The organism is Gilliamella sp. LMG 34362 (genome assembly GCF_984569125.1).
Genome location: NZ_OZ474902.1, coordinates 633,052 through 748,394, shown reverse-complemented (window position 1 = coordinate 748,394; position 115,343 = coordinate 633,052). Strand labels below are relative to the sequence as shown.

97 protein-coding genes, 6 tRNA genes, 1 other RNA gene and 2 pseudogenes (2 of these 106 only partly in view) are annotated in these 115,343 nt (G+C 35.5%); 52 read left to right on the top strand and 54 right to left on the bottom strand.

From position 1 onward, the window contains the following. Positions 1-2,154: the 3' portion of a bifunctional uridylyltransferase/uridylyl-removing protein GlnD gene (gene glnD, locus AC5LWZ_RS03545; protein ID WP_493463973.1), read on the top strand. The gene continues 510 nt to the left of window position 1, outside the view; 2,154 of the gene's 2,664 nt are visible here — the last part of the coding sequence; its start codon lies off the left edge, out of view; its stop codon occupies positions 2,152-2,154. 27 nt (positions 2,155-2,181) lie between these two features. Continuing rightward, on the top strand, positions 2,182-3,105 hold the full coding sequence (locus AC5LWZ_RS03540) for an AEC family transporter (protein ID WP_086361045.1): 924 nt from the start codon (positions 2,182-2,184) through the stop codon (positions 3,103-3,105). A gap of 79 nt (positions 3,106-3,184) precedes the next feature. On the opposite strand, the gene AC5LWZ_RS03535 is transcribed toward AC5LWZ_RS03540, so the two are convergent. Next, a complete protein-coding gene (locus AC5LWZ_RS03535) occupies positions 3,185-3,853 on the bottom strand; it encodes an HD domain-containing protein (RefSeq protein ID WP_493463972.1) in 669 nt (222 codons plus the stop codon). A 342-nt stretch (positions 3,854-4,195) separates the two neighbouring features. Between AC5LWZ_RS03535 and mprF the strand changes: the two genes are divergently transcribed. Next, positions 4,196-6,799 carry a bifunctional lysylphosphatidylglycerol flippase/synthetase MprF gene (gene mprF, locus AC5LWZ_RS03530; RefSeq protein ID WP_493463971.1) on the top strand — a complete coding sequence of 868 codons (2,604 nt, stop codon included), beginning with the start codon at positions 4,196-4,198 and terminating at the stop codon, positions 6,797-6,799. A gap of 4 nt (positions 6,800-6,803) precedes the next feature. Next, on the top strand, positions 6,804-8,084 hold the full coding sequence (locus AC5LWZ_RS03525; RefSeq protein ID WP_493463970.1) for a virulence factor family protein: 1,281 nt from the start codon (positions 6,804-6,806) through the stop codon (positions 8,082-8,084). Positions 8,085-8,142: 58 nt separating this feature from the next. On the opposite strand, the gene AC5LWZ_RS03520 is transcribed toward AC5LWZ_RS03525, so the two are convergent. Beyond that, positions 8,143-9,039, bottom strand: a complete 897-nt coding sequence (locus AC5LWZ_RS03520) for a DMT family transporter (RefSeq protein ID WP_086362934.1) — start codon at positions 9,037-9,039, stop codon at positions 8,143-8,145. Between the two features lie 569 nt (positions 9,040-9,608). On the opposite strand from AC5LWZ_RS03520, the gene AC5LWZ_RS03515 reads away from it, so the two are divergent. The 4 genes from AC5LWZ_RS03515 to AC5LWZ_RS03500 all read left to right on the top strand — a co-directional run bounded on the left by AC5LWZ_RS03515 (position 9,609) and on the right by AC5LWZ_RS03500 (position 13,252). Further along, a complete protein-coding gene (locus AC5LWZ_RS03515; RefSeq protein ID WP_493463969.1) occupies positions 9,609-10,589 on the top strand; it encodes a 2-hydroxyacid dehydrogenase in 981 nt (326 codons plus the stop codon). A 64-nt stretch (positions 10,590-10,653) separates the two neighbouring features. Beyond that, positions 10,654-11,018, top strand: a transfer-messenger RNA (tmRNA) gene (ssrA, locus tag AC5LWZ_RS03510). Positions 11,019-11,442: 424 nt separating this feature from the next. Continuing rightward, entirely contained in the window at positions 11,443-11,913 is a 471-nt protein-coding gene (locus AC5LWZ_RS03505; protein WP_493463968.1) for a pyridoxamine 5'-phosphate oxidase family protein, read from the top strand. A 394-nt stretch (positions 11,914-12,307) separates the two neighbouring features. Further along, a complete protein-coding gene (locus AC5LWZ_RS03500) occupies positions 12,308-13,252 on the top strand; it encodes a COG2958 family protein (protein ID WP_110448494.1) in 945 nt (314 codons plus the stop codon). Between the two features lie 140 nt (positions 13,253-13,392). Here the strand turns inward: AC5LWZ_RS03500 and AC5LWZ_RS03495 are convergent, their stop codons facing one another. Both AC5LWZ_RS03495 and AC5LWZ_RS03490 read right to left on the bottom strand, forming a co-directional pair. Beyond that, positions 13,393-14,130, bottom strand: a complete 738-nt coding sequence (locus tag AC5LWZ_RS03495) for a carbonic anhydrase (protein ID WP_493463967.1) — start codon at positions 14,128-14,130, stop codon at positions 13,393-13,395. 228 nt (positions 14,131-14,358) lie between these two features. Further along, positions 14,359-14,434 (bottom strand) — tRNA-Asn (locus AC5LWZ_RS03490). Positions 14,435-14,582: 148 nt separating this feature from the next. Here AC5LWZ_RS03490 and AC5LWZ_RS03485 point away from each other — a divergent pair. After that, positions 14,583-15,155 (top strand): LOG family protein, encoded by a 573-nt coding sequence (locus tag AC5LWZ_RS03485; RefSeq protein WP_493463966.1) that lies wholly within the window; start codon positions 14,583-14,585, stop codon positions 15,153-15,155. A 58-nt stretch (positions 15,156-15,213) separates the two neighbouring features. Here AC5LWZ_RS03485 and fruA read toward each other — a convergent pair whose 3' ends face one another. The 12 genes from fruA to AC5LWZ_RS03425 form a co-directional block, all read right to left on the bottom strand. Continuing rightward, on the bottom strand, positions 15,214-16,914 hold the full coding sequence (gene fruA, locus AC5LWZ_RS03480; protein ID WP_294910124.1) for a PTS fructose transporter subunit IIBC: 1,701 nt from the start codon (positions 16,912-16,914) through the stop codon (positions 15,214-15,216). 8 nt (positions 16,915-16,922) lie between these two features. Next, entirely contained in the window at positions 16,923-17,858 is a 936-nt protein-coding gene (fruK, locus tag AC5LWZ_RS03475; RefSeq protein WP_294910122.1) for a 1-phosphofructokinase, read from the bottom strand. Between the two features lie 2 nt (positions 17,859-17,860). Further along, positions 17,861-19,057, bottom strand: a complete 1,197-nt coding sequence (fruB, locus tag AC5LWZ_RS03470; protein ID WP_493463965.1) for a fused PTS fructose transporter subunit IIA/HPr protein — start codon at positions 19,055-19,057, stop codon at positions 17,861-17,863. A 201-nt stretch (positions 19,058-19,258) separates the two neighbouring features. Beyond that, on the bottom strand, positions 19,259-20,287 hold the full coding sequence (gene cra / locus AC5LWZ_RS03465) for a catabolite repressor/activator (protein ID WP_198201389.1): 1,029 nt from the start codon (positions 20,285-20,287) through the stop codon (positions 19,259-19,261). Between the two features lie 160 nt (positions 20,288-20,447). Beyond that, positions 20,448-21,203: an iron ABC transporter ATP-binding protein gene (locus AC5LWZ_RS03460; protein WP_198247842.1), complete on the bottom strand. Its 756-nt coding sequence runs from the start codon at positions 21,201-21,203 to the stop codon at positions 20,448-20,450. Then, positions 21,200-22,171 carry an iron chelate uptake ABC transporter family permease subunit gene (locus AC5LWZ_RS03455; protein WP_110448502.1) on the bottom strand — a complete coding sequence of 324 codons (972 nt, stop codon included), beginning with the start codon at positions 22,169-22,171 and terminating at the stop codon, positions 21,200-21,202. Before AC5LWZ_RS03455 ends, AC5LWZ_RS03460 begins: the two co-directional genes overlap by 4 nt. Next, the gene (locus AC5LWZ_RS03450) at positions 22,161-23,120 is read right to left on the bottom strand and encodes an ABC transporter permease (protein WP_493463964.1); all 960 of its coding nucleotides are present in this window, start codon (positions 23,118-23,120) and stop codon (positions 22,161-22,163) included. Before AC5LWZ_RS03450 ends, AC5LWZ_RS03455 begins: the two co-directional genes overlap by 11 nt. Before the next feature lie 9 nt (positions 23,121-23,129). After that, a complete protein-coding gene (locus tag AC5LWZ_RS03445; RefSeq protein ID WP_493457504.1) occupies positions 23,130-24,089 on the bottom strand; it encodes a siderophore ABC transporter substrate-binding protein in 960 nt (319 codons plus the stop codon). Between the two features lie 201 nt (positions 24,090-24,290). Continuing rightward, positions 24,291-25,736 carry a nitrogen regulation protein NR(I) gene (gene glnG / locus AC5LWZ_RS03440; RefSeq protein WP_110448505.1) on the bottom strand — a complete coding sequence of 482 codons (1,446 nt, stop codon included), beginning with the start codon at positions 25,734-25,736 and terminating at the stop codon, positions 24,291-24,293. Positions 25,737-25,741: 5 nt separating this feature from the next. Next, positions 25,742-26,791, bottom strand: a complete 1,050-nt coding sequence (gene glnL, locus AC5LWZ_RS03435; RefSeq protein ID WP_110448506.1) for a nitrogen regulation protein NR(II) — start codon at positions 26,789-26,791, stop codon at positions 25,742-25,744. A gap of 74 nt (positions 26,792-26,865) precedes the next feature. Then, the gene (glnA, locus tag AC5LWZ_RS03430; RefSeq protein WP_198201392.1) at positions 26,866-28,275 is read right to left on the bottom strand and encodes a glutamate--ammonia ligase; all 1,410 of its coding nucleotides are present in this window, start codon (positions 28,273-28,275) and stop codon (positions 26,866-26,868) included. Between the two features lie 465 nt (positions 28,276-28,740). Further along, the gene (locus AC5LWZ_RS03425; protein WP_146208347.1) at positions 28,741-28,929 is read right to left on the bottom strand and encodes a hypothetical protein; all 189 of its coding nucleotides are present in this window, start codon (positions 28,927-28,929) and stop codon (positions 28,741-28,743) included. A 246-nt stretch (positions 28,930-29,175) separates the two neighbouring features. Between AC5LWZ_RS03425 and AC5LWZ_RS03420 the strand changes: the two genes are divergently transcribed. Genes AC5LWZ_RS03420 through gpsA form a run of 3 tightly spaced genes read left to right on the top strand, consistent with a single transcriptional unit; the run spans position 29,176 to position 31,180 of the window. Beyond that, the gene (locus AC5LWZ_RS03420) at positions 29,176-29,616 is read left to right on the top strand and encodes a rhodanese-like domain-containing protein (RefSeq protein ID WP_110448508.1); all 441 of its coding nucleotides are present in this window, start codon (positions 29,176-29,178) and stop codon (positions 29,614-29,616) included. 25 nt (positions 29,617-29,641) lie between these two features. Beyond that, positions 29,642-30,124, top strand: coding sequence for a protein-export chaperone SecB (secB, locus tag AC5LWZ_RS03415; protein WP_110448509.1), 483 nt, complete (start codon positions 29,642-29,644; stop codon positions 30,122-30,124). Between the two features lie 42 nt (positions 30,125-30,166). Beyond that, positions 30,167-31,180, top strand: a complete 1,014-nt coding sequence (gene gpsA, locus AC5LWZ_RS03410) for an NAD(P)H-dependent glycerol-3-phosphate dehydrogenase (RefSeq protein WP_493463963.1) — start codon at positions 30,167-30,169, stop codon at positions 31,178-31,180. A gap of 250 nt (positions 31,181-31,430) precedes the next feature. On the opposite strand, the gene AC5LWZ_RS03405 is transcribed toward gpsA, so the two are convergent. Continuing rightward, positions 31,431-32,405, bottom strand: a complete 975-nt coding sequence (locus tag AC5LWZ_RS03405) for an ornithine cyclodeaminase family protein (protein ID WP_493463962.1) — start codon at positions 32,403-32,405, stop codon at positions 31,431-31,433. A 200-nt stretch (positions 32,406-32,605) separates the two neighbouring features. On the opposite strand from AC5LWZ_RS03405, the gene aas reads away from it, so the two are divergent. The 13 genes and pseudogenes from aas to AC5LWZ_RS03340 all read left to right on the top strand — a co-directional run bounded on the left by aas (position 32,606) and on the right by AC5LWZ_RS03340 (position 43,293). Continuing rightward, entirely contained in the window at positions 32,606-34,753 is a 2,148-nt protein-coding gene (aas, locus tag AC5LWZ_RS03400) for a bifunctional acyl-ACP--phospholipid O-acyltransferase/long-chain-fatty-acid--ACP ligase (protein ID WP_198201394.1), read from the top strand. A gap of 15 nt (positions 34,754-34,768) precedes the next feature. Then, the gene (lplT, locus tag AC5LWZ_RS03395; protein WP_493463961.1) at positions 34,769-35,956 is read left to right on the top strand and encodes a lysophospholipid transporter LplT; all 1,188 of its coding nucleotides are present in this window, start codon (positions 34,769-34,771) and stop codon (positions 35,954-35,956) included. Continuing rightward, entirely contained in the window at positions 35,943-36,854 is a 912-nt protein-coding gene (gene murQ, locus AC5LWZ_RS03390) for an N-acetylmuramic acid 6-phosphate etherase (RefSeq protein WP_493463960.1), read from the top strand. The genes lplT and murQ overlap by 14 nt, the downstream gene beginning before the upstream one ends. Before the next feature lie 211 nt (positions 36,855-37,065). Beyond that, positions 37,066-37,432: pseudogene (locus AC5LWZ_RS03385) on the top strand (PTS sugar transporter subunit IIA); the annotation flags it as partial. 65 nt (positions 37,433-37,497) lie between these two features. After that, positions 37,498-38,037, top strand: a pseudogene (locus AC5LWZ_RS03380) (PTS sugar transporter subunit IIB); the annotation flags it as partial. A 21-nt stretch (positions 38,038-38,058) separates the two neighbouring features. Then, positions 38,059-38,859 carry a PTS mannose/fructose/sorbose transporter subunit IIC gene (locus AC5LWZ_RS03375; RefSeq protein ID WP_110448515.1) on the top strand — a complete coding sequence of 267 codons (801 nt, stop codon included), beginning with the start codon at positions 38,059-38,061 and terminating at the stop codon, positions 38,857-38,859. Positions 38,860-38,875: 16 nt separating this feature from the next. Further along, positions 38,876-39,787, top strand: a complete 912-nt coding sequence (locus tag AC5LWZ_RS03370; protein WP_110448516.1) for a PTS system mannose/fructose/sorbose family transporter subunit IID — start codon at positions 38,876-38,878, stop codon at positions 39,785-39,787. A gap of 150 nt (positions 39,788-39,937) precedes the next feature. Further along, the gene (locus AC5LWZ_RS03365) at positions 39,938-40,306 is read left to right on the top strand and encodes a DUF956 family protein (RefSeq protein WP_110448517.1); all 369 of its coding nucleotides are present in this window, start codon (positions 39,938-39,940) and stop codon (positions 40,304-40,306) included. 274 nt (positions 40,307-40,580) lie between these two features. Beyond that, the gene (gene rpsP / locus AC5LWZ_RS03360; RefSeq protein WP_034900786.1) at positions 40,581-40,829 is read left to right on the top strand and encodes a 30S ribosomal protein S16; all 249 of its coding nucleotides are present in this window, start codon (positions 40,581-40,583) and stop codon (positions 40,827-40,829) included. A gap of 19 nt (positions 40,830-40,848) precedes the next feature. Further along, positions 40,849-41,379 (top strand): ribosome maturation factor RimM, encoded by a 531-nt coding sequence (gene rimM / locus AC5LWZ_RS03355; RefSeq protein ID WP_493463959.1) that lies wholly within the window; start codon positions 40,849-40,851, stop codon positions 41,377-41,379. Positions 41,380-41,395: 16 nt separating this feature from the next. Further along, positions 41,396-42,148: a tRNA (guanosine(37)-N1)-methyltransferase TrmD gene (trmD, locus tag AC5LWZ_RS03350; RefSeq protein ID WP_493463958.1), complete on the top strand. Its 753-nt coding sequence runs from the start codon at positions 41,396-41,398 to the stop codon at positions 42,146-42,148. 31 nt (positions 42,149-42,179) lie between these two features. Further along, positions 42,180-42,530 (top strand): 50S ribosomal protein L19, encoded by a 351-nt coding sequence (gene rplS, locus AC5LWZ_RS03345; protein ID WP_025314641.1) that lies wholly within the window; start codon positions 42,180-42,182, stop codon positions 42,528-42,530. Positions 42,531-42,687: 157 nt separating this feature from the next. Further along, positions 42,688-43,293, top strand: a complete 606-nt coding sequence (locus AC5LWZ_RS03340; RefSeq protein WP_065613828.1) for a MarC family protein — start codon at positions 42,688-42,690, stop codon at positions 43,291-43,293. A gap of 116 nt (positions 43,294-43,409) precedes the next feature. Here the strand turns inward: AC5LWZ_RS03340 and AC5LWZ_RS03335 are convergent, their stop codons facing one another. The 4 genes from AC5LWZ_RS03335 to dokD are packed head-to-tail and all read right to left on the bottom strand — an operon-like array spanning position 43,410 to position 48,858. Then, a complete protein-coding gene (locus tag AC5LWZ_RS03335) occupies positions 43,410-44,813 on the bottom strand; it encodes an amino acid permease (RefSeq protein WP_198222131.1) in 1,404 nt (467 codons plus the stop codon). 54 nt (positions 44,814-44,867) lie between these two features. Next, the gene (locus AC5LWZ_RS03330; protein ID WP_110448519.1) at positions 44,868-45,974 is read right to left on the bottom strand and encodes an alanine/ornithine racemase family PLP-dependent enzyme; all 1,107 of its coding nucleotides are present in this window, start codon (positions 45,972-45,974) and stop codon (positions 44,868-44,870) included. 18 nt (positions 45,975-45,992) lie between these two features. Beyond that, the gene (locus AC5LWZ_RS03325; protein ID WP_086362971.1) at positions 45,993-47,405 is read right to left on the bottom strand and encodes an APC family permease; all 1,413 of its coding nucleotides are present in this window, start codon (positions 47,403-47,405) and stop codon (positions 45,993-45,995) included. Between the two features lie 55 nt (positions 47,406-47,460). Continuing rightward, on the bottom strand, positions 47,461-48,858 hold the full coding sequence (gene dokD, locus AC5LWZ_RS03320; protein WP_086362972.1) for an ornithine/lysine decarboxylase DokD: 1,398 nt from the start codon (positions 48,856-48,858) through the stop codon (positions 47,461-47,463). A gap of 254 nt (positions 48,859-49,112) precedes the next feature. On the opposite strand from dokD, the gene AC5LWZ_RS03315 reads away from it, so the two are divergent. Further along, the gene (locus AC5LWZ_RS03315; RefSeq protein ID WP_367275178.1) at positions 49,113-50,549 is read left to right on the top strand and encodes a sigma-54 interaction domain-containing protein; all 1,437 of its coding nucleotides are present in this window, start codon (positions 49,113-49,115) and stop codon (positions 50,547-50,549) included. On the opposite strand, the gene AC5LWZ_RS03310 is transcribed toward AC5LWZ_RS03315, so the two are convergent. Beyond that, a complete protein-coding gene (locus tag AC5LWZ_RS03310; RefSeq protein ID WP_493463957.1) occupies positions 50,550-51,737 on the bottom strand; it encodes a BaiN/RdsA family NAD(P)/FAD-dependent oxidoreductase in 1,188 nt (395 codons plus the stop codon). It lies immediately after the preceding gene. 395 nt (positions 51,738-52,132) lie between these two features. On the opposite strand from AC5LWZ_RS03310, the gene gltB reads away from it, so the two are divergent. Together gltB and AC5LWZ_RS03300 are read left to right on the top strand one after the other, a co-directional pair. Then, positions 52,133-56,590: a glutamate synthase large subunit gene (gltB, locus tag AC5LWZ_RS03305; protein WP_493463956.1), complete on the top strand. Its 4,458-nt coding sequence runs from the start codon at positions 52,133-52,135 to the stop codon at positions 56,588-56,590. 14 nt (positions 56,591-56,604) lie between these two features. Further along, positions 56,605-58,017, top strand: coding sequence for an FAD-dependent oxidoreductase (locus tag AC5LWZ_RS03300; RefSeq protein WP_110448523.1), 1,413 nt, complete (start codon positions 56,605-56,607; stop codon positions 58,015-58,017). Between the two features lie 113 nt (positions 58,018-58,130). On the opposite strand, the gene AC5LWZ_RS03295 is transcribed toward AC5LWZ_RS03300, so the two are convergent. From AC5LWZ_RS03295 to mazG, 5 genes are all read right to left on the bottom strand, one after another. Further along, entirely contained in the window at positions 58,131-58,253 is a 123-nt protein-coding gene (locus AC5LWZ_RS03295; RefSeq protein WP_256363487.1) for a hypothetical protein, read from the bottom strand. A 12-nt stretch (positions 58,254-58,265) separates the two neighbouring features. Continuing rightward, the gene (locus AC5LWZ_RS03290; protein ID WP_493463955.1) at positions 58,266-58,661 is read right to left on the bottom strand and encodes a hypothetical protein; all 396 of its coding nucleotides are present in this window, start codon (positions 58,659-58,661) and stop codon (positions 58,266-58,268) included. Positions 58,662-58,682: 21 nt separating this feature from the next. Then, a complete protein-coding gene (locus tag AC5LWZ_RS03285) occupies positions 58,683-59,375 on the bottom strand; it encodes a glutathione S-transferase family protein (protein ID WP_493463954.1) in 693 nt (230 codons plus the stop codon). Between the two features lie 88 nt (positions 59,376-59,463). Then, positions 59,464-59,904: a hypothetical protein gene (locus AC5LWZ_RS03280; protein ID WP_110448526.1), complete on the bottom strand. Its 441-nt coding sequence runs from the start codon at positions 59,902-59,904 to the stop codon at positions 59,464-59,466. Then, positions 59,897-60,694, bottom strand: a complete 798-nt coding sequence (gene mazG / locus AC5LWZ_RS03275; protein WP_198201402.1) for a nucleoside triphosphate pyrophosphohydrolase — start codon at positions 60,692-60,694, stop codon at positions 59,897-59,899. Before mazG ends, AC5LWZ_RS03280 begins: the two co-directional genes overlap by 8 nt. Positions 60,695-60,930: 236 nt before the next feature. Here mazG and AC5LWZ_RS03270 point away from each other — a divergent pair, with 236 nt between their 5' ends. Continuing rightward, entirely contained in the window at positions 60,931-62,934 is a 2,004-nt protein-coding gene (locus AC5LWZ_RS03270; RefSeq protein WP_493463953.1) for an OPT family oligopeptide transporter, read from the top strand. A gap of 70 nt (positions 62,935-63,004) precedes the next feature. On the opposite strand, the gene AC5LWZ_RS03265 is transcribed toward AC5LWZ_RS03270, so the two are convergent. Further along, positions 63,005-63,160: a glycerate kinase gene (locus AC5LWZ_RS03265; protein ID WP_146208348.1), complete on the bottom strand. Its 156-nt coding sequence runs from the start codon at positions 63,158-63,160 to the stop codon at positions 63,005-63,007. Positions 63,161-63,385: 225 nt separating this feature from the next. On the opposite strand from AC5LWZ_RS03265, the gene AC5LWZ_RS03260 reads away from it, so the two are divergent. Next, on the top strand, positions 63,386-65,308 hold the full coding sequence (locus AC5LWZ_RS03260) for an ABC transporter ATP-binding protein (RefSeq protein WP_493463952.1): 1,923 nt from the start codon (positions 63,386-63,388) through the stop codon (positions 65,306-65,308). A 97-nt stretch (positions 65,309-65,405) separates the two neighbouring features. On the opposite strand, the gene nusG is transcribed toward AC5LWZ_RS03260, so the two are convergent. The 11 genes from nusG to AC5LWZ_RS03205 form a co-directional block, all read right to left on the bottom strand. Continuing rightward, on the bottom strand, positions 65,406-65,951 hold the full coding sequence (gene nusG, locus AC5LWZ_RS03255; protein WP_110448530.1) for a transcription termination/antitermination protein NusG: 546 nt from the start codon (positions 65,949-65,951) through the stop codon (positions 65,406-65,408). Position 65,952: 1 nt separating this feature from the next. Beyond that, positions 65,953-66,354 (bottom strand): preprotein translocase subunit SecE, encoded by a 402-nt coding sequence (gene secE / locus AC5LWZ_RS03250; RefSeq protein WP_110448531.1) that lies wholly within the window; start codon positions 66,352-66,354, stop codon positions 65,953-65,955. Positions 66,355-66,488: 134 nt separating this feature from the next. After that, positions 66,489-67,673, bottom strand: coding sequence for an elongation factor Tu (gene tuf, locus AC5LWZ_RS03245; RefSeq protein WP_034900851.1), 1,185 nt, complete (start codon positions 67,671-67,673; stop codon positions 66,489-66,491). A gap of 183 nt (positions 67,674-67,856) precedes the next feature. Further along, positions 67,857-67,932 (bottom strand) — tRNA-Thr (locus AC5LWZ_RS03240). Between the two features lie 3 nt (positions 67,933-67,935). After that, a tRNA-Gly gene (locus AC5LWZ_RS03235) sits at positions 67,936-68,010 on the bottom strand. A gap of 55 nt (positions 68,011-68,065) precedes the next feature. After that, positions 68,066-68,150 (bottom strand) — tRNA-Tyr (locus AC5LWZ_RS03230). A gap of 32 nt (positions 68,151-68,182) precedes the next feature. Continuing rightward, positions 68,183-68,258: transfer RNA gene (locus AC5LWZ_RS03225), tRNA-Thr, on the bottom strand. A gap of 581 nt (positions 68,259-68,839) precedes the next feature. Beyond that, on the bottom strand, positions 68,840-71,542 hold the full coding sequence (gene adhE / locus AC5LWZ_RS03220; protein ID WP_110448712.1) for a bifunctional acetaldehyde-CoA/alcohol dehydrogenase: 2,703 nt from the start codon (positions 71,540-71,542) through the stop codon (positions 68,840-68,842). A gap of 295 nt (positions 71,543-71,837) precedes the next feature. Then, positions 71,838-72,632, bottom strand: coding sequence for a tRNA cyclic N6-threonylcarbamoyladenosine(37) synthase TcdA (gene tcdA, locus AC5LWZ_RS03215; protein WP_363317525.1), 795 nt, complete (start codon positions 72,630-72,632; stop codon positions 71,838-71,840). A 384-nt stretch (positions 72,633-73,016) separates the two neighbouring features. Next, the gene (locus tag AC5LWZ_RS03210) at positions 73,017-74,372 is read right to left on the bottom strand and encodes a PFL family protein (protein WP_493463951.1); all 1,356 of its coding nucleotides are present in this window, start codon (positions 74,370-74,372) and stop codon (positions 73,017-73,019) included. A gap of 35 nt (positions 74,373-74,407) precedes the next feature. Further along, positions 74,408-74,677: an ACT domain-containing protein gene (locus AC5LWZ_RS03205; protein ID WP_110448709.1), complete on the bottom strand. Its 270-nt coding sequence runs from the start codon at positions 74,675-74,677 to the stop codon at positions 74,408-74,410. 143 nt (positions 74,678-74,820) lie between these two features. Here AC5LWZ_RS03205 and AC5LWZ_RS03200 point away from each other — a divergent pair, with 143 nt between their 5' ends. Then, entirely contained in the window at positions 74,821-76,038 is a 1,218-nt protein-coding gene (locus tag AC5LWZ_RS03200; protein WP_110448708.1) for a pyridoxal phosphate-dependent aminotransferase, read from the top strand. 208 nt (positions 76,039-76,246) lie between these two features. Here AC5LWZ_RS03200 and loiP read toward each other — a convergent pair whose 3' ends face one another. Then, on the bottom strand, positions 76,247-77,005 hold the full coding sequence (loiP, locus tag AC5LWZ_RS03195; protein ID WP_110448707.1) for a metalloprotease LoiP: 759 nt from the start codon (positions 77,003-77,005) through the stop codon (positions 76,247-76,249). 156 nt (positions 77,006-77,161) lie between these two features. On the opposite strand from loiP, the gene queA reads away from it, so the two are divergent. After that, complete coding sequence (gene queA / locus AC5LWZ_RS03190; RefSeq protein ID WP_110448706.1) at positions 77,162-78,193, top strand: tRNA preQ1(34) S-adenosylmethionine ribosyltransferase-isomerase QueA; 1,032 nt, start codon at positions 77,162-77,164, stop codon at positions 78,191-78,193. A 45-nt stretch (positions 78,194-78,238) separates the two neighbouring features. Here the strand turns inward: queA and AC5LWZ_RS03185 are convergent, their stop codons facing one another. After that, a complete protein-coding gene (locus AC5LWZ_RS03185; protein WP_294884607.1) occupies positions 78,239-78,919 on the bottom strand; it encodes a M48 family metalloprotease in 681 nt (226 codons plus the stop codon). A gap of 139 nt (positions 78,920-79,058) precedes the next feature. Between AC5LWZ_RS03185 and tgt the strand changes: the two genes are divergently transcribed. Together tgt and AC5LWZ_RS03175 are read left to right on the top strand one after the other, a co-directional pair. Further along, positions 79,059-80,210, top strand: a complete 1,152-nt coding sequence (gene tgt / locus AC5LWZ_RS03180) for a tRNA guanosine(34) transglycosylase Tgt (RefSeq protein ID WP_294884609.1) — start codon at positions 79,059-79,061, stop codon at positions 80,208-80,210. A 60-nt stretch (positions 80,211-80,270) separates the two neighbouring features. Beyond that, positions 80,271-80,347, top strand: a tRNA-Pro gene (locus AC5LWZ_RS03175). Between the two features lie 240 nt (positions 80,348-80,587). On the opposite strand, the gene AC5LWZ_RS03170 is transcribed toward AC5LWZ_RS03175, so the two are convergent. Then, positions 80,588-81,619, bottom strand: a complete 1,032-nt coding sequence (locus AC5LWZ_RS03170) for a LacI family DNA-binding transcriptional regulator (RefSeq protein WP_294882408.1) — start codon at positions 81,617-81,619, stop codon at positions 80,588-80,590. Positions 81,620-81,935: 316 nt separating this feature from the next. Between AC5LWZ_RS03170 and AC5LWZ_RS03165 the strand changes: the two genes are divergently transcribed. The 4 genes from AC5LWZ_RS03165 to rimL all read left to right on the top strand — a co-directional run bounded on the left by AC5LWZ_RS03165 (position 81,936) and on the right by rimL (position 84,794). After that, positions 81,936-82,379: a PTS sugar transporter subunit IIA gene (locus tag AC5LWZ_RS03165; RefSeq protein WP_198201418.1), complete on the top strand. Its 444-nt coding sequence runs from the start codon at positions 81,936-81,938 to the stop codon at positions 82,377-82,379. 31 nt (positions 82,380-82,410) lie between these two features. Beyond that, entirely contained in the window at positions 82,411-82,683 is a 273-nt protein-coding gene (locus AC5LWZ_RS03160; protein WP_034900870.1) for a PTS sugar transporter subunit IIB, read from the top strand. Positions 82,684-82,698: 15 nt separating this feature from the next. Beyond that, positions 82,699-84,063, top strand: coding sequence for a PTS ascorbate transporter subunit IIC (gene ulaA, locus AC5LWZ_RS03155; protein ID WP_110448701.1), 1,365 nt, complete (start codon positions 82,699-82,701; stop codon positions 84,061-84,063). A gap of 185 nt (positions 84,064-84,248) precedes the next feature. Next, positions 84,249-84,794 (top strand): 50S ribosomal protein L7/L12-serine acetyltransferase, encoded by a 546-nt coding sequence (rimL, locus tag AC5LWZ_RS03150; protein WP_110448700.1) that lies wholly within the window; start codon positions 84,249-84,251, stop codon positions 84,792-84,794. 100 nt (positions 84,795-84,894) lie between these two features. Here rimL and AC5LWZ_RS03145 read toward each other — a convergent pair whose 3' ends face one another. From AC5LWZ_RS03145 to ltnD, 5 genes are all read right to left on the bottom strand, one after another. After that, a complete protein-coding gene (locus AC5LWZ_RS03145; protein WP_198201420.1) occupies positions 84,895-86,235 on the bottom strand; it encodes a GntP family transporter in 1,341 nt (446 codons plus the stop codon). Positions 86,236-86,302: 67 nt separating this feature from the next. Continuing rightward, positions 86,303-87,094: a 2-oxo-tetronate isomerase gene (gene otnI, locus AC5LWZ_RS03140; protein ID WP_198201421.1), complete on the bottom strand. Its 792-nt coding sequence runs from the start codon at positions 87,092-87,094 to the stop codon at positions 86,303-86,305. A 2-nt stretch (positions 87,095-87,096) separates the two neighbouring features. Then, entirely contained in the window at positions 87,097-87,720 is a 624-nt protein-coding gene (otnC, locus tag AC5LWZ_RS03135) for a 3-oxo-tetronate 4-phosphate decarboxylase (protein ID WP_493463950.1), read from the bottom strand. Next, entirely contained in the window at positions 87,721-88,986 is a 1,266-nt protein-coding gene (otnK, locus tag AC5LWZ_RS03130) for a 3-oxo-tetronate kinase (protein WP_294893195.1), read from the bottom strand. Position 88,987: 1 nt separating this feature from the next. After that, positions 88,988-89,890, bottom strand: coding sequence for an L-threonate dehydrogenase (gene ltnD / locus AC5LWZ_RS03125; protein WP_493463949.1), 903 nt, complete (start codon positions 89,888-89,890; stop codon positions 88,988-88,990). Between the two features lie 328 nt (positions 89,891-90,218). Here ltnD and AC5LWZ_RS03120 point away from each other — a divergent pair, with 328 nt between their 5' ends. Further along, a complete protein-coding gene (locus tag AC5LWZ_RS03120) occupies positions 90,219-90,977 on the top strand; it encodes a DeoR/GlpR family DNA-binding transcription regulator (RefSeq protein WP_198201425.1) in 759 nt (252 codons plus the stop codon). 55 nt (positions 90,978-91,032) lie between these two features. Here AC5LWZ_RS03120 and AC5LWZ_RS03115 read toward each other — a convergent pair whose 3' ends face one another. Continuing rightward, positions 91,033-92,481, bottom strand: coding sequence for an APC family permease (locus tag AC5LWZ_RS03115; protein ID WP_198247901.1), 1,449 nt, complete (start codon positions 92,479-92,481; stop codon positions 91,033-91,035). A gap of 173 nt (positions 92,482-92,654) precedes the next feature. Then, complete coding sequence (adhP, locus tag AC5LWZ_RS03110) at positions 92,655-93,686, bottom strand: alcohol dehydrogenase AdhP (protein WP_198201427.1); 1,032 nt, start codon at positions 93,684-93,686, stop codon at positions 92,655-92,657. 348 nt (positions 93,687-94,034) lie between these two features. On the opposite strand from adhP, the gene AC5LWZ_RS03105 reads away from it, so the two are divergent. From AC5LWZ_RS03105 to AC5LWZ_RS03080, 6 genes are read left to right on the top strand one after another with little or no spacing between them, the layout of a single operon-like run. Then, positions 94,035-95,630 carry an ABC transporter substrate-binding protein gene (locus tag AC5LWZ_RS03105; protein ID WP_493457486.1) on the top strand — a complete coding sequence of 532 codons (1,596 nt, stop codon included), beginning with the start codon at positions 94,035-94,037 and terminating at the stop codon, positions 95,628-95,630. Between the two features lie 11 nt (positions 95,631-95,641). After that, complete coding sequence (locus AC5LWZ_RS03100) at positions 95,642-96,622, top strand: ABC transporter permease (RefSeq protein WP_294882414.1); 981 nt, start codon at positions 95,642-95,644, stop codon at positions 96,620-96,622. Between the two features lie 2 nt (positions 96,623-96,624). Beyond that, positions 96,625-97,455: an ABC transporter permease gene (locus AC5LWZ_RS03095; RefSeq protein WP_493463948.1), complete on the top strand. Its 831-nt coding sequence runs from the start codon at positions 96,625-96,627 to the stop codon at positions 97,453-97,455. Continuing rightward, a complete protein-coding gene (locus AC5LWZ_RS03090) occupies positions 97,452-99,092 on the top strand; it encodes an ABC transporter ATP-binding protein (RefSeq protein ID WP_493463947.1) in 1,641 nt (546 codons plus the stop codon). Before AC5LWZ_RS03095 ends, AC5LWZ_RS03090 begins: the two co-directional genes overlap by 4 nt. A 12-nt stretch (positions 99,093-99,104) precedes the next feature. Continuing rightward, positions 99,105-99,956 carry a VOC family protein gene (locus AC5LWZ_RS03085; RefSeq protein ID WP_493463946.1) on the top strand — a complete coding sequence of 284 codons (852 nt, stop codon included), beginning with the start codon at positions 99,105-99,107 and terminating at the stop codon, positions 99,954-99,956. Positions 99,957-99,972: 16 nt separating this feature from the next. Continuing rightward, positions 99,973-100,773: a pyrroline-5-carboxylate reductase family protein gene (locus AC5LWZ_RS03080; protein WP_493463945.1), complete on the top strand. Its 801-nt coding sequence runs from the start codon at positions 99,973-99,975 to the stop codon at positions 100,771-100,773. A gap of 70 nt (positions 100,774-100,843) precedes the next feature. Here AC5LWZ_RS03080 and AC5LWZ_RS03075 read toward each other — a convergent pair whose 3' ends face one another. After that, entirely contained in the window at positions 100,844-102,163 is a 1,320-nt protein-coding gene (locus AC5LWZ_RS03075; protein WP_198222093.1) for an MFS transporter, read from the bottom strand. A gap of 184 nt (positions 102,164-102,347) precedes the next feature. Between AC5LWZ_RS03075 and AC5LWZ_RS03070 the strand changes: the two genes are divergently transcribed. Further along, complete coding sequence (locus tag AC5LWZ_RS03070; protein WP_294882424.1) at positions 102,348-103,388, top strand: tagatose 1,6-diphosphate aldolase; 1,041 nt, start codon at positions 102,348-102,350, stop codon at positions 103,386-103,388. A 146-nt stretch (positions 103,389-103,534) separates the two neighbouring features. On the opposite strand, the gene grxB is transcribed toward AC5LWZ_RS03070, so the two are convergent. Both grxB and AC5LWZ_RS03060 read right to left on the bottom strand, forming a co-directional pair. Further along, complete coding sequence (gene grxB / locus AC5LWZ_RS03065; protein WP_493463944.1) at positions 103,535-104,185, bottom strand: glutaredoxin 2; 651 nt, start codon at positions 104,183-104,185, stop codon at positions 103,535-103,537. After that, on the bottom strand, positions 104,182-104,643 hold the full coding sequence (locus tag AC5LWZ_RS03060; protein ID WP_232350167.1) for a Pr6Pr family membrane protein: 462 nt from the start codon (positions 104,641-104,643) through the stop codon (positions 104,182-104,184). Before AC5LWZ_RS03060 ends, grxB begins: the two co-directional genes overlap by 4 nt. Before the next feature lie 374 nt (positions 104,644-105,017). Here AC5LWZ_RS03060 and xerD point away from each other — a divergent pair, with 374 nt between their 5' ends. From xerD to AC5LWZ_RS03035, 5 genes are all read left to right on the top strand, one after another. After that, the gene (gene xerD / locus AC5LWZ_RS03055) at positions 105,018-105,932 is read left to right on the top strand and encodes a site-specific tyrosine recombinase XerD (RefSeq protein WP_306244742.1); all 915 of its coding nucleotides are present in this window, start codon (positions 105,018-105,020) and stop codon (positions 105,930-105,932) included. A gap of 26 nt (positions 105,933-105,958) precedes the next feature. Further along, entirely contained in the window at positions 105,959-106,663 is a 705-nt protein-coding gene (dsbC, locus tag AC5LWZ_RS03050; protein ID WP_110448686.1) for a bifunctional protein-disulfide isomerase/oxidoreductase DsbC, read from the top strand. A gap of 80 nt (positions 106,664-106,743) precedes the next feature. Next, positions 106,744-108,477, top strand: coding sequence for a single-stranded-DNA-specific exonuclease RecJ (gene recJ / locus AC5LWZ_RS03045; RefSeq protein ID WP_493463943.1), 1,734 nt, complete (start codon positions 106,744-106,746; stop codon positions 108,475-108,477). Positions 108,478-108,598: 121 nt separating this feature from the next. Continuing rightward, positions 108,599-109,993, top strand: a complete 1,395-nt coding sequence (gene mpl, locus AC5LWZ_RS03040; protein WP_198222087.1) for a UDP-N-acetylmuramate:L-alanyl-gamma-D-glutamyl-meso-diaminopimelate ligase — start codon at positions 108,599-108,601, stop codon at positions 109,991-109,993. A 70-nt stretch (positions 109,994-110,063) separates the two neighbouring features. Continuing rightward, a complete protein-coding gene (locus tag AC5LWZ_RS03035; protein ID WP_493463942.1) occupies positions 110,064-111,548 on the top strand; it encodes an NAD(P)H-hydrate dehydratase in 1,485 nt (494 codons plus the stop codon). Between the two features lie 117 nt (positions 111,549-111,665). Here AC5LWZ_RS03035 and AC5LWZ_RS03030 read toward each other — a convergent pair whose 3' ends face one another. Further along, entirely contained in the window at positions 111,666-113,024 is a 1,359-nt protein-coding gene (locus AC5LWZ_RS03030; protein ID WP_110448682.1) for an L-serine ammonia-lyase, read from the bottom strand. Between the two features lie 187 nt (positions 113,025-113,211). Continuing rightward, complete coding sequence (locus AC5LWZ_RS03025) at positions 113,212-113,652, bottom strand: hypothetical protein (protein ID WP_110448681.1); 441 nt, start codon at positions 113,650-113,652, stop codon at positions 113,212-113,214. A 108-nt stretch (positions 113,653-113,760) separates the two neighbouring features. On the opposite strand from AC5LWZ_RS03025, the gene proS reads away from it, so the two are divergent. Beyond that, positions 113,761-115,343 carry the 5' portion of a proline--tRNA ligase gene (gene proS, locus AC5LWZ_RS03020; protein ID WP_198201443.1) on the top strand. Its footprint extends 133 nt past the window's final position, so only the first 1,583 of its 1,716 coding nucleotides appear in the window; the start codon lies at positions 113,761-113,763; the stop codon falls past the right edge of the window.

Below are 115,343 nucleotides of genomic sequence, written 5' to 3'. Positions count from 1 at the left end.
GAGTCATTACTTAATAAGCTCCGCAGTGAAATTTTTAGCGATAAAATCTGGCCTTCTCCAGCTTTTTATCAAGCCAAAATGCAAGAGCAACAAGAAAGACACCAACAATATCACAGCACTACCTATAATTTAGAGCCAGATCTAAAAAATAGTCCAGGTGGTTTACGTGATATGCAAATCATCCAATGGGTTGCAATCCGACATTTTGGCGGAGAGTTTTTAAAAAAAATTGCCCAGTTTGACTATTTAACGCCAGAAGAAGTGGCCGAATTTAAGACTTGCCGCAAATTTTTATGGCGCATGCGCTTTGCGCTTCACTGCGTGATCAACCGCTATGACAATCGTTTATTATTCGATCGTCAACTAAGTATCGCTAAAATGTTGGGCTATAGTGGTGAAGGCAATACACCGGTTGAAAATATGATGCATGATTATTATCGTGTTGCGCATAATATTACCGAACTCAACCAAATGCTTTTACAACTATTTGATGAGTCATTATTAAAACGTTACTCATCACAAAAGACCTATGATATTGATCAACATTTTCAAGTCAGAGGCAACCTAATTGATGTTAAACATAACAGCGTGTTTACTGATAACCCGCTGATGATCCTCAATCTGTTTTATACAATTTTGCTTAATCCGCAAATTACAGGATTATATTCTAATACGATTAGGCAACTTCGTTCTGCAAGGCGAAGACTCAATTATTTACTTAGTGAAACGCCAGAAGCAAGAACATTGTTTATGAAAATCATCAAACATCCAGATGCAATTAAAAAAGCCATTTTGCCAATGCATCAATATGGTATTTTGGCGGTGTATATACCTGGTTGGCAACAAATCTCAGGCATGATGCAATTTGATCTGTTTCATGCTTATACGGTCGACGAACATACTATCCGCTTATTGCTAGAACTCGATCGTTTAAAAACCGAAGTGGGTAAAGAAAAACATCCTAATAGTTCAACAGTATTTGCCAAACTATCTAAACCTGAATTACTGATAATAACGGGATTATTCCATGATATTGGCAAAGGTCGACATGGTGATCACTCGGAAATAGGCGCTAAATTAGTCGAATCTTTTTGTCAATTACATGAACTCGATGCGAAAGATACCGATTTGATTGTTTGGTTAGTTCGTTATCATTTATTGATGTCGGTAACTGCGCAAAGTCGAGATCTCCAAGATCCCGATGTTATTCGCGAATTTATTCAATTAGTAAAAAGCAAACGCCGTTTACATTATTTACTCTGTTTAACGGTTGCCGATGTTTGTGCCACTAATGAAACCTTATGGAATAGTTGGAAGCAGAGCTTAATGCGTGAGCTCTACTTAACCGCTAAACGATCATTTGATTCGGGCATTCATCAAATACCAGAACAACGAAGTGTTGCTCGTCAACATAAACAACAAGCACTAACTGAATTGCTGGCACAAAATTACGACGAGCAAATGATAAAAAACCTTTGGCAAGATTATCGTGTCGATTACTTTTTGCGCTATAGCGCTGAACAGATCGTTTGGCACGCTCAACTATTATTAAATCATGATTTGAATCAAACATTAGTTTCGATTAATTCCAATCCATATCATGGTGGCAGCGAAATCATCATCTACTCATCTGATAGACCTTTTTTATTTGCCGCAGCATGTAATGCGTTAAGTATGTTAAATTTGAGTATTCATGATGCATTGATTATTACTAATAAAAATGGATTTGCATTAGATACCTTTATTGTGCTTGAACCTAATGGGCAAATTGTGCCAGAAAATCGACATCAAGATATTATCCAAGCGCTACATAAGGTACTACATCAATCAGTCTACAAAGGCGTGACAATAAAACCCACTAAACAGCGACTACGTTCGTTTTCTGTACCAACACAAGTCAACTTTATTTCGTCATTTAACGAAAACCAAACTTATATGGAACTCATTGCGCTTGATAAACCGGGTTTACTTGCTTGTGTTGGTGAAGTGTTTGCAAAATTAGACTTATCGCTAAGCAGTGCTAAAATAGCCACAATTGGCGAACATATTGAAGATCTGTTTATTCTAACCGATAAACACAATAAAGCCCTTGATGATAACACCTGTCAAAAACTAACCGAATCGATAGTTGAAACTATTGATTCAATAAATTAATTAACCAAAAAGTTTAAAGTTAAAATTATGCAATTTTTCCTTATTTTGTTTCCTATTTTTTGTATTTTTATTGTTGGATTTATTGGTCAAAAGATTCTTAATTTTGATGTTGCTAATCTCTCAAAAATGTCGCTATATGTGTTATCACCCTTTTTGGCATTTAAAACATTTTATACACATACCTTAACCAGCGATTATTTAATCTATATTGCTTATCTCATTGGACTCTGTTTTTCCTTGGTTCTTATTGTCAGCATCTGGTCAATGATAATGAAGTATTCGGTCAAACAACGCTGTGCAATGATTTTAAGTTCGTGTTTTATGAACAATGGTAATTATGGTACACCAGTACTACTGGTTTTTTTTGGCACGATCGGTTTTGATCTAGGTGTCATAATGATGGTGTTACAACAATTTGTTATGAGCACTGTTGGCATCTATTATGCAGCCAAGGGCAGCACACATAGTGATATTGTCAGTCAAAAGGATGTCATTAACAAAGTAATTAGGATGCCGGTTGCTTATGGTGCCTTTGCGGGTATTCTTTTTCAACTGTGTCAAATACCATTATCAAAATCGATTATGACTTCGATTAGTATGATAGGTGATTCTTCCATTGTGATAATTATGATTATTTTGGGCATGCAATTGGCCAAAATCAAAATTAAACAACTTGATTATCCAAAACTTTCTTTTGCTTTAATAACTAGGATGGTGATATCACCGCTGGTCGCTTTTGCCATGGTCTATTTTATGCCTATTACCCCAATGGCAAAACAAATCCTTATTGTTCTAGCGGCAATGCCAAGTGCTGCCAATACCACATTAATGTCAGTTCAATTTGATACTAACCCAGCACTGGTATCAAGTGCTACTTTAGTCAGTACTTTATTGAGTTTAATTACATTACCAATCGTACTCTCTTTAGTTGGTGCACCAATTCCTTTTTAAATAGAAGCGATGCCTTAAAGAGTTTGAAAATCAGCTAGCTAAATCCTGATTAATCGTCAGGATTTAGTTTTGATAAAATTTAATCGTTACTCAGCCACTCTTGCTCAAATTGATTAACAAATTCAACTAAAATTTTATGGCGTCGCTCGGCGATCTGTTTAGCTATGTCAGTATTCATCATATCTTTGAGTAAAAATAACTTTTCATAAAAGTGATTGATTACTGTATTGGGCTGTTTGTAATTGTCTTCATTAAGTTTCGTTCGCGGTGGAATGTTTGGATCGTGCATAATATTATGTTTATTACCACCATAATAAAAAGTACGGCCAATACCTATTGCGCCAATAGCATCAAGACGGTCAGCATCTTGAACTATTTGTCCTTCCAACGATAACTCGGTTTTTTGCGAAAGATTTTTCCGATAAGACATATTTTCGATAATAGCAAAAATAGCGTTAATCTCGTTAGTGGTTATCTTTAATAATTGCAGATAATCACGCAATTCAATTATTGCGTTATCAACATCCTCAACCACTTTCTCATCAATGACATCATGCAAGTAAGCACTCATCAATACAATAAATGCATCTGCTTGTGGCTGATCATTAAGAATTTTTTCGGCTAATTTTACAACTCGTTCAATATGCGCTATATCATGACCCGAAAAATCATGCGAAAGCTTTTGTTGAACAAATAGTTTAATCGAATTAAGAATTAGTTGTTGTTGGGCAGTTATTCGGTTGGTCATTTTATTAGGCTTAATTAAAAATAGTAATGATAGATTATATTTGATCGAGATATTATGTATATTACCGCAGTTAAAATCTAATCGCTATTGATGGTTTTAGTTAATACTTTATCAATCAGTCATTTATTCTTGCATAAAACCAAAAAAATCAATTTAAAATGAGTTAAAAATCACATTTAATATCATTATTGATGATTATTCTGACAAATTTAACAAAAAACCCCTTGTATTTAATGTTTTTTTATATTTTTTTTAATTTCTTTCGATTGTTTTCACTATTTTCGAAGGGTAGAATGCTCTAATCACAATTTATTATCAATGCAAATAACTGGAGTTGATTAAGTGAAAATATCAGCACGCAAAGTTTTGCCTTGGCAACTTATAGAATGTTTCACTCGATATCGTCAATTTATCGCTCTACTATTTGGACTCACTATTTTTTGTATCGCACTGGTTGTGTGTTGGCATTTATTACAATCAATTAACCTTATCGATTTACAATCAGCTCTGCATAAACTGCCTTACCATGCAATTTTACTGGCATGTTTATCGGCGATAGCGAGTTATATTATGTTGATGGGTTATGAATGGTCAGCTGCACGATATGCAGGCGTTGATTTAAAGCCATCGACAATAGCTACTGGTGCAATTTGTGCCTCCGCCATTGGTAATGCAGTCGGGTTATCCGCCCTATCCGGCGGTGCAATTCGTTGTCGGCTCTATTTTAAATATGGATTAACCACCATAGATGTTGCTCGCATGTCGATTTTTGTTAGCCTTTCGTTAGGCCTTACATTACCCTTAATTGCCACAATTGCTGCATTAATACATATACAAAATACCATGCTAGCGCTACATATCTCGGTAATCACTATTGAATTAATCGCTAGTGCAGTATTGATCATTTATGCTGGTGTATTGTTATTTTTACATGCGCACCGATTAGCAGAAAAACCCAATAAAGATACTTGGCTATATCAAATTTTCCATTGGCAGATCCGTTTACCTAACTGGCAATTAGCCGGTGGACAATTTTTAATTACCTTAATCGATGCCATTTTAGCCGGTGCTATTCTCTATTTTTTACTCCCGAATCAACCAAACTTTATTACCTTTATTATGATTTATATCTTGGCATTAGTTGCTGGGGTACTTAGTCATGTCCCTGGTGGAGTTGGCATATTTGAAGCGGTTATATTAGCGGCATTTTCATCACAAATTGATACTGCATCATTAACGGTTGCTTTAGTCATTTACCGTTTAATTTATATCATATTACCATTGATTCCTGCTGGAATTTTACTGCTAATTAACGAAGGAAAACACTTGTTAACCGCGCCACAAGTTAAGGAAACCGATACCGGTATTGCGACAACGATTATGGCAACCACGGTATTTTTTGCCGGAGCAGTCATGATGTTTTCAAGTGTTACACCTGGCTTTAATCATGATTTTGTCAGCACTTTTTTTCCGAAAAAAATTGTCAATTTTGCTCATTTAACCGCAAGTTTAATCGGAGTTTTATGCCTACTAATGGCGGTAGGATTACGTCGCAGACTTTATTCGGCATGGGGAGTATCGGTTATATTGTTGATATTAGGCAGTATCTGCTCATTGCTAAGAGGTTTACACTGGATCGAAGCAGCGACATTATTAATAATAGCCATACTATTAATCAATTTTAGGCATGCTTTTTATCGTAAAAGCCGATTAAGTATTTTACCTTTTTCACTAAAATCCTTTGTTGTCAGTTTTGGTTTAATTGCCTTATTTGTTTGGCTAATCTTATTTATTTATCAAGATATTCCTTATAGCCATGATTTATGGTGGCAATTTGAGTTAGATAGCCGAGTTCCCCGAGCATTACGTGCAGCATTAGGTAGTTTTATCTTATTGAGTAGCGTAATGTTATTTTGGTCATTTAAACCAGCATTACCTATCTTGAAGATTCCGACTGAAGAGGAGCTAAGTGAAGCCTATCAAATCATGCTTAACTCAAAACAACCTGAAGGCGGATTAGCGATGAGTGGTGATAAGTCACTGCTCTTCAATCAATCACATACTGCTTTCATTATGTATGCAAGGCGAGGAAGAAGCATGGTTGCGCTATATGATCCTATTGGCAATGATAGCGCTGCTCGGGCTGATTTAATCTGGGCATTTAGAGATCTTTGTGATCAACACCATTTACGTCCGGTTTTCTACCAAGTTAAAGCAAACAATTTACCATTTTATATGGATATTGGTCTTCGAATTGTCAAACTTGGTGAAGAAGCCTTAGTTAATTTAAAAGAGTTTAATTTAACCTCTAAGGGATATAAAGATCTTCGATATACTTGGAACCGTGGGCAACGGGATGGGCTTAGTTTAAGATTTTATCCACCGGGTACTGCACCAATTGATGAATTGAAAGCCGTCTCCGATTCATGGTTAAAAAATAAACATACCAAAGAGAAAAAATTCTCATTAGGGGCTTTTTCTAAATCCTATTTAGATAATTTCACGGTTGCCGCAATTGAATATCAGGGGAAAATTATTGCTTTTGTGAATTTATTAGAAACCAAGCAAAACTATAGTGCTAGTATTGATCTAATGCGAGTTTTACAAGATATTCCAAAATCGACCATGGAGTTTTTAATGGTTGGTTTAATTTTACATTATCAAGAAAAGGGTTATCAGTATTTTAGTTTGGGAATGGTACCACTTGCAGGCATGCAAAGAAGACGTGGTGCACCAATGATCCAACGTTTAGGCGCATTAGTCTTTCGCCGAGGTGGCCGATTTTATAACTTCCAAGGCCTACGCCAGTTTAAAGAAAAATTTGCAACGCATTGGCAACCCCGTTATATGGCGGTTCCTGCCGGACTCGACCCCTTAGTTGCTTTAATTGATACTACCATGTTAATTTCAGGTGGCAAAACAACATTAACTAACCAGAAGAACTAATCAAATGAAAAAAATCATACTTTATGTTTTATTATTCATTATTTTAGTATTCATTACATTTTGTATTGCTAAAGGTTGGTACAGTTATAAAAACCAACGAACTGCTTCGGTTAATACTTTTACAATTAATCAAAACTTTACTATCTTATCTGCTAGCCCTAGACAGTCAGCAGAAGCTTCAGCAATAATTGTTGCGACACAAGATAATCACTTTACCGCTAATCAATTATTAACCTTATCTGAATCAATGGGTGCTAAATTGGTGCAATTTGAATTACAACCACAAGGAAGTTGTGCCGAACAACAAACACGCTTTGAACAAGCGAAGAAGATCTTAAATGAGGATAAATTTACTGTTGCCGGCATGCAAGAAGGTGCAGCTTTCGCTTATCGTTGGTTAAGCAAACAACAAGATGATGATGCTAAAGCTTTATCCATTGAGTTTACTTTAGATCATAAAGATTGCGACGCACCTTTACCTGCACAGGCCAGCCATGGAACATGGCAGGTTATTTGGAACAATCCACCTGATGAACAAGTGGCTATTTTCCCTCGCCAACAAAAACAGATTAAAGTAACCACCTCAATTGGTGAGTATCAAGCGTCACCAACCGAACTATTAAGTTTACATTTATCATCTATTTTATTTGGTGAACATGAACCATTACCTGTGATTGAATTGCCAGCTAAAGGTAATCCACAACATCCGAATAGTGTTACCTTTTATTATTCAGGTGATGGTGGTTGGCGAGATTTAGATAAAGTTTCAGCAGAATATATGGCTGCACATGGTTACTCGGTGGTTGGTGTCGATGCATTAAAACTTTTTTGGCAACATCGCTCGGTTGAACGTAGTGCTAAAGATCTGACTTATTTAATGCAGGAATACCGTGATAAATGGGGGGTGAATAAATTTGTACTAGCGGGTTATTCTTTTGGGGGTGACATCTTACCAGCACTATATAATCGCTTATCCAAAGCAGATCAACAAAGCGTTCAAGCATTGATTATGATTGCTTTTTCTAAAGATGCTAATTTTGAAATAGAAGTCAGTGGTTGGCTGGGACAATCTGGCGATGAAATGAAAACAGCACCAGAGGTTGCGCAGATTCCAGAAAAGAAATTATTCTGTATCTATGGCGCAGAAGAGAGAGACGATAGCGGTTGCCTACAACCGGAGATGAAAGGCGAAGCATTTCAACTACCGGGTGGCCATCATTTTGATGAAAATTATCAGCACTTAGGACAAATTATTATGCAAGCTATCGACAACCGTATGCAATAAATGTGGCAGTTTAGGTAATATTTTTTTATATCAAAGCATTAATAAAAATTATAAAATATTAATGCTTTTTAAATTTGATTTTCCCTTCTGATAAAAATACGCCACCAAGTGTAAATAAGGTACCTATTGCCGCAATCCAAGTAAAAGGTTCATCTAAAATTAACACTGCATTAATAATTGTCAAAATTGGTACTAAATAGATATAGATGCTAATTTTGACCGCACCCACTAATTTTACCGCATAATTCCAAGAGGCAAAGCAGATAGCTGAAGCTCCGACACCTAAAAACAAGATATTTATTAAGTTTATTGGTTGCTCAAATCGCGAAAAATTCCATTCAAAATCAAATAAATATAGTGCGGGTAACATGAACATTAGACCATAAAAAAAGAATCTTCGCGTCAGCAAAATAATATTGTAACCATAGTTACTACTTTTTTTAGTTAAAATTGAATAACATGCCCAAAATAGGCAAGCAAACACCGCCAGTAAATCACCAAGCGGATTAACCGATAATACAAACTGACCATTGAAACTAATTAAGGCTATACCTATCATGCCGAATAGACACCCAATATAAAACACTTTCGCTGGTTTTTCGGCCTTAAGAAAAAAGATGGCCAATATAGCAGTAAAGACTGGAGCTAGTGTGGTGATCACACCAACATTTGATGCGGTGGTATAGGTTAACGCAATATTTTCACAGAGGAAATAACAAGTGACACCACAAAATCCAGCGCCAAGGAACATCAACTCTTGTTTAATTCCTTGCCAGGCGAAAAAGCGAGGTGCTAATAACCAAAGCGCGGCATAACCTAAGGTAAATCGAAAAAAGAGAATTTCAATCGGTTTAAAATCTGTCAGTAAAACTTTGGTGGCAATATAAGTGATTCCCCAAATAAACACTGTCATCAGTGCGATTAGGTGGCCTTTTGTCCTTGATGAAAATAACATAAAAATTCTCTCTGCTCACTTATTAGTATTTAAGCACCATCCATTACCTTATTACTTAGTTACCAGACTAAATATACCAAATAAATTGAGAATAGATAAAAGGCTTGATAATAATAAAAATAACACTATTTATTAGAATAATGAAAATCGCTAGATATTAACTTGCTGTTAATAATTGTTCAATATATTTTCATATATCGATTATTTATGTAGATTATATAATTCTATAGCAGGACTAGTTAGCACTAATAAAAATTGTAGGCAAAAAAAATCCACTCAAAAATGAGTGGAGGGCAAAAAAATGAATTAACGTAATCTGAATATATAGACAGACTAAATCACAAAAAGTTCCAATTAATTTCAAAAAAATTTAATATTTTTCTAAAAAACATTCTATTATATTGATTTATATAAATAATTATTTTAAAAAATATTTAAAAAAATATAAATATTTCTCATTTTTCAGCACATAAAAACTAATTTGCTTAAAACTTAATTTCATTGCAAATTTAAATAAGCTAACGCTATACTGCGCTAAAAATAGTCTATATAGCTATATAGGAGTATTTATGAAAAAGAATGTTGTTTTATTTAGTAAAATTCCAGCTGATCAGCAAGAAAGACTAGCGCAAGCTTTCAATCTAACACTATTTCAAGGTGATCCCAAAACCGATATTAGTGAATTTATCCAAATATTAGCCAATGCTGACGGTATGATTGGATCTAATATTCCAACTCGAATTGATGATAGTTTTTTGCAACAAACCCCTAAATTAAAAGCGGCGGCGACAATTTCAGTCGGTTTTGATAATTATGATTTGCTTGCTTTGAAAAAACATGGCGTCCGATTAATGAATACTCCGAAAGTTCTCACTGAAAGTACCGCTGATCTCATTTTTACCTTACTCATGGCTACCGCTCGTCGAACCGTTGAATTATCTAATCTTATTCATCATGGTGGCTGGAATAAAAGCATCACACCTGAGTATTTTGGTACAGATATTTATGGTAAAACCATTGGTATTTTAGGCATGGGTCGCATTGGTCAAGCCATAGCTAAACGAGCACATTGTGGTTTTGATATGAACATCATATATTATAATCGTTCAGCCAATACCTATATTGAACAAGCCTATCATGCTAAACGTCTTGAACTAGATGATGTCCTTAAACAAGCTGACTTTGTTGTTATCATTTTACCGCTAACCGATCAAACAAAACGACTTATTACTAAACAAAAATTAGCGTTAATGAAATCATCAGCTATCCTTATCAATGGCGCTCGAGGTGCAATAATTGATGAACAAGCGCTCTATGAAGCATTAAAAAATAAAACAATTAAGGCTGCTGGCTTAGACGTTTTTGAAGTTGAACCATTAGCCAAAGATTCGCCATTATTAAAACTTGATAATGTTTTATTATCACCACATGTCGGTTCAGCAACCACTGAAACTCGGTATGCCATGGCCAAATGCGCTGTTGATAACATTATTTCTGCGTTAAAACCAGAACAACCAACTGAAAATTGGGTAAATCCTGAAGTCGGGTAACTTGTATTACTGCTTGAATTCACCTATAATGCCCCAATATTGTCTATAAATACCAACCACAATTGGGGCTGATTCTGGATTCGACGGGATTTGCGAAACCCAAGGTGCATGCCGAGGTGCGGTAGGCCTCGTAAATAAACCGCAAAAAAATAGTCGCAAACGACGAAAACTACGCACTAGCAGCTTAATAACCTGTATAGAGCCTTCTCTCCCTAGCCTCCGCTCGTAGGACGGGGATCAAGAGGAGTCAAACCTAAACGAGATCGTGTGGAAGCCTTGCTTGGGGCGGAAGCATTAAATTTAATCAAGCTAGTTTATCAGTGGCGTGTTTGTCCGCAGCGGGTAAGCGAAATTCAAAGACAAACTACGCATGTAGTACCAAGGATGTAGAGATTTCGGACGCGGGTTCAACTCCCGCCAGCTCCACCAACAAAAACCATATAAAATCAAATAATTAAAAATTAACGCGCTGTTTCTATATATAAATCGACTACACACGAACTATATTAACGCCCAGAAATGCACATAATTTATGCATGCCGTTATTTTCATTCGAACTAACCCACTGAATTTCATGCCAATAATTTACTATTTAATGACTTCCTTTTAAATCCTTTAAAACATATCAAACCAAAAGATAACATTAACCTGTATTTGGAAATATATATCCCAAAGTGCAAAATAAATTGCGCCTATAGTAATATTACTTACCATCTACTCTAAGTTTTAAGGCTGTTGCAAATTTTGCAGAAATTCCAATTTAGGTTTAATATCAGTTTGGTATTAATAATAAAAACATATCAATCTATTATTACTTAAATCTAAGTTATCTATAATATAAAAAAGGATATTTATGAGACGCAAAGATAGAGAAATAACTAATCTTGATGAAGTGATCGATATTTTAGAGCATACTGATGTTATTCGTTTAGCCATGAATAATGGTGATTATCCCTATATTGTTCCAGTCAATTTTTGTTATGAACGAACAACAAATAATCAACTTATTTTTTATATTCATGGCGCAAAAGTCGGTACTAAAGTTGAGCTACTCAGACAAAATCCTTTACTTAGCTTTGAGCTAGATACACGGCACCAATTAATTACTAATGAAAAAGCCTGCAAATATTCCTTTGATTATGCCAGTGTTATTGGCAATGGATGTGCAACCTTTATTGAAGAACCCACCGCAAAAATAGCGACGTTACAAGTAATGATGAATAAATTTGCTCCTAATAAAACATTCTCTTTTACCGAAAGCGATGTTAGACCAATTAGCGTCATAAAAATTGAAGTAAAAGCTTATACAGCTAAAAAACATTAAATTATAAAAGTTAATCAATGCTGGTAAAAAAACTCTAAAATAAGTGAGTATCAAAAATACCCAATTTTAAGGGTCACTTTTCGTTTTAGGTATACGATTTAGTTTATTGAAATAAAAAAACCTTTATTGACAAGCATTTTCATGAAAAGGTTAAGATTCCGCCAGTATACAAATTCACTACTCAGTAACACTCTTTTAATACGCTAAAACACATAAAAAAAACAGTACATTATCCATTAATATCTATTTTTTTATTCATTTTTATATATAACTATCAATAATGATTATACGATTTCTTATAACTATTAAAGTTAACATTGAATTGACAGCACTAGCTAATTAAATTATATATTACGTGTATATTAATCATTATTACAAAGAGTTATTAAACATTATGTCATTAAATCTCAGGAAGACAATATTTAATCTACTTAAACAGCAACCGCAAAAACAGTTTACCGCTAGACAATTGGCTCAGTTGATATTTATACATAATCCGCAAGCCTGTGCTGAAAAAAAACAAGCTAGTGAGCGTTTAATGACTGATGATGATGTTATTGCCCAAATTGCAGCTGAAATTGGTGCCCAGCGACCACTTTTACAAAAAAAACATCCAGAAATAAAAACCACAGAGGGGCGTCCTAAAAAGTATTACTTTTCGCAAAAATCTGATGAAGCAGAAGTACTAGACGCCGAGTATTTATCTACAAAGAAACTGCCCACACAAGCCCAAACAGAGAAGAATGGTCATAGTGAACACTCTCTCTATCCATTATTAAGTAAATATCTTTATGATGAACTTAATGTGTACTCTAAACGTATTGATGAAAAAACATCATCAAATAGAATGGGTAAAAATGGCAATATATGGCTACATCCTGATATTGTTGGCTTAGAAGATCTCAGCTCCGATTGGGATAGCTTAGTCAAAGATTGCGTTAAACTCTATGCCGATCAACAAAGTAAACTATGGTCATTTGAAGTTAAAATATTACTTAATATGTCAAATGTTAGAGAATCATTTTTTCAAGCTGTATCTAATTCTTCATGGGCTAATTTTGGTTATTTGGTGGCTTCACAAATTACTGGTAGTGATACATTAAAAGAACTCAGAGTATTGTGCGCAGCACACGGTATTGGCGTTATTAAATTAGATGTAGATAATCCATCAGAAAGTCAAATTCTAATTCCTGCTCAAGAAAAAACTATTATTGATTGGGACTCTTGCAGTCGTCTTGCTAGAGAAAATAAAGATTTTAATAATTATATTAAGTTAGTTAAGCAGTTTTATCAAACTGGTGAAATAAAAGTTTTTGATTGGGATTATACTAATACTTAAATAAAAAAATCACTAAAAAGAGACACTAAAAAGTTATCCTCATTGTGATTAGCTATCGTTAATTGATATTTTTTTAATCAATATAACAATCGAAATTGGCTTTATAATAAATATTAATAAAGCCAATCAAAACTCATTTATTAATCAACAATAACTCTTCCATTTAATGGCTGTACTGGGCGGTTGTTGTTGTGATGCATGATTGAGTGGAATTTTTCAATTTGTTGTTCTGAGGCTGTCACAGGTTGTTCTAACACAATCCATCTTACACCTTCAGTACACGGTGGTGTTGTTAATGATCCACTAAAGCGATAATAATCGAGTGTTTTAGGAAATAATGTATTGATATCAACAGTTTTGTCTAAAATTGCTTTGTTATCCACTTCTTCAGGCATTTGCTGCCAAGCTTTTGCAATTTCAGAATTCGCTTCACCATTATTAAACATTAATGCAACGACAGTAAGCGCACCAGCTTTATTTTTGTAAACAAAGTGGGCTTCCATTGGATAACTTTTATCTTTAATAGTATTTTCACTTGGACTATGAAAATGGAATTGTTGTAACGTAAAGGTTTGCTCATCTAATATTAACTGATTATCCCCAGTAACATTAACCTGAATAGTGTGTCCGTTATTAATAATTTCCTGTTTACTAGGTTTAAATGAGAACTTTAAGTTTTCATGCTCTGTTTTTAATGCATGATCAATATTGATCGGTGACTGATTTTTACCATTCTCACAGGTAGAATACTCTGGTGATAATTTACCCCAGTTTTCTGGTTTTTCTTGACCTTCATATCCCCAATGAGATGAATGTCCTGAAGCGGCACAAGATAAGCTAGTTGCCATTAATACTGCAATTACTACGTTATGTTTCATGTTGATTTCACACTTTGGTATTAATTGGAGGGAGGCTGAATTATACCCTGCAAGAATAAGGCTTTCCAGCTAAAACACGCCTTATAAAAAATAATTATATATCGCTGTTCAAACATGGTTAAACGGCGAATTAATAATGTTTATGCAGATAAAAGTGATCTTGAAGTATCTATTGAATGGTAGATATAAAAAAACCTGCTATATAAGCAGGTTCTTAAAAACTGAAATTGGCTCCTCCAACAGGACTTGAACCTGTGACATACGGATTAACAGTCCGCCGTTCTACCGACTGAACTATGGAGGAACACTTAACGGACAAGATATTAACCATCTATGACGATTCTGTCAATCTCTAAAACACTAATTAGGTTTAACTGCTCAGCTTGTAAGCAAATCGAGGGGAAACTATGCTAAAATAGCGAGAAAATAGCATAACCAGTAGAGTAAAATTGATGAAGAAAAATATTTGTGTGTTTTGTGGGGCGAGTGAAGGTAATCGTCCAGAATATCGTATGGCAGCAGAGCAATTAGGTATGACCATTGCCAAACATAATAGACGATTAATCTATGGTGGAGGCAATAAAGGACTAATGGGTGTTATTGCTAATGCCGTTCTCGCTCATGGTGGTGAAGTTATTGGCATTATTCCTGAGCGGTTAGTTAAAGCTGAAACTGCACACCATGGTATTACGCGTTTGGAAGTTGTTGAAAATATGCATCAACGCAAAGCAAGATTAACTGAGCTAGCTGATGGTTTTATTGCTATGCCTGGAGGCACAGGAACATTAGAAGAGCTGTTTGAGGTATGGACTGGCATGCAAATTGGTTATCATGAAAAACCAGTTGCCTTATTAAATAGTCAATTTTGGCAACCTATGCTCAATTTTTTAGAACACGCAGTACAAGAAGGCTTTATCCGAGACAGTTTTTATCGAACATTGATCGTAGCAGATGTTGCTGATGAAATGTTAGAGAGAATGGATAATTTTATCCCAAAAGATTTACAGCGTTGGGTAAAAAAATAGATTAAGGCAAGAATAAAAAAACGCCATCAGATGATGGCGTTTTTAGTTGCATAATGTATTATGCGCTAACTAATTCAGAAGTCTGTGCTTCAGGTTTTTTAATCAATGCGTAAGCGACACCCGCAATAACCGAACCAACAACAATTGATAGTAAATAACCACCAACTGGTTTAACTACGCCAGGGATTGCTAAAGCGAATAGACCACCATGTGGTGTCATAAGCTCAGAACCAAATGCTAATGATAAACCACCAGTGATTGCCCCACCAATAATACAACAAGGAATAACACGTAATGGATCACGAGCAGCGAAAGGAATTGCCCCTTCAGAGATGAAGCATAAGCCTAATACTAATGAAGCTTTACCACTTTCTTGTTCTGCTTTGGCAAATTTTTTGCGCGCAATTAAGGTTGCTAATCCCATTGCTAAAGGTGGAACCATACCACCAGCCATAACCGCTGCCATTGGTGCATATACTTGAGCCGAAATTAAGCCTGTACCAAATGCATAAGCAACTTTATTGATTGGTCCCCCCATATCAGTACACATCATACCACCTAAAAGTGCACCTAACAGAACAGCGTTTGCTGTTCCCATCGATTTCAACCATTCAGTTAAAGCTTCCATTAGCCATGCTATCGGCGTACCAACAATAAACTGCATAACTAAGCCAGTCGCTAATGTAGCAAGTAATGGCACAATAAGAATTGGTTTTAATGCTTCAAGTGTTTTTGGTAATGGTAAATATTTAGTGATTAACATTGCTAAGTAACCGGCAAAGTAACCAATAATAATACCACCTAAGAAACCTGCACCAGTTGAAACGGCAAGTAAACCACCAACAAGCCCTGGAGCTAAACCTGGTCTATCGGCAATTGAGTAAGAAATATAACCAGCAAGTAAAGGTACCATGAGTGAGAATGCAAGCCCACCTATTTGTGCTAAATGAGATTCACCTACCAGTTTTTGTACGCCATCAACCATTTCAAATGAACCAAAAGCAAACGATAAAGCAATGATTAATCCACCTGCAACCACCATTGGTAACATGTAAGATACACCAGTTAATAGATGCTTATAGACACCTTTCTTTTCGTTACTTGATTTTGTTGTTGAAGCAGAACTAGTTGGTTGATAGATTGTAGCTTCGTTAAAAGCTCTGTCTAATTCTTGTGCAGTTTTTTTAAGGGCTGGACCGGTTTTAGTTCGGTACATTTTTTTACCTGCAAACTTACTTAAATCAACATCAATATCACATGCTACAATCACTACATCAGCTGCAGCGATTTCTTCTAGTGTTAATTCATTACCAACACCAACCGAACCACGAGTTTCAACTTTACACCACCAGCCACGTTTTTTCGCTTCTTCTTCAATCGCTTCAGCAGCCATAAATGTATGAGCAACACCAGTTGGACAAGCGGTTACCGCAACAATACGTTTTTGTCCGTTATTTGCTGCTGATACAGATGCAGAACTAGCAGATTGTTCATAAACAGTTGCTTTAAGTTTTGCATTATTTAAGATTTTTTTAGGATCAGCAAAAATTTCATTGAGATCACTTACCACATAAACTTTTTTGCCAATCACTGATTTATCGCTGATATTTCCATCACCAACCGAAATAATCGTATCGGCTGATGTCGCATTATCAACAACTTTGAAATTTAATGAATTAGCGGCTAACGCTAATTCCGCTTTAGCTAAACGGCCATTAACTGGGCCTGAATTACTTCCTTCAACAATATATATATTCATGTATACTCCTATCCCGCAATTATTTCAATTTTTTCCGACATGTTGGTAACCGCTTGACGGTCTGATACCCCAACACCGGCTTGTTCAACTGATAAAGCGGCAACACTTGATGCAAATACTAAGGTGTCTTTAATTGATTGGTTAGTTAATAAACCATACATTAAACCACCGACCATTGAATCACCAGCACCAACCGTGCTAACCACCTTACATTTAGGCGGTTTGGCTAACCATGCTTCATGTTTAGTAACCCATAAAGCACCTTTACTTCCTAGTGAAATTACTACGTTTTCTACGCCACCATCGATAAGCTCCATAGCAGCAGTTTTGATTTCTGATAATGTAGTTAGTTTTCTACCAACCCACATTTCGAGTTCTTTATCATTCGGTTTAATTAACCATGGATTAGCTTTAAGCCCAGCATCTAAAGCATCACGACTACTGTCAAACACAACTTTAGGACAAATTGCTTTTACTTGCTTCATCCACTCAGTGAATTTTTCAAGAGATACACCTGCAGGTAAACTGCCACTAATGGCAACCATATCAATCTCTTTCAACCATTCCAACGAAGAAGTGACAAATGTTTGCCAATCTTGCTCGCTAATAGTAAAACCAGAAAAATTAAGATCAGTAACTTCACTGTTTTCTTCGGTTAATTTAACATTAATACGAGTACGGCCTTCGACTGTTTGGAATTTATCAGTAACATTTAATGATTCAAACAGTAAATTAAAACCATCTCGATTTTCTTTACCTAAAAAACCACCAACGGTTAATTTAATACCTAAGTCAGATAAAACTTTAGCAACATTGATACCTTTACCTGCTGGCAGTAAAGCATTAGTTTGCACTAAATTAACATCACCTAACTCAACTTTAGGGCAAAAACCTAATAGATCATAAGCAGGATTTAAGGTAATAGTCGCAACACGATAAGTCATGATTAAACACCCTCACCTAAGCCACTTTCAATAGCTTTACCAATTGCATCTAATACTTGCTCCGCATCATCACCTACAGCAGTAAAGCGTAATCGACTGCCTTTTTTAGCTCCTAATGCCACAATCTTCATTAAACTGGTAGCACTTACAGGTTCATTTTTACCATCAATATTGGCAACGGTGACTTTGCTATTAAATTCTTTTACTAATTTAACTAGCACCGATGAAGGGCGAGTATGCAATCCATTTTCATTAGGAATGACAAATTCTCTACTTAGCTCACCATTAGATTCACTACTTGTTGATGAAGCGCTTGTAGATTGAGTTTCTGCTCGTTGAGATGAAACTGACTGCGAACCTGATAATAAAATATTGCTGAAATCATCGCTATTTGCAGCGATTAATAAGTTTAATTTTTGATTGTAAGCTAAGGTAGCAATGTTATTTACAATAGCTGTAACATTATCATCAACCGCTGAAATAGTGATCAGAAGTTTAACTGGCTTACCGTCTTGGTTTAGCTCACTTACTGTACGACTAATCGCAATTGCATTTTTTAAATTACCTTCACGGCTGTCATTTAACCATACGCCGTCACCCAAATAATTCGGTGTATTATCAAGGACGTTAGTAATAAAGCTAGCATTAACAGCATTTTGTTGTTTTAATCGTGATGCATTTAAAGCTTGTAAAGTAGCCAAACTGTCAGCTTGAATATTTAATAATAATGTAGATTCATTAATAACAAATTGACTATCTTCTAAACTATCTTTACCAGTTAAAATAGCGAGAGCTTCATCGGCTGATTGAATATTCTTGATTCTTTCTTCAACACCATCAGCACCAAGTACGTGAGTTAATTGACGAAGTAATTCTAAGTGTTCATCAGAACTTGCCGCAATACCGATGGCAAGATAGGCTTTTTCACCATCATCTCCCCATTCTACACCTTCAGGGAAACAGAAAACTTGAACACCCGTTTTTTTAACTAAGTGACGAGTTTTAGGCGTACCATGAGGTATAGCAATACCAATACCTAAATAAGTTGCCGCCTGACCTTCACGCTCAAGCATACCATCAACATATCCTTCACCGACAAAGCCGGCACTAGTTAATGCAGCTGCAATTTTCTTAATTGCTTCCGTTTTATTGGTTGCTTGTTCATTTAAATGAATATCTTCTTTAACTAAATGAAACATAAAATAAATACCTCTGGGTTATAATGTTGGGTCAACTAAAAACAACTCAGCAATCCCACAATAGTTCGTTATTGAATCATATTGAATCGTTTCAGCAATAATGAATATAAACTGGCTAATTATCAAATAAATTATATCTATTAATTCCTAAAGTGTGATCTAGATCGTTTTTTTGAGGAAAATAATTGTCGATATGGCGACTTAAATTGACTTTTTAGCAATACTTTTTCGACTCAGGCTACCTCGATAAATTAAGCGTCGAGGAATAACTGTAGTTCCTGGCTGATAGTTTTTATTATGTAAACTATCAAATAATAGTTTAATGGTTACTTCTGATATCGCTTTATGATCTTGTGATAACGCAATCATTTTGCAAGGTAAAAAATTAAGTAACTCATTATCACCAAAAGTGGCTATAGTTAGATTTTCTGGCAGATGATCAAACTTTTTCAAAATTGCATCAATTGTGCCTTGTAACAAAGAAAAAGAAGTAGAAAAAATACCATCTGGTAAATCATTATATTCTAACCATTGACTAAAGGTAGCCTCAGCGTCGCGACGACTATAATTATTTGCACATAAAAAATCAACTTTATTGCTACTATTTAATGCAATTTCCTTAAAGCCTTCCATACGTTGCTGGCTAACGGATAGATTGGGTAAGGCACCAATATAAACTACTGTGCCATTGACTAACTGATCAAATGCTTTAGCTAGCATTTTTGAATCTTCTTTATCCGCACCAACAACATTCCTAAACTCTGATACAGATAATGTTCTATCTAATGCGAACAGAGGGATATCACTATTTCGCCAACCATCATAAAATGCATAATCTGATTCAGCAACAAATGACGAAGAGATCACCAACGCATCCACTCGTCGCTGTTTTAAATGCCGAACACACTCTTTTTCAATTTTCGGATCATCTTCAGAACAAGAGAGGAGTAATTGATAACCTTCTTTTTTTACTAATTGCTCTAAATAACTAGCAATTCGGGTATAACTGATATTTTCGAAATCAGGAATAATGATACCAATAGTGCGAGTTTTACCCGCTCTTAATCCGGCAGCTACTGCGTTGGGTTGATAATTGTATTCATTTACCACCGCCATCACCTTTGCAATGGTTTTATCACTAACCCGATATTGTTTAGCTTTACCATTAACCACATAACTCGCTGTGGTTCTCGATACGCCAGCTAACAATGCAATCTGCTCTAATTTCATGACTAAATCTCAAAAAAAACTACTTATTATTTAACAAGAACATAAATTAAATGTAAACAAAAGTTATACTCTTTATAAATAAGTTATAATAATTAAACGCTAGAAATAAAAAAAGAATTTAGCTATTCTCTAAATCCTTGTTGTTAAATAAAATTAGACACTAATAATAAATAGCAATATTTTGATTATGAATATTTTCTATTTTGACTGGTGTATCAAAAATTTCCTCTAATATCGTTGAATCCATAATTTGTTTAGGGCTACCTTGATAAACCAGTTGGCCATCTTTCATCGCTAAAATATAATCGGAATAGACTGAAGCAAAGTTAATGTCATGAATAACAATCACAATGGTTTTCCCCAGTTCATCAGCTGCTCGTCTTAGCTGTTTCATCATAGCAACCGCATGTTTCATATCAAGGTTATTTAATGGCTCATCCAGTAATACATATTCAGTATCCTGACAAAGTACCATTGCCACATAAGCACGCTGCCGTTGCCCGCCTGACAGTTCATCTAAAAATCTATCTTTATATTCAGTTAGATTTAAAAATTCTAGGGCACGATTAATATGGACTAAATCACCTTTATTTAATCGGCCTTTTGAATAAGGATAACGGCCAAATCCAACCAATTCAAACACAGTCAATCGACTGGTAAAACGGTTCTCTTGTCTTAACACAGATAAATAGGTCGCAAGTTTATCACTAGGCGTATTAACCACATCCATATTCTGAATTTTTACTTGTCCCTCATCGGCAAGTAATAGACGGCTAATAATTGATAATAAGGTTGATTTACCTGCACCATTTGGACCAATAATTGCCGTAATACCACCTTGAGGTATGGTTGCTTTCACATTTTTTAATACAGGTATGGTTTGATACTTTTTACTAATATTATCAATTTCTATCACATCGGAACCTTTTTCAATAATAAGAAGATAAACAATGAACCACCAATAAACTCAATGACTATCGATAATGCGCCCACCATATTTAGTACCCGCTCTAAAAACATCTGTCCACCAACAAGAAAAATCACGCCTAATAAAAACGCTGTCGGTAATAAAAAACGATGCTGGCTAGAGCCACTAATACTATAAGCTAAATTAGCAATAAGTAGGCCTAGGAATGTGAAAGGCCCAACTAACGCGGTTGATATTGAAACTAATACCGAGACGAGTAATAGAATGATAGTGACACTTTTCTGATAATCGACCCCAAGATTAATGGCATTATCCCTTCCTAAAGCTAATACATCAAATCGAAAGCGCATTCGCCATAAAAACAGGCCAATAATTGAGGCAATGACTAATGAAAATACGATTAAGACAGGTTCTGCTCGGGTAAATGTTGCAAAAATACGGCTTTGCAAAACAGCGAATTCCGTTGGCGTCATTAATCGTTGTAATAAATTGGAGAAACTACGAAATAGTGTTCCTAAAATAATGCCAATTAATAAAACCAAATGAAGGTTTTGTTTAAGTTTGGTAAATAATCCTCGATACAGAAATAGAGAAAATAAAATTAATAATGATGATTCGAAGATAAATTTACCCACAATACCAATATAAGGAATACCTTGCGCATCAATAAAAAATATTACAACTGTTTGAATCAATACAAACAAAGATTCAAATCCCATTATCGAAGGGGTTAAAATTCGATTATTAGTAACAGTCTGAAAAAGCAAAGTCGACGTTGCAGCTGAAAAAGCGACTAAAATCATCGTTAAAACAATCCAAGCACGATGAGTCAATATATAACTAATATTGCCTTTTAAATTGAATGTCATGAAAAAAATGACACAAAATAGCGCAATACCTAGTAATATCAGTACCGTATTTCGACTTGAAATAAAGCGTTTTTGATTAACCAGCATGACGTTTTTTACTCAACAATACTAAAAATATGACAGCTCCGACTACACCAAGGATTACACTAACTGGAATTTCGAAGGGGTAGCGAATAACTCGTCCAATAATATCACAGAGTAAAACCAAACCACTGCCTAGTAGACAGATCCACGGAATAGTTTTACGAACATTATCGCCAAACAATAAACTCACAATATTAGGAACAATTAAGCCCAAAAATGGCAGTACACCTACCACCACAACGACAATCCCACCAATAAGTGCAATGACAATCAGGCCTGTTAACATTACTCTATTATAATTAAGTCCGACATTGACGGAAAAGTCCCGCCCTAATCCAGCGACAGTAAAACGATCGGCGCTCCAACAGGCAAGTAAGGTAATACCACCAACTAACCACAATAGTTCATAGCGACCTTGCAAAATGCCAGAAAAATCACCTGATTCCCAACCACCTAGTGATTGTAATAAATCAAAATACATGGCAAAAAAAGTACAAATTGCACTGATTACTGCGCCAAGCATAATCCCAATAAGTGGTACCATTAAGGCAGATTTAAAGATGATTTTACGTGAGATAAACATAAACAACATCGTGCCAGCCATTGCAAATAAACTTGCCACTACCATTTTCGTCATTACAGTTGCGCCAGGAGCAAATACCATCATGACTAATAGCCCAAGACTCGCAGACTGGGTTGTCCCCACTAACGAAGGTTCAACAAACCGATTTTGCGTAAGTAATTGCATAATTAAGCCTGCAACACTCATAGCACTACCAGCTAATATTAATGCAACCGTTCTAGGTACACGGCTAACAAAAAAGATTTGTCGCATATTACTATCTGACCAAAGATCGGCCAACGTCACATGCCCAGCACCAATAAACAGACTTAATGCAGCCATTGCTACTAAAAGAGCAATGCCTGCAATAAAATAAACCGTTTTTGTCATAACTTATGATTAGTTGGCTGATGTTTTTTGTAAAACATCACTTATTTGGTCGATTAATTGACTATAAGTTTGAATACCGCCAGAGATATACATTGAAGTTGAATCTAAATAAACAATATGATTTTGTTGCCATGCATCAGTTTTTTGAATTAATTCGTTATTTAGAACTTGTTGTGCTGATTGAGCTTCTTTATTACCAATTGCATTGTCTCTATCTAATACAAATAACCATTGTGGATTAACACTTAACACAAATTCAGAAGTTACTGCATTACCATGACGGCCAGCTTCTTGGAAGGTTGTTGCAGGTTTGAAACCTAATACATCAAAGATAAAACCAAAACGGGATTTAGGGCCATAAGCAGACATTTTACCACCATTAACCATAATCACTAAGGCAGTTCCTGCTGTATCTGTTTTAGGTTTTAGTGTTTCAATTTTTTGGTTAAAATCAGCAATTAATTTTTTAGCTTCTGCTTGTTTACCAAAAATATCGCCTAACTGTTCAGTACGCTCGGTTAAGCTAGCTACAAAATTATTAGGATCAATATCAAGCGAAATAGTTGGTGCTATATCACTTAATTTTTTATAAACATCATTGGCACGGCCACCTGCGATAATCACATCAGGTTGTAATGAACTTAACACTTCATAATTTGGCTCAAATAAAGTACCAACATTGGTATAAGCTTTATCAGCATACTTTGATAAGAATTCAGGGAAATGTACATCCGATTGCGGAACACCGGTTACAGGAATTTTTAATGCATCAATAATATCCAGTGTCGCTGTGTTATAAACCACCACCTTTTTCGGGTTTTCAGGAACATCCGTTTTACCTTGAGCATGTTCAACAGCTATAGTTTTATTAGCTACTGGTGGTACTTCTTGTTTTTTATCGTCACAGCCAGCTAATACAAATAAAGCGGCTAGTAATACTAAAAATTTAACTTTGATAGATGAATACATTGTAACTCCTAGTTATTAGCTTAGTCCAAAAGCGAATGGATGATAAATAGAATAATTATCATTTACATTCGATTGTAACTAAAAATAAATAAGTGTTCAATGAACTTTAAGCAAACAGTAAAATAATAATAAATAAATTGGTAAAAACATTAGATGATAACATTATGACTTATTGCCGAAAAAATCGGCATGCTATCATAATCAATTATCATCTGATAATTCTTTGAGTTTTCTCGTTAAAGTATTTCGTCCCCAGCCAAGTAGATTAGCCGCATCTTGCTTATGTCCGCGAGTAAAATTAAGCGCACACCTCAATAAAATTCTTTCGACATCAATCACTGTTTGCGTCAAAATTCCGGTTTGACCAGCTAATAAGGCTTGTTTAGCCCACTGTTCTAACAGTTTTTTCCAATCGGTTTCTGGTAATATCTGATTGGTTACATTGGTAGTAACCTCATAATTAGCTGAGGCATCAGAAGCAGATAATTGTAATAGTTCTGGTGGTAAATCTTGTACATAAACTTCATTATTGGACGACATTACTGTTACCCAACGACAAACATTTTCTAGTTGCCTTACATTACCCGGCCAATTGAACAGACATAAAAGATTGAGAGCATCAAGGCTTAGCACTTTACTTTCAACACCTAATTCTTTGGCAGTGGTCCGTAAAAAATGTTCAGCTAATTTAGGTATATCTTGCGCTCTATCACGTAATGGTGGTAATAAAATTCGAATCACATTTAGCCGATGAAACAAATCTTCTCTAAATTTACCTTCCTTTACTCTAGCTTGTAAATCTTGATGCGTAGCGGCAATAATACGTACATCAACTTTTACAGGTGAATAACCACCTATCCGATAAAATTGACCATCAGCAAGAACTCTTAATAATCGAGTTTGCACATCCAATGGCATATCACCAATTTCATCTAAAAATAGCGTTCCACCATTAGCTTGTTCGAATCGACCATGCCTTATTTGAGCAGCTCCAGTAAATGCCCCTTTTTCATGCCCAAATAGTTCCGATTCAATCAGATCTTTAGGAATAGCAGCCATATTTAGTGCAATAAATGGTGACTGTGAGCGTGGGCTATGAGTATGTAAAGCTTTAGCCACTAACTCCTTACCCGTTCCTGATTCACCATTAATAAGTACGCTGATAGATGATTTAGATAGTCGTCCAATAATACGAAACACTTCCTGCATGGCGGGAGCTTCACCAATAATACCCGTAGAAGCTTTGCTAGTAGAGGAATTATTAGGTTTATTACTTTGACTTTGTAAAATAGCCCGCTCAACCAATTGAATTACTTCATCGACATCGAAAGGTTTAGGAATATAATCATAAGCTCCCTTTTGATAAGCATTCACTGCAGCATCAAGGTCTGAATGAGCAGTCATAATAATCACCGGTAAATTAGGCATTTGCTCTTTAATATAATTAAGCAAAGATAACCCATCAATACCCGGCATTTTAATATCGGATAATAATACTGCTGGCTTCTGTGGATGATTAACTAAAGCATCAATCACTTCTTGACCGCTCGAAAAACTGATGCAGTTAAAATGAGCATTAGTAAGCGCTTTCTCTAAAACCCATCTAATCGAACTATCATCATCAACAATCCAAACATTCATCGTCATTAACCTCATTGTTTGATTGGTAAATAGATAGAAAACTCAGTATGACCAGGCCAACTATTAAATTCAATCTTTCCATTATGCTGGTCAATAATATTATGGGCAATCGACAAGCCAATGCCGGTACCTCCTTCATAACCACTAACCATTGGGTAAAATAATGTATCTTGAATATGCACGGGCACTCCAGGGCCATTATCTTCAATATCGATACGCGCACAAAGTCGGTAACGTTGACCATGCAAGGTAACTTGAAATGCTGTTCGAGTCCTGATCTTAATACAACCAGATTTCGTACCAATTGCCTGTAAAGCATTACGAACAATATTTAAAACCACTTGTTCAATCTGTTCTGAATCGTGAGTGAATTCAGGCAAACTAGGATCATAATCACGGATAATCTCAACATTTAGCTGTTTTTCTAAACATAAAAGCGCATAGATCCGTTCGATAGCTTGATGTATATTCTGTTGTTTCTGTTGTAACCGCTGTTGAGGACCTAATAATCTATCAACTAAATTTCTTAACCTATCAGCCTGCTCAATGATAATTTTTGTATAATCTTGCAACTCATTGTTAGGTAGCTCTCGTGACAATAATTGCGCCGCTCCTCTTAGTCCACCAAGCGGATTTTTAATTTCATGAGCAAGTCCGCGCACTAATTCGCGGGCAGCATTTTGTTGAGCTTGTTGTAGTTGTTCTTGACTCAACTTTTTATGACTATTTAATGGTGCCATTTCGATAAGTACATGACCATTAGCCAGCAATTGTGCGGTTAACGATAAAATATGTAATTCATTGTTTATGACTAAATTAACTTCGCTATCGGTAAATCCTTGATTCTGATCTAATGCATTTTGCATCAACTCAAGGTCGAGGGAAAAATAACCTAATAAGTCAGGAAAATAGCTATCTAATATTTTTTTCGAACTTTGAGCAAGTAACTGCTGTGCCGCGGTATTGGCATAAAGAATATTGAGTTTTTTATCGAGTAATAAAATATTGGTAATCATTGAGTCGAGAACAAGATTTGCATCAGATTCATTATCAAATGTCATCGTTGGCTCTCCGTTCTCATTACATACCACCGCCCTTCAGCGGTGGTTAAAGCTTTAAATAATACAATAATGACTTATAGACTGTAGTAGAGTTCAAATTCAACCGGATGTGGTGTCATACGAACACGATCAACATCTTGACGTTTTAAGTCAATATAAGCATCAATAGTGTCATTAGTAAATACATTACCACGAGTTAAGAATTCACGATCCGCATCTAACGCGTCAAGAGCTTCTTCAAGTGAACCAGCAACTTGTGGAATTAATTTAGACTCTTCTGGTGGTAAGTCATATAAGTTTTTATCCATCGCATCACCCGGATGAATCTTATTGATAATACCATCTAAACCTGCCATTAATTGTGCTGCAAATGATAAGTATGGGTTACCTGCTGGATCAGGGAAGCGAACTTCAATACGACGCGCTTTAGGGCTAGTAACCACTGGAATACGAATTGATGCAGAACGATTACGCGCAGAATATGCAAGCATAACTGGTGCTTCATAACCTGGTACTAAACGTTTATAAGAGTTAGTCGCTGGGTTCGCAAAAGCATTAATTGCTTTAGCATGTTTGATAATACCACCAATATAGTATAACGCCATTTCAGAAAGGCCAGCATATTTATCACCAGCAAAAAGGTTTACGCCATCTTTAGCAAGAGATTGGTGACAATGCATACCTGAACCGTTATCGCCAAACATAGGTTTTGGCATAAATGTTGCGGTTTTACCATAAGCATGAGCAACATTTTGTACAACATATTTATAAATTTGAACTTCATCAGCTTTTTTAGTTAATGTATTGAAACGACAAGCAATCTCATTTTGGCCTGCAGTTGCAACTTCATGGTGATGAGCTTCAACAACTAAACCTAGTTGTTCCATGATTAAACACATTTCAGAACGAATATCTTGTGACGAGTCAACCGGAGGAAGTGGGAAATAACCACCTTTAACGCCAGGACGATGCCCCTTATTACCTTCTTCGTATTTAGTACCAGAGTTCCAAGCGGCTTCGATATCATCAATATGAACAAAGCTACCAGACATTGGCGATCCAAAACGAACATCATCAAATAAGAAAAACTCAGGTTCTGGTCCAAAAATAACGGTATCAGCAATACCTGATGATTTTAAAAACTCTTCAGCACGTTTAGCAATTGAGCGAGGGTCACGGTCATAACCTTGTAAAGTCGCTGGTTCTAAAACATCACAACGAATATTTAATGTTACGTCTTCAAAAAATGGATCAATTACTGCGCTTGATGCATCTGGCATTAAAACCATATCTGATTCATTAATGCCTTTCCAACCAGCAATGGAAGAGCCATCAAACATTTTACCATCTTCAAAAAAATCAGCGTCGATTTGACTTACAGGAATTGTAACGTGTTGTTCTTTACCTTTAGTATCAGTAAAACGTAAATCAACAAACTTAACATCGTTTTCTTTTATTAGCGTTAAAACTTTTTGTGTAGACATGTAGCTTCTCCATTGAGGACATATAATAATTGTTCAGTTTAAAGGCATTTTGCCTATTTATTAGATTATATGCAAATATGATGCCAGTTTTTCATTAACCATTTTAGACGGTTTTTAATGATTAAATAATAGCAGAAAAAGCATTAATGCACCATGATAATGCATAAAGCACCAAAACAATGCACCAAAATGTCACATAAAGCCATTTATGTCACTGTTTTGCTCCATGACAAAGTGGTTGATTGGCTACACTGCATAAATAAGTTATATATTGAATCTTCGAAAACCGATTATGATTAAATAAAAAATCATTTCATCCCCATCACGTTTAAATGTTTCATTTAAAAAAAACGAAGTTTCATACAATAAGTTATCTTTTGAATTAGCGATCAAAACTGGATTTTGTTGATGCCAATAACAGCATAAATGTTTCAGTTCACCCATCCTCATAGTTTTAATCAAATATTAATGGGCTTGCTTAGCATATTTACCGTCAACTTTATAAACTACAGTTATCCGCCATGTTTGACCTTCATCTTGTATTTGACAATCATAATATTGAAAATAATCAGGTGCATTAGCATCAATTTCCAGAAAAAAATTTCGACAGGTTAAATTTGGGTCAAATAGTAATGGCTCATCGGTTATTTGCATGTTTTGATCTAAGTTTACGGTTTTATTTGTAGCACAATTATTTTGTTCGGCTAAAACAGACGAGATTATAGTAACTAAAAGCAAAACCACTAAGATAAATCATCTAAATAACATTAATTCTCACCTTAGAATTCTTTAGTTCTTATTAGCTTAAAATAAGATTTCTCCCTTTAGATCTGTATTTCAGTAGACAATATCGTTATAATCTTATCTTATTTTTAATAAAAATTAGGTAATCATAAAAGTATGGACTTTGTTACGCTCGAAATTATACCTTTTGTCAAAAATCATCTTTTACTTTCATTAGGTTGGGTTGTGTTATTTGTTGCAATCATTGTATTAACCGTAAAAAGTAAATTGTCAAAAGTAAAAATAATTAATAACGCGCAAGCAATTAATATGATCAATAAACAAAATGCAGTTATTGTTGATATTCGTTCAGCAGATAGCTTCAAAAAAGGGCATATCACTGAATCACACAACATCTTACCTGTTGATATAAAGAATGCTAGTGCTAAAACTATAGAAAAATTTAAAGAAAATATCATTATTGTGATTGATGAAAATGGCTTAACATCAGCAGGCATTGGTGAAGTATTAGTCAAACAAGGTTTTTTACATGTATTTACATTAAAAGATGGTATTGCTGGTTGGAACGGCGAAAACTTACCATTAGTTAGAAAATAATATAATTTTAAAATAAGGTTTTATCATGACAGAACAAAACAATACACAACAACCAGAAACACAATTTGCAATTCAACGTATTTACACTAAAGATGTTTCTTTTGAAACCAATAATGTCCCTGAAATTTTTACTAAGCAGTGGCAACCAGAAATGAATTTAGAGCTAAATTCAGCATCACAAGCATTAAGTGATGAAGTGCATGAAGTTTCTTTACGTGTTACCGTAACGGTAAAACAACAAGAAGAAGTTGTGTATATTTGTGAAGTTACCCAATCAGGAATTTTCTCTCTTATTGGTTTTGATGATGCACAAATTCAACATTGTGTTGGTGCTTATTGTCCAAACATTTTATTCCCTTATGCGCGTGAGGTTATTTCAAGCCTAGTGAATAAAGGGACATTCCCACAACTTAATTTAGAGCCAGTAAATTTTGAAGCATTGTTCATTAACTATTTACAACAACAAGAACAACAAGCCCAAAATAGTGTAACTGAAACCTTACAATAATCGTAATTGTTAAGTTAATTAATAAAGTCTATTGGATTATATATGAGTAAAGATGCTGCAGTGACTGTAATTGGCGCAGGTTCTTATGGAACCTCACTAGCAATATTACTAGCACGTAATGGCCATGAAACCTTATTGTGGGGACATAACCCAGATAAGATGGCTATTTTGCAGAATGATAGACAAAATAGACAGTTTTTGCCTGATATCCCTTTCCCAGAGCAACTGCAAATTGAAGCTGATTTAGCCACTGCTGTTGCTGCTGCACCAATTTTACTTATTGTTGTACCAAGCCATGCGTTTGGTAGTATTCTTAAACAAATAAAACCATTGTTAAGAAAGGATAGTAAAATCGTTTGGGCAACGAAAGGGCTTGAAGTTGATACTGGACGATTATTACAAGATGTTGCACGCGAAGTTTTAGGTGACAAAATTCCATTAGCGGTTATTTCTGGTCCTACATTTGCTAAAGAAGTGGCATCTGGTTTACCCACTGCAGTGACTGTTGCCTCAACTGATGAACAATTTTTAACAGAACTACAAAATTTATTCCACTGTAGTAAATCGTTTCGAGTCTATAGCAGTAAAGACTTTATCGGTGTTCAACTTGGCGGAGCAGTCAAAAATGTGATCGCCATTGGTGCTGGATTGTCGGATGGGCTTGGTTTTGGTGCTAATGCCAGAACAGCATTAATCACTCGTGGATTGGCTGAAATGATGCGATTAGGCGAAGCACTTGGTGCCGATCCCGCCACTTTTATGGGGATGGCAGGATTAGGTGATTTGGTACTGACATGTACCGATAATCAATCTCGAAATCGCCGTTTTGGTATTTTACTGGGTCAAAACAAATCAATTCAAGAAGCACAAGAGATCATTGCTCAAGTGGTTGAAGGCTGTAGAAATACTAAAGAAGTTTGGTCATTAGCACAAAAATATCACGTCGATATGCCTATTACTGAACAAATCTATAAAGTACTTTACGAACATAAAGATCCAAAACAGGCTGCCATGTCATTATTAGGTCGTTCACAAAAAGAAGAGCTGAAAAGCTAAGTTTCGATCTTAGAACCGCCCTTACCTCGCATTATTTTATTGATAATGGCTAATCTATTGTTGATTTTAATAAGTAATACCATTAACGACAATTTTAAGCGCTAAAAACACTTTCCTATAATTTTTTATTTTATAGAACTAACTTATTGTTAATACTAATAATAAGCACTATTAATGCCAATTTTAGACATTAAAAAACCCCTTTCCTCAAATTTTTGGTTAAGGGGTGATTTGGGGTTAAAAAGAATTATTAGATAGTCGTTCCAATACCCTTTTGTTTAGCTTTCTGATAAATATCATAACCGACATAGACATCTAAAACTGCCGTTCCCACAGTTTTAAATAACGTGATTTGCTGATCGTTTTGACGACATTTTTGCGGATCGATAACTAAATCTCCCAATTCATAAAAATCTTGTTTTGTGACTAAATTTTGATTAATTGGGTCGATAATATCACCAGCTTCAGCAAATACACCATCTTTAGTATCAAGTACACGAATATCTGCTTTTGCCACTATCTTACTTGGGATTTCGTGCATCTCTGATGTGTAAGCACCTACACCATTGATATGAGTTCCGGGTTTAACTAACTCACCATTGAAAGTCACTTCTTTTGATGTAGTCACTGACGTAATGATATCAGCATGGCGAATATCTTCATCCAAATCTTGTGTAAAATAGAGGTTAGCCGAAAAATGGCCAAATCGTTTTTTCATCTCTTCAGTAAATTGCTTGCCTTTATTAGCATCAAGCCCATAAATAGCCACATCCGTTAATTGCCGTACCGTTAACATAGCTTCTAATTGTGCAGCAGCTTGCCCACCAGTACCAATTAATACTGCTCGTTTAGCATCCTTTTTTGCTAATAAATCGGTAGCAGCACCTTGTACCGCACCGGTTCGCAATTGCGTAACAAACGTGCCATCTAATATCGCACAAACTTCGCCAGTTTGCGGATCGATCATAAACACTTGCGCCGGAACCGATGGTTTGCCCAATTTAGGATTATCAGGAAAAACCGAGACAATTTTTAAACCAACAACATCGTTTTCTTTAATATGAGCTGGCATAACTAGGCATTGTCCTTTTTGCATATCAAAGTTGATACGTAAAGGCACTTCACTATTACCCTGAGTATAAATTTTTAATGCTTGTTTATCTGCTGCTACAGCATCTTTCATAGTATAAAATTGCTGGATATCTTGAGCTGTTAAAATTAACATTTTCATTCCTTACTGTTATTTAACTTTTATTTTACTTTTTTACTATTTATTGTCTATTAATTATTATTTTCAACAAGAATAATTCACATAACAATTTGTTTAATATCAATTAAATTCAATTGAAATTTAGCTTCTTGTATATTGCAATAATTTTCACTATTATGGCAGAGTGCAATTTTGCACGGAAATTGAGAAATCAGATGTTATTTAAAATATTAAAATTTTTTTTAAAGATTTTATTCCATGTCAAGATTCAAGGTAATCTTGATAACCTAAAACAAGACAGACTTCTTATCACTCCTAATCATGTTTCCTTTCTAGATGGCGTTTTAATCGGCGTATTTTTACCAGTAAAACCAGTATTTGCTATCTACGCAGGATATATTAATCACTGGCTAGTTCGTTTAGCCAAACGCTATGTCGATTTTGTGCCAATGGATCCATTAAGTCCTATGGCAATAAAAAAATTGGTCCGTGAAATTGAAAAAGGCCGACCAATTGTTATTTTTCCGGAAGGTCGAATTACCATAACCGGATCATTAATGAAGATTTATGATGGTGCGGCATTTGTTGCGGCACGTTCTCAAGCGACCATTGTACCTGTTTGGATAGAAGGTGCCGAATTTACCTTAACCAGTCGCTTAAAAGGCTTATTTAAACGTCGTCTATTTCCAAAAATTACTATTCATGTATTGGAACCAAAATCAATCCCAATGCCTGACGCAGCAAAAGCAAGTGATCGAAGATATATTGCTGGTGAAAAATTACATCAAATTATGATGAATGCCAGAATGGCAAGTCGCCCTAAATTAACCCTTTTTGAGGCTCTACTTGAAGCTCAAGTTCGTTATGGCGTAAAATCACGAATGGTTCAAGACCCTACCACTCATGAAGCCTCCTATCGAAACTTACTTAAGCAGATTATCGGTGTAAGTTGTATTATTTCTAAAATTACCAAACCGAAAGAACGAGTTGGCCTATTACTACCCAATGCAACAATTACTGTTGCCACTATTTTTGGTTTATCAGTTAAAAATCGTATTCCAGCAATGCTCAACTACACGGCTGGTACTAAAGGATTAACCTGTGCAATTACTGCTGCTGAAATAAAAACCATTATTACTTCACGCAAATTTATTAAAAAAGGGAAGCTTGATTACCTTTTAGAAGAAATTAACGATGTAAATTGGTATTTCCTTGAAGATTTGCGCAGCAGTTTGAACTTTTTTGATAAACTATACGTTGCCGTACATCAATACATTCCTCGATTAGTTAAACGACGACAATCAAGTCAAGACGAGGCTTTAGTTCTATTTACTTCAGGCTCAGAAGGTAATCCGAAAGGAGTCGTTCATAGCCATGGCAGTTTATTGGCGAATGTCGAACAAATTCGTACTGTTATCGATCCAACACCTGCAGACCGTTTTATGTCGGCATTACCCCTTTTCCACGCTTTTGGCATTACCGCTGGCTTATTTTTACCGTTGTTCTCTGGCAGTCGTACGTTTTTATATCCAAATCCATTACATTATCGTATGGTACCGGAAATCATTTATGACCAAAACTGTACGGTGTTATTTGGAACACCAACATTTTTAGCCAACTACGCCCGTTATGCACATCCATACGATTTTATGCGTTTACGCTACGTAGTTGCTGGTGCTGAAAAACTTTCTGATGCGGTGCGTGAACAATGGAAAGATAAATACGGTATTCGAATTTTAGAAGGTTATGGTGTAACTGAATGTGCTCCAGTCGTTGCTCTTAATGTGCCGATGGCATTTAAAGCAGGTACCGTTGGTCGTTTGTTACCGGGGATGGAATCAAGATTAATACCTGTTCCAGGCATTAGCAATGGCGGAGAGCTACAACTTAAAGGACCTAACGTAATGAAGGGTTACTTACGTGTTGAGAAGCCGGGGATACTTGAAGAGCCAGTTGCTATTGATGAAAACGGTAATGTGGATAAAGGTTGGTATGATACCGGTGATATCGTTGCGATTGATAAAGATGAGTTTTTAACTATCAAAGGACGATTAAAACGCTTCGCAAAAATTGCTGGCGAAATGGTCTCACTTGAAAATGTTGAAGCTTTAGCTAAAAAGGTCGATGTTGATGCCATGCATGGTGCAACAGTAAAAGCCGATGCAGCCAAAGGAGAAGCTATTGTGCTATTTACTACCTCGACTAAATTAACTAGGGAACAGCTGAATCAGGCTGCGCAGGATTTAGGTATCCCTGCATTAGCGATCCCTCGAGATATTCGTGTTGTTAAAGAGTTACCATTATTGGGTACAGGTAAAATCGATTTTATTACCTTACGCAAAATGGCCGATGAGAATCAATAACAGCAAGGATTCGATATGTCTAAACAACCATTGTTATCAGTTGGCATGGCAGCGACCATGCTAGCTCAGTTTTTTTCAGCCTTTGCTGACAATGCAATTTTTTTTGCTATTCTTGCTTTTATTAAGCAGCTCCATTATCCAGAATGGAGCCAATCAGCATTGCAAATCGGTTTTGTAATTCCTTTTATCCTTCTTTCTCCTTTTGTTGGTCAATTTGCTGACAGTATGTCGAAAGGCAAAGCGATGATGATTGCAAATGGGGTTAAATTATTAGGTGCAGCGATTATCTGCTTAAATATCAATCCATTTTTAGGCTATTTTTTAGTCGGTATTGGCGCAGCCGGTTACTCACCAGCAAAATATGGTATTTTAGGAGAACTCACTTCCGGCGATAATTTAGTTAAAGCGAATGGCTTAATAGAAGCGTCAACCATTGCAGCTATTTTGCTTGGTTCACTTGCCGGTGGCCATATTGCTGATTTAGATATTACTTTAGCGTTGCTTACTTGTGTTGTTATGTATGGACTAGCGGTAATAGCAAATATTTTTATTCCCAAATTACCTGCTGCTCGACAAGATATTGAGTGGAAGTTGATAAGTATGATAAAAGATTTCGCTAAAACCATCAAAATCATCTTCAATAATAAACAAGCCCTTTATACTTTACTTGGTACCAGTCTATTTTGGGGGGCAGGCATTACTCTGCGTTTCTTATTAATCAGCTGGGTACCAATTGTTTTAGGTATTACCGACAATTCAACTCCAACGAATCTAAATGCTGTTGTAGCAATAGGTATTGTTATTGGTGCGGCATTGGCTAGTGCTTTGGTTTCAATTTCGAATACATTACGTTGTATTCCAGCTGGGATATTAATGGGATTTGCCGTCATCGCATTCACGTTACAAAGTAATATGATTAGCTCTTATATATTATTAGTTGTGATTGGTGCATTAGGCGGTTATTTTTTAGTGCCATTAAATGCACTAATTCAAAAAATTGGTAAAGAGCTTGTCGGTGCCGGAAGTGTTATTTCAATACAGAACTTAAGCGAGTATAGCGCAATGATGATTATGTTAAGTGCTTATACCTTAGCTGTCGCTGGTGGATTATCAGTCATTACAATTGGCGTCGGTTTTGGTATGCTATTTGCTATTCTTATTGCTTTTGTATGGTTAGGGTTAAAATCACATGCCAAACATTAATTTATCGGCTATGGTTACCGAAAATCGCAACAATGCGAGCGAAAATATCGACTGCGCATCCACAATTGAAATTCTGCAAATTATCAATAATGAAGATAAACAAGTGGCACTCGCAGTTGAAAAACAACTTACCTACATCGCTAATGCCGTGGATGCAATCAGCAATGCATTCCTAAATCATGGCCGTTTAATCTACCTTGGAGCTGGGACCTCGGGGAGATTAGGTATTTTAGATGCTAGCGAATGCCCACCCACTTATGGAACACCGCCAGAACAAGTCATTGGCCTAATTGCTGGCGGTAAACCTGCCATATTTAAAGCTGTCGAAAATGCAGAAGATTCACCCCAATTAGCAATTAATGATCTAAAACGTATTAATTTTAGTGCTAAAGATATTTTAGTTGGTATCGCTGCTAGTGGGCGCACACCTTATGTTATTGGCGGCATGCAATATGCAAAATCACTTGGCGCTACAGTGGTAAGTTTATGTTGCAACCCTAATGCACCTATGATTAATTTGGCTAATATTGCTATTACTCCTATTGTCGGAGCCGAAGTCATTACCGGTTCATCAAGAATGAAAGCAGGCACTGCACAAAAGATGATCCTCAATATGTTAACAACAGCCAGTATGATAAAAATCGGCAAAGTTTATGGTAATTTAATGGTTGATGTTGAAGCCACTAATGCTAAGCTTGTTGAACGACAGATATCAATTGTTATGCAAGCCACCGATTGCAACCGAGATATAGCTATAACAACGTTAAATCAATGTAATCAACATTGTAAAACAGCTATTTTAATGATTCTTGCCGGACTAACCGCTCAGCAAGCCAAAACAAAACTCGAACAAAATAATGGTTTCATTCGTAAAACATTAGTACAAAATAATATCTAATTTATTCTCTTATTGAGCAGTAGTCTTAGAAAGCATGACATAATTTTTATATGTTAGTTAAATGAAGATTATTTAATCAGTTAACAATTATTGTTATTAATCTTTGATACAGATCAAGGTAATAACTTATGTTGTTAACTAAAATAAAATCACTTTGCTTTATTTTATTAACTTTATATTAGCAATAATATAAAAACCTAGGAGGTACGTTATGGTTGGAATTATCCTAGCAACTCATGGTGAGTTTGCTGAAGGTATTTTACAATCAGGGACGATGATATTTGGCGAGCAAGAAAACGTTAAAGCCGTTACCTTGCACCCAAGTGATAGTCCTGAAAGTTTAAAAGAACGGATGCTAGCAGCAATAGCTACTTTCGATAACCAAAATGAAGTACTGTTTTTAGTTGATTTATGGGGTGGAACGCCATTTAATCAAGCCAATACACTTTGTGGCGAACACCCTAATTGGGCTATCGTTGCTGGTTTGAATCTTCCTATGCTAATCGAAGCCTATTCATCACGTTTATCCATGGATAGTGCCAAACAAGTGGCTACAGCAATTATAGAGTCAGCTCAGGAAGGAATTCGAACAACTGTTGAAATTGCGGCTAAACCACAAGTAAACAACCAACAATCAAATACTATCCCAGAAGGTACCGTGTTAGGTGATGGTAAGTTGAAAATAGTATTAGCTCGTGTTGATTCGCGCTTATTACATGGTCAGGTGGCGACGTCTTGGACTAAAGCCACAAATCCTAATCGTATTATCGTGGTTTCCGATTCAGTAGCCAAAGATGAATTACGGAAAAAACTAATTGAAGAGGCGGCTCCTCCTGGAGTTAAAGCCAATGTCGTGCCAATTAAAAAGATTATTCAAGTTGCCCATGATCCGCGTTTTGGCAATACCAAAGCCTTATTACTGTTCGAAAACCCTGAAGATGTACTGCGTGCTTTAGACGGTGGTGTCGATATTGAAACATTAAATGTCGGTTCAATGGCACATTCAGTTGGCAAAGTAATGGTCAATAAAGTGTTATCAATGAGCGCTGAAGATGTTGATGCATTCGAAAAATTGAAAGCGAAAAATGTGAAATTTGACGTTCGCAAAGTACCTAATGATTCAAACGATAATATGAATGAATTATTAAAAAAAGCGAAACAAGAATTAGCTGAACAAAAATAGTTTAATTAAGGGGTTATTATTATGACTTTATCAATTGTTGCTATCATTCTAGTGATAGTTATTGCTTTTTTAGCCGGGATGGAAGGTATTTTGGATCAATTCCAATTTCACCAACCATTGGTTGCTTGTTCCTTAATTGGTCTGGTAACAGGTAATCTAGAAGCTGGTGTCGTACTAGGTGGATCATTACAGATGATTGCATTAGGTTGGGCAAATATTGGTGCAGCAGTAGCACCCGATGCAGCTCTTGCTGCTGTCGCTTCATCGATTATCTTAGTACTTGGTGGTCAAGGTGTTGCAGGTGTATCAACTGCGATTGCCGTTGCCATTCCGCTTGCTGTTGCCGGCCTATTTTTAACTATGATTGTGCGAACGATTGCCGTACCTTTAGTACACTTAATGGATGCCGCAGCTGAAGAAGGTAATATTCGCAAAATAGAATGGCTACAAATGTTAGGTGTTTGTTTACAAGGTCTACGTATTGCTATTCCAGCTGCTGCACTATTATTTATTCCTGCTGAAGCCGTCAAAGAAGCATTAAACGCAATGCCTGAATGGTTAACAACTGGTATGGCTATTGGTGGTGGAATGGTTGTTGCCGTTGGTTATGCCATGGTAATCAATATGATGGCAAACCGCGAAGTTTGGCCATTTTTCATTATCGGTTTTGTGGTTGCAGCAATATCACAATTAACGTTGATTGCACTCGGTGCCTTAGGTATCGCTTTAGCACTGATTTATATAAACCTTTCTGAACGTGGTAATTCATCAAGCGGTGGAAGTAAAGGCGATCCACTTGATGATATTTTGAATGATTACTAGGAACTTGGAGAAGAACATGACAGATCGAATTCAATTAAGCAAAAAAGACCGTTTAGCGGTAGCTTGGCGTTCAACTTTCCTCCAAGGTTCTTGGAACTATGAACGTATGCAAAATGGTGGTTGGGCCTATTCAATGATTCCCGCTATCAAAAAATTATATACTACAAAAGAAGACCGTTCAGCAGCTTTGAAACGCCATTTAGAATTTTTTAATACTCACCCTTATTTAGCATCACCAGTATTAGGTGTAACTCTAGCCTTAGAAGAAGAACGAGCTAATGGTGCACCGGTTGATGATGTTGCAATTCAAGGGGTAAAAGTGGGAATGATGGGACCTTTAGCCGGTGTAGGTGATCCTGTGTTCTGGTTTACTGTTCGTCCAATGCTAGGCGCACTTGGTGCATCACTCGCCCTAAGCGGTAACATTTTAGGACCAATTTTATTCTTCTTATTTTGGAATATTATTCGTGGGAGCTTTATGTGGTTTACCCAGGAATTCGGGTACCGTACTGGTTCAAAAATTACCGATAATTTAGGTGGTGGTTTGCTACAAAAAATCACCAAAGGTGCATCTATCTTGGGTATGTTTGTACTAGCAGCATTAGTGCAAAGATGGGTTTCAATAAAATTCCAACCAATTGTATCAACGGTTAAATTAGATAATGGTGCATTTATCGATTGGAATTCCCTTCCAGCTGGTGCCGAAGGTATTCACCAAGCATTGATTCAAATGCAAAGTGGATTAGCGCTTAACCAAGAAAAAGTCACTACTTTACAAAATAACTTAGATCAGTTAATACCTGGACTAGTGCCATTATTATTAACTTTCTTATGTATGTGGTTACTTCGTAAAAAAGTATCGCCAATTTTAATTATTCTTGGACTATTTTTAGTCGGTATTTTGGGTCACGTTGTCGGTCTTTTATAAAAATAATCGTTTTGACTAAAAAAATTGAGGAGAGTACTTTTTAAAGCAAAAATTGTCGCTTTCCTCAAACATTAATCACCCTTTTTTCAAAATAATCAAAAAAGGGTGTAATGAGTAACTCAAATTTGCATAAGGGATACAAACAACTAAATGGTTCAGTCATTAAATAGCAAAATAGATTTAACAGTAAAAGCGACAGCTTTTTCAGGACTTTCAGAATACGGTCATATTATGATTGGCGATAAAGCGTTCGAATTTTATCATCAGCGAGATCCTCGCAAATATATTCAAATACCTTGGGAAGAAGTCGATTATGTCATCGCATCGGTATTTTTTAAAGGAAGATGGATATCACGTTACTCTATACAAACCAAAAAAGATGGTACATTTGCATTTGCATCTAAAGATCCCAAACAAGTATTAAGAGCTATCCGAGTATATGTTGATAGTCAGAGAATGGTTAAATCATTAGGTTTTTTTGATGTTTTAATTCGCGCATTTAGGCGTAAAAAGCCTTAATTATTGGGCACACAGCTATTTAAAAGGCTAACTATCGCAATATTATAATTCAGCTAATTAGCCAACATAACTTAAGCTTATTATCTATAATATAAATTGGTTAAAAGATTAATTTATATTCATTCATAACAAAACTTGCCAATAACCAAATCCACCACGCTTTTTCACACTCAATCAATCATTGCACTTTTTGCTAGAAAGAGTATAATTCTGGGGCTTTGATTTTGTCCATGTTGGGCAAAAGAAAGATTATTTTTTAATTTAAGAGGATGTTATGGTAACTATTCGTTTAGCTCGTGGTGGCTCTAAAAAGCGCCCTTTTTATCAAGTAGTTGTCACTGATAGCCGTAACCCACGTGATGGTCGTTTTATTGAACGCGTTGGCTTTTTTAATCCAATTGCACAAGGTAAAGCAGAAGAATTACGTTTAGATCTTGATCGCGTAAATCATTGGGTTGGTTTAGGTGCAACTGTTTCTGATCGTGTTAATGCATTGATCAAACAAGCACAAAAAGCTGCTTAATTAAGTAATAGTAACTGTGATGATGAATACTGAGAATCTAATTGTTGTGGGTAAACTTGGTTCAAGCTACGGCATTCGTGGATGGCTCAGGATTTTTTCGTTTACAGAATTTCCAGATAGTATTTTTGATTACAAACCTTGGTATATCCAGCATGCTGGTAAATGGCAAGAAGTAGTCGTTGAGAGCTTTAAACCTCATAATCAGGACATGATTGTTAAACTCAAAGGCGTTGATGATCGCGACCAAGCTAATGCGTTAACGAATGCTGAAGTATTTGTTGATGCTGAGAAATTGCCTGAACTAAATCAAGGTGATTTTTATTGGAAAGATTTGATTGGCTGTCGAGTAAAAACAGTTAATGGTTATGACTTAGGTCAGGTAACTGATTTAATGGAAACCGGTTCTAATGATGTATTGGTTGTTAAAGCAAATCTAAAAGATGCATTTGGAGCAACAGAACGTTTAATCCCTTTTGTTGAAGAACAATTTATTAAACAAGTTGATTTAACAACAAAAATGATTGTGGTCGATTGGGATCCTGCATTTTAATTGGTAAGGTAAGAATATGTGGATTGGCGTAATTAGCCTTTTTCCCGAAATGTTCCAAGCTATTACCTGTTATGGCGTAACTGGTCGAGCCGTTAAAAATGGGCTGTTAACAGTAGATTATTGGAACCCGCGCGATTTTGCGCATGATAAGCATAAGACTGTCGATGATAGGCCTTATGGTGGTGGTCCAGGCATGTTAATGATGGTACAACCACTTAGAGATGCGATTCATGCAGCCAAAGCTGTAGCAGGTGAAGATACTAAAGTAATCTATCTTTCCCCACAAGGGCGCAAATTAAACCAACAGGGAGTTTGCGAGTTGTCACAATATCAAAAATTGATTTTGATTTGTGGACGATACGAAGGTATAGATGAACGCGTTATCCAAACCGAAATTGATGAAGAATGGTCAATTGGGGATTACGTGTTAAGTGGCGGTGAATTACCGGCGATGACAATGATTGATGCATTAGCAAGGTTTATCCCTGGCGTGTTAAATCATGAATCATCAGCAGAAGAAGACTCTTTTGTTAACGGTTTACTTGATTGCCCACACTATACTCGTCCAGAGGTGTTAGATGGAATGGCGGTGCCCGATGTATTAATGTCTGGTCACCATGAAGCGATTCGTCGTTGGCGATTAAAACAATCACTAGGACGAACTTGGTTGAGAAGAGAAGATCTTCTTGAAAATCTAGCTCTGACTGATGAAGAGCAACGTTTACTCACTGAATTCCAACAGGAATATAATGATAAACCGAGCCAATAATATTTCAGTATAACTAGTAAGAGACAAAATTATGAAAAATGCAATTATTCAGCAATTAGAACAAGAACAAATGAAGAAAGACATCCCGTCTTTTCGCCCGGGTGATACGGTAGAAGTTAAAGTATGGGTTGTTGAAGGTAACAAAAAACGTCTTCAAGCATATGAAGGTGTAGTTGTAGCAATTCGTAATCGTGGTTTACATTCTGCATTTACAGTACGTAAAATTTCGAATGGCGAAGGTGTTGAACGAGTATTCCAAACTCACTCACCAATTGTTGATTCAATTACTGTGAAACGTCGTGGTCAAGTACGTCAAGCTAAACTTTACTACTTACGCGAACTTCGTGGTAAAGCAGCTCGTATCAAAGAGCGCCTTAACTAATTCCAATTGGTTCATATTTAATAAACTAATTAAAATATATCCAATTAAAATGGTCACCTTTATGGTGACCGTTTTTATGTGTATAGTAAATGTTCATTCCCGCCAACAATCGTTGACACAATTCAAGTAATATCTAAATGATATAAAAGGTAACATAATGGATAACTATCTTGTTGAGATTCTTGCCACCACAACCAAGTTATTCGCATTGATGACGCCACCAGCAGTGTTAAGTGCATTTTTAAGTGGCACCAAACAATATGATGAAGCACAACGTCGCAAAATAGCATTAAAAACATCTTGTGCAGTATTTATTATTGGTATTGTGCTATTCTTTTTTGGTAATGCCATGTTTAGTGTGTTCGGTTTTACACTTGATGCGTTTAGAATTGGCTCGGGAGCATTATTATTTATTACCGCTGTTGCTTTAATGAATGATTCACCGGAAAAAAATAAAATTCATAGTGACGATGATGATATTAGTGTCGTACCACTAGCAATACCATTATGTATGGGGCCGGCATCAATCGGTACAATTATTGTAATGGGCACAAGTTCAGTTGGTATTATGCAAAATTTGATTGGTGCAATTTCTCTACTAATTGCCTCTAGTGGTATTTATGCCATGCTATTATGCGCTAAAAGCATTGCTAAAGTATTAAAAAATACAGGTATTGCTATTCTATCAAAACTAACGGGGTTATTAATATCGGCTATTGCAGCGCAAGTGGTATTTACAGGTGTCTCCGCATTCTTAAAATAATTTGGCTAACAATAGGTTAGAAATAGAATTTGTGTATTGTCAGCAAATATTAATATTTGATTGTATGTAATCACCGATAATTAATCATTAGGTGATTACATATATAATGAATATGATTAATCTATTTGGTTATCCAACTTAACTTTTCGTTTTTTAAAAAAGTAGTATGTACTCAAGATAACAAAAATTAAGATTACCTCAGATAATAAAATAAAATGTCCTGATTCACCAAACCAGACCCCAACAATAATAACAATGTTAACGGTGATAGATATTATCGCTAACCAAGGAAATAGTGGGGATTTAAATTTAATCATATCTTTACTATATTTACCTTCATTTACTCCTTTCCGAAATTGATACTGACACCAAGCAATAATAATCCAAGCAAAACAACCAACTTGCCCAGTACTTGCTACTAAATAGAGGTATAATTTTTCAGCTGCGATATACTTAGAAAATAGCGAAACTAAAGCAATAATAGCAATAAACAATATTCCTTTGGTTGGCACGCCACGTTTATTCACTTCTGAGAAATATTTTGGTGCTAAATTATCCTGAGCCATCGACCATAACATTCTAGAACTAGCATAAACTGCCGAATTAGCAGCCGAAATCGCAGCACAAAATATAACGAACAGCATTGCATACGATGCAAAGGTTATCCCCGCTTTATTGAATACCCAAACAAATGGGCTAATTTCATCATGTGTTGTACCATAGGGATATACCAGTGCTAACACGGCTATTGCTAACACATAAAACAAAATTATCCGAAACGCCACACCGGTGATAATTTTAGGCAAAACAGTTTGGGGTGATTGCGCTTCACCTGCGGCACTACCAATTAATTCAACCCCCTGAAATGAATAAGTCACAATAGTCATACAAACAAAGATTGATAAAAATCCATTAGGAAACCAGCCCTGCTCTGTCTTAAAAGTTGGTAACACATGTGTTTGATTATATTGTTGATAAAGTAGATATATACCAACCGCTATAAACGTAATAATGGCTAATACCTTGATTGTTGAAAACCAATATTCACTTTCACCAAAAGCTCGAACAGAGGTTAAATGAACACAAGTGATAACGGTTAGAATAATTAGACTAAGAATGTAGATAGGAATAGAGGAAAAAACTTGATGAGCAATCATAGACGCCGCTGTTAAGTCAGCAGCCATAGATAGTACCCAGCTTAACCAATATAACCAGCCAATAGTATAACTCCAAATAGGATGTGGAATAAACATTAATGCATAATGCTGGAAAGACCCTGCATGAGGGAATGCGCAAGAAAGTTCACCTAAGCAAAGCATGGTAGACAGCATAATACTGCCGGCAAGTAGATAAGCGATAATGGTCCCTAAAGGCCCAACCGTGCTAAGTGGCGCTGCAATACCAATAAATAATCCTGTACCAATTGAACCACCTAATGAAATCATCAATAAATGACGATTCTTTAAGTTTTTCTTTAAAGTACTGGGATAAGGACTTTCTTGAGGTTCTGATGTTGCCATGTAAACCGCCTAGTAATCAATAATAGCTGCTGGTTGCCCAGCAGCAGTTATATATTAATAAACAAATCGTTTTTCTACGCCGTTGGTTTGGCAAGCCATAAGCAGAGCTGTGTAATCAAGCTCAAAAACGATCATATCGCCAACTCGCAATGTTTCAGAAACATCTTCAATATCAACGATAGTATGATCACTCGTTTGACCTAATACCGTAATGTTATCATTAACCGGTACACAGTTTTCCGCCGGCACATCTTGACGACCAAAAGCAAGCAAAGCTCGTTTACGAGTACCGTGATCAACAAAAGTTTTGCTGTTCAAAAAGGCATCAACACCTAATTCACCAACAGGCACGGTAGGTTTACTATTAAGTTCGATAACTTGTGCATATAATTTATACATGTCACTACAAGCTTTCTCGACCGGTTTGTTTGAGTGATGAAACTCATCAAGATATTTCATATCGACATACTCAATACCAAACTCATGTAAACCACCAATACGGATGTGATTAAGTCCTTCTGGCCAGATCCCTTTATCAAGCAGATGGTAACTAGTACAGTTACCAGCAGATAGATATTTGATCTTGATATTACAAGCTTCTTCAACTTTGCGTGCTATGTGTAAAAAATCTACGCCATTTTTCACTGTCGGTAGCACAGTTCCATAGCAGTTAAAGTTAGTACCAAGCCCATAAAGCTCAACACCGGGTAAAGAAAGGATCAGTTTGACCGTTTCAATAATATCGTCTACATGTTCAAACCAAATCCCTTCGCGTAAATCCCCCATATCCACCATTAATAAAACTTGATGGACTTTTTGCTGTTTTACCGCTTCATCAGAAAGTGCTTGAATAACTTGTTTTTCACTATTTAAACTGATATCAGCATACTTAACAACTTCACTGATTTCACTTAAACAAGGGCTGCGTAATAGGCAAGTTTTACAATTTAATGCATCTTTAAGTTTCTTCAAATTGTAGGTTCTTGATTCAGCAATAACATCAATACCACCATCAAGCACTGCTTTGGCAGTTTCAACGCAACCATCAAAAACTTTATTTACAGCCATAACTTCAATGCCGTGTTTAGCTAATAGCTCTTTTTCAACACGAGCATTGTCTTTTAATTTACCTAAATCAATTTCTAATATAGGTTTGTACATAAATTACTCCTCTATATCTTATTGTTGTTGCAAGCGATTACGTTTTTGTGCGCGATGGTATATCCATTCAGCTAACACAATTGCAAGCACTGCACCACCAACAATTTTAGCGATATACTCAACATATCCACCCATATCAATTTGTGCTGGTGGAATAAAGACTAAGATCACCGCAAATAATGTAGATAAGAATCCTAAACCTGGTAAAACAATTGGTAATACTTTACCTGGGATCTTAAAGCTACGTGGTACATCAGGTTGAGTAATACGTAAACGATAATAGGCAATAAACATTACTAAGTAAGGAATAAAATAACAAATGGTTGTTAATGCGGTTAACATCCAATATGCAGCAGCAATACTTGGCGATACAAATGTTGAGAAGCAAAGTACCGTTACAATTATCGCTTGGATAACTAAAGCAAATGCTGGTGTTTGATATACTGGATGTAAACGACCAATACGTTCACCAAGTAAGTTATCTTCTTTTGATGCTTCTTGTAACATATAGATAGGACCAACTAACCATGAGTTAATTTGACCTAATGCACCAAAGAATAAACAGATTGCCATTACAGGTAATAACCAAGGCATATTTAATTCTTCAGCGGCAGCTTCCATCGCTTGCATTACACCGGCAACAATATCAGTATCAGCAGCAGGTAATAAAGTATTAATTGCCCAAGTTCCGATCATATAGATACCTACAATAACAATTGCAGATACTGCCATTGCTTTAGGGAAGTCTCGTTGTGGATCACGAGTACGGCCTGCAATCATTGGTGCAACTTCAAGTCCAGCAAAAGCGAACATCATGCTTGATAAAAATACAATAGTGTCCCAGCTACTTAAATCCGGAATCCAATCACTAACATGACTATAATCAGTTGCCATTGGATGACCAGTCATTAACCATACAATAGCTAATAACACGATAATACCAGCAGGAATAAATACCCCTAACCATGCACTAACACTGTTAATAATTTTAGTCCATTTCATCCCTTTGATATTCATTAATGTTAAGATCCAGAATACCACCATGGAACCAACACCAATAAACACCTGATTTTGTGCTAATTCAGGACTAAACATGTAACCAATTGCAGTAAAACCAAATTGCAACATGAGTGGGAAGAAAAGCACGCATGAGAATAGGAAACAAACGACTACTATCCAGCCAATTCGTTTACCAAACGCTTCTTTTACCCAGACAAATATCCCACCATCTTTAGGCCAACCAGTAGAAAGTTCACCACAAACCATAGCTAATGGGAAAAACAGACAAAATGCAGCAAGTAGCCAAAGCACCATTGCTGACGCTCCATAAGGAGCAACATTAGGAATTTGACGTAAACTTAGAATCGCAATGACATTCATAAACACAATGTCTTTAATGCCAAGTAAACTTGAATCTTTAGAATCACTCATAAAATAACCTCACATTATTATATCTGGAGCACTGAGTGCCCCAGATAGCTCATGATTAATACACGTCGTATCCAACCATATCCTCGTAAGTATCTTCACGGCGAATCAATCGGTCTTTGCCTTCTTTATCAATCATAACAACAGCCGTACGTGGGCGATTGTTATAAACCGTTTGGCTTTCGATGGTATAAGCACCAGCGTCAAGGAAAGCAATGATATCGCCAATCTCAGTGTCTTTAGGTAATAAGAATTCTTCACCTTTAACACCTACATGGAAATAGTCACCACCATCACATAATGGACCAGCTAATTTAATGTATTCATCATGTTGTTCAGTAATTTTTGATGCATCATATACATAGAAGAACCAATCAAAATGTTGACTATCAGATAACACGCTATAACCTGCGTCAACAAATTTCCATTCAACATGTTCTTCGATGTTACCATCTAAATCGTAGTTAGTTTTACGTTTTTCACAAGCAACTTCAGTTAAAAGTACACCTGCTGAACCGGTAACTTTACGGCCTGGTTCGATGCAGATTTCAACGTCTTTACGCCATTTATGAACTTCACTAATTACCGCATCAGCGAAATCTTGTGCTGTAATACCTGCATACATGTTGTCTTGTAATGGGTTACCATTTTCATCATCATATTTATAAGGAACAGGAATACCACCACCAACGTTGATTAAATCAAATTTAATGCCTAAAACTTCTTCTAAACGGCGTGATTCATCAACTAATACTTTAGTCGCTTTAGCAAATGGTTCTGCTTCTGGCACTTGGTCACCCACGTGCATATGTAAACCACGTAAATGCACATAAGGCATTTCAAGAATACGACGACAAGTTTCTTCAGCTTGTTCTAAATCGATACCTGATTTAGCATGATAAGCAGTAACTAATTCTGCATGAGTAGCCGATGGAACATTTGGCTCAACACGTACACAAACATTAGCCATTTTTTTCAAACGACGAGAAATTTCATCGATAATATCTAATTCATATAAGCTATCAACGTTGATGATATAAAGATCATTTTGAATAGCAAATTCTAAATCTACCGGTTTTTTAACTACACCATTGAAAACAATTTGGCTACCAGGGAAACCAATTTCTAAACATTTACGCACTTCAAACATTGAGTTCGCTTCTGCATAGATACCCGCATCTTTAATCGCTTTAAGTACCCCCATTACTGAACATGTTTTTGACGCATAGAAAATTTTTGTGTTTGGATGAGCTTTAAACGAATCTTTGATTTCCTGAATATTACGATCGATTTCTTTTTCAGAAAATACATAGAAAGGTGTTGGATATTTCTTTGCTAATTCTTCCAAATTCACACCATCAAAACAAAGTTTGCCGTTTTGCGCACTGAAACGACGATCTTTTGTTATTAGATCGGTACGTAATTTGTTATAATTTGACATAATTGTGTCGGACATATGACCTCCAGTTAATTAGTACATAAAAAAGGTAAGTAAAAAGATTACTCACTTACAATGCAATCAACGTGCCAACTTATAAAAACACAAATAATCAAGATCTTAACGAAATAATTACAAATAAAATACTAGTCATTTAGTAAGAAATATGTTTTTCTGACGAAAATTTGTCACTATTTTTAGTAATACTTGAAAGATATTTAAATCAACGCTAGCTATACTTAGCAATAATCCAATTTTTAAAAGGTTTTAGAATCATGATAATTGATCCTGAATTATTACAAGCATTGGAAATATTTAAACATTTTTTTGATTTAATACATCAACCAATGGCTATTATTGATAAAGAAGGTAAATATATTTACTACAATCAGGAAAGCGCAGAACTTGATGGTTATACAATGGAGCAAGCCATCGGTAAACCAATGCTTAAAGTTTACCCTAATTTGAAAAAAGAAGATAGTACTATGCTACAAGCTTTACAAGGTAAAGAATATCAAGATACCTATCAAACTTACTATAATCATGTGGGTAAATTAGTTGATTATCAACACACAACTGTACCGCTTTATAATCATAATAAAGAAATTATCGGCGCAGTTGAAATAGGTCGAAATATATCCAATGTTCGGCAGTTGCAAGATCAGGTTTTTCGCCTTAATAGAAAGTTATATCACAATAAAGAACAACCACTACCGGAAATTGTTTTTGCATCGAAAAAAATGCAAGAGGTTATCGATCAAACCAATATTTTAGGCAGTAATGATGTTCCAGTATTAATTGTTGGTGAAACAGGTACAGGGAAAGAGCTATTTGCTCGCTTAATTCATCAAACCAGTCAACGCCGAGATAAAGCATTCATTTCACTAAACTGTAGCGCTTTACCAACCACATTGATTGAAAGTACTTTATTTGGGACGGTTAAAGGAGCCTTTACCGGTGCTGAAAATCGTCAAGGTTATCTCGAGCTGGCCAATGGCGGAACCTTATTTCTTGATGAACTCAATGCTATGCCTCTTGAAATGCAAAGCAAACTATTACGCTTCTTGCAAGAAAAAACCTATTGGTCTTTAGGTGGAAATAAAGAGAAATATGCTGATGTACGAATTGTAGCGGCGATGAATGAGTCTCCAGCGGAATTGTTAAAAAGCGGTAAAATGCGCAGTGACTTATTTTATCGATTAAATGTTGGTTTAATCAAACTTCCAGCCTTACGGGAAAGACAAGAAGATATCCCTGTATTGGCACGATATTTTATCGATAAACATAAAACTGATGTCAATATAGTGATCACCGGTATCAGTGAACATGCGTTGCAGCAATTAATGTCAGCACCGTGGCCAGGCAATGTACGAATGCTGGAAAATGCGATTGTCCGTAGTATGGTATTACAAAATGAACCTGGTGAATTACAAAAAATTATTCTCGATGAAGAACTATTTGATATTCATAGTCCTTATCCACAACATCAACTTGAAAATAAGATAGAAAAACCAAGTATTAACGAGTTAACGGGTAATCATAATCTAATCGAACAAGTTGAACATTATGAAAAGCAACTTATCATTGATGCATTAAATCAAGCCAATGGTAAAATTATTACTGCAGCAAAATTACTCAATATCTCACGAACGACATTACAATATAAAGTGAAAAAATATCATATCCAAATGGGTGTTATTGATAATTGATTATACTTGACTCAAGGCTTGGGCGCAGGCAAATGCACTGCTCCAAGCCCATTGGAAATTATAACCACCAAGCCAACCAGCTACATCAACAACCTCACCAATAAAATAAAGATTAGGCTGTTTTTGTGCTGCCATGGTTTTTGAAGATAACGCATCGCAACTTACTCCGCCTAAAGTTACTTCTGCGGTGCGATAACCTTCCGTCCCATTTGGTATTACATTCCATGTTGTTAATGTCTGATACAGCGCTTGTTGTTGAGTAGGTGTTAACTGTTTAACAGTTGAATCAATAATCAAATTTAGTTGCATTAACACTTCAATTAACCGCTTAGGTAATATTTGTGCTAAACAGTTTTTGAGACTTTGATTACGGTTATAATCTAACAGAGGTTTAAAATCATCCTCAAAGTTAAAGTCAGGCAATAAATTGATCGTAATGGCTTCTCCTGCTTGCCAATAACTGGATATTTGTAAAATAGCTGGTCCAGATAATCCTCGATGGGTAAATAATAGATTCTCTTTAAAACTAATGCGTTCATTCGATACTTCAACTGGTAACGCAATTCCTGATAATGTCGATAATACAGCTAACAAAGGTTTATGTAAGGTAAACGGCACAAGCCCTGCTTTTACAGGCACCACTGGGATAGAAAATTTTTCAGCAATTTTATAGCCAATAGCGGTCATACCAAGTGCAGGCATCGATTGTCCACCCGTTGCCACAATTAATTTATCAGTATAAACACAACCCTGTGAAGTAGATAACTTAAATCCTTGTTGCTCTTCATTAACATCTTCAAGTTGTGTTTTTAACATAAATTTAACTTGTCCTTTTTGGCACTCTTTGACCAACATATCGACAATATCTTGCGCTGAATTATCACAAAATAGCTGACCATGATCTTTTTCATGATAGGCAATACCATATTGATTAACCAATTGGATAAAATCCCATTGGCTAAACCGTTTTAGAGCAGATTTACAAAAGTGACGATTTTCAGAAATATAATGATTTGCTTCGACATTAAGATTGGTAAAATTACATTTACCACCACCAGACATTAAGATTTTACGACCTAATTTTTTACCGTTATCAATGACAGTAACATCATGACCTTGTTGTCCCAACAGACCAGCACAAAAAAGCCCTGCAGCGCCAGCACCTATAATTGTAATTTTAGTTTGCATATTTCATCTATAACCAATAATCGATAATCTATTATAACAGCATAAATCTGGTGATTATAACTCCCTGATTTTGGAAAAAATCAGCAAATATAATCAATTTTTATAGCTAAAAAACCCCTTTCCTCAAACTTTTTTTAATCAGATATTAATTCTTATTATGAAAAAATTTTTAAATTAAAGAACTTTAATCTTAAAAAAAATTTAAAACCAATAAAAACAATTATTTAACACAAGATATAAGCTTCATTAATATATATGGGTTAAGTGATTAAAATATTGACTTATAAATAATATTTATTTGACCTAAAACTTATTTTTAATTACCTTCACACCTAATATGGGATTAATGCCTATACCTTCACAAAAAATAATAACGATGAATTTGAGGCAATGATATGTTATATAACCAGCATCATGAAAAAGATAACTGCGGATTTGGTTTAATTGCTCACATTGAAGGGCAACCAAGTCACAAAGTGGTGCGTACCGCAATTCACGGACTTGCTCGCATGCAACACCGTGGTGCCATATTATCGGATGGTAAAACCGGTGATGGCTGTGGTCTTTTAATGCAAAAACCAGACCGATTTTTCCGATTAGTCGCCGAGGACGCAGGTTGGCGCTTAGCCGCTAATTATGCCGTTGGCATGCTATTTTTAAGTCAAGATGAAACAGAAGCTCAAGCTAGCCGTAAAATTGTCGAAGAAGAGCTAGCAGAAGAAACCTTATATGTTTTAGGTTGGCGTGAAGTACCAATTGATAAAAGTGTGCTTGGTGAAATCGCACTCTCATCACTACCAAGAATTGAACAAGTATTTGTCAATGCACCTGCTGGCTGGACTAAGATTGATTTAGAACGTCGCTTATATATGGTTCGCCGTCGTATTGAAAAACGAGTGCAAGATGATACGTTTTATGTCTGTAGTTTTTCAAATCAGGTTAATATCTATAAAGGCTTATGTATGCCGAAAGATTTACCTCGATTCTATTTAGATTTGGCTGATATTCGTATGGAAACAGCAATCTGTTTATTCCATCAACGTTTCTCAACCAATACTGTACCGCGTTGGCCACTTGCACAACCATTTAGACATTTAGCCCATAATGGTGAGATCAATACTATTGAAGGTAATCGGCAATGGGCAAAAGCGCGATCTTACAAATTTAAAACACCATTGATTCCAGATCTACAAGATGCGGCACCGTTTGTTAATGTCACCGGTTCTGATTCAAGCTCACTAGATAATATGCTGGAACTATTTTTAGTTGGTGGTATGGATATTGTCCGTGCGATGCGTTTACTAGTGCCACCAGCATGGCAAAACAATCCAGATATGAATGAGGATTTACGAGCTTTTTTTGATTTTAACTCCATGCATATGGAACCATGGGACGGGCCTGCTGGTATCGTTATGTCAGATGGTCGTTATGCTGCATGTAACTTAGACCGTAATGGTTTACGTCCTGCTCGTTATGTTATTACTACAGATAAACTCATCACTTGTGCTTCAGAAATCGGTATTTGGGACTATCAACCCGATGAAGTCGTCACTAAAGGGCGAGTTGGTCCAGGCGAATTACTGGTAATTGATACTGAAGAAGGTCGCATTTTACAATCTTCAGAAACCGATAATGATCTACAAAAACGTCATCCATATAAAGAATGGATGGCTAAAAATGTAAAACGTCTGATCCCATTTGAAGATCTTCCTGATGATGATATTGGTTCTCGTGATTATGATGATACATTACTAGCAACTTACCAAAAACAATTTGGTTATAGTGCCGAAGAGCTCGACCAATGTATTCGAGTTTTAGGTGAAAATGGTCAAGAAGCAACTGGCTCAATGGGCGATGATACACCATTTGCCGTGTTATCAAGTCGTCCACGCTTAATTTATGATTACTTCCGACAAAAATTTGCTCAGGTAACCAATCCACCAATAGATCCATTACGCGAAGCACATGTCATGTCACTGTCGACTAGTATCGGTCGTGAGATGAATGTATTTGCCGAAGCAGAAGGTCAGGCACATCGGGTTGCATTTAAATATCCAGTATTGGTTCATTCTGATTTTAAACAATTAACTACTTTAGAATCACGTTATTACAAATCAGAAACGCTTGATATCACATATGAAATTGACGGCAGTTTACGTGACGCAATTGAACAGTTATGTGGTGATGCTGAAGCAAAGGTCCGTGCAGGAACAGTATTACTAATTTTATCAGATAGAAATATTGCCCCTGACCGTTTACCGATCCCTGCGCCAATGGCGGTCGGTGCCGTACAACAACGTTTAGTTGAAAAGAACTTGCGCTGTGATGCCAATATCATTGTTGAAACAGCAAGTTGTCGAGATCCGCATCAATTCGCCGTTTTACTAGGCTTTGGTGCAACAGCAATCTATCCATATTTAGCCTATGAAACCCTAGCTCAAATGGTAGATAATGGCACTGTGAATAAGTCTTATCGAGAAGCAATTCTTAATTATCGCAATGGTATTAATAAAGGCTTATACAAAATCATGTCCAAAATGGGCATTTCAACTGTTGCTTCTTACCGCTGTTCTAAACTATTTGAGGCAGTAGGTCTAAATGAAGAAGTGGTTGAACTCTGCTTCCAAGGGGTAACTAGCCGTATTAGTGGTGCCAATTTTGATGATTTTGCTCAAGATCAGTTCAATCTTTCTAAGAAAGCATGGCTACGGCGTAAACCATTAGAACAAGGTGGCTTGTTGAAATTTGTGCATGGCGGTGAATACCATGCTTATAATCCTGATGTAGTACAATCACTACAAAAAGCAGTAAATAATGGTAATTATGAAGATTATAAGCGCTATGTAGATATCGTAAATAATCGACCAGCTGCAACCTTGCGAGATCTGTTAAAACTCAATCCACCAGAAAACGCAGCTATCGCACTTGATCAGGTGGAACCAGAAGAGTCACTATTTAAACGATTTGACTCAGCTGCTATGTCAATTGGTGCATTAAGTCCAGAAGCGCATGAATCTTTAGCCGAAGCCATGAACACCTTAGGTGGCTTTTCTAACTCAGGTGAAGGCGGAGAAGATCCAGCTCGTTATAACACAATCAAAGTATCACGTATTAAACAAGTTGCCTCTGGCCGATTTGGTGTCACTCCAGGTTATTTAATGAGTGCTGATGTTATTCAAATTAAAGTTGCTCAAGGTGCAAAACCGGGCGAAGGTGGTCAATTACCTGGCGATAAAGTCACCCCGTATATTGCAAAATTACGTTTTTCTGTACCGGGTGTAACATTAATTTCACCGCCACCGCATCATGATATCTATTCAATTGAAGACTTAGCACAATTGATTTTTGACCTAAAACAGATTAATCCAACCGCAATGATTTCGGTTAAGTTAGTTTCTGAACCGGGAGTAGGTACTATCGCAACCGGTGTTGCCAAAGCCTATGCTGATTTAATCACTATTTCAGGTTACGACGGCGGTACGGGAGCCAGTCCGTTAACTTCGGTTAAATATGCCGGCTCACCATGGGAGCTAGGTTTAGTTGAGACCCAACAATCATTAGTTGCTAATGGTTTACGTCACAAAATACGCTTACAAGTTGACGGTGGCCTAAAAACTGGCGCAGATATTGTTAAAGCGGCAATTTTAGGTGCTGAAAGCTTTGGTTTTGGTACTGGACCAATGGTTGCATTGGGTTGTAAATACCTCCGTATTTGTCATCTTAATAACTGTGCAACCGGTGTTGCAACTCAAGATGAGAAGTTACGTAGTGATCATTATCATGGTCTACCAGAAAAAGCGATGAACTATTTCCGTTTTATTGCACGTAATACTCGTGAAGTTATGGCCGAACTAGGCGTTAGTCGAATCGTTGATTTAATCGGTCGTACAGATTTACTTCTTGAACTTGATGGCATTACTGCAAAACAACAGAAATTAGATCTATCAAGCTTGCTTGAAACGGCAACCCCAATAGAAGGTAAACCGGTTCACTGTATTGAAGACAATAAACCATTTGATAAAGGTGTGCTGAATAAAGAGATTATAACTCAAGCACAACAAGCAGTGGATAATCGTCAAAGTAAAAGTTTCTACTTTGACATTCAAAATACTGATCGTTCTGTTGGTACAACTTTATCTGGTTATATTGCTAAAAAATATGGCGATCAAGGCTTAGTCACATCCCCTATTTCCTTGAATTTTAACGGTACTGCCGGACAAAGCTTTGGTGTATGGAATGCAGGCGGAGTTGATTTAACGCTGACTGGCGATGCCAATGACTATGTTGGTAAAGGCATGGCTGGCGGTCGTATTGTCATCCGTCCACCACAAGGTTCAGCATTTTTAAGCCATGAAGCAACCATTGCTGGTAATACCTGTTTATATGGTGCCACTGGCGGTAAATTATTTGCTGCTGGCCGAGCAGGTGAACGTTTTGCAGTGCGTAACTCTGGCGCGATAAGTGTCGTTGAAGGCATTGGTGATAATGGCTGTGAATATATGACTGGCGGTATTGTCTGTGTTTTAGGTAAAACAGGTGTTAACTTTGGTGCTGGTATGACTGGTGGTTTTGCTTATATTTTAGATACTGATGGCGATTTACATAAGCGAATCAATAAAGAGTTGGTCGAAATGTTAGATGTTGCTGACTATTCAATTCATGAAGAACACTTACGTGGTTTAATTATGGAGCACGCACAACTCACCCACTCAACTTGGGCTGAAGAAATATTAGCTAATTGGGAAGATTTTGCTAAACAATTTGTATTAGTTAAACCAAAATCTAGCGATGTTAAAGCATTATTAGGTCACCGTAGTCGCTCAACAGCTGAACTACGTGTTCAGGCACAGTAAGGAGAAAACACGATATGAGTCAAAATGTTTATCAGTTTATCGATTTACAACGTGTCGATCCGCCTAAAAAATCGCTAAACATTCGTAAAATTGAATTTGTAGAAATTTATGAAGGCTTTTCAGCTTCGCAATCTCAAGCACAGGCAGATCGTTGCCTTGCTTGTGGTAACCCTTATTGTGAATGGCGCTGCCCAGTCCATAATTACATTCCAAATTGGTTAAAATTGGTCAATGAAGGGAAAATTTTAGAAGCAGTTGAATTATCTCACCAAACTAATAGTTTACCTGAGGTATGTGGTCGAGTTTGTCCACAAGATCGTCTGTGTGAAGGATCTTGTACTTTAAATGCTGAATTTGGTGCAGTAACTATCGGTAATATTGAACGTTATATTACTGATGAAGCATTCAAAATGGGCTGGAAACCAAACTTATCTAATGTTGAAAAAACTGGCTTAAGAGTCGCAATAATCGGCGCTGGTCCAGCAGGTCTTGCTTGTGCTGATGTATTAGTCCGTAATGGTATAACACCAGTCGTTTTCGATCGCCATCCAGAAATTGGTGGTTTATTAACTTTCGGTATCCCTGCCTTCAAATTAGACAAAGAAGTCTTAATTAATCGTAGACGCATCTTTACCGAAATGGGGGTTGAATTCCGTTTAAATACTGAAGTCGGCAAAACCGTTCAATTAGCTGATCTTATCAATGAATTTGATGCTGTCTTTGTCGGTGCTGGTACTTATCAATCAATGCGTGCAGGGCTTGAAAATGAAGATGCTAATGGCGTTTATGATGCATTACCATTCTTAATTGCCAATACTAAGCATATTATGCAACATCAACAAACCGAAGATACTCCATATATAGACATGAAAAATAAACGTGTCGTTGTCTTAGGTGGTGGTGATACCGCGATGGATTGTGTTCGAACTTCTATCCGTCAAGGTGCAACTGAAGTAACTTGCGCCTATCGTCGTGACGAAGCTAACATGCCGGGCTCTAAACGTGAAGTCAAAAATGCCAAAGAAGAAGGCGTACAATTCCAGTTTAATGTGCAACCTCTTAGTATTGAGGTCAATAATAGCGGGCAAGTTACTGGGGTAAAAATGGTCAGAACCGAGCTTGGTGAACCAGATGCAAAAGGCCGTCGTTCGCCAGTGATTGTCGAAGGTTCAGAATTTGTGCTTCCGGCTGATGCGGTAGTTATGGCATTTGGTTTTAAACCACATGCTATGCCATGGTTAGCTGAGCATGGTGTTGATTTTGATGATAGAGGTAGAATAATAGCACCAGAAATCAAAGGATACCAAACTACCAATGCCAAAATCTTTGCTGGTGGTGATGCGGTACGCGGTTCTGATTTAGTCGTTACGGCAATTAGTGAAGGGCGTAAAGCTGCTGAAGGAATCTTGGATTACTTAGAAGTGTAATCACTAATCATTGTTTAAAAAATCAAACCCGCTTCAATACAAGCGGGTTTTTTAATGGCAAAGAAATTTATTTCAGTGATAGTTCAGTTTCGACAATAAAATAGATATCACTGTTAAGACAGCTCTGCATCCACTATCACTTGTTCATTGCCAGTTTCGTCAATTAATATAATTGATAACCAGTCAATGCCGTCACAAAGTAGTTGTTGCCAAGCTATTTTTCGCCCATCAAGCAATATTACATTACCTTATTCATCAAACTCATAAAGTTCTTTTTCTGAATCATAGTCAATACTATAACCAATTGTTAATTTTATTTTTGACGATGGAACATTAAATTTTTCAAGTAATCTATTCGCTTTTTCTTCATCAGAATGACTATCACAAAACATTGCGTTATAACCATGTTCAGTTTCATCAAATAGTAATATTTCTTCTTTACTGTTAGTAGATTTTGCAACAATTTTAATATTTGCGAAAGACGGTTCTACCCCTGTAATATCACCATTTTCTAATTCACCATAATAATAGATGTCAAACCATTGCTCTTTAGTTGATGACTGAAGAGAAAAAGATGTTACCCCATTGGACTCATCTTCGATAATGTCCATAGCATATTGAGTTAGATGGGATGGTATTTTCATATTATTTCCAGCAATGCTTAATTATCTGTGTATACGATAAGGTTCATCCATGGCTACAAAAGATTGTTCTTGCAATGCATCTGCTATCCAATCTTTCACACATTTAGTGTTACAAATAGTATCAATATAATCGCTGAGAACTGAACTTGTTGCTATATGATAATTTTTTAGTCTTAGACATAAAGGGGCATAAAATCCATCGGCTATACTAAAATTACCAAACAAATAGTCACCATCTGAATTTTTTGAAGTTAATAACGAAGATAATAACTCATCTAAAAACATGATTTCATTTTTTACATCTTGATGATCTCGTAAAATTATTTGTCCTATTTCCGGTAATTCTGCTTCAATATTCATTGGCAAATAATGTCGAATAGCTTGAAATCCAGAATGCATCTTTGCCACTAAACTTCGTGCAATTGCCCTCTTTTTGCTATCAGTCGGCCATAATGCTAAATCATTGTGCTTTTCAGCCAAATATTCACAAATAGCTAAAGAATCACTTATTACCAGATCATCATCAATCAGAATTGGTACCGTGCCATATTTTGAAACTGAGAGCATCGTTCTTTTAAACAAAGAATCATCAGCAAAACTATCAAATTTAATTAGCTTTTCATTAAAAGGAATATCAAAATATTTCAATACAACCCAAGGTCGCATAGACCATGTTGAGTAGTTTTTATTACCAATATAAAGTGTATAGTTCATACTTAGAACTCCTTTTAACAAAATTTATTAAAGTCGGAAAACTTATCTGTTTAGCAACTTTTTTAATTATATTTATTGAAAATATGATTTATAGATAAACTAAATTGGTACCTTTTTCTGGTTGGAAAACTGCTTTGCCAAATTCATCTAGAAAATAAGCGATATGATCAGTTTTATCGCCTAATAAACGCCCTTTTACTTTATTCCATGTTAATAATGCTATGGTCGAATCGGGTTCACAGCAAATTAACATTGGTTGTTCTAATTCTTGATTCCAATAAAACTGACCACCATATAATTTATGTGCAGTTAATAATAAATAACAGCCATATTCTTGTGATATCATATTGAGTTGTTCTTCAGGAAGACCAAAGCTTTTATCTGCCATTTCACCAATAATCATTTCAACAACAGTAATACTCTTTTCCGAGTAATCTAATTGATTAATACTCCAAGTTGGGCTATGTAAAATAGCATTTTGAGACCAAGCTTCTATTTCTTGATATAATTCATTTTTTTGTTCAGTCATTTTTATTTACTTCGCTAGTTGATTTTTCTGTTTGCTTGACAATTTGCCATGCATCTTCCATTTCTTCAAGTGTTGCATCAACTAAATTGCGATTTTTTTGCTTTAGTAACAATTCAACTTGTTTAAATCGCCTAATAAACTTGTTATTAGCATTTTGTAAGCATAACTCTGATTTAACTTTTAGATGTCTTGCCAAATTGACGGTAGCAAACAACAGATCGCCCATTTCTTCTGCAACTTTTGATTGCTCAATAGTTGATTGTGCTAATTCTTGTTCAACTTCATTAAGTTCTTCTTTAACTTTAGCTATAACTGGTTGTAGTTCAGTCCAATCAAATCCAACTGACGCACAACGTTTTTGGATTTTTTCAGCCTTCATTAATGCTGGAATAGCGTTGGGAATATCATCTAACAGCGAATATTGTGCACGCTTATCACGTTCTTGTTGTTTAAGCTGTTCCCAATTTGGTTTACTCATATTATTTGAAAAAATATGCGGATGACGGCTTATCAATTTATCAGCCACTGATTGACAAATATCATCAAAATTAAACAAACCTTGTTCGTTGGCTAAATCCGCATAAAACACAATCTGAAACAGTAGGTCACCCAGTTCACTTTTAAGTTCAACCATATCTTGTCTATCAATTGCATCTAAGACTTCATAGGTCTCTTCTAAAGTATAGGATTTTAACGAGTCAAAAGTTTGTTTGCTGTCCCATTCACAGCCATCAATAGGGTTGCGCAACTTTTTAGTAATATCCTGCAATCGTTTTAATTCGCTTAACATTTTTCTCACAATTGATTAATGATTAAGAATATAACCAGCATAGCATAATTATTCAGTTACTAATCTTTAATATGGATATTTTGCTTAAATTTTAATGTTTAAAATAAAAGTAGCTTGCAGTGAATAAACCGATGAAAAGAAACTAAATCTGAGCTTAATCGTAGATTTTATAGCAGATAAAGCATAATTAAGTATATAATAACAGGCTATCAATTTAACTTTAATATATAGGTAGTATGAATAATTTACGAGAACTTACACTACGCGGTACCATTCTTGGTGCTTTAATTACTATCGTCTTTACAGCCTCCAATGTCTATTTAGGCTTGAAAGTCGGATTAACTTTTTCATCAGCCATCCCTGCAGCCGTCATTTCCATGGCTATTTTACGATTATTTTCAGGATCGACAATTTTAGAAAATAATATGGTGCAAACTCAAGCTTCCGCTGCTGGAACTTTATCATCTGTTATTTTCGTTATGCCAGGTTTATTAATGATGGGATATTGGAGTAATTTTCCTTTCTGGTTAACCTTTGCGGTTTGCGCTGCTGGTGGCATGTTAGGGGTATTATTTTCTATTCCATTACGTCATGTTATGGTAGTAAAAAGTGATTTACCTTATCCAGAAGGTGTCGCTGCGGCTGAAATATTAAAAGCTGGTTCGAAAACTGACGATAAAGAAGCAAATGATGGATTAAAGGATATCGTATTTGGCGGTATTATCGCCTCTATAGTGAGCTTATTTACTAATGGATTTCGTTTATTGTCTGATAGCACTGCTTATTGGTTTACAGGTGGTAAATCGATATTTCAGATCCCAATGGGATTTTCATTAGCATTACTCAGCGCTGGCTACCTAATTGGTATTATTTCAGGAATTGCGGTATTAATCGGAACGATTATAGCTTGGGGATTTGGTATTCCAATCCTAAGTGCCCTAACAGATTATGATACCTCGCAACCTTTATCTAAAATCGCAATGGGAATGTGGGCCACAGATATTCGTTTTATCGGTGCAGGTACCATAGCAATTGCCGCAGTCTGGACATTACTGACTTTAATCAAACCGGTTATTGAGGGTTTAAAAACATCGTTAAAAACACTTCGCTCTGATATTTCTGTAAATGATATCGAGCGAACAGATAGAGACTTGTCACCAAAAACAATTTTTATCATTATGGCTGGCATGCTAATTATCTTAGTTGCAACCTTTCACTCTTTTATTTCTGATAGTGGTTTATCAACTGGTATTGCTTGGTTACTAGTAATTTGTGCTGTTTTATTTGCATTTATTATGGGATTTTTAGTTGCAGCTGCCTGTGGTTATATGGCTGGTTTAGTTGGTTCTTCAGCCAGTCCTATATCAGGTATTGCCATTGTTGCCGCTATAGCTATTTCACTAATATTACTTGGCTTAAGTGAAACACATGGTATGTTATCCTCTGTCGAAGGAACTGACTTTATCACTGCATTAGCCCTATTTACAACTAGTGTTGTGCTATCAATTGCATGTATTTCAAATGATAATTTACAAGATTTGAAAACAGGTTATTTAGTTCATGCCACGCCATGGCGACAACAAGTAGCCCTTTTAATTGGTTGTGTTGTCGGTGCTATTGTCATTGCCCCTATTCTTGAAATACTCTATAACGCTTATGGTTTTACTGGTGCGGTTCCTCGTACAAATATGGATCCTACCCAAGTATTAGCCGCGCCTCAAGCAACTTTGATGACGACCATTGCTAAAGGAATTTTTTCTCATAATCTAGATTGGACAATGATCTTGATAGGTTTAGCTGTAGGCGCAACAGTTATCGTCATTGACCTAATTTTAGCCAAAAAGAAAACTAAATTCCGTCTACCTGCTTTAGCTATCGGATTAGGTATTTACTTACCACCAAGTATTACATTGGCTATATTTACTGGTTCATTATTATCATGGATAGTAAAACGTCAGGCATATGCAAAAGCACAAAAACTAAATTTAGATCCAGAAAGTGAGTTCAAAAAAGTAGATCGTAAAGCGTCTTTAATTGCATCAGGCTTAATCGTCGGTGAAAGTTTAGTTGGTGTTATACTTGCCATTGTGATTGTCATTAGCGTCACTAATGGTGGTGGAGATGCACCTCTGGCAATATTCCCTGACTTAGGCGATGTGTCTCAATATTTAGGATTATTTGTTTTCATTACGATCTGTTGTCTTATTATTCGCAGATCTTTGTCAGCACTTAAACGATAATATAATTATGATGCCCTTTATCAGAATACTGATAAAGGGTATTTATGACTATTTAAGGTTACGGACTAATTTAAGTGTTAAGGCAATATTCTTTTGCCTTTGTTGCTTCTAATACTTCCGCCAAAGTCGCAACTTTACTTAAAATACTGAACATGGCATTAATACCATAAGGATAAATGGTTTCAGCTTTATTGCCCAAACTGCCAACAATAACAATTACCGTCATAAATTACAAAACTTACAATAGTTTTGATTCAGCCTCACAATCTAACGTATTCAATCTCTCAGGCTTTCTTAACAATATCATCAAATTGACAGTTTATTAACAATAACTTTTCAAAGTTAAGCAATAAGAATTCATTACCATGTTAAATTTCCTATTATGATTTTGCATACGCTTTATTTTTTGTTAGCATAACACATTTTATATTGAATCATAGGTGACTCCGTCATGATAGTGTTTGATTCTATCCAAATTCGTAGAGGCATTAATCTACTTTTAGATAATGCATCAGCAACAATAAATCCTAAACAGAAAGTTGGATTAGTCGGTAAAAATGGCTGTGGTAAGTCCACACTTTTTTCATTAATTAAAGGTGAAATTCAAACTGATGCCGGTAGTGTTTCTATTCCTGCTCAATGGCAATTAGCATGGGTAAATCAAGAAACACCAGCATTAGATACAGCCGCTATCGAATATGTTATTGATGGTGATCGTGAGTTTCGAAAATTAGAACAAGATTTAGAGATTGCTTACGAAAAAAATAATGGTGAGCAAATTGCGCTTATTCATGAAAAACTTGATAACATTGATGCGTGGACTATCCGCTCTCGAGCGGCAACGTTACTGCATGGTTTAGGTTTTTCCAATGAACAATTAACATTACCGGTTAAATCCTACTCTGGTGGTTGGCGTATGCGACTTAATCTAGCGCAAGCGTTAATGTGCCGTTCTGATTTACTTCTTCTTGATGAACCAACCAACCATCTTGATTTAGATGCTGTGATGTGGTTAGAAAAATGGTTAAGTAATTATCAAGGTACACTTATTTTAATTTCACATGACCGTGATTTCTTAGATCCATTGGTTAATAAAATTATTCACATTGAACAAAAGAAACTATTTGAGTATACCGGTAATTATTCATCATTCGAGACACAACGCTCAGCAAAACTGGCTCAGCAACAATCAATGTATGAAAGCCAGCAACTTAAAGTTGCACATTTACAAAGCTATATTGATCGTTTTAGGGCTAAAGCAACCAAAGCTAAACAAGCTCAAAGCCGAATAAAAATGTTAGAAAGAATGGAATTAATTGCACCAGCACATGTCGATAATCCATTTCACTTTAAATTTAGACAACCTGAATTCTTACCAAGTCCTTTATTAACGATGGAAAATATCGTTGCCGGCTATGGTGACAAAATTGTATTAGAACAGATTAAACTTAATTTAGTTCCAGGTTCTCGCATAGGTTTATTAGGTCGTAATGGTGCTGGTAAATCAACACTCATCAAGTTATTGGCTGGTGAATTACCACCAATGCAAGGTCAGGTTAGCTTGGCTAAAGGGGTACAGCTTGGCTATTTTGCTCAACACCAATTAGAATATTTACGGGCAGATGAATCAGCTTTATGGCATTTAAAACAACTTGCGGAGCCGAAAAATACCGAACAAGAATTACGTAATTATTTGGGAGGTTTTGATTTTCATGGTGATAAAGTTAGTGAACCAGTAAAAACATTCTCTGGTGGTGAAAAGGCTCGATTAGTTTTAGCGTTAATTGTTTGGCAAAAACCAAATTTACTGTTGCTCGATGAACCAACAAACCACTTAGATTTAGATATGCGACAAGCCTTGACTGAAGCATTAATCGATTTTGAGGGGGCGTTAGTTGTGGTCTCTCATGATAGGCATTTATTGCGTTCTACTACTGATGAGTTTTACTTAGTTCATGATCATAAAGTCGAACCTTTTAATGGTGATCTTGATGATTATCATAAATGGCTTACAGAAGAACAGAAAACAGAAAACCAACCACAAGAAACAAATAAGCCAATAAAAAAAGAAAGTTTACCTAAAGTTTCAGCTCAAGAACGTAAAGAGCAGAAACGTAAGGATGCTGAGGCTCGAGCACAATTACAGCCACTTAAAAAGCAGTTACAAAAAGAAGAGAAAATTATTGCTCGATTAAATGATCAATTAAAAATTATTGAAGAGCAATTAGCGGATCCCGATCTTTACGGTTCAGATAAAAAAACAGAACTGACGCAATTGCTACTCAATCAAAGTAATTTAAAAATAGAATTAGATAAAGCAGAGTCAAGTTGGTTTGATTTACAACAACAGTTAGAAGAATTTGAAGCTGAGTAATCATAACTCCAATAAAATTTATTTGTTTAAAACAAAAAACACAGAGCTTATGCTCTGTGTTTTTCTATAAATATTGTGCAGTAAAACAGTTAAGTTTTTAGCTTTTTTCTACTTGGCTAAAATCAAGTTCAACTGGAGTAGAACGACCAAAAATAGAAACCGACACTTTTAAGCGACTTTTTTCGTAATCTACTTCTTCAACTACACCATTAAAGTCAGCAAATGGACCTTCGTTAACACGAACAAGTTCACCTGGTTCAAATAATGTTTTAGGACGCGGTTTATCACCAACTTGCTGTAGACGATTCATAATTGCATCAACTTCACGTTGGCTAATTGGCGCTGGTCTATCTGATGTCCCACCAATGAATCCCATTGTTCTTGGTACACTTTTAACTAAATGCCAAGTTGCATCGTTCATCATCATTTCAACTAAAACATAACCTGGGAAAAATTTACGTTCGCTTTTACGGCGCTGTCCACCTTTCATTTCAACAACTTCTTCGGTTGGTACTAAAACTTCCCCAAAAGAATCTTCCATATTATGTAATTTAATATATTCACGTAATGATTGTGCAACACGTGCTTCATAGCCAGAATAAGCTTGGATCACATACCAGCGTTTTTGTTGTGTTTCACTCATATTAACGCCCTATTGAAGTTAAATAAAAGATGATTGAACGGAACAAAGAATCCATTCCCCAAAGCGCAGTACCAACAATAACGGTAATAACAGCGATTAATAAAGTTGTTTGTACAGCTTCTTTACGAGTAGGCCATACAACCTTTCTGAGTTCTTTTCGTGATTCTTGCAGAAAAGCTATAAACGATTTCCCTTTAGCGGTTGTAAATGCAATAAATAAGGTTAAAAGCGAAACCACAACAACTGCAATAATTCGAACGATCGCATTTGGTTGATATATATCATTAGGTAAAGAGAAATAAGAATTTCCCCAAACAATTAACGCAATTAATACTAGAACCAAAACCCATTTAAATTTGTCTAGAACAGTACTTGTATCTTGACTCTCGTTACTTACTAGCATATAAAACCTATGATTATGTTATTTATAATATTATCCATTTTCCAAAATGCTCTTTCTCTAAAAACATTTTGCTAAACAGACTAGGTAAGAAAGGGTATCAAAAGATACCCTTTCTATGATCGCGATTGCTGAAATTATTTAATAACCTTAGCAACAACACCAGCACCAACAGTACGACCACCTTCACGAATAGCGAAACGTAAGCCGTCTGCCATTGCGATTGGGTGAATTAATGATACTGTCATTTTGATGTTATCACCTGGCATTACCATTTCTACGCCTTCTGGTAATTCAATAGTACCTGTTACGTCTGTTGTACGGAAGTAGAACTGTGGACGGTAACCTTTGAAGAATGGAGTATGACGACCACCTTCATCTTTACTTAGAATATACACTTCTGATTCGAAATCTGTATGTGGAGTGATTGAACCTGGTTTTGCTAATACTTGACCACGTTCGATTTCTTCACGTTTTGTACCACGTAATAATACACCTACGTTCTCACCAGCACGACCTTCGTCTAGTAATTTACGGAACATTTCAACACCAGTACAAGTTGTTTTAGTAGTCGGTTTGATACCAACGATTTCAACTTCTTCACCAACTTTGATTACACCGCGCTCTACACGACCTGTTACTACTGTACCACGGCCTGAGATTGAGAATACGTCTTCGATTGGTAATAAGAATGGTTTATCAATGTCACGCTCTGGTTCTGGAATGTAGCTGTCTAATGCTTCTGCTAATTCTACAATTTTATCTTCCCATGCCGCATCGCCTTCTAACGCTTTAAGCGCTGAACCACGAATTACTGGTGTATCGTCACCTGGGAAATCGTATTGAGATAAAAGTTCACGTACTTCCATTTCAACTAATTCTAATAATTCTTCATCATCAACCATATCACATTTGTTTAAGAATACGATGATGTAAGGTACACCTACTTGACGACCTAAAAGAATGTGCTCACGAGTTTGTGGCATTGGACCATCAGTTGCTGCTACTACTAAGATAGCGCCGTCCATTTGTGCCGCACCAGTGATCATGTTTTTAACATAGTCAGCATGGCCTGGGCAGTCTACGTGTGCATAGTGACGAGTTGGTGTATCGTATTCAACGTGTGAAGTATTGATGGTGATACCACGTGCTTTTTCTTCTGGTGCGTTATCGATTTGATCGAATGCACGAGCTTGACCACCGTATTTTTTAGATAATACTGATGTGATCGCTGCAGTTAAAGTTGTTTTACCATGGTCAACGTGGCCGATTGTACCAACGTTAACGTGGGGTTTTGTACGTTCAAATTTTTCTTTAGACATTTATCGTCCCTCAATGTAATACAAATCGGTGGTGATTCACCACATTAACCAAGTATCATATTTAATTTTAACATAATACTAACTTAAAATTAGCTCTGAATGATACCAGATAAAGCCGTCAAGTGACAAGCTCTAAAGCAGTTAAATCTAATTTTTTTAGAAGGTTTAGGAAATTAACAAGAATGGTGCTGATAGGCAGATTTGAACTGCCGACCTCACCCTTACCAAGGGTGCGCTCTACCAACTGAGCTATATCAGCAATTGGAGCGGGCAGCGGGAATCGAACCCGCATCATCAGCTTGGAAGGCTGAGGTAATAGCCATTATACGATGCCCGCATGTTCAAACTCGGCTACCTAAATGCTTCAATTAGCAATTGCTAATGTTAGATAATGGTGGTGGGGGAAGGATTCGAACCTTCGAAGTGTGACACGGCAGATTTACAGTCTGCTCCCTTTGGCCGCTCGGGAACCCCACCCCGAATCATTATAAACTGTTTACTTAGGAAAATGGTGCCGGCTGCCGGAATCGAACTGGCGACCTACTGATTACAAGTCAGTTGCTCTACCTACTGAGCTAAGCCGGCCTAAGTGCTGCGCATTATGTACTAGAACATTTAAGCTTGCAAGCAAAAAAAACATTTTTTTTATTGTTTGATTAAAAAAAAATCAAAAAAACCAAAAAAGATTGATATGTAAACTATTTCAGAATTTTTTTTAATCAAAAATAACATGTTAAATTATTTCCTTTTTTACGCCTTTTTCGTGGTTTTAGTAGCTGAACCCGCTTTAAAAGCGGTATGAGTAACAATATTTCTATGAATATCACCCTAATATTGAGGTAATACCATAGCGAATTTCGAGTAAAATTTGTTCATATAATAAAATTAAAGAATAAAAAACTAAGATATAAACTATCACAGGCTTTTGCTAATCAAGAATAATCTTTCAAATTATTTCTTTTTAGACTTTTTTTTCTTAATTATGATTGAAGACATCTTTAGCTATGATGTAAATAGATGCATTTTCGCTAATATCACTCTTATCTTGATACATATGACTATAGTAAATTTAAAGTAGAATTTATTTGTTTCGCAAAATTAAAAAATAAAAAAGCCCGAGATATAAATTATCTCAGGCTTTTGCTAATCAAGAATAATCTTTTAAATTATTTCTTTTTAGGTGCTTTTTTCTTAGTTGTAGTTGCAGCTACACCTTTAGCTGCAGTGTTAACAGCTACATCTTCACTAATGTCACCTTTATCTTGATACGCACGACCATAGTAAGTATCAAGTAGAATTTGTTTTAATTCTGCAATTAAAGGATAACGAGGGTTAGCACCAGTACATTGGTCATCAAATGCATCAACTGCAAGTTGATCAACTTGAGCTAAGAAAGTTTTCTCATCTACACCAAACTCTTTGATAGAGAAAGGAATATCTAGATCTTTTCTTAATTGATCTAACCAGCCAATTAATTTCTCAACTTTCTTCTCGTCTTTATCTGTTGCTACAGTTAAGCCAAGATGTTCTGCAATCTCTGCATAACGTCTTACAGCTTGAGGATAACCATATTGGCTAAATGTACCTTGTTTAGTCGGTTTATCCGTTGCATTAAAGCGAACAACATTACTAATTAGCATCGCATTCGCCACACCATGAGGAATGTGGAATGCCGCACCAATTTTATGGGCAATTGAGTGGCAAACACCTAAGAATGATTGAGCAAACGCAACACCAGCTAAAGTTGCAGCATTATGCACTTTTTCACGAGCGATAGGATTTTTTGCTCCTTCTTTGTAGCTTGTTGGCAAGTAAGCTTTTAATAAGCTTAATGCTTGTAACGCTTGACCATCAGAAAACTCGCTTGCCATAATTGACACATAAGCTTCTAAAGCATGAGTTACCGCATCATAACCACCAGCCGCACAAAGTGATTTTGGCATATTCATAACTAAGTTAGCATCGACAATTGCCATGTTTGGTGTAATTGCGTAATCAGCTAATGGGTATTTTTGACCAGTTGCATCATCAGTAACTACCGCAAACGGTGTCACTTCAGAACCAGTACCTGATGTAGTTGTCACGCAAATTAGTTTTGCTTTTTTACCCATGTTAGGGAAATGACAAGTACGTTTACGAATATCCATGAAACGCAATGCTAATTCGTCAAATTTAGTTTCTGGATGTTCATAAAGAACCCACATAATTTTCGCCGCATCCATTGGTGAACCACCACCTAAAGCTATAACAGTATCCGGTTGGAATGCTGTCATTGAATCAGTACCTTTACGGACGACACTTAATGTTGGGTCAGCTTCAACATCAAAGAAGGTTTCACAAATCACACCTTGTGCTTCAAGTTGATCAGTAATTTGTTTTGAGTAACCATTATTAAATAAGAATTTATCGGTTACTAAAAATACTCGTTTGGCACCTTGCTCAATCACTTCATTTAAAGCAACTGGAAGCGAGCCACGTTTAAAATAGATAGAACTTGGTAATTTGTGCCATAACATGTTTTCTGCTCTCTTAGCGATTGTTTTCTTGTTGATTAAGTGTTTCGGACCGACATTTTCTGAGACCGAGTTACCACCCCAAGAACCACATCCTAATGTTAAAGATGGAGCTAAATCAAAGTTATACAAATCACCGATACCACCGTGAGCAGCTGGTTGGTTGATTAAAATACGACATGTTTTCATTTTACTGCCAAAATAAGCAACACGATCACGATTACTATCTTGATCAGTATAAAGTACTGAAGTATGTCCCATACCACCCATTTCAACAAGTTTTTCAGCTTTATCTACCGCTTCATTAAAATCTTTAGCTTTAAACATAGCTAATGTTGGTGAAAGTTTTTCGTGAGCAAATGGTTCAGATAAATCTACTTTACTTACTTCACCAACAAGTACTTTAGAACCTGCAGGAACTTTAATACCAGCCATTTCTGCAATCTTAGTTGCTGGTTGGCCTACGATATTAGCATTTAAAGCGCCTTTATCATTTAAGATGATACCTTGAACAGCTTTTGTTTCTTTAGCATTTAAAACATAAGCGCCATATTGAGTCAATAAATCACGTACTTCATCATAAACTGAATCAACGACAACAATAGCTTGCTCAGAAGCACAGATCATACCATTATCAAAAGTTTTAGACATAAGTACTGATGCAACAGCACGTTTTAAATCAGCAGTTTCATCGATAATTACAGGGGTATTACCTGCACCAACACCTAATGCTGGTTTACCAGAACTATAAGCGGCTTTAACCATACCTGGTCCACCAGTTGCTAAGATTGCAGCAACATCATCATGATGCATTAAAGCGTTTGATAATTCGATAGATGGTTCATCAATCCAACCAATAATATCTTTTGGAGCACCAGCTTTAATTGCCGCATCTAACACAATACGGGCAGCTTCAATAGTTGATTTTTTAGCACGTGGATGTGGGGAAAAGACAATAGCATTACGAGTTTTTAAACTGATTAATGATTTAAAAATTGCGGTTGAAGTCGGGTTTGTAGTCGGCACGATTCCACAAATAATCCCTAATGGCTCCGCTATTGTAATGGTACCATAAGACTCATTTTCAGCAACAACACCACAAGTTTTGTCATTGCGATATTTATTAAGAATATACTCTGCAGCAAATAAGTTTTTAATAACTTTATCTTCTACAATCCCCATTCCTGATTCAGCAACAGCTTGCTGTGCAAGAGGGATTCGAGCTGCGGCTGCGGCTGTTGCAGCTGCCACGAAGATTTTATCAACTTGCTCTTGAGTATAAGTAGAATAAGTTTCCTGAGCTTTTTTAACTCGAGTCATTAACTCATTTAACTCATTCATATTGGTTACTGCCATAGATTTCTCCTTGAAAATTAAAAAATAAACTTGGATCGTTTGGCGTCTTCCTTGAACATATTTAAAGCATATTTATAATAGCAAAACGAAATTGTCGGATATCGTAAATCAGTTTTTTACTTTACACAATAAGATATTTATAAAAAATGAATGTTATTTAAAAGAGCAAATAATTTTGCTGGTTTTTGCTGATTAAAATTCAAAATTTTATTACTTTATTATCAGAGCATTTCAAGAAATGAACAATTTACGATAAGGTAAAAAATATATTTTTAACGTAAATAAATGATAAAAATTATACAATGCTCAACTTATTTAATACATAACTAACCGCCACAAAACCAAATGTTGCCGTAACAGTAGTGATTGCCCCAAAACCTGATTCACAATCCATTTTTTTTGCACCTTGCGCTTGGCTTTTCATTAAGCAAGTTTGGCCATTAGATGCCGGATAAGTCAATTGTTCAGTTGAAAACACACATGGAATAGCAAATTTACCTTTACTATCTTTATTAAGTTTATAATCATTTTTTAATCGCTCGCGCAATTTAGCCGCTAAAGGATCTTGAATTGTTTTCGCTAAGTCAGCGATTTTAATTTGCGTAGGATCTTTTTGTCCCCCCGCTCCCCCGATTGTAATGACCTTTAATTTTTGTCGCTTACAATAAGCCAAAACAGCAGCTTTATCTTTGACGCTGTCAATTGCGTCAATAATATAGTCATAACGAGGATGTTGTTTAGAACCCAAATAATCATTAACGTTATCGGCATTAATAAAATCATCTATATCATTAACAACACATTCAGGATTAATCTGTAAAATTCGATCTGCCATAACCGAAGTTTTTGCTTTACCTATATTAGATTTTAAAGCGTGAATTTGACGATTAGTATTGGTAATACAGACATCATCCATATCTATCAAAGTAATTTGTCCAACGCCACTTCGAGCAAGCGATTCAGCGACCCATGACCCCACACCACCAATACCGATGACACAGACATGAGCTTGAGAGAAACGTTGTAATGCCTGCTCACCATAAAGTCTAGCGATACCACTAAAGCGTTGAAAATAAAGTTCTGTTTTCATCATTATTTATTGATAGTGTTTATGTTTAAACACCATATACTCCTCAAACCTTTTTAGATGAGAATATCTCTTCTCTTTTATTGATAACTTATTCATTAATATTATTCCTATTATACCTTTTCAAGAGTGAAACATTAAATTTGTTTAGAATTATTGATATTGATTGGCATCCCTATAATTGACAATTAACCTGATGGTATTTAGTTTAACCAATTGTTTTTAATATAAATAAAGAGCAAGAATTGATTAGTAAATAATATTGCATATATGAACAATTTAGAATAAGCACACTAAACAATGAATCTATGTCATCGATATGCTTTATAATGAGAAATAATTTATGACTCTGCCATAAATAAATATTATCGACAGAGTCACAATAAATTAATTTTTAAAGGAGTGAATTGGAGCAGGAATACGCCCACCACGACTAATAAAATCGCATGAACTAAATTTATTTACTGGCATTACAGGAGCATGACCAAGTAAACCACCAAATTCAATATTATCGCCTACTTTCAAACCTACAGCTGGGATAATTCTGACCGCCGTCGTTTTATGATTAATTACTCCAATTGCTGCTTCATCAGCAATAATTGCTGAAATAGTTTCAGCTGGCGTATCGCCAGGAATAGCAATCATATCAAGCCCTACAGAGCAAACACAGGTCATGGCTTCTAATTTTTCAAGATTTAGAGCCCCATTGTTTACTGCATCAATCATACCCGCATCTTCTGATACAGGAATAAATGCACCACTTAATCCACCTACATGTCCACAAGCCATTACGCCACCTTTTTTCACGGCATCATTAAGCATCGCTAGTGCAGCGGTAGTTCCATGTGTTCCAACAACTTCTAGTCCCATTTCTTCTAAAATATGTGCTACTGAGTCACCGATAGCTGGAGTTGGTGCCAAAGATAAATCAACAATCCCAAATTTAACGCCTAAACGTTCTGACGTTTCTTTACCTACCAATTGACCCATACGAGTTATTTTAAAGGCAGTTTTTTTAATTGTTTCAGCAACAACATCAAAAGGCTGACCTTTAACTTTTTCCAATGCTCGCTTAACTACACCCGGCCCACTCACACCGACATTAATCACACAGTCAGCTTCACCAACACCATGAAAAGCACCAGCCATAAATGGATTATCTTCAACTGCATTAGCAAATACCACTAATTTTGCACAAGCCATACTACTATTGTCAGCGGTTAATGCGGCCGCTTCTTTAATAATTTGTCCCATTTGCTTTACTGCATCCATATTAATACCAGTTTGAGTAGAGCCGACATTAACTGAAGAACAAACTCGTTCGGTTTGTGCTAATGCTTGTGGAATTGATTTAATAAGAATTTCATCGCCTTTATGGTAACCTTTTTGCACTAATGCAGAAAATCCGCCTATAAAATTAACACCAACCGCTTTGGCTGCTTCATCGAGTGTTTTAGCAAAGGCAACATAGTCTTTATCGTCACTTGCGCCTGCAATCAATGATATAGGAGTAACTGAAATACGTTTATTAATAATAGGGATACCAAATTCAGAAGTAATTTGATCACCAACTTTAACTAAATCTTTCGCTAATCGCGTAATTTTATCGTAGATTTTTTGACGCGCTTTTGCACCATCACTATCAATACAATCAAGAAGAGATATACCCATGGTTATTGTGCGGATATCAAGTTTTTCTTCCTCTATCATTTTAATTGTTTCGAGGATCTGTTTTGTTTCCATTAGTTCTATCCTTTCGTAAAAATATGAAATTGAGCTTATAAACGATGCATTGCATCAAAAATTTCTTCTCGTTGTATATTCACTTTAACTTTTAACTGCTCACCAGTATGCACCAAAGTATTTTTGACCTCATCAAAAGTGACGTTAATGTTAGATAAATCTAATAACATAATCATGGTAAAATACTCATCCATAATAGTTTGGCTAACATCTAATATATTAATATTTAATTCATATAACTTTTGGCTTATCCCTGCAATAATTCCTGTTTGGTCCTTACCAATTACCGTTAAAATTGTTTTCATCACACTCTCCGCACAAATTTTATACACTTAAAAAATATTTATTGGGTTGTTTATAATAACACCTTCAAAAATTATCTAAATAGGAGTAGATTGTTTTTTTACGCAAAATAAAAAGCAATAAGATAAAATGAAAGGGCATTATTATGATAAATTTTCAAAAATCCAATAAATTGGACCATGTTTGTTATGACATTCGTGGGCCAATTCTTGAGCATGCCAAAAGGCTGGAAGAAGAGGGTCAAACTATTCTTAAACTCAATATTGGAAATCCAGCCCCTTTCGGTTTTAACGCACCTGATGAATTATTAGTTGATGTCATTCGTAATCTACCTACATCACAAGGGTATTGTGACTCAAAAGGTCTTTATTCTGCTCGTAAAGCGATTATGCAGCACTATCAATCCAGAGGAATTACTAATTTAGATGTAGAAGATATCTATATTGGTAATGGTGTTTCAGAGTTAATCGTTCAATCCATGCAAGCATTACTTAATAGTGGTGATGAAATATTAGTACCAATGCCTGATTATCCACTTTGGACAGCTGCTGTTAGTTTATCTGGTGGCAATGCAGTTCACTATGTTTGTGATGAAGAAGCTAATTGGTCACCTGATTTACAAGATATCAAACAAAAAATTACCCCTAAAACCAAAGGGATTGTGATTATTAATCCAAATAATCCGACTGGAGCGGTTTATAGTAAAGAAGTTTTACTCGAAATAGCCGAAATCGCACGTCAAAATAATTTAATTATTTTTGCTGACGAAATTTACGATAAAATTTTATATGATGATGCTGTACATCATTCGATTGCGGCTTTAGCTCCAGATCTATTTGTTATTACCATGAGCGGTTTATCAAAAACTTATCGAGTTGCTGGTTTTAGACAAGGTTGGATGGCACTATGTGGACCAAAACATCATGTTAAAGGTTATATTGAAGGTCTAAATATGTTAGCTTCAATGCGTTTATGTGCCAATGTACCACTGCAACACGCAATTCAAGGCGCATTGGGTGGTTATCAAAGTATTAACGAATTTATTGTGCCTGGCGGTCGACTCTATGATCAATGTATGTTGGCATGGCGTTTATTAAATGATATTCCTGGCGTTTCTTGTACTAAACCACAAGGTGCTTTATATCTATTTCCAAAACTGGATCAGAAAAAATTTAATATTCATAACGATCAAAAATTAGTTTTAGACTTTTTGTTACAAGAAAAAGTACTGTTAGTACAAGGAAGTGGATTTAATTGGCATAAACCAGATCATGTTAGGATTGTTGCTTTACCTCATACAGGTGAACTACAAGATGCTATAGCTCGATTTGCACACTTTTTATCTAACTATAAACAAGTATAATTTAATTTCTATATATCCCTCTAATTATAATAGAGGGATATTCAAACATTAAAATAATCTATTTTAATATTTCAATAAATTATTTAAATTAATTTGCTTAATCTCTACTTAAACTCATTAATTATGATTATCAATTAATAATTGATTAACAGTAACTAATAAAAAAGCGCCAAAAAGGCGCTTTTTTCTAATAAATTATTTAAATGAATTATCTTTTTAATTCAGCTAATTTATTACGAATATTTTCAGCACGTTTTGCTGAAGATGGATGGCTACTTAAAATTGATGCATCACCACCACCTAATTTATCAAATGCAGTTGCAAGACCTGCTGGATTGATTTTTTTCTTAACTAAATAATCAAAAGAGAAATTATCAGCGTCTTGTTCTTGTGATTGAGAGAATTGAGCATTGATAACAGCTTCAGCTAAAGCACCTAAAGAAGATTTAGATAATGAAGCAACTGTTTTGTTACCTGATGCTGCCGCTGCATCACGAGCAATTTCTGTTGCATAAGCAACTTGGATTGCTTTTTTACTATGACCTAAAGCAACGTGACCTAATTCATGACCTAAAACGCCTTGAATTTCATTATCAGTCATCATATCCATTAAACCACTGTAAACACGAACACAGCCATTAGCCATTGCCCAAGCGTTAACATCTTTAGTGATATACACTTTATAGTTAACTGGAGTTCCATTGATATTATTACCAAGAGCTTTAGCAATTTTATTTAAGCGTTTAGTATATGCACTTTTAGCTGGAGCAATTTTTGACTGAGCATCCATTTGAGCACAAGATTTTTGGCTTAATGCTTTCACATCATTATCACTGAGTGTTGCTGCTTGTAAACCTTTCATACCAAGACTAGTTAAATCACTAGCACTCATATTTTTACAGCCGGCTAAAGACATAGCTGCAACTAAAGGTAGTGCAACAAGCAATGTTTTTTGATGTTTTTTCATATCATTTTCCTTATATTAACAGACTTTTCTTTCTTCTAACATTCATGTTAGATGTGTGAAATTTTAACGCAACTTTAATAATAATCAACAAATAATTACTTGCTTCGTAATAATTAGCCATTTAGACTAGTGCCTCTTTTTTTGAGGAACATAATTATGCAACTGTCTGATTTCGATTTTACTCTTCCTAAAGAACTGATTGCAAAATACCCTTCAGAAACAAGAAGTTCTTGTCGATTATTAGCTCTTGATGGCCATTCAGGTAAAATTGAAGATAAAGTATTTACGGATATTATTGATTGTATTAATGCTGGTGATTTACTCATTTTCAATAATACTAAAGTAATTCCTGCACGGTTATATGGAAAAAAAGCATCAGGTGGAAAAATTGAGGTATTGATTGAACGATTGTTAGAGGGAAATCGAGCACTTGCACATATTAAAGCCTCAAAATCACCTAAAATAGGAGCAGAACTCATTTTAGGTGAAAATGATAATATCCAAGTTACCATGGTTGCACGTCATGATGCATTATTTGAGCTACAATTTCCTAACGATGTGCTTAGCATTTTAAATGAAATAGGCCATATTCCATTACCACCTTATATAGATCGCCCTGATGATGCTCAAGATCGTGAAGTATACCAAACCGTTTATAGCAAAGTTCCCGGCGCTGTCGCGGCCCCAACGGCTGGTCTTCATTTTGATAAACCTTTATTAGACAAACTTAAACAAAAAGGTGTTGAGATGGAATTTGTTACCTTACATGTTGGCGCTGGTACATTTCAGCCTGTAAGAGTTGAAAATATTGAAACTCATATTATGCATGCCGAATATGCAGAAGTCCCCGAATCAGTTGTAAAAGCAGTTTTAGACTGTAAAGCTCGCGGAAATAAAGTTATTGCCGTAGGAACAACATCAGTCAGAGCATTAGAAAGTGCAGCACAACTAACTGGAACTATTGCACCTTTTTTTGCCGATACCCGAATATTTATTTACCCGGGCTATCAATTTAAAGTCATTGATTCTCTGATCACTAACTTTCATTTACCTGAATCAACATTGATTATGCTGGTTTCAGCATTTGCTGGCTATGAGAACACCATGAATGCTTATCAGTATGCCGTAAAAGAAAAATATCAATTCTTTAGCTATGGTGATGCAATGCTAATTACTAATAACAAATGATTTATAGCTAAAGTAAAGCATTTATATTCAATAAATTAAAAATAGTTAGTGACGATTCAATCTATCAACAATATTGGATATTCGTTTTATTCTTGATGGATGCGAGGTTGGTTGATTTTCAGAATGAATTGGCATTTTTGTTAACATATTGAGCAAACCAATTGGATCTATATTTTCCCCTACTAATAAGTCAAAAGCATAACTATCCGCTTCAACCTCATATTGGTGTGAGGTTGCTTCTTTTACAATAATCACAAGCTCATGGGCTTTATCTGTAATTTCAATATAAGGAGCTTGTCGAAACAAATTTATTCCATGTTTTAGGGCTATATGAGCCTGTTCATGCGCCAGTACTGCTTGTAACTCATTATCTTCAAGTAATTTCATTAAACCACTATTGACTCGAATACAACCATTCGCGGTTGACCAAGCATTCGGTTCAGTATCAATATAAACCTTATAGTTTAACTCAATATTATTTATTTTTTGCGGTAAACTTTGGGCTATTTTAGATAATCGACGATTAAGATGATGATAATTAGGAGGAATAATCGCTCTATTGTCATTTTCAATACAAGCTTGTTGACTAATTGCCAATATATCATGTTCCGATAAGGTTTTAATTCCTTCAGATGAGACTATCGTGGGTGTTATTCTAGTTTGGTTCTGACATCCAACCAACATTAGCATTACAACACATGAGATAAATAAAATAATAGATTTCAATGGTTCGAAAATCCTTACAAATATTGTCTATTTAAGCTTAGCACGATAAACTAAGCACCACTACTTAATGATACAAGTATGTATTATAGCAATAATTGGCGCCAAACTGTTTATTTGGTCGCAAGAGGTTAATATAAAAATGAAATTTGAGTTAGACAATACTGACGGCTTAGCTCGTCGTGGCCGTATGAAGTTTGATCGTCGTAGAGTGGAATATACCGTTGAGACTCCTGCTTTTATGCCGGTTGGTACCTATGGTACAGTAAAAGGTATGACACCCGAAGAAGTAAAAGCAACAGGAGCACAAATCTTATTAGGTAATACTTTCCATCTATGGTTAAGACCTGGACAGGAAATTATGCGCAAACACGGAGATCTTCATGATTTCATGCAGTGGTCAGGACCAATCTTAACCGATTCAGGTGGATTTCAAGTTTTTAGTCTTGGTGATATTCGTAAAATAAAAGAAGAAGGTGTTTATTTTCGTAATCCAATTAATGGGGATTCCATTTTCTTATCGCCTGAAATCTCAATGGAAATCCAATATGATCTTGGTTCAGATATTGTAATGATTTTTGATGAATGTGCTCCCTTTCCTGCTGAATGGGATTATGTTAAAAAATCAATGGAGATGTCCTTACGTTGGGCAAAACGTAGCCGACAACGTTTTGATGAGCTAAATAACAAAAATGCATTATTTGGTATTGTACAAGGCGGTATACACCAAGAATTACGTGATATTTCAATTAAAGGATTAACCGAAATTGGTTTTGATGGTTACGCTGTTGGTGGACTTGCTGTTGGTGAACCAAAAGAAGATATGCACCGCATACTTGAAGGAACCTGCCCACAATTACCAGCCGATAAACCACGTTATTTAATGGGAGTAGGAAAACCAGAAGATTTAGTTGAAGGCGTGCGTCGCGGTATCGATATGTTCGACTGCGTTATGCCAACTCGAAACGCTCGTAATGGTCATTTATTTGTTACCAATGGGGTTATAAAAATTCGTAATGCCAAATATAAAGACGATACGACACCATTAGATCCGCATTGTGATTGTTATACCTGTAAAAACTACACTAAATCTTATCTTCATCATTTAGATAAATGCGGTGAAATATTGGGTGCTCGCTTAAATACTATTCACAATTTACGTTATTATCAACGTTTAATGGCTGAAATACGCGAAGCAGTAGCAAATAAACGATATGAAGCGTTTGTTACTGAATTCTATCAACGAATTGGTAAAACACCTGCACCATTAGGTAACCAAACCAAACAAAGTTGATAAATTTTATATATCAACTATTGACACATTATAGTTAGCGCAGTATTATGCGCTTCCTAACGGCGAGTAGCGCAGCTTGGTAGCGCAACTGGTTTGGGACCAGTGGGTCGGAGGTTCGAATCCTCTCTCGCCGACCAATTTAATAAAAAAGCCTACTCATTTGAGTGGGCTTTTTTATTATTACAACGATGCATTTGATTCGAACCGATAAGAGGTTCAAGCCAAGTAGCACGAGACTGCGTTGCTTTAGCAACTACCCGTAAGGCGAGCATTAAAGGCGAGTCAATCCTCGCTCTCGTCGTTCTTTTTTATTCTCGTAGCTATTAGATTAATTCAAACTTAAAGTATTTCTTTAAACAATTAACTTTCTGGTTAAATTACAAACTATCTCTTAAGCAAATTGTTGGTGTTAGAGTTGCGATTTCAAAATTTGAATGACCACTTTTATCTGTTAATTCATTCAATAATAAATTACCAATATATTCCCCTTTTTTCTTTGAAGGTAAAGAAACAGTAGTGAGTGTTGGAATACTTACCTGACTAAATTCACTATTACCAAATCCACAAACAGCTAATTGATAAGGAACTCGAATATGCCGTCTTTGACATTCATAAAGCACGCCACATGCCAGCTCATCAGTAGTACAAACTAACGCATCTAATTCAGGCCAATTCAATAAAATATCTGGCAGTAATTCACTACCAGTACTAAAATTAGCTGGTTTAGCAGGATTAATTATTCTATGGGTTGGCAAGTGATTGTTTAACATAGCTTTATGCCAACCATGTAACCTCTGTTGAAAAACATGGCATTGGTGGTTAGCACAAAGTAAACCAATATTGCGATAGCCCTTTTTTATTACCTGTTCCGTCAACATACACATTGCCAAACTATCATCTACTTCTATATGTATATTGGCCAATTCATCATACTGCTTACCAATATTGAAAGTAGGAATTGTTTTATTGTTTAATATTTTCTCAATAAAATCATCATGTTCAATATAAAACAGTAATATCGCTTCAAGATTATTACTATAGAGAGTATCTAACAGTTGTGATTCTCGTTTATAAAAATAATAAGATTCAAATATAACTGTGGTATAACCTTCTTTAAGTAAATATGCTTGCAGTGAATTAAGAGCTATGCGGGTTGAATCTTCATAAATTTTTGTAGTAATAACAGCAATAACTTTATTGGCAGAAGCGGATGCTAGCAAGCTAGCTGCAATATTAGGTTTATAGCCTAATGTCTCAACAGCTAATTGGATTTTTTGGCGCAGTTTATCCGATACCTTATCTGGCGTTCGCAATGCTCGTGAAACAGTCATCGTACCAACACCAGCATATTTAGCGACATCAAATAAAGTAGTTTGACCTGTACTTCTGCGTTTTTTGGTATCTTGCATATTCGATCTCAACTAGAGCTAACCAGTAGTTAAATGTATACTCCAAATTCTAAAAACATTAACAATTACAATAGGTTAATTAATTAATTTAAATGTTTAATCAAAATAATGAGATTATTATAATATTATGCTATGACCATTTTTTTTCAAATATATATTAAAAATGCTATCTAAATCACAAAATAGAAAAATTATTCACGAAAAAATGATAGCGCTATCACATTTTTGTTCTTTTTAAATTATTATTGTTAGCCAATGTGTTAATTTTCTATTATCGTAATATTAACAAATAATAAATCAGTTTTTCGGAGGTAAAATGTTAAATCAATGGCTAACGGGTCAAACTGTAAAGATTGTTGATTCGGTGAAAGATTGGAAAGAAGCAATTAAGCTTTGTGCTGCTCCATTATTAGAGAACAAATCAATAACACCAAACTATATTGATGCTATCTTTCAATTGCATGAATCTATTGGTCCTTACTATGTATTAGCACCGGGAATTGCAATGCCTCATGCCAGACCCGAACAAGGGGTAAATAATTTAGGTTTATCAATGCTATTAGTTAAAAATGGTGTTAATTTTAATTCAGAAGAAAATGACCCTGTTTATTTAATTACTTTGCTGGCCGCTAGTGATAGCACTAGTCACATCGAAATGTTAACTCAGTTAGCATCATTATTCGCTGAATCAGATGATGTTAATTCAATTTTTAATGCTAAAAATAGCGATGAAATTTTAACAGTAATTGATCGTTATTAAATTCAAATCAATTAATAGAAGGATAAATAATATGAAAATTATGGCAGTTTGTGGTTCTGGGCTTGGTAGTAGCTTCATGGTTGAAATGAATATCAAAAAAGTACTCAAAAAATTAAACATTGATGCAGAAGTAACACATGCAGATCTCGCCTCCGCCACACCAGAACAAGCGGATCTTTTTGTGATGACTAAAGATCTAGCTGCAAGCTCTGGCATTCCACAAGATAAATTAGTGGTTTTAAATAATATTATTGATATCAACGATTTAGAACAGAAACTCGTTGAGCACTTTAATAAAGCCTAATTATGAGGTATTGCTATGATTCAAGAAGTAATTAAATTCGTTGTTGATATTTTAAAAGTACCAGCAATACTCGTTGGTCTAATTGCCATGGTTGGGCTATTAGCACAACGAAAATCATTTGCAGATACAGTTAAAGGAACGGTTAAAACAATTTTAGGATTTTTAGTATTAGGTGGTGGTGCAACAGTTTTAATCAGCGCAATTACGCCATTAGGATTAATGTTTGAAGAAGCTTTTAAACTTCAAGGTATCATCCCTAATAATGAAGCTATCGTTTCAATGGCATTAAATGAATATGGTACAGCAACAGCATTAATTATGGCATTCGGTATGGTAGCCAATATTATGGTTGCGAGGTTCACATGTTTAAAATATATTTTTCTAACTGGCCATCATACTTTTTATATGGCATGTATGATCAGTATTATTTTGACCGTTGCTGGATTTGAAGGTTGGCAATTAGTATTTACTGGTTCATTGGTTCTCGGCTTGATCATGGCATTCTTCCCAGCTTTAGCCCAACCACAAATGCGAAAAATAACTGGCAATGATGATGTTGCATTCGGTCATTTCGGTACCTTAGGTTATGTATTAGCGGGTTGGCTTGGTTCAGCTTTTGGTAAAGGATCTCGTTCAACTGAAGAAATGAATTTACCGAAAAACTTAAGTTTTTTACGTGATAGTTCAATCTCTATTTCATTAACGATGATGATTATCTATTTAATTTTAGCGATATTTGCTGGCCCTGATTATATTCAAGAAAACTTAAGTAAGGGAGATAATTATTTAGTTTATGCCATTATTGAAGCCATCACATTTGCAGCAGGTGTATTCATTATCCTTCAAGGGGTTAGACTGATTTTAGCCGAAATTGTTCCTGCATTTACTGGCTTCTCAGAAAAATTAGTGCCAAATGCAAAACCAGCTTTAGACTGTCCGGTTGTTTTCCCTTATGCACCAAATGCAGTATTAATTGGCTTTTTATTTAGTTTTCTTGGTGGATTAGTTGGATTATTTGTATTAGGACAACTAAATGCTGTGCTTATTTTACCTGGTGTTGTCCCTCATTTCTTCTGTGGTGCAACTGCAGGGGTGTTTGGTAATGCTATGGGTGGCCGTCGAGGAGCAATGCTTGGTGCATTTGCCAATGGCTTATTAGTTACATTCTTACCAGTACTTTTATTACCAGTTTTAGGGTCACTTGGCTTTTCTAACACAACTTTCTCTGATGTAGACTTCTGTGGTGTAGGAATTATTCTGGGCAATATGGCAAATTGGTTCAATAAAGATATTATTATGGGAATCTTTGTCGCTATTTTTGCTTTGTTAGTTGTACATAATACATTAACAAAACCTAAAAAAAGTAACAATGAAAAATAGATTTTTATCTTTTCATTAAGTAATAATATGATGCCAGACTTGCTAGTCTGGCAATTTTATACCACTTCATCGTACTACAACTTATCCTATCAACTTTCGACAACATAGTTTATTTAATATACATGACAACATAATTTGTTTAAAATGTTTAAATAACTTCGTTCGGTATTTTAAAAAAGTTAATAATGACCAATAATCAAAAAGATATGATTGATGTTGATAAACATCTTTGTTTAGCACCAGCAAATAATCAATATGCATCAGATATTTATAACATTATCACTAACAATAGAGAGTACTTTAGTCAATTTATGGCATGGCCTAAATTTGTGAAAAACCAAACGGATACAGCGCTGTTTTTAGATTCTTGTTGGTTAAAACATCAACAGAATGAAAGCAAAACCTATGTCATTTTATTAAAAGGTCAAGCTATTGGATTACTATCTTTTAATCAGATTGATAAAAATAATAAAACAGCTTATATCGGTTATTGGCTAGATAGCTCAAAACAGGGCAATGGAATTATGACCGTCGCAATCAATGCATTAATAAAGCATTACGCTATGCAAAAAATAATTAGACGATTTGTCATTAAATGCGCAGTTAATAACGAGAAAAGTAATGCTATAGCCAAACGTTGTGGTTTTAGTTACGAAGGAACCCTAAAACAAGCTGAATATATTAATGGAACTTTTCACGACCAAAATATTTATGGTTTGATTGCTAATTAGGTTTAATTATTTGGTTATAAAAAAACCGACCTCATTCAGTCGGTTTTATTAAAATAGAGAAAGTTAATTCTATTTATTGTTAACGATTCATCTAAATTTATTAGACTATAAACCAAAGCAACCATGTACAAATAAAGCCTGTTACCCCTAATAAAGTGGTTAATACTGTCCATGTCTTAAGACCATCTGATACAGAAAGGCCAAGATATTTCGTCACAACCCAAAAACCTGCATCATTAACATGGGATAACCCTAACCCACCAAAACAAGTTGATATAGTTATCAATACAATTTGAATTTGATTTAATCCAGCAGTTGATTCTGCCAATAAACTACTAGTTGTAATAATAGCAACGGTTGCTGAACCTTGTGATGCTCTCAATGCTAATGAAATAAGAAATGCAGCTGGAATCAGCGGTAAATGAATCATATACAAGGCATCCGCTAAAGATTTACCAATACCGGATTCAATCAATACTTTACCAAAAATTCCACCACCGCCGATTACAAAAATAATAGTTGCAATACTTGGTAAAGAGTGTTCCATAAGATCACTACATTGTTTAATAGACCATTTTTGTTGACGTCCTATAAAAAAACATGCTAAGAAAATAGCAAACAATAAGGCAATACCAGGTGCGCCAATAAGACTAAGATAATTTCTCAATACAACATTATCAACTAAGTAACTCCCCATGGTTCCTACCATGATGAGTAAAATTGGTGTCACTATCAATGCAACTATAGTATAAGCATGAGGAGCTGATTTAGTATTATCCGCCTGCTTTGTATTCATCATTTCATTTCGGATTTCATCATCAATCTTATATTCTTTTCTGTTAAGATATTTTGAATAATAAACTCCAAGGCAAGCAACAATAATTGAAATAATTAACGCAATCATTGTCTGCAAACCGATATCAGCGTTAAGATTACCGATTGCAGCAACCGGTCCTGGATGCGGTGAAAGCACCACATGAACTGTTAACATAGCGCCAGATACGGGTAAACCAAATTTTACCGGTGATAAATTATTAATTTTTGCAAAACCATAAATAATAGGAATTATTACAATAAATCCAACCTCAAAAAATACAGGAATACCAAGAAAGAAAGCTGCAATACTTAAAGCCACAATGGTTCTTTTCTTACCCAATTTATTGGTAAAATACTGTGCTAAAGAATAAGTACCACCAGAATATTCAATCAATTTTCCTAACATAGCACCAAGTCCAATAATTAGTGCCACATGTCCTAATAATCCCCCCATGCCTGCGGTCATTATTGACCAAATTTTATCTACGGGAATATCTGTTGCTAGTGCAACAAATAAACTGACTAATAACAATGCGATAAAAGGTTGAACTTTAAATTTTATAATCAAAACTAGCAGCAATAGAATACCGATCACCGCAATGGTGAGTAATAAGGATATGGACATTTTTTACTCCTATCAGAACTAAATTAGCTTGAGAAATCCGACTCTCATTTAAATAAATTTATAAACATCAATGCTTATATTTTTGTAACCAACTTAGCCCCTCTTGAGTATCAGACCTTGGGTTATATTCACAACCTATCCAGTACGAATAATGGTATTTTTCGAAAAGGTTAAATATATACGCATAATCAATTTCACCTTCATCGGGTTCATGCCTATCAGGAACTGATGCAATTTGTATATGTCTAATTTTATCTTTGAGTTGTTCAAATAATCGTGTTAGATTACCATCGACATTTTGTGCATGGAAAACATCAAACTGAATAAATACATTTGGGCGATTGATCAGTTTAACTAGTTCATCAGTTTGGAATTGACTTGAGAATAAATAATTAGGCTTTACAATAGGACTTAATGCCTCTAACACTATTGAAACATTATGTTTTTTATAAAGATCCGCTGCATAACGAATATTATCAATAAAAGTTTGCTGATATAAAGCGCGGTCCTCTCCTGGTGGAACAACTGCAGCCATAAGATGAACAGTCTGACATTGCAATGTAATAGCATAATCTAGTGCTAAATTGATATTTTCTCTAGCTTCCTTTTCACGACCAGGAATACCATTCAATCCCCATTCACCATTGGTCACATCCCCCATAGCACTATTGAATAAAACTAATTTTAAATTATTTTTTTGTAACTGATGTAATAACTCTTCTTTGCTGTATTCATAAGGGGATAAGAATTCGACGGCTTTAAAACCAGCTTTAGCTGCTGCATTAAAACGTGCTAGGAAAGGTAATTCTTTAAACATCATAGTGAGATTTGCTGCAAATTTACATCTTGTAGTTGGCATAATTATTTCCTCAATTCTTTAATTTCATCTTCAGTTAAATATTTAATTTTTCGGTCTTTAAGAATAAAAATTAATTTCGCCGTTTCCTCTAATTCTTCATAATTATTTGTCGCATCTTGTAAACTGTTACCAATTGTTACCGCACCATGGTTAGCTAATAAAAATGCTTGATGATTAGCTGCTAATTTCGATAATTCCGTTGCTATTTGAATATCACCTGGTTTGTAATATGGAATAACCGGCACATCTCCCATTCGCATGACTACATAAGGGGTAAATGGTTTAATTGCATTTTGATAATTTAGATCACTTAAACAAGATAGTGCGGTTAAATATAAGCTATGCAAATGTACAACCGCTTTACACGAAGGGTTGTTGTGATAAAGTCCCAAGTGAAATTTAACCTCTTTTGAAGGTTTATTACCGCCAATATGTTCACCATAGAAAGTTAGTTTAGATAACTCTTTAGGCTGCAAGCGTCCCAAACATGCGCCGGTTGGTGTAGCTAAAATCGTATTATCCTCAAGCAGTAATGATATATTACCAGCAGAACCAGTTGCATATCCTCTTTGATACAATGAAGAAGCAATTTCAATCAAATTTTGTCTAGCTTGTTGATCTGCCATTTAGAAATCTCCTTGAGCTGTAACAAAAAAAGATTCATCACCAAAATTACCCGATTTTAATGCCAATGAAATAGACTTATTTATAGATCTAACCCATGGAACCCCTGGTGCGATCGTTGGTCCAATATAAAAACCATGAACATTTAATGCTTGTACTACTACTCCTGAAGTTTCACCTCCCGCTACAATATACTTATCATATCCTTGCTTTTCTAAAGCGATGACTAGCTGTTTGAAAAAATATTCAACCGCTTGACTTGACTTTTCGACACCCCATGTTTGCTGAATAACATTTAATTGCTCAATATCCGTTGTGGCAGAAACTAAAGGTGCATATTTTTGTTGTTGATGATTATTTGTCCAATCAATCACAACTTGACAATAATCTTCAGGTTCATTGATACATTTCTCAATATTTAATGTGTAAGTTGGCGCAACAGTTTTATAAAATTCCACTTGTTTGTTGGTCATTAATGAACATGAACCAGATAACAATACCGTCTTATTATGACCTTGTGGTTTTCCTAAGATTTGTGCTTGTTTTGAATTAACGTCACTTTTTGCGAAGTTTTTAGCAACACCTATCGCTAAACCAGATCCCCCTGTAACAAGTTTTAAATCCTTAACTGCTTTACCTTGCGAAACAAGGTGTTCATCAGTTAATGTATCTAATACAACATATCGATAATTTTCTTGTTTCAATCTTGTTAATTGTTGTCTAATTGCTATTTCACCTTTTTCCATTTCACAATAAGGAATTAAACCGCATTTTCCTGAAGCTTGCCTCTCAATTAATTTAATTAAACTACTCTCTGTCATTGGATTAATGGGATGATTTTTCATTCCTGAATCTGAAAGAAGTTTATCCATTACAAACAGATATCCTTGATATACTGTTCGCCCATTAATTGGCAGTGAGGGGGAAATAACAGTAAATGATTCCTCTAATTCATCAAGCAAAGCATCAATAACAGGGCCAATATTACCTTTGTCTGTACTATCAAACGTTGAACAGTATTTAAAATAAAACTGAGAACATCCTTGTTCTTTTAACCATCTCAACGCTTCAACAGATTCTTTTACTGCAATATTTACCGCACAAGAACGTGATTTAAGGCTTATAACAACTGCTTGGATATTACAATCTATATTAATAGGTTGTTTAGGAATACTGGTTAATTGAATAGTCGACATACCATTATTTACTAAAAAACTAGCAATATCAGTCGCACCAGTGAAATCATCTGCAATAACACCTAATTGCATATTAAACTCCTTTACCTGGTAGAGTAATTCCAGAAAATACTTTAATAACCGCACTATCATCTTCTTTTCCATGCCCTGCATTACTTGCTTGAGTAAACATGTTCAGAGCTGTGCTAGCTAATGGTAAAGGGAATTTAAGTGCTTTTGCGGTATCATTAACAAGTCCAAGATCTTTAACAAAAATATCAACAGCTGACTTTGGGGTATAATCACCTTCAACAACATGCTGCATACGGTTTTCAAACATCCATGAATTACCTGCAGCATTAGTAACAACTTCATACATAATTCCCAAAGGAATATTTGCACGAGCAGCTAACGCCATAGCTTCGGCTCCTGCTGCTATATGGACACCAGCTAAAAGTTGATGAATAATTTTAACAGTTGAACCTAATCCAATTTCTGTACCTATATTATAGACATGCGCAGCAATAGCATCATGTACCGGTTTAATACGATTAAATGTACTTTTTGCACCAGAAGCCATGATAGTTATTTCTCCATTAGCTGCTTTAACTGCACCGCCAGACACTGGTGCATCAAGCATAATTAATTGATATTGTGCAAGATTCTCATCGATTTCTTTTGCATCTTTTGCAGAAATTGTTGAAGACACCATAACAATGGTATTAGCTTTTAAATGTTGTGCTAATCCATCAGCACCAAATAAAACTTGTTTTACTTGCTCAGCATTAACAACAAGCAAAATAACCACTTCAAGTTCTTTAGCAAAACTAATTGCTGATTTTTCTGCCTTAACAGCGCCGGCATCATTAAGAACTTTAAGCGCATCTGGGTTCAAATCTACGCCATATGTTTTAAAACCAGCCTTTATGCAGGATGTCGCTACTCCCATTCCCATAGAACCTAACCCAATTACACAAACTGACATCGAACTATTCATATATGATTCCTTTTACTGATGATTAGTGTTAATTAAAGTTATGATATGTTATTTTTTGTTAAACACAATGCAATATATTTTCTTTGTGTGATCTATTTCACATAAATTAACAAAAACAACAAAAATATTAAAAATGATGATTATTTAGGAATGTGACGTTAAAATAATAGAAAAAATAAAGTCAGTATATTTTTGATAATTCTTAATAAACATTACCAATTTGTAGCAGACAAATAACTATATTGTTTATCGTATTAATAATTTTCAATGTTAATCTATACCAATATTACTTTGAGATAATCAAATTTCATGGAAAGGCAAAATAATTATGATTCCTTCAGAAAGACAACAAAAAATTATTGATCTTGTTGCCAAAAAAGGGGTAATTAGCATAAATTTTCTAGTTGAAAAACTAAATGTTTCACACATGACTATTCGACGAGATATCCAAAAACTTGAAGAAAAAGGTATAATTATATCTGTTTCTGGTGGAATCCAATCGCTTGAAAAGTTACCCTTCGAACCTTCTCACATCAAAAAGTCACAAATGTTTGAAGAGCAAAAAAATAAGATAAGCTTATGTGCAACTCAATATATTGCTAAAAATTCAACGATTTATTTAGATGCAGGTACAACCACATTAGCTATTGCGAAACAAATTATTCATCGCTCCGATATAATTGTATTTACTAATGACTTTGTAATAGCTAATTTCTTAATTGAATATGGTTGCTGCAAAATAATTCATACAGGTGGTATAGTTTGTCGTGAAAATTATTCTAGCGTCGGGGATTTTGCTGCTCGCATGTTATCTGAAGTTTACGTTGATGTGGCTTTTATATCTACATCCTCATGGAGTTTACAAGGTCTTAGTACACCTGATGAAAATAAAATTGTTGTAAAAAAAGTAATTGCCAATTCTAGCGGTACTCGGATTTTAGTCAGCGATTCATCAAAATATGGGAAGATTGCAACTTTTTCGGTGTTACCATTAAATATTTTTGATGTTATTATCACCGACAATGCTTTACCTGAAAATGTAACAAAAAAAATAAAAGAACAAAATTTAGTTATTCAGTTAGTTTAATCGTTATAAAAAACGATTTAGATTGTTTTTTATAACGATTATTAAATATATAAAATTAGTTGATGACGAAGTAGCCGTATAATGTTAAGAATACAATAACCACTATAGATGAGATTGCAATCATATACTTGGTTTTAAATTGGTATTTCTTTACTTCACCAAGTGAAAGTTCAATATGTTTATTTTTATTATCAAAATAGTAATAAAGAGGCAAACCAATTAAAGTTAACACAATTGAAGCAATCCCATTTACTGTTTGGTGAATTAACATACCATATATAACATAGCCAGCGCCTAAAATAGCGATAAGAGGAATAACTGGGTAACCAATGACTTTATAAGGTCTTGGGATATCAGCAAATTTTTTCCTCGCGATAATTACCCCAATAAATGTTAATAGATAAAAAACCCAAATAGAAAACATCGAGATTTCAGATAAACGATCAGCATCAAGCAGGGTTGAATAAAGGAATGAAAAAACAACCAATATAATAATTGCATTCACTGGTGAACGGCTATCGTCATCAATAGTACTTAAAAATTTTGCTCCAATGATGGTTCCTCGCTCTCCCATACTAAAAATAGTTCGAGATAAAGTCATGATATAACCATTAATACCGCCAAGAATTGAAACCATTATACCAACAGCAACTAAATTACCGCCTAAATGTCCAAACATACGTTGTGAAGCAACTGCTGAAGCGTCATGACCAAGCGTAACCATTTCTTGTACCGGAAATATCTTAAATAACGCAATATTGATACAAGCATAAACAATCACTAAAAATATTATGCCGAGAATAATTGCTTTAGGTAATACTTTTGATGGATTACGAATTTCACCAGCAACAGATGCAACCTGTGCCCATCCATCATAAGCAAATAATGTTGCCAATATTGCCACTGCAAATGGTGCGTAAGTTTCAATACCTTGTCCACTAGCACTAAATAATGCAACTTGACCATTACCTTTCCATAATCCAAATATGGCTAACAACAAAATTGGAACAAGCTTACAAAAGGTAGCAATCGTTTGTAGATAGCCAGCCTGTTTTACACCAATTGAATTAATGCATGCAATAAGCCCCAAAACACCAGCGCTTACCGCCATACGATAGGCATCATTGATCCCAAATAATAAACAAAATACAGAACTAAAATAACCAACCAAAGCCCCAACTAAGGATGGAGCAAAAAGTACAGTGATCATCCAACCATATAAATGAGAAACTTTAGCACCATAAATTTTTTCTAAATAAACCAGCATGCCCCCAGTTTTCGGGAACATAACCCCTAGTTCACATAACGTTAAACCACCACAAATTGAAAAAACTCCACCAATAATCCACGCTAATAAAGCAAAATTATAATCGCCAGCGACTTCTAATACAGCAGGTGGTTTCATAAATGCACCAGCGCCTAAAACCATTCCAACAACGAGTGATAATGCAGAAACTAAACCAAGATCTTTCCGCAAATTATTCTCTAAATTGTGTTCAGACATAAATAACCTCTTAAACTGATCAATAAAGCAAAATTTGCCTATAATAGGACTTTATTTATAAAAAACAAGCAAGATTAATTTTAATAGAAAAAAAGCTTTCCAAATCAGAAGTTATTGTCAATAAAAAAGTCAGCATAAAGCTGACTTTTAATAAGTTAATTACGCAATAATTACTATTTTTTCTTCATTTTCATATCAATAACCATACGACCACGAATTTTACCTGCTTTCATTTCGTCAATCATATCATTAATATCTTCAAGAGGACGTTTTTCTACAATTGGTACAACTTTACCTTCAGCACTAAAACGAAATGCTTCCGCTAAATCTTCACGAGTACCAACTAATGAGCCGAGCACTTGAATACCATCTAGAACTGTCTTAGGAATACTTAAATCCATTGTTTCAGAAGGTAGACCCAATGCAACAACTCGACCTAATGGACGTACAGAACCAATAGCCTGATTAAATGCTGTTTTAGTAACTGAAGTGACCACCGCACCATGCACACCACCATCGGTATGTTCTTTTATGTAAGCACCAACATCAGCCACTTTTTTAGGATTAACCACTAAATCAGCGCCAAGTTTCTTACACAACTCTAGCTGACTATCACTGTTACTAATCGCTACAACTTTATTGTTGAAAACATTTTTACCATATTCGATAGCCAAAGTACCAAGCCCACCAATACCAAATACAGCCAACCATTGACCCGGTTTAGTATCGGCTACTTTTATGCCTTTATAAGTAGTCACCCCAGCACAAGTCACACTAGTTGCTTGGGCTGGATCAAGTCCATCGGGGACTTTTACCGCATAATCAGCTTTGACAATACATTGTTCAGCCATACCACCATCGACACTATAACCTGAGTTTAAAGCACTTCGGCAAAATGTTTCGTTACCCGAGATACAATATTCACAGGTACCACAACCTGCATGGAACCATGCAATACTAACACGATCTCCAACCTTCAAACTTTTTACATCAGGTGCAATTTTAGTCACAATACCCACACCTTCATGGCCAATTACTCGACCAGGTTTTTTACCGAAATCGCCAGCAGCGACATGAAGATCAGTATGACAAAGCCCACAATACTCAACCTCAACTAAAGCTTCTCCAGCCTCTAATGGACGAACAGGAATGTCTTTAATTTCGACTTGACCATCGCATTCTTGTTTAATAACTGCAGCTTTCATTTATTTCTCCTAGAATAATTACAATTTTAAAAAATCATTGATTATATTTTAAACCATTTATTTAGAAAAAATATGCGCTATTTCACATTTATAACTAAAAATAAAAATTAATTTTTCATCTCTATTATAAATAGGGACTAAATCTCAATAATCAAATCAAATACCGGCTATCAATAGTAAAAAAGTTAAATATATTAAACAGATAATCTAAATATATAACTAAAAGTAATATAAATATTCGATATCGGCATTTCTCATCTTTCCTTAAAATTTTTATAGTGGAATTCTAGAAATTTTTCATACTTTGAAATATTCAAAATATGGTAGCAACTATTGTAAGGAGCACACATGGATTTATTTAATATTAAAAAAACTTTTTTTATAGGTTTATTCTCAATTTTGTTACCATTTTATTCACTGGCTGATGAAAAAACACCACAATATGGTGGAACACTAGTTGTTCATTACTCAGGTGAACAAAGGATTCTCAATCCAGCTCTACGCGCTTCAACTGGTGTATATGAAGTATCAGGAAAAGTAGTTGAATCACTGGTAGATCTTGATCAAAATGGGCAAATTATTCCCGTCCTTGCTACATCATGGACATCATCGCCGGATGGAAAAACAATAACATTTAAATTACGTGAAGGCGTTAAATGGCACGACGGCAAATCATTTACATCACAGGATGTAAAATATAATGCGCTGGAATTTTGGAAGAAAAGATTAAATTTTTCAACTGCATTGCAACTTAATTTAACTTCTGTCGATACCCCTGATGACTATACTGTAGTCTTCAATTATTCTCGTCCAATGCCGTTAGATTTACTATTAAGAGCACTCGTCGATCTTGGCTATGTGGTACCCAAACATTTATATGAAGGAACTGACGTCCTAAATAATCCTTATAATACGGCACCAATTGGGACAGGACCTTTTAAATTTGTTGAATATCAGCGAGGCCAACATATTATTGTTGAACGTAATACGGACTACTGGCGAAAAGGTTATCCTTATTTAGACAAGATAATTTGGCGTATTATTGATGATAATTCTTCAGCATCTGCTGCATTAGAAAGTGGACAAATTGATTTAAGTGCCTACTCAAAACTAAGTCTTGCCGATATTAATCGATTCAAGCAAAACGAAAAATTTGCAGTACTAACTAAGGGCTCACAAGCTAATATTTTTAATAACACTTTAGAATTTAACTTCCGTAATCCTATCATTGCTAACTTAAATGTTCGCAAAGCAATTGTCCAATCGCTTGATATCTCTTTTTTTACTGAAGATTTCTTATATGGTTTTGGAAAACCAGCAACAGGAATTATTCCTTCATCAAATACCTTTTATCCCATAAACAGTAAAATCGTTTACCCTTTTGATAGAGAGAAAGCCGAACAATTATTAGATGAAGCCGGCTATAAACGAAAATCTGATGGTAATCGTTTTACTTTAAAATTAGTACATATCAATAATGGTGAAGATGTCCCACTTTTTGCAACTTTCATTCAACAATCTTTAGCTGAAATTGGCATTAACGTGGTTATCGTCAATCTCGATACCGCAGGTGCTTTAAATGCTGTTTATAAACTCCACGATTTTGATATTGCAACGGGTTGGCATCAATATAGAGGTGATCCTGCAGTATCAACAACAGTTTGGCTGCGTTCAGGTAGCCCTGATGGTGCACCTTGGACCAATCAATATGGTTGGAAATCTGATACCGTCGACCAATTAATTGATAATGCTGCAACTGAAATAGATCCAACCAAACGTAAAGCGCTTTATACTCAGTTGGTCGATATTATAAATGCTGAACTGCCTCTGTGGTTTGCTACTGAACGAGAATTCATCTCGGTTGTGAATACTAAAGTACACAATCATCACAATACCGCACGTTGGCCATCAAGTAGCTGGTTTGATGTATGGATAGAACATTAAATTGAGGTGAAATGATGACGCATATACTTACTCTTGCACTTAGACGACTGATAACCACTATACCAGCATTGATTATCATTCTAATCACACTATTTTTGTTATTGCAATTAGCACCTGGTGATACAGTCGATGCATTGTTAGCCCAAATTGGTGGCGCCGAATCGAGTGTAATTGACGAAATGCGTCATTATTATGAACTAGATCAATCCACAAGCTCTCGATTGCTAAACTATTTATGGCGATTAGTTCATTTAGATTTAGGTCAATCTGCAATCTATAACAAACCGGTAAGCCATATGATTTTAGAACGCTTACCTGCTACATTATTATTAATGATCAGCGCAATGTCATTAGCGTTTACCTGTGGCACAATTCTTGGCATTTTATCAGCCCAAAAAGTCAATCGTTGGCCTGATACTTTGATTTCTATATTAGGACTGATTTTTTATTCCACTCCATCCTTTTGGTTAGCATTAATGGGGATAGTTTTCTTTTCAATTTATTTAAATTGGTTACCTCCTAGTGGATTTGGCAGTATAGAGCAATCCTTAACTGGATTTTCAGCAATACTTGATATTGCATGGTATTTAATTCTACCAACAATAACTTTAGCTTTAGTTTATCTAGCAATCTATTTGCGCATCATGCGTGCATCCCTACTTGAGGTATCTACTCTAGATTTTGTTAAAACAGCTAAAGCCAAAGGATTAAGCAGTCGCAAAATATTAGTCAATCACGTTTTACGTAATGCAATGTTACCAATGATAACCTTAATCGGCTTACAAGCTGGAACCATGTTAGGTGGTTCAGTTGTCATTGAGACAATTTTTGCCATCCCAGGATTAGGCCGCCTAGCCTATGATTCTGTTGTACAACGAGATCTAAATACGTTACTCGGCGTAGTATTTATTTCTGCAATATTAGTTATTTTTATTAATTTTATTGTCGATATGCTTTATGCCAAACTTGATCCACGAATTACAGGACATTAATAATGGCGATATTAAAAGATTATTTCCGCAGTCCAATCGCTAGAATTGGCACAATTTTACTGGTATTAATTATTATCATTGCCTTAACTGCCGATTGGGTTTTTCCGAGTAACCCACTTCGTTTAGCTGGCCGTCCTTTACAATGGCCATTTTCCAATCCTAAATTTATCCTAGGAACCGATCAAGCAGGACGCAATATTGCCGCACAACTTTTTCATGGTGCTAAGGTATCGCTTATTATTGGGCTTATCTCTACATTGATAGCAATGGTTATCGGGGTGATCATTGGCGCCATCGCTGGGTTCTATGGCCGATGGGTTGATGACATACTTATGCGCCTGACAGAAGCATTCCAAATTTTACCAAATTTTTTACTTTTGTTAGTTGCAGTGGCGGTATTTGGTTCAACCATAAATATTGTAGTGATTGCAATTGGCGTGGTTTCTTGGCCACCTGTTGCCAGGCTAACTCGAGCCGAATTTTTATCATTACGCAATCGTGAATTTGTCCAAGCAGGCAAAACTATTGGTATGAGTTCAACTAGACTTATGTTTAAAGAAATCTTACCTAATGCATTACCACCGGTAATTATGTATGCCAGTGTTATTTTATCTACTTCGATATTAATGGAAAGTGCACTTGCCTTTTTAAATCTTTCTGATCCGAATATTTCCTCATGGGGAAATCTAGTTGGGAATGGGCGTCTGGTATTACGTCAACAATGGTATGTTTCAGCTATTCCGGGAATAGCAATATTATTAACTGTTTTATCGACGTCATTAGTAGGACAAGGAATAAATGATGCACTCAACCCGAGGTTAAAAAAGAGATGAATCAAAAAAAACTATCTATTAAAAATTTAACCATAACTTTACCTCAAGGTTCGGATCGAAAATATGCTGTTAATGATGTATCACTAGATCTTTATGCTAATGAAATACTATGTATCGTCGGTGAAAGTGGGTCGGGTAAATCTTTATTATCTAATGCAATCATGGGACTATTACCTGATGGGGTTACGGCTTCTCAAGGTGAAATCGATTTCGATGGCAATAATTTACTCACCTATAATGACGAACAAATGCGTAAAATCCGTGGTGCGCATATCGGCATGGTATTTCAAGATCCCATGACAGCATTAAATCCATTAAAAACCATCGCTAACCAAATTAGTGAAATGTTTACCATACATACTAATTTAAGTAAAAAAGATATTAATCAGAAAGTTATATCCTTGTTAACAGATGTGCAAATGCCAAATCCTATATCGGTTGCTAATGCTTATCCTCACCAGCTTTCTGGAGGACAACGTCAACGAGCTATGATTGCCATGGCCTTAGCATTAGAACCGGCTATTTTAATTGCCGATGAACCAACAACTGCTTTAGATGTTACAACTCAAGCTTGCATTTTAAAACTGATTAGAAAATTACAATCACGTAAAGGAACAGCGGTCTTATTTATTACTCATGATTTTGGTGTAGTCGCCGATATTGCAACTCGCGTTGCGGTTATGCAACAAGGACAGATTGTTGAGCAAGGCGTTGCGGAGGAACTATTAAATCATCCCAACCATCATTATACACAAGGATTAATTGCTGCAGTTCCACCACTTACGCCAGGAGATGTTCGTCTTATTAACAAGGAAATTATTCTAGAAGTAAATAATCTTTCAAAGGTTTATCACAAAAGTAGTTTTTTCAAAAAAAATCGGCGCACAACCTATGCTGTGAATGATGTGAGTTTTAAGTTACATAAAGGTAGTACGTTGGGAATTGTTGGCGAGAGTGGTTCAGGTAAATCAACATTAGCCAGATGTATCATTAAATTATTGGAAATAGATAGTGGTCAAATCCACTTTGAAAAAGAAGATATTAGTAACTTAAAAGGTAATAAACTTAAACACTATGCACGTCATATCCAGATGGTATTTCAAGATCCTTATGCATCATTAAATCCTCGTCGAAGAGTCGGTGACCAAGTTACTATTGGGCCAATACTGCACGGAATAACCAAACAAGACGCAATAAAGAAAGCAAAAGAGTTATTCAACATGGTTGGCTTAGAAAGTGAAGCGTTAAACCGTTACCCTCATGAGTTTTCAGGAGGACAACGACAACGAATAGGACTTGCTCGAGCACTCGCATTGGAACCTAAAATATTGATTGCCGATGAACCTGTGTCAGCACTTGATGTTTCAGTACAAGCACAAGTACTGGAACTATTAAGCGAATTACGTAAAAAACTTGGCTTAACAGTGCTATTTATTACCCATGATCTGCGAGTTGCTGCACAAATTTGTGATCATATTCTGGTAATGAAATCAGGCAAAATTGTTGAGCAAGGTATCGCATCACAAGTCTTTTTAAATCCATCGCAACCTTACACCAAAAATTTATTGGCTGCGGTACCAGGAAAAGGTTGGAATCCACCTCGACTAATTGATATGTCCCCTTCTATTCATATTTAAGGAGTGAATATAATGACAACACTTACCCCACAAATTGATCATGTTGTAATCACCGTATCAGATCAGCTTAATAAAGCAAATTTTCAATATCAAAAGCTGGGTTTTACCATCACCCCACGAGGACACCATTCGTTAGGCACCAGTAACAATTTAGCCATTTTTTCGACTACCTATCTTGAACTTTTAGGTTTTGAACCGCAAAATGCCAATAAAGTTGATAAAAGTTGGCGGTTTGCTAATGGACTAACTGGCTTGGTCTTTAAAACCTCAAATGCCGATGAGCTTTATCAACAACTCGTTAATAATGGTATAAAAGTTGAGGGTGAAGAACCGCGATCCTTTTATAGACCAGTCGAATTAAATGATGGCACATTAGCTGATGCTTGTTTAAAAACTGTCAGACTTGATCCTACTTATACACCAAATGGACAAATCTTTTTTTGTGACCAATTAACACCAGAATTAGTGTGGCGTAAAGAATGGCAAAACCATCCAAATGGGGTAATCAATATTAATCAAGTTATCATTGAAGCTCAAAATCCCCTTTCCTCAATTAAGTTACTTGAAAAAACATTTCCGTCGGCAAAAATTATCGATGTCGACGGAGGCGTTCGGCTAAAAGCGGATGACAAATATATCGATTACCTTACACCAAGCGCAACACAGCGTCTTTTTGGCTCATCCTTAAGCAAAGCGAACAATGACCAAGATCGTAAAGTTGCTTTAGGTTTTACAACCAAATCATTATCACAAACTCAACAAGCCCTTGAGAGTGGGAAAATAAAATTTGATTTACAAAATAACACTATTGTCGTACCAGCTAGTGAAACATATGGTGTTGTTATGATTTTTAGCCAATTATAAACAGGAACCGATAAATATGAGTAAAATTTTATTTATAGGCAGTGGCCATATGTCGGAAGCGATTATTAGAGCATTAATAAAAAATAAAGCGTATGAGCCAGAAAATATCTTAGTGAACGATATTGTTAAATCTCGTTTAGACTATTTAAAATTAACTTATGGAGTTACACCTACTGGCAAAATAGTCAATACAGATATTATTGTGTTAGGGGTGCGACCTCAAGATTCGTGGAGTGACATTGTTCAACAATTTGGCACTAATAACAGAAATACCATTATCATTTCAATTATTGCTGGAGTCACAATTGCGCAAATAAAAGCATCATTAAAAGTCGATATCCCTGTTATTAGAACGATTCCCAATACACTCACCGATACCGGTTTTGGTTATTCCGGTATTGCTACCGATGTTAATGAACAGGCAGTTGCAAAACAGAAATCTGTTACTCAATTTTTCAATAGCTTTGGGAAACTAGAATATATTGATGAATCACTACTAGATATTTTTACTGGTTATGCGGTTGCAGGACCTAATTATATATATTATTTTTACGAATCTCTTGTTGATGCAGGTGTTTTAGTGGGCTTACCCCGAGACATAGCCAAACGAATTGCACTTGAAAATTTGCACGGTGCAGCCTCAATGCTGCAATTGAGCCAAAAACATCCAAGACAATTGCTCGATATAAATAATTCACCTGCTGGGGTGGGTATACACAGTTTGTATGAACTTAATAACAGTGACTTCGCAGCAGGATTACAGCGCAGTGTTAAAGCTGGTGTAATACGAACAGTTGAGCTTGGCAAAAATCAGTGAAATAGTCTAAATATGATTTTTGAGGAACATAAAAAACTGTTCCTCAAAATTTTTCTTTTCCTATCAGAAGTTAAGCAATATCTTTTGCCACATATTTTTGGCTATTGTTATTAACTAATAAGAACAGTCCGATTAATGCGCCTAATACAAATAATCCAACCACATAAATGGCCGGTGCCATTTTACTAACAAAATCACTAAAAAATGAGATCAGTAATGGGGTTAAACCACCAGCAATAGCGTAAGCCATATTAAATGAAAAAGATACACCACTATAGCGAACCTGAGTTGGGAATACCTTAACCATAAAATAAGCAAAAGAGCCAACAATTCCGACACTAAAACCGGCTAAGAAATAAGTGATAAAGAGAAGATTCGCGTTTTCTAATGATAAATAAAATATAGCAATCATGATAGCAGCAATACTACAACCAATAACCAGCACTTTGCCCATTGCAAATTTATCCATCATCATGCCATAAAACGTACAACTAATGATAAGTCCAATGATAGCTAATATATTACCTTGTAAAGCGTCAATTGCCGAAAAACCAAATTGCTTTTGTAATAAAATTGGAGTCATTAACATTATCACCATAATACCGGCAGATAACACCCAAGTTAGTAACATTGATAAAATAGTTTGTGGTAAATACTGAGTTAAAACGGTTATCACAGGTAATTTTTTAGATAATTCTTCATTCTTACGTTTTTGAATTTCTAGAAAAATAGGTGTCTCTTTTAACCAACGGCGAAGATACATGGCAATTAAACCAAAGATACCACCAATAATGAATGGAATTCGCCAGCCCCAATCATTCATTTGTTCTATTGATACACTTTTACTCATTATGGTTGATACTAATGACCCCAGCAAAATACCTAAACTTAAACCACTAGTTAAAATACCACAGGCTAGGCCAATTTTGTTTTTAGGTACATGTTCAGCAACAAATGTCCACGCCCCAGGCACTTCACCACCTACCGCGAGCCCCTGGCATAATCGCATCATTAAGAGTAATAATGGTGCAAAAATACCGATATTGGCATAAGTAGGCAAACAACCAATAAATAATGTTGGTAACGCCATTAATAGAATACTAAGTGTAAACATTCTTTTGCGACCAAACATATCACCAAAGTGAGCCATCACAATACCACCAAAAGGACGAATCAAATAACCAGCAGCAAATATGCCAAAAGTTTGAACTTGACTTAACCATGCAGGCATATCATCCGGAAAAAATAGATGGCTTATCGTAATTGAAAAAAAGACAAATATAATAAAATCATAAAATTCTAATGCACCACCTAATGCTGATAGGGCTAACGTTTTATAATCTTGATTATTTAATGTTCGCATATTTGTAACTATTGCTGAATCTGGCATAATCATCCCTGTAAATATTTTTTTACAAACAGTCTATTAATCTGTACTAATATACCGGAACAAATTGCCATTTAAAAGAAAATATCAAAAAGTTTACACAAAATTAAAACTAGCACTAAATGATTAATAATTGGTCAAATAAAAACCTACAATGAAAAAATCTTATTAAATGGAGAGTTTTAAAATGGCAACAAAACGCATTTCTCGTGGAAAATTCAACCGTATGCAACAATTATCTAACCAGGATGGCGTAATTGCAGCATTAGCAATCGATCAACGTGGTTCAATGGTAAAAATGATGCAAAATGCTGTAGGTCAAGAACGTTATAATATTGATATGGTGTATGAATTTAAAGAGCTTGTTTCTCAGGAATTAACCAAATATGTTAGTGCCATTTTACTGGATGAAGAACTCGGTTTTAAAGGCATGGCAGCAAAAAATAAAAATGCTGGTTTAATTATGTCTTATGAAAAAACTGGATACGATGCCAATACACCAGGACGTTTACCAGATATTTTACCGGAAGATTCACTTCAACGCCTAATTCAAAAAGGTGCTGATGCAGCGAAAGTACTGGTCTATTATAATCCTGACGATCCGCAAGATATTTTAGATAAAAAACACGCCTTTTTAGAACGTTTAGGCAATGAAGCGAGGGCGGCCGATATTCCGGTATTTGTTGAACCTATTGTTTATGATAACGTGGTAACTGATGATAAAAGCCCAGAATTCGCAAAAATAAAACCCCAAAAAGTTATCAAGACAATTGAAGAATTTACTAAAGATCACTATTACATTGATATACTTAAAGTTGAAGTGCCAGTATTATTCAAAAACGTTGCAGGATTTAACGATAGTAATCCAGTAGTTTATTCACAACAAGAAGCTGCCGATTATTTCAAACAAGCAAGTGATGTTGCTACTCGTCCTTTCATCTATTTAAGTGCAGGCGTACCAACCAAAACTTTCCATGAAGAACTCATTTTTGCCGGTGAACATGGTGCCAAATATAGCGGTATTCTAGGTGGTCGAGCCACTTGGTTTGAAGGGATTGAGGCATATGCAAAAAATGGTAAAGACGGTTTAAAACATTGGCTTGATACCATCGGACGTGAAAATGTTGAACAACTTAATAAGATTTTAAAACAATATGCAACCCCTTGGTACGATGTATATGGTGGAAAAGACAAGCTTGAAATTATTGATCTTAAATTAAGTAATTAATCGTTTTTGTAGAGATTTATATAAATAACTTTAATAACAGATAAGAGTACAAGTTTTATCCTATTTTTCTTGTACTCTTCTTATTAATGAACAATTTGCATATCAGCTAATCATCAGCCCCACATGCAATTGAATTCTACTTTTTATTAAACCGCCTGATCAAAAAACAGATTTACCTTACTTAGCTCAGACATTGACTCTAAATAGGCTTTAATTTTAGTAGGAAAAATAAGACCCTTAACACAGGTTAGATTACGTAATATCGGGAATAAACATATATCATCCCAAGATAATGTGCCATTACATGCATTCGACGTCACAATTAATGGTTCAAGCTGATTTAATAAATTAGATATCTTAGCAATTAATGTTTCAGTTTCTGCAAGACAATCAGCAAACGAACCCAATTTTTTACTCTTATTATTAATAAAATTATCAATAGCAGCTTGAGTGGCAAATTCAGCCAAGCCTAATTTTACATATCGAGGACACTCTAACTTATAATCATATTGTTGAAATTGTTTAATTAATGCTTCTATTTCTGGATTTTTAGCTCCAATTAAGACAGGGCTTTCACCGTAATTACTATCAACATAAGCAACAATATCAAGACTTTCTGGCATATAGCTGCCATCTTCCTTTTGTAAGATCGGCACCATTTTTTCACCAATCATACTTGTTGGTGATTTAACGTCATCACTGAGAAAGACATGCTGTTCAACTGAAATATTTTTTAAACCAAAAATCATTCTTGCCCGTACACAAAAAGGACAATGTTCATAAATATACAATTTCATATTCTTCTCCTAAAACAATCAATGGCCCATAACAAAAGAGCCAGCCCTAAAAACAGCACAAAAACCGATCCTGCAGCATATAGCGCTTTAATATATCCAACCCTAACCACATTAATAAAAGGATATGGATATTGATTAGTAAGATAACCTCGTATAAAAATATAAATACCATAAATTAACATCGACAAAAACGAGCCAACAATGACATTAAATTGAATACGTCGAAATGGTCCCCAAACTAACCAACTTAATACGCCAATAATCGGTAGAATCACATGTAAACTTTCATTGGCAAATTGTAATAACGTATTAGGTGGTTTATGTATTCCCCTTAAAATTAAGTTATAAACTATCGCGGTTATAATCACCCCGACTAAACCATTCAAGCGTATCACCTTGAAACTATATCGATTACAGTTAGGATTGAAAGTTAAGCATAGGCAACTAAATGCCAACATTAGATTAGAAAGTACTGTAAAAAAACTGTAGTAAAATATTATTCGCCCAGTTGGAGTACTTGGTTGCCACGGTCTCAGCTTTGTATGCCAATAAATATAAGTTTCAAGACCAATAATAAAAAAAGCATATAACGCAATAAAAAGATTAATATTTCGTTTTAACATAACTTATTATAAAAAATAACAGATAATTCAGTATATAGTAGGCTATAGAAAAGATACAAAATATTATTTCAATATCAACTAAAGTTAATTTTTTCATTAATTAAACGTTTCGTTTTTATGCATTCCAAACACAATAATAATGTGACAACTTCAAGTTATTGACAGTTAGTATATAATGTTAACAACTATTAAAAATGAGTTGGCTTTTAATGTCTGATAAAGATATATCATCACAAAATAAAATATTAATTGAACAATTTCTAGACTCAATTTGGTTAGAACGAAATCTTGCTGAAAACACGATTGAATCTTACAAACTTGATCTTTTTGCACTAAGCCAATCACTACAATTACAACAAGTTAATTTTCTCACAGCACAATCCATTAACTTACAAGAATTTTTACTACAACGAGTTAAAGATGGTTATAAAGCGAGTAGTTCGGCACGTTTATTGAGTGCGACTAAACGTTTCTTCCAATATCTATATCAAGAAAACTATCGTACCGATGATCCATCAGCTATATTGTCATCACCTAAATTACCCAAAAAGTTACCTAAAGACTTAACTGAATTACAGGTTGATGCCCTACTAGAATCACCAAGTATTGATGATCCAATTGAGCTGAGAGATAAAGCTATGTTAGAAGTGCTTTATGCTACAGGATTACGAGTTTCAGAATTAGTTAACTTAGAAATTAGTGACGTCAGCCTAAGGCAAGGAGTAGTACGAGTTGTAGGCAAAGGCAATAAAGAACGTTTAGTTCCTTTAGGTGAAGAAGCAATCTATTGGCTTGAATACTATTTCAAATATGCGCGCAATGATCTACTAAAAAATGGCCCAGTTGATGTGCTTTTTCCAAGTCGTTTAGGCAAGAAAATGACACGACAGACATTCTGGCATAGAATCAAATATTATGCCATACTAACCGGCATTAATATCGAAGCCCTTTCACCTCATGTACTTAGGCACGCCTTTGCAACGCATCTGCTTAATCATGGCGCCGATTTACGAGTAGTACAAATGTTACTAGGGCACAGTAGTTTATCAACTACACAAATTTATACACATGTTGCAACAGAAAGATTAAAACAATTGCACAGCAAACATCATCCTCGTGCATAACAGTTTAGATAACTAAGGATAACTGAATGAAAAAATTAGTCATAAGTTTAGGTTTAGCATTAATCTCAACTTCAGTATTAGCCAATAATGCCGATATAACCAAATCGATGGAAAAATTAGGTTTTTCTAATAAAGAAATTACTATCGAAAATAACCCAGTACAAGGTTTAAAAAGTGTTATAACTCCTGAGGGCATTTTCTATGTAACAGATGATGGTAAATTTTTAACTCAAGGACCAATCTATAGTCTTGAAGGCGGTGAACCAGTAAATATTGCCAACAGTAATAACTTAAAATTAATGAAATCAATTGAAAAAGATGCCATTGTTTATAAAGCACCAAAAGAAAAGTATATTATTTCTGTTTTCACTGATTACACTTGTCACTATTGTAAATTACTTCATGAAAATATAAATCAATACTTAGATGCGGGTATCTCAGTGCACTATTTTGCCTTTCCTCGAGCCGGTGCTAATAGTGATGTAGGTAAAAATATGCAATCTATTTGGAGTGTTGCCGATCGTAAAGCTGCTTTTGATAATGCCTATAAGGGTAATTCAATTTCTCCAGCAAATAGCATGGTACCTTACGTAACACAACAATTTAACGTTGGTAAGAAATTAGGTATCAGTGGTACTCCAGCATTAGTACTACCTGATGGACAATTAGTTTCAGGTTATGTCCCTGCTGATAAATTAATCGAAATTTTAAAAAAGAAAGCTAAAAATTAATAAGTTATAATTTATATCAATTAAAATTTAAATATAAAATAAAAAAAGTATGTTAGCGCACATGCGCTAACATTTAAAATATGAAAAATAAATTAACACACCGCCAATTACCTAAAGCGTTACCAGAATTTTCACCGGATATCCCACTCTTATTGCAACGAGTCTATGCATTACGTGGCATAACATCTATGCAAGAGTTAGATTATACCACGCGTAACTTATGCAATTATGACAACTTAGATGGTACCCAAACCGCTGTCGAAATTGTTTATTCAGCTATGCAGAATAACAAACGGATTATGATTGTCGGTGATTTTGATACTGATGGCGCAACCAGTACTGCACTAACGGTAAAAGCGTTAAAAAAGATGGGATGCCAACATGTCGATTATATCATTCCTAATCGATTTGATGATGGATACGGTTTAAGTATAAGTGTTATAAAAAGAGCACTGTTTAAAAAAGCCGATCTAATTATTACTGTTGATAATGGTGTTTCCGCTATTGAGGCGGTTGAATTTGCAAAACAATCAAACTTAACTGTAATCATTACTGACCATCACTTATGTCCTGAGCAATTACCCGTAGCTGATGCAATCATTAATCCTAATTTACCAAACTGCTCTTTTCCATCTAAGCACTTAGCTGGTGTCGGTGTTGCATTTTATTTTATGTCAGCTTTACGAGCAAAATTACGCCAAGAAAACTGGTTCAAAACACATAATTTAGAAGAATACAACATCGCTAGTTTGTTAGATTTAGTCGCGTTAGGTACGATTGCTGATGTGGTAAGACTCGATCACAATAACCGAATATTGGTTCACCAAGGTATTAATCGAATCCGATCTGGTTATTGTTGTGCGGGAATAAAAGCTCTATTACATATTGCTCGAAAAGATCCCGTATCCTTTACCTCAACCGATCTAGCTTATTATATTGCCCCACGGCTTAATGCTGCAGGGCGAATGGATAACATGTCTCTTAGCGTTGAATTATTGTTATGTGACGACTACGATAGTGCTCTTAAACAAGCTAGTGATTTAGATATGCTAAATAATGATCGTAAGTTAATTGAACAGACGATGTATAAAGAAGCATTATCCTATATCCAAGAGTTAGAGCAACAACAATCTTCTTTCCCAAACTTATTAGTTGTCTATCATCCTGAATGGCACCAAGGTATCATTGGCATCTTATCAGCTCGTTTAAAAGATAAACATTATCGGCCAGTTATTTGCTTTGCATCTACTGAAGAAGGGATACTAAAAGGTTCAGGACGATCAATAGCCGGTATTCACTTACGAGATTTACTTGATGAACTGGATCAAAACCATCCCGATCTTCTGGTGAGTTTTGGTGGACATGCAATGGCGGTCGGATTAAGCATTCGCGAAAACGATTTAGAACGATTTCGAAAACATTTTGAAACACTAATAGATAAACGTTTAAATGCCAATACGCTTGAACAAATAATAGAAACCGATGGTGAGATAGACAGCCAAGATTTTAATTATGCGATGGCTAAACAATTAAAAGAATCGGGTCCATGGGGCGAAGGATTTACAGAACCGACATTCGATGGCGATTTTATTGTCCATCAACAACGTTTATTTGCTGAAAAACACCTTAGATTAGTATTAGAACCGAAAAACGGTGGCCCAATTATTGAAGGCATATGTTTCAATGTAAATTTAACGCAATGGCCAGATAATACAATAAAAAATGTAAAAATTGTCTATCAATTAGATGTTGATGACTTTCGAGGAAATCAGACGGCAAAATTGATGATTAGACATATTTGGCCTATCGCATAAGCGATTAAAATCGACTATAATTATAATTTTCTACAAAAATCAAATCAGTTAACTAAAAATACTGGCAACAGATAAGTTTTATCATCAGTACAATATTTTATACAACATTAAGGACCAAAAAATGCATATTCATATTCTTGGGATTTGTGGCACATTCATGGGAGGCATTGCATTAATCGCTCGCTCATTGGGTCATAAAGTCACGGGTTCAGACAAAAATGTTTACCCACCAATGAGTACGCTGCTACAAAAAGAACATATTGATATTATTGAAGGAGATGACCCTTCACAATTAAACCCAACTCCTGATCTGGTGATTATTGGTAATGCGTTATCAAGAGGAAATCCTTGTGTTGAATATATTTTAGACAAAAATATTCCTTATGTTTCTGCACCTCAATGGCTACATGACAACGTTTTACGCGAACGCTGGGTGATTGCGGTTGCTGGAACGCATGGTAAAACAACCACTGCCGGTATGGTTAACTGGATTTTAGAGAAACAAGGTTATAACCAAGGTTTTGTCATTGGTGGCGTACCTGGTAATTTTGAAGTATCAGCAAGACTAGGTGAAGGTAACTTTTTCGTTATTGAAGCCGATGAATATGATTGTTCGTTTTTTGATAAGCGTTCTAAATTTATGCATTATTGCCCAAAAACATTAATTATGAATAATTTGGAATTTGATCATGCAGATATTTTTGATGACCTCAGTTCAATTCAAAAACAATTCCATCATTTAGTTCGGTTAGTGCCAAGTAAAGGGTTGATAATTTCACCGCAAGAAGATGTCAATTTAAAACAAGTTTTAGCAAAAGGTTGTTGGAGTGAACAATCATTCACTGAATCAGAAAATGGTTGGATGGCGAAAAAAATCGCTAATGATGCTAGCCAGTTTGCCGTTTACTTTAACAATGAACAGGTTGGTGAAGTTAACTATTCTCTTGTTGGTGAACACAATATGCATAATGCCTTAATGGCTATTGCCGCAGCACATAATGTAGGTATTAAACCAGCTGATGCTTGTTTAGCACTGGGATCGTTTTTGAATGCCAAAAGACGTTTAGAGTTATACGGCGAAGTTAATGATATCGAGATTTATGATGATTTTGCCCATCACCCAACTGCAATATTAGCGACTTTAGAAGCATTACGCAGCAAAATTGGTGCAAATCGACGAATATTGGCAGTATTAGAGCCTCGTTCGAATACCATGAAACTAGGCATATCCAAAGATGAACTGGCGCCATCATTAGGTCGTGCAGATGAAATATATATGTTTCAACCAGAACAACTACCTTGGTTAGTTGCTGATGTGGTCGATGCTTGTATTCAACCGGCTTATTGGTCTGGCGATATTGATTTATTAGTTGAGATGATTACTAAATCAGCTAAACCAACTGATGCAATCTTGATTATGAGTAATGGTGGTTTTAATGGCATTCATAATAAAATTTTAGAAAACTTAAAAAAACAACAATTAAAAGATCAATTAGATGAACAAACCTTAATCTAATAATTGATTAATCTACCGATATGATTTTGCCACGCAACGTGGCATATCATATACAGAGAGAGGTAATCTCATGCAATACTTAGTCACCTCATCTGAAATAAAGCATTACGATGCTTATACCGCAAATAAAATTGGCTTACCTTCACTAGTATTAATGGAACGAGCAGCATTAGCCGTTGTAAATCAACTTAATGAAAACAACTATAATTTAAACAAAATTGCGGTAGTATGTGGATATGGCAATAATGGCGGTGATGGTATTGCTGTAGCTCGCTTACTCAAATTACAACATATTGATGTTGATGTGTATTTAATTGGTCAAGTAGAACATGCATCAAAGGAAACACTACAACAAATTAAAATAGCACAGCATTATAATATCAACTTTATCACTTCACTCCCAAAATGCTTTACCGAATATACCACTATCGTTGATGCTATTTTTGGTATAGGGCTTAATCGTATAGTGAGCGGCGATTTTGTTCATGCCATTGAGCAGATAAATCAGTGCTGTGCCGATGTTCTTGCTATTGATATTCCTTCGGGACTTTGCAGCAATACAGGAAAAATCCTTGGTGTTGCGGTCAAGGCTAAACAAACTGTCACTTTTGCCTACGCAAAAATTGGTTTATCGCTTCATCCGGGAGCTGAATTAGCAGGTGAAATCACTATTGCCGATATCGGCATCTATGCAGATACTCCAGCCAGTCATTATACTTATCAATCTAATGAGTTGAGTAAATTATTGCCGCAAAGATCAAACAATAGTCATAAAGGTAGTTATGGCAAAGTATTAGTTATCGCTGGTTCCGAAAATATGTCTGGAGCTGCGTACTTTTCAGCTAAAGCAGCATATAAAACTGGAGCTGGATTAGTACATATTTACACCCCTATGTGCAATCGTGATATTTTATTAACCCAAATTCCCGAAGTTCTATTAACCCCATTTATTACCAATAAAATTGATATAAAAAAACTTGATGAACTAATAAATTGGGCTTCAGTCGTTGTTATTGGACCTGGCATGGGGGTATCCGATGATACTCATAAAATCTTATCGTATGTATTACAGCATGCAAGGATTCCAGTAATCATTGATGCTGATGGGCTTAATACGTTAGTACCTAATTTAAGATTATTGAAACAAGCACAGTCAACTATTATTGTTACCCCTCATTTGGGAGAAATGGCAAGGCTAGTTAAACAACCAATTGAAGCTATTAAAAATAATTTAGTCGACACGGCTAAAAAATTTGCGCAAGACTATAACGTAGTCTGCGTATTAAAAGATGCAAAAACCATCGTCACAATACCTGAACAAACCACTTATATTAACCAATCTGGTAATTGTGGTATGGCTACTGGCGGTGCTGGTGATGTTTTAACAGGAATAATGGCTGGACTTATAGCTCAACATCTACCGCCAACCAAAGCTGCTCCAGTAAGTGTTTACTTACAAGGTTTAGCTGGCGATGTTGCTTCTAAAAAATTAAATAAATACAGTTTATTAGCTAGTGATATAATTGATAGTCTAAACGAAGTACTATCCGTTTAGCTATAAAAATATGGACAATATTAGTACCCTGTAAAAATATTTCATAAATGAAATCGCAGCTATGATTTAATCATAATATTACTGATGATAAATCTTCAAATCTCATACGATTCACTATTAACTACAATGAACCGTAATAGCTAGCCCGCCACGAGAAGTCTCTCGATATTTAGCATTCATGTCCTTGCCTGTTTCGTACATAGTTTCAATCACTTTATCAAGCGAAACAATTGCCGCGGTAGTACGTCTTAATGCCATCCGAGTGGCATTAATGGCTTTCACTGCTGCAATCGCATTACGTTCAATACAAGGAACTTGTACTTGACCATCAACCGGATCACAAGTCAAACCTAAGTTATGCTCCATACCAATTTCGGCAGCCATACACACCTGTTGAGGATTACCCCCTAACAATTCAGCTAATCCTGCTGCCGCCATAGAACAAGCCACGCCAACCTCACCTTGGCAGCCTACTTCTGCACCAGAAATAGAGGCATTTTTTTGATAGAGTAATCCAATAGCTCCACAGGTTAAAAAGTAACGAATAAAAATATCTGGTGAGACAGGATCAATAAACTTATCATAATATGCCAGTACAGCAGGAATAATACCGCAAGCTCCATTAGTTGGTGCTGTCACTACCCTACCACCAGCTGCATTCTCTTCACTAACAGCCAGTGCAAACATATTTACCCAATCGATAATAATCATTGGATCATTATTACTTTTACTTGTTAATAATTGACGATACAACGCATTTGCTCGACGAGAAACCTTAAGAGCACCAGGTAATAATCCTTCGGTATTCATGCCTCGCTTAATACAATCAAGCATTGTTTGTCCAACTAAAGAAAAATAATTTATGATTTCCTCATGAGTATGATGTTGTAACTCATTTTTTAAAACAATACTAGATACCGACAATGAGTTATCATCACAATGCTGCAATAATTGTGCGGCGGTTGCAAAAGGATAAGGTACATCTATTGCATTCTGATCTTGTAGACCGAACAATTCCTCTTCAACAATTTTACCACCACCCACTGAATAATAAGTCTTTTGCACAATTAGTTTGTCATGATGATAAGCACTTAACGTCATTCCATTTTCGTGTAATGGTAGAAAAGTAGAATGAAATATAATGCTTTGACTGGAAAAATCGACTTGGTATTGACCATTATATATTGGTAGCCGACAGCATTGATTCATGGTTTGAATAATGTGGGGGATCTGATCAATATTAACAGTATCAGGTTTTTCACCTGATAATCCTAGAATAATTGCCACATCAGTATGGTGACCTTTACCTGTCAGTGACAAAGAACCATAAATATCAGCAACAATTTTAGTCACTAAAGGCATTTGCTCATTATTAATAAGTAGATCAATAAATGCCTTACCTGCTCTCATTGGACCAACGGTATGTGAACTAGAAGGACCTATACCAATTTTGAATATATCAAAAACCGAACCCATTTTATCCCTTTTTGTAATCAATGACTTGCTCGTAATTATAGTTAAAAATGACTTATATTTAGTGCTATATTATGGTGATAACAATTGTCGAATCAAGCCATTAATTAAGATTAAATTATTAGCATAAAAAATTTTTGAGGAACGGGGTTTTTGACAGCTAATTTTAGCTAAAAAATTCTCAAAATTTTTATATCGAATCATAGTAGCAAATAACACCTGAATCTGACCGTATAATTTCCATGAAGCCACCAGACAATATTTCAGAGGGGTCATGAAAAAAACTAGGTTTGTCTTTTAATATCAATTTACCATAAAGTTTATTTTCAAAATATAAATCGCCATCATCAGTAATTGTGAAATGATCATCTGGCTCAATAAAACTAGGGCATGGGCATACCTCTGGATATGACAATTGACAACCATCAGTTCGCCAAGAAAACTCTAATACCTCTTGATAACTTAAATCAAACAAATGATATTTAGCAAATTTAATCGGCCAATATAAAATAAGACCTATTAAAAAGAGAAAGAATAAACGCTCTATTAATTTATGTATGTTCAATTTCCATTTGTCCATATTGATTAGTAACTTATTCTCAATAAACGATAATTTATCATTAATAAACATCTATAACCATAATTATTAATAAAATTACTTTTGTGTTGCGCTTGGTACTGCTAAACTAGCTAACATTTTTATTATATTTATATATAAATTATTTTTCGGGATAAATGTATGCGAACCAGTAAATATCTTCTATCTACATTAAAAGAAACGCCAGCAGATGCTGAAGTAATTAGTCATCAATTAATGTTACGTGCCGGCATGATCCGTAAAGTTGCTGCCGGATTATATACATGGCTACCCACAGGTTATCGTGTACTAAAAAAAGTCGAAAATATTGTTCGTGAAGAGATGAATAAAGCAGGTGCAATTGAAGTATTAATGCCTGTGGTACAACCTGCCGATATATGGCAAGAAAGTGGTCGTTGGGAACAATATGGTCCCGAATTATTACGCATTAAAGATCGTGGTGATCGTGATTTCGTCTTAGGCCCAACTCATGAAGAAGTGATCACTGACTTACTTCGTAATGAAGTGAGCTCTTATAAGCAATTACCACTTAATGTATATCAAATTCAAACCAAATTCCGCGATGAAGTACGCCCTCGTTTTGGTGTTATGCGTTCGCGTGAATTTATTATGAAAGATGCATACTCATTCCACACATCGCAAGAATCATTACAAGAAACTTATGATGATATGTATAAAGCTTACAGTGCAGTATTTACTCGTGCAGGCTTAAATTTTAGAGCAGTACGAGCTGATACTGGCTCAATTGGTGGTAACTGGTCACATGAATTCCAAGTATTAGCGGATAGTGGCGAAGATGATATTGTTTTTTCAACTGAGTCTGACTATGCGGCAAATATCGAAATGGCACAAGCACAAGCTCCAACTCAAACTCGCCAATCTCCAACCAAGGAGATGCAATTAGTTGATACTCCAGATGCCAAAACGATTGATGAATTAGTAGCACAATTCAATTTACCAATTGAAAAAACCGTTAAAACATTAATGGTTAAAGCCACTAAAGAGAGTGGTCACCAACTAGTAGCTTTATTAGTTCGAGGTGATCATACCTTAAACGAAATCAAAGCAGAAAAAATCGATATTGTGGCGTCTCCACTTGAATTTGCAACCGAAGATGAAATTCGCGCGTTAGTCAATGCAGGACCGGGCTCGCTAGGACCAATAAACCTAAATATGCCAATGATTATTGACCGTGATGTTGCTGTAATGAGTGATTTTGGTGCTGGTGCCAATATTGATCATAAACATTATTTCAATATCAATTGGGAACGCGATGTTGCTTTACCTCGCATCGAAGATATCCGTAATGTAGTTGAAGGCGATGTTAGCCCTGACGGCAAAGGTACATTGCAAATTAAACGTGGTATTGAAGTTGGACATATTTTCCAACTTGGTACTAAATATTCAGAAGCAATGAAAGCAACAGTGCAAGGTGAAGATGGACAAAATCATGTGATGATCATGGGTTGTTATGGTATCGGCGTTAGCCGAATAGTTGCCGCTGCAATCGAACAATGCCATGACGAACGTGGAATTATTTGGCCAGAAGCCATAGCACCATTTAGCGTTGTTATTATTCCAATGAATATGCACAAATCAGAAAGAGTACAGGCGACTGCAGAAAAACTCTATGCCGATCTACAATCTGCCGGTATTGAAGTACTATTTGACGACCGTAAAGAACGCCCTGGTGTAATGTTTGCTGATGCTGAATTAATTGGTAT

What these genes read in the sequence shown, in the direction of transcription:
- AC5LWZ_RS03540 (WP_086361045.1), top strand. Translation starts at nt 2,182, where the DNA reads ATGCAATTTTTCCTTATTTTGTTTCCTATTTTTTGTATTTTTATTGTT.
- AC5LWZ_RS03535 (WP_493463972.1), bottom strand. Translation starts at nt 3,853, where the DNA reads ATGACCAACCGAATAACTGCCCAACAACAACTAATTCTTAATTCGATT.
- AC5LWZ_RS03525 (WP_493463970.1), top strand. Translation starts at nt 6,804, where the DNA reads ATGAAAAAAATCATACTTTATGTTTTATTATTCATTATTTTAGTATTC.
- AC5LWZ_RS03520 (WP_086362934.1), bottom strand. Translation starts at nt 9,039, where the DNA reads ATGTTATTTTCATCAAGGACAAAAGGCCACCTAATCGCACTGATGACA.
- AC5LWZ_RS03515 (WP_493463969.1), top strand. Translation starts at nt 9,609, where the DNA reads ATGAAAAAGAATGTTGTTTTATTTAGTAAAATTCCAGCTGATCAGCAA.
- AC5LWZ_RS03505 (WP_493463968.1), top strand. Translation starts at nt 11,443, where the DNA reads ATGAGACGCAAAGATAGAGAAATAACTAATCTTGATGAAGTGATCGAT.
- AC5LWZ_RS03500 (WP_110448494.1), top strand. Translation starts at nt 12,308, where the DNA reads ATGTCATTAAATCTCAGGAAGACAATATTTAATCTACTTAAACAGCAA.
- AC5LWZ_RS03495 (WP_493463967.1), bottom strand. Translation starts at nt 14,130, where the DNA reads ATGAAACATAACGTAGTAATTGCAGTATTAATGGCAACTAGCTTATCT.
- AC5LWZ_RS03485 (WP_493463966.1), top strand. Translation starts at nt 14,583, where the DNA reads ATGAAGAAAAATATTTGTGTGTTTTGTGGGGCGAGTGAAGGTAATCGT.
- fruA (WP_294910124.1), bottom strand. Translation starts at nt 16,914, where the DNA reads ATGAATATATATATTGTTGAAGGAAGTAATTCAGGCCCAGTTAATGGC.
- fruK (WP_294910122.1), bottom strand. Translation starts at nt 17,858, where the DNA reads ATGACTTATCGTGTTGCGACTATTACCTTAAATCCTGCTTATGATCTA.
- fruB (WP_493463965.1), bottom strand. Translation starts at nt 19,057, where the DNA reads ATGTTTCATTTAGTTAAAGAAGATATTCATTTAAATGAACAAGCAACC.
- cra (WP_198201389.1), bottom strand. Translation starts at nt 20,287, where the DNA reads ATGAAATTAGAGCAGATTGCATTGTTAGCTGGCGTATCGAGAACCACA.
- AC5LWZ_RS03455 (WP_110448502.1), bottom strand. Translation starts at nt 22,171, where the DNA reads ATGCTGGTTAATCAAAAACGCTTTATTTCAAGTCGAAATACGGTACTG.
- AC5LWZ_RS03450 (WP_493463964.1), bottom strand. Translation starts at nt 23,120, where the DNA reads ATGACAAAAACGGTTTATTTTATTGCAGGCATTGCTCTTTTAGTAGCA.
- AC5LWZ_RS03445 (WP_493457504.1), bottom strand. Translation starts at nt 24,089, where the DNA reads ATGTATTCATCTATCAAAGTTAAATTTTTAGTATTACTAGCCGCTTTA.
- glnG (WP_110448505.1), bottom strand. Translation starts at nt 25,736, where the DNA reads ATGACGATGAATGTTTGGATTGTTGATGATGATAGTTCGATTAGATGG.
- glnL (WP_110448506.1), bottom strand. Translation starts at nt 26,791, where the DNA reads ATGACATTTGATAATGAATCTGATGCAAATCTTGTTCTCGACTCAATG.
- glnA (WP_198201392.1), bottom strand. Translation starts at nt 28,275, where the DNA reads ATGTCTACACAAAAAGTTTTAACGCTAATAAAAGAAAACGATGTTAAG.
- AC5LWZ_RS03425 (WP_146208347.1), bottom strand. Translation starts at nt 28,929, where the DNA reads ATGCAAATAACCGATGAGCCATTACTATTTGACCCAAATTTAACCTGT.
- AC5LWZ_RS03420 (WP_110448508.1), top strand. Translation starts at nt 29,176, where the DNA reads ATGGACTTTGTTACGCTCGAAATTATACCTTTTGTCAAAAATCATCTT.
- secB (WP_110448509.1), top strand. Translation starts at nt 29,642, where the DNA reads ATGACAGAACAAAACAATACACAACAACCAGAAACACAATTTGCAATT.
- gpsA (WP_493463963.1), top strand. Translation starts at nt 30,167, where the DNA reads ATGAGTAAAGATGCTGCAGTGACTGTAATTGGCGCAGGTTCTTATGGA.
- AC5LWZ_RS03405 (WP_493463962.1), bottom strand. Translation starts at nt 32,405, where the DNA reads ATGTTAATTTTAACAGCTCAAGATATCCAGCAATTTTATACTATGAAA.
- aas (WP_198201394.1), top strand. Translation starts at nt 32,606, where the DNA reads ATGTTATTTAAAATATTAAAATTTTTTTTAAAGATTTTATTCCATGTC.
- lplT (WP_493463961.1), top strand. Translation starts at nt 34,769, where the DNA reads ATGTCTAAACAACCATTGTTATCAGTTGGCATGGCAGCGACCATGCTA.
- murQ (WP_493463960.1), top strand. Translation starts at nt 35,943, where the DNA reads ATGCCAAACATTAATTTATCGGCTATGGTTACCGAAAATCGCAACAAT.
- AC5LWZ_RS03375 (WP_110448515.1), top strand. Translation starts at nt 38,059, where the DNA reads ATGACTTTATCAATTGTTGCTATCATTCTAGTGATAGTTATTGCTTTT.
- AC5LWZ_RS03370 (WP_110448516.1), top strand. Translation starts at nt 38,876, where the DNA reads ATGACAGATCGAATTCAATTAAGCAAAAAAGACCGTTTAGCGGTAGCT.
- AC5LWZ_RS03365 (WP_110448517.1), top strand. Translation starts at nt 39,938, where the DNA reads ATGGTTCAGTCATTAAATAGCAAAATAGATTTAACAGTAAAAGCGACA.
- rpsP (WP_034900786.1), top strand. Translation starts at nt 40,581, where the DNA reads ATGGTAACTATTCGTTTAGCTCGTGGTGGCTCTAAAAAGCGCCCTTTT.
- rimM (WP_493463959.1), top strand. Translation starts at nt 40,849, where the DNA reads ATGATGAATACTGAGAATCTAATTGTTGTGGGTAAACTTGGTTCAAGC.
- trmD (WP_493463958.1), top strand. Translation starts at nt 41,396, where the DNA reads ATGTGGATTGGCGTAATTAGCCTTTTTCCCGAAATGTTCCAAGCTATT.
- rplS (WP_025314641.1), top strand. Translation starts at nt 42,180, where the DNA reads ATGAAAAATGCAATTATTCAGCAATTAGAACAAGAACAAATGAAGAAA.
- AC5LWZ_RS03340 (WP_065613828.1), top strand. Translation starts at nt 42,688, where the DNA reads ATGGATAACTATCTTGTTGAGATTCTTGCCACCACAACCAAGTTATTC.
- AC5LWZ_RS03335 (WP_198222131.1), bottom strand. Translation starts at nt 44,813, where the DNA reads ATGGCAACATCAGAACCTCAAGAAAGTCCTTATCCCAGTACTTTAAAG.
- AC5LWZ_RS03330 (WP_110448519.1), bottom strand. Translation starts at nt 45,974, where the DNA reads ATGTACAAACCTATATTAGAAATTGATTTAGGTAAATTAAAAGACAAT.
- AC5LWZ_RS03325 (WP_086362971.1), bottom strand. Translation starts at nt 47,405, where the DNA reads ATGAGTGATTCTAAAGATTCAAGTTTACTTGGCATTAAAGACATTGTG.
- dokD (WP_086362972.1), bottom strand. Translation starts at nt 48,858, where the DNA reads ATGTCCGACACAATTATGTCAAATTATAACAAATTACGTACCGATCTA.
- AC5LWZ_RS03310 (WP_493463957.1), bottom strand. Translation starts at nt 51,737, where the DNA reads ATGCAAACTAAAATTACAATTATAGGTGCTGGCGCTGCAGGGCTTTTT.
- gltB (WP_493463956.1), top strand. Translation starts at nt 52,133, where the DNA reads ATGTTATATAACCAGCATCATGAAAAAGATAACTGCGGATTTGGTTTA.
- AC5LWZ_RS03300 (WP_110448523.1), top strand. Translation starts at nt 56,605, where the DNA reads ATGAGTCAAAATGTTTATCAGTTTATCGATTTACAACGTGTCGATCCG.
- AC5LWZ_RS03290 (WP_493463955.1), bottom strand. Translation starts at nt 58,661, where the DNA reads ATGAAAATACCATCCCATCTAACTCAATATGCTATGGACATTATCGAA.
- AC5LWZ_RS03285 (WP_493463954.1), bottom strand. Translation starts at nt 59,375, where the DNA reads ATGAACTATACACTTTATATTGGTAATAAAAACTACTCAACATGGTCT.
- AC5LWZ_RS03280 (WP_110448526.1), bottom strand. Translation starts at nt 59,904, where the DNA reads ATGACTGAACAAAAAAATGAATTATATCAAGAAATAGAAGCTTGGTCT.
- mazG (WP_198201402.1), bottom strand. Translation starts at nt 60,694, where the DNA reads ATGTTAAGCGAATTAAAACGATTGCAGGATATTACTAAAAAGTTGCGC.
- AC5LWZ_RS03270 (WP_493463953.1), top strand. Translation starts at nt 60,931, where the DNA reads ATGAATAATTTACGAGAACTTACACTACGCGGTACCATTCTTGGTGCT.
- AC5LWZ_RS03265 (WP_146208348.1), bottom strand. Translation starts at nt 63,160, where the DNA reads ATGACGGTAATTGTTATTGTTGGCAGTTTGGGCAATAAAGCTGAAACC.
- AC5LWZ_RS03260 (WP_493463952.1), top strand. Translation starts at nt 63,386, where the DNA reads ATGATAGTGTTTGATTCTATCCAAATTCGTAGAGGCATTAATCTACTT.
- nusG (WP_110448530.1), bottom strand. Translation starts at nt 65,951, where the DNA reads ATGAGTGAAACACAACAAAAACGCTGGTATGTGATCCAAGCTTATTCT.
- secE (WP_110448531.1), bottom strand. Translation starts at nt 66,354, where the DNA reads ATGCTAGTAAGTAACGAGAGTCAAGATACAAGTACTGTTCTAGACAAA.
- tuf (WP_034900851.1), bottom strand. Translation starts at nt 67,673, where the DNA reads ATGTCTAAAGAAAAATTTGAACGTACAAAACCCCACGTTAACGTTGGT.
- adhE (WP_110448712.1), bottom strand. Translation starts at nt 71,542, where the DNA reads ATGGCAGTAACCAATATGAATGAGTTAAATGAGTTAATGACTCGAGTT.
- tcdA (WP_363317525.1), bottom strand. Translation starts at nt 72,632, where the DNA reads ATGAAAACAGAACTTTATTTTCAACGCTTTAGTGGTATCGCTAGACTT.
- AC5LWZ_RS03210 (WP_493463951.1), bottom strand. Translation starts at nt 74,372, where the DNA reads ATGGAAACAAAACAGATCCTCGAAACAATTAAAATGATAGAGGAAGAA.
- AC5LWZ_RS03205 (WP_110448709.1), bottom strand. Translation starts at nt 74,677, where the DNA reads ATGAAAACAATTTTAACGGTAATTGGTAAGGACCAAACAGGAATTATT.
- AC5LWZ_RS03200 (WP_110448708.1), top strand. Translation starts at nt 74,821, where the DNA reads ATGATAAATTTTCAAAAATCCAATAAATTGGACCATGTTTGTTATGAC.
- loiP (WP_110448707.1), bottom strand. Translation starts at nt 77,005, where the DNA reads ATGAAAAAACATCAAAAAACATTGCTTGTTGCACTACCTTTAGTTGCA.
- queA (WP_110448706.1), top strand. Translation starts at nt 77,162, where the DNA reads ATGCAACTGTCTGATTTCGATTTTACTCTTCCTAAAGAACTGATTGCA.
- tgt (WP_294884609.1), top strand. Translation starts at nt 79,059, where the DNA reads ATGAAATTTGAGTTAGACAATACTGACGGCTTAGCTCGTCGTGGCCGT.
- AC5LWZ_RS03170 (WP_294882408.1), bottom strand. Translation starts at nt 81,619, where the DNA reads ATGCAAGATACCAAAAAACGCAGAAGTACAGGTCAAACTACTTTATTT.
- AC5LWZ_RS03165 (WP_198201418.1), top strand. Translation starts at nt 81,936, where the DNA reads ATGTTAAATCAATGGCTAACGGGTCAAACTGTAAAGATTGTTGATTCG.
- AC5LWZ_RS03160 (WP_034900870.1), top strand. Translation starts at nt 82,411, where the DNA reads ATGAAAATTATGGCAGTTTGTGGTTCTGGGCTTGGTAGTAGCTTCATG.
- ulaA (WP_110448701.1), top strand. Translation starts at nt 82,699, where the DNA reads ATGATTCAAGAAGTAATTAAATTCGTTGTTGATATTTTAAAAGTACCA.
- rimL (WP_110448700.1), top strand. Translation starts at nt 84,249, where the DNA reads ATGACCAATAATCAAAAAGATATGATTGATGTTGATAAACATCTTTGT.
- AC5LWZ_RS03145 (WP_198201420.1), bottom strand. Translation starts at nt 86,235, where the DNA reads ATGTCCATATCCTTATTACTCACCATTGCGGTGATCGGTATTCTATTG.
- otnI (WP_198201421.1), bottom strand. Translation starts at nt 87,094, where the DNA reads ATGCCAACTACAAGATGTAAATTTGCAGCAAATCTCACTATGATGTTT.
- otnC (WP_493463950.1), bottom strand. Translation starts at nt 87,720, where the DNA reads ATGGCAGATCAACAAGCTAGACAAAATTTGATTGAAATTGCTTCTTCA.
- otnK (WP_294893195.1), bottom strand. Translation starts at nt 88,986, where the DNA reads ATGCAATTAGGTGTTATTGCAGATGATTTCACTGGTGCGACTGATATT.
- ltnD (WP_493463949.1), bottom strand. Translation starts at nt 89,890, where the DNA reads ATGAATAGTTCGATGTCAGTTTGTGTAATTGGGTTAGGTTCTATGGGA.
- AC5LWZ_RS03120 (WP_198201425.1), top strand. Translation starts at nt 90,219, where the DNA reads ATGATTCCTTCAGAAAGACAACAAAAAATTATTGATCTTGTTGCCAAA.
- AC5LWZ_RS03115 (WP_198247901.1), bottom strand. Translation starts at nt 92,481, where the DNA reads ATGTCTGAACACAATTTAGAGAATAATTTGCGGAAAGATCTTGGTTTA.
- adhP (WP_198201427.1), bottom strand. Translation starts at nt 93,686, where the DNA reads ATGAAAGCTGCAGTTATTAAACAAGAATGCGATGGTCAAGTCGAAATT.
- AC5LWZ_RS03105 (WP_493457486.1), top strand. Translation starts at nt 94,035, where the DNA reads ATGGATTTATTTAATATTAAAAAAACTTTTTTTATAGGTTTATTCTCA.
- AC5LWZ_RS03100 (WP_294882414.1), top strand. Translation starts at nt 95,642, where the DNA reads ATGATGACGCATATACTTACTCTTGCACTTAGACGACTGATAACCACT.
- AC5LWZ_RS03095 (WP_493463948.1), top strand. Translation starts at nt 96,625, where the DNA reads ATGGCGATATTAAAAGATTATTTCCGCAGTCCAATCGCTAGAATTGGC.
- AC5LWZ_RS03090 (WP_493463947.1), top strand. Translation starts at nt 97,452, where the DNA reads ATGAATCAAAAAAAACTATCTATTAAAAATTTAACCATAACTTTACCT.
- AC5LWZ_RS03085 (WP_493463946.1), top strand. Translation starts at nt 99,105, where the DNA reads ATGACAACACTTACCCCACAAATTGATCATGTTGTAATCACCGTATCA.
- AC5LWZ_RS03080 (WP_493463945.1), top strand. Translation starts at nt 99,973, where the DNA reads ATGAGTAAAATTTTATTTATAGGCAGTGGCCATATGTCGGAAGCGATT.
- AC5LWZ_RS03075 (WP_198222093.1), bottom strand. Translation starts at nt 102,163, where the DNA reads ATGCCAGATTCAGCAATAGTTACAAATATGCGAACATTAAATAATCAA.
- AC5LWZ_RS03070 (WP_294882424.1), top strand. Translation starts at nt 102,348, where the DNA reads ATGGCAACAAAACGCATTTCTCGTGGAAAATTCAACCGTATGCAACAA.
- grxB (WP_493463944.1), bottom strand. Translation starts at nt 104,185, where the DNA reads ATGAAATTGTATATTTATGAACATTGTCCTTTTTGTGTACGGGCAAGA.
- AC5LWZ_RS03060 (WP_232350167.1), bottom strand. Translation starts at nt 104,643, where the DNA reads ATGTTGGCATTTAGTTGCCTATGCTTAACTTTCAATCCTAACTGTAAT.
- xerD (WP_306244742.1), top strand. Translation starts at nt 105,018, where the DNA reads ATGTCTGATAAAGATATATCATCACAAAATAAAATATTAATTGAACAA.
- dsbC (WP_110448686.1), top strand. Translation starts at nt 105,959, where the DNA reads ATGAAAAAATTAGTCATAAGTTTAGGTTTAGCATTAATCTCAACTTCA.
- recJ (WP_493463943.1), top strand. Translation starts at nt 106,744, where the DNA reads ATGAAAAATAAATTAACACACCGCCAATTACCTAAAGCGTTACCAGAA.
- mpl (WP_198222087.1), top strand. Translation starts at nt 108,599, where the DNA reads ATGCATATTCATATTCTTGGGATTTGTGGCACATTCATGGGAGGCATT.
- AC5LWZ_RS03035 (WP_493463942.1), top strand. Translation starts at nt 110,064, where the DNA reads ATGCAATACTTAGTCACCTCATCTGAAATAAAGCATTACGATGCTTAT.
- AC5LWZ_RS03030 (WP_110448682.1), bottom strand. Translation starts at nt 113,024, where the DNA reads ATGGGTTCGGTTTTTGATATATTCAAAATTGGTATAGGTCCTTCTAGT.
- AC5LWZ_RS03025 (WP_110448681.1), bottom strand. Translation starts at nt 113,652, where the DNA reads ATGTTTATTAATGATAAATTATCGTTTATTGAGAATAAGTTACTAATC.